General features: G+C 63.2%; 93 protein-coding genes and 1 riboswitch (2 of these 94 only partly in view). Of the genes, 56 read left to right on the top strand and 37 right to left on the bottom strand.

Annotated features, from left to right (window positions below; genetic code table 11):
• From queA to Q4S41_RS01790, 3 genes are all read left to right on the top strand, one after another.
• On the top strand, window positions 1-873 hold the 3' portion of the coding sequence (gene queA, locus Q4S41_RS01800; RefSeq protein WP_305009841.1) for a tRNA preQ1(34) S-adenosylmethionine ribosyltransferase-isomerase QueA. 177 nt of this gene lie to the left of the window's left edge; only the last 873 of its 1,050 coding nucleotides appear in the window; its start codon lies beyond the left edge, outside the window; the stop codon is at window positions 871-873.
• An 83-nt stretch (window positions 874-956) separates the two neighbouring features.
• The gene (locus Q4S41_RS01795; RefSeq protein WP_305029420.1) at window positions 957-1,682 is read left to right on the top strand and encodes a 2-C-methyl-D-erythritol 4-phosphate cytidylyltransferase; all 726 of its coding nucleotides are present in this window, start codon (window positions 957-959) and stop codon (window positions 1,680-1,682) included.
• 119 nt (window positions 1,683-1,801) lie between these two features.
• Window positions 1,802-2,602, top strand: a complete 801-nt coding sequence (locus Q4S41_RS01790) for an enoyl-CoA hydratase-related protein (protein WP_305029419.1) — start codon at window positions 1,802-1,804, stop codon at window positions 2,600-2,602.
• Window positions 2,603-2,715: 113 nt separating this feature from the next.
• Here the strand turns inward: Q4S41_RS01790 and Q4S41_RS01785 are convergent, their stop codons facing one another.
• Complete coding sequence (locus Q4S41_RS01785; RefSeq protein WP_305029418.1) at window positions 2,716-3,561, bottom strand: hypothetical protein; 846 nt, start codon at window positions 3,559-3,561, stop codon at window positions 2,716-2,718.
• 180 nt (window positions 3,562-3,741) lie between these two features.
• On the opposite strand from Q4S41_RS01785, the gene Q4S41_RS01780 reads away from it, so the two are divergent.
• Window positions 3,742-4,353: a DUF4142 domain-containing protein gene (locus Q4S41_RS01780; protein WP_305029417.1), complete on the top strand. Its 612-nt coding sequence runs from the start codon at window positions 3,742-3,744 to the stop codon at window positions 4,351-4,353.
• Window positions 4,354-4,415: 62 nt separating this feature from the next.
• Window positions 4,416-5,018: a DUF4142 domain-containing protein gene (locus Q4S41_RS01775; RefSeq protein ID WP_305029416.1), complete on the top strand. Its 603-nt coding sequence runs from the start codon at window positions 4,416-4,418 to the stop codon at window positions 5,016-5,018.
• Between the two features lie 191 nt (window positions 5,019-5,209).
• Here Q4S41_RS01775 and Q4S41_RS01770 read toward each other — a convergent pair whose 3' ends face one another.
• Together Q4S41_RS01770 and uvrA are read right to left on the bottom strand one after the other, a co-directional pair.
• Complete coding sequence (locus Q4S41_RS01770; protein ID WP_305029415.1) at window positions 5,210-5,641, bottom strand: hypothetical protein; 432 nt, start codon at window positions 5,639-5,641, stop codon at window positions 5,210-5,212.
• A gap of 67 nt (window positions 5,642-5,708) precedes the next feature.
• Complete coding sequence (gene uvrA / locus Q4S41_RS01765) at window positions 5,709-8,759, bottom strand: excinuclease ABC subunit UvrA (RefSeq protein ID WP_305029414.1); 3,051 nt, start codon at window positions 8,757-8,759, stop codon at window positions 5,709-5,711.
• A gap of 302 nt (window positions 8,760-9,061) precedes the next feature.
• Between uvrA and Q4S41_RS01760 the strand changes: the two genes are divergently transcribed.
• From Q4S41_RS01760 to Q4S41_RS01730, 7 genes are all read left to right on the top strand, one after another.
• On the top strand, window positions 9,062-9,805 hold the full coding sequence (locus Q4S41_RS01760; protein ID WP_305029413.1) for a hypothetical protein: 744 nt from the start codon (window positions 9,062-9,064) through the stop codon (window positions 9,803-9,805).
• A 98-nt stretch (window positions 9,806-9,903) separates the two neighbouring features.
• The gene (locus Q4S41_RS01755; protein WP_305029412.1) at window positions 9,904-10,350 is read left to right on the top strand and encodes a hypothetical protein; all 447 of its coding nucleotides are present in this window, start codon (window positions 9,904-9,906) and stop codon (window positions 10,348-10,350) included.
• 120 nt (window positions 10,351-10,470) lie between these two features.
• Window positions 10,471-10,989 (top strand): hypothetical protein, encoded by a 519-nt coding sequence (locus Q4S41_RS01750; protein WP_305029411.1) that lies wholly within the window; start codon window positions 10,471-10,473, stop codon window positions 10,987-10,989.
• 290 nt (window positions 10,990-11,279) lie between these two features.
• Window positions 11,280-12,560 carry an alginate O-acetyltransferase AlgX-related protein gene (locus Q4S41_RS01745; protein ID WP_305029410.1) on the top strand — a complete coding sequence of 427 codons (1,281 nt, stop codon included), beginning with the start codon at window positions 11,280-11,282 and terminating at the stop codon, window positions 12,558-12,560.
• A gap of 171 nt (window positions 12,561-12,731) precedes the next feature.
• Window positions 12,732-14,162 (top strand): MBOAT family O-acyltransferase, encoded by a 1,431-nt coding sequence (locus tag Q4S41_RS01740; protein ID WP_305029409.1) that lies wholly within the window; start codon window positions 12,732-12,734, stop codon window positions 14,160-14,162.
• A 38-nt stretch (window positions 14,163-14,200) separates the two neighbouring features.
• Window positions 14,201-15,508, top strand: a complete 1,308-nt coding sequence (locus Q4S41_RS01735) for an alginate O-acetyltransferase AlgX-related protein (protein ID WP_305029408.1) — start codon at window positions 14,201-14,203, stop codon at window positions 15,506-15,508.
• A gap of 41 nt (window positions 15,509-15,549) precedes the next feature.
• Window positions 15,550-16,893 carry an alginate O-acetyltransferase AlgX-related protein gene (locus Q4S41_RS01730; protein ID WP_305029407.1) on the top strand — a complete coding sequence of 448 codons (1,344 nt, stop codon included), beginning with the start codon at window positions 15,550-15,552 and terminating at the stop codon, window positions 16,891-16,893.
• 75 nt (window positions 16,894-16,968) lie between these two features.
• On the opposite strand, the gene asnS is transcribed toward Q4S41_RS01730, so the two are convergent.
• A complete protein-coding gene (gene asnS, locus Q4S41_RS01725; RefSeq protein WP_305029406.1) occupies window positions 16,969-18,363 on the bottom strand; it encodes an asparagine--tRNA ligase in 1,395 nt (464 codons plus the stop codon).
• Window positions 18,364-18,552: 189 nt separating this feature from the next.
• On the opposite strand from asnS, the gene rpoN reads away from it, so the two are divergent.
• The 3 genes from rpoN (at window position 18,553) to Q4S41_RS01710 (ending at window position 23,946) form a co-directional block, all read left to right on the top strand.
• Complete coding sequence (gene rpoN / locus Q4S41_RS01720; RefSeq protein WP_305029405.1) at window positions 18,553-20,142, top strand: RNA polymerase factor sigma-54; 1,590 nt, start codon at window positions 18,553-18,555, stop codon at window positions 20,140-20,142.
• Window positions 20,143-20,326: 184 nt separating this feature from the next.
• Window positions 20,327-23,149 carry a response regulator gene (locus Q4S41_RS01715; protein WP_305029404.1) on the top strand — a complete coding sequence of 941 codons (2,823 nt, stop codon included), beginning with the start codon at window positions 20,327-20,329 and terminating at the stop codon, window positions 23,147-23,149.
• 203 nt (window positions 23,150-23,352) lie between these two features.
• Window positions 23,353-23,946 (top strand): hypothetical protein, encoded by a 594-nt coding sequence (locus Q4S41_RS01710; protein WP_305029403.1) that lies wholly within the window; start codon window positions 23,353-23,355, stop codon window positions 23,944-23,946.
• A gap of 29 nt (window positions 23,947-23,975) precedes the next feature.
• Here the strand turns inward: Q4S41_RS01710 and Q4S41_RS01705 are convergent, their stop codons facing one another.
• Complete coding sequence (locus Q4S41_RS01705) at window positions 23,976-26,021, bottom strand: hypothetical protein (RefSeq protein ID WP_305029402.1); 2,046 nt, start codon at window positions 26,019-26,021, stop codon at window positions 23,976-23,978.
• Window positions 26,022-26,260: 239 nt separating this feature from the next.
• Between Q4S41_RS01705 and Q4S41_RS01700 the strand changes: the two genes are divergently transcribed.
• Entirely contained in the window at window positions 26,261-28,363 is a 2,103-nt protein-coding gene (locus tag Q4S41_RS01700) for an OmpA family protein (RefSeq protein WP_305029401.1), read from the top strand.
• 75 nt (window positions 28,364-28,438) lie between these two features.
• Here Q4S41_RS01700 and Q4S41_RS01695 read toward each other — a convergent pair whose 3' ends face one another.
• Together Q4S41_RS01695 and proS are read right to left on the bottom strand one after the other, a co-directional pair.
• On the bottom strand, window positions 28,439-28,831 hold the full coding sequence (locus Q4S41_RS01695; protein WP_305029400.1) for a DUF4844 domain-containing protein: 393 nt from the start codon (window positions 28,829-28,831) through the stop codon (window positions 28,439-28,441).
• A gap of 342 nt (window positions 28,832-29,173) precedes the next feature.
• Complete coding sequence (gene proS, locus Q4S41_RS01690; RefSeq protein WP_305029399.1) at window positions 29,174-30,649, bottom strand: proline--tRNA ligase; 1,476 nt, start codon at window positions 30,647-30,649, stop codon at window positions 29,174-29,176.
• Window positions 30,650-30,928: 279 nt separating this feature from the next.
• Here proS and Q4S41_RS01685 point away from each other — a divergent pair, with 279 nt between their 5' ends.
• Together Q4S41_RS01685 and Q4S41_RS01680 are read left to right on the top strand one after the other, a co-directional pair.
• Window positions 30,929-32,422 (top strand): hypothetical protein, encoded by a 1,494-nt coding sequence (locus Q4S41_RS01685; protein WP_305029398.1) that lies wholly within the window; start codon window positions 30,929-30,931, stop codon window positions 32,420-32,422.
• Window positions 32,423-32,497: 75 nt separating this feature from the next.
• Window positions 32,498-34,123: a hypothetical protein gene (locus Q4S41_RS01680; protein ID WP_305029397.1), complete on the top strand. Its 1,626-nt coding sequence runs from the start codon at window positions 32,498-32,500 to the stop codon at window positions 34,121-34,123.
• Between the two features lie 93 nt (window positions 34,124-34,216).
• On the opposite strand, the gene Q4S41_RS01675 is transcribed toward Q4S41_RS01680, so the two are convergent.
• Together Q4S41_RS01675 and prmC are read right to left on the bottom strand one after the other, a co-directional pair.
• On the bottom strand, window positions 34,217-35,263 hold the full coding sequence (locus tag Q4S41_RS01675) for a hypothetical protein (RefSeq protein WP_305029396.1): 1,047 nt from the start codon (window positions 35,261-35,263) through the stop codon (window positions 34,217-34,219).
• 99 nt (window positions 35,264-35,362) lie between these two features.
• A complete protein-coding gene (prmC, locus tag Q4S41_RS01670; protein ID WP_305029395.1) occupies window positions 35,363-36,220 on the bottom strand; it encodes a peptide chain release factor N(5)-glutamine methyltransferase in 858 nt (285 codons plus the stop codon).
• 55 nt (window positions 36,221-36,275) lie between these two features.
• Between prmC and ribD the strand changes: the two genes are divergently transcribed.
• The 5 genes from ribD to Q4S41_RS01645 all read left to right on the top strand — a co-directional run bounded on the left by ribD (window position 36,276) and on the right by Q4S41_RS01645 (window position 40,986).
• On the top strand, window positions 36,276-37,310 hold the full coding sequence (gene ribD, locus Q4S41_RS01665; protein WP_305029394.1) for a bifunctional diaminohydroxyphosphoribosylaminopyrimidine deaminase/5-amino-6-(5-phosphoribosylamino)uracil reductase RibD: 1,035 nt from the start codon (window positions 36,276-36,278) through the stop codon (window positions 37,308-37,310).
• A gap of 151 nt (window positions 37,311-37,461) precedes the next feature.
• The gene (locus tag Q4S41_RS01660; protein WP_305029393.1) at window positions 37,462-37,944 is read left to right on the top strand and encodes a GAF domain-containing protein; all 483 of its coding nucleotides are present in this window, start codon (window positions 37,462-37,464) and stop codon (window positions 37,942-37,944) included.
• Window positions 37,945-38,039: 95 nt separating this feature from the next.
• On the top strand, window positions 38,040-38,948 hold the full coding sequence (locus tag Q4S41_RS01655; RefSeq protein WP_305029392.1) for a carboxypeptidase-like regulatory domain-containing protein: 909 nt from the start codon (window positions 38,040-38,042) through the stop codon (window positions 38,946-38,948).
• Between the two features lie 36 nt (window positions 38,949-38,984).
• Window positions 38,985-39,662 (top strand): hypothetical protein, encoded by a 678-nt coding sequence (locus Q4S41_RS01650; protein ID WP_305029391.1) that lies wholly within the window; start codon window positions 38,985-38,987, stop codon window positions 39,660-39,662.
• A 148-nt stretch (window positions 39,663-39,810) separates the two neighbouring features.
• On the top strand, window positions 39,811-40,986 hold the full coding sequence (locus tag Q4S41_RS01645; RefSeq protein WP_305029390.1) for a glutathionylspermidine synthase family protein: 1,176 nt from the start codon (window positions 39,811-39,813) through the stop codon (window positions 40,984-40,986).
• A gap of 104 nt (window positions 40,987-41,090) precedes the next feature.
• On the opposite strand, the gene Q4S41_RS01640 is transcribed toward Q4S41_RS01645, so the two are convergent.
• The 3 genes from Q4S41_RS01640 to Q4S41_RS01630 form a co-directional block, all read right to left on the bottom strand.
• The gene (locus Q4S41_RS01640) at window positions 41,091-41,492 is read right to left on the bottom strand and encodes a GxxExxY protein (RefSeq protein WP_305029389.1); all 402 of its coding nucleotides are present in this window, start codon (window positions 41,490-41,492) and stop codon (window positions 41,091-41,093) included.
• 126 nt (window positions 41,493-41,618) lie between these two features.
• The gene (locus Q4S41_RS01635) at window positions 41,619-42,281 is read right to left on the bottom strand and encodes a phosphatidylserine decarboxylase family protein (protein ID WP_305029388.1); all 663 of its coding nucleotides are present in this window, start codon (window positions 42,279-42,281) and stop codon (window positions 41,619-41,621) included.
• A 189-nt stretch (window positions 42,282-42,470) separates the two neighbouring features.
• Complete coding sequence (locus Q4S41_RS01630) at window positions 42,471-43,757, bottom strand: Glu/Leu/Phe/Val family dehydrogenase (RefSeq protein ID WP_305029387.1); 1,287 nt, start codon at window positions 43,755-43,757, stop codon at window positions 42,471-42,473.
• Between the two features lie 357 nt (window positions 43,758-44,114).
• On the opposite strand from Q4S41_RS01630, the gene Q4S41_RS01625 reads away from it, so the two are divergent.
• Entirely contained in the window at window positions 44,115-47,486 is a 3,372-nt protein-coding gene (locus Q4S41_RS01625) for a T9SS type A sorting domain-containing protein (RefSeq protein ID WP_305029386.1), read from the top strand.
• 74 nt (window positions 47,487-47,560) lie between these two features.
• Here the strand turns inward: Q4S41_RS01625 and Q4S41_RS01620 are convergent, their stop codons facing one another.
• Window positions 47,561-48,538: a phosphatidate cytidylyltransferase gene (locus tag Q4S41_RS01620; protein ID WP_305029385.1), complete on the bottom strand. Its 978-nt coding sequence runs from the start codon at window positions 48,536-48,538 to the stop codon at window positions 47,561-47,563.
• Between the two features lie 148 nt (window positions 48,539-48,686).
• Window positions 48,687-49,664 (bottom strand): CPBP family intramembrane glutamic endopeptidase, encoded by a 978-nt coding sequence (locus Q4S41_RS01615; RefSeq protein ID WP_305029384.1) that lies wholly within the window; start codon window positions 49,662-49,664, stop codon window positions 48,687-48,689.
• Between the two features lie 203 nt (window positions 49,665-49,867).
• Between Q4S41_RS01615 and dusB the strand changes: the two genes are divergently transcribed.
• Both dusB and Q4S41_RS01605 read left to right on the top strand, forming a co-directional pair.
• On the top strand, window positions 49,868-50,860 hold the full coding sequence (dusB, locus tag Q4S41_RS01610; protein WP_305029383.1) for a tRNA dihydrouridine synthase DusB: 993 nt from the start codon (window positions 49,868-49,870) through the stop codon (window positions 50,858-50,860).
• A 167-nt stretch (window positions 50,861-51,027) separates the two neighbouring features.
• Window positions 51,028-52,227 (top strand): ATP-binding protein, encoded by a 1,200-nt coding sequence (locus Q4S41_RS01605; RefSeq protein WP_305029382.1) that lies wholly within the window; start codon window positions 51,028-51,030, stop codon window positions 52,225-52,227.
• A gap of 63 nt (window positions 52,228-52,290) precedes the next feature.
• Here the strand turns inward: Q4S41_RS01605 and Q4S41_RS01600 are convergent, their stop codons facing one another.
• From Q4S41_RS01600 to Q4S41_RS01585, 4 genes are read right to left on the bottom strand one after another with little or no spacing between them, the layout of a single operon-like run.
• Entirely contained in the window at window positions 52,291-53,346 is a 1,056-nt protein-coding gene (locus Q4S41_RS01600) for a lipocalin family protein (protein ID WP_305029381.1), read from the bottom strand.
• Window positions 53,347-53,395: 49 nt separating this feature from the next.
• Window positions 53,396-54,157, bottom strand: a complete 762-nt coding sequence (locus tag Q4S41_RS01595) for a hypothetical protein (protein WP_305029380.1) — start codon at window positions 54,155-54,157, stop codon at window positions 53,396-53,398.
• 58 nt (window positions 54,158-54,215) lie between these two features.
• Window positions 54,216-54,920: a carboxypeptidase-like regulatory domain-containing protein gene (locus Q4S41_RS01590; protein ID WP_305029379.1), complete on the bottom strand. Its 705-nt coding sequence runs from the start codon at window positions 54,918-54,920 to the stop codon at window positions 54,216-54,218.
• A 26-nt stretch (window positions 54,921-54,946) separates the two neighbouring features.
• Window positions 54,947-55,822 carry a carboxypeptidase-like regulatory domain-containing protein gene (locus Q4S41_RS01585; protein WP_305029378.1) on the bottom strand — a complete coding sequence of 292 codons (876 nt, stop codon included), beginning with the start codon at window positions 55,820-55,822 and terminating at the stop codon, window positions 54,947-54,949.
• 103 nt (window positions 55,823-55,925) lie between these two features.
• Between Q4S41_RS01585 and Q4S41_RS01580 the strand changes: the two genes are divergently transcribed.
• The 3 genes from Q4S41_RS01580 to Q4S41_RS01570 all read left to right on the top strand — a co-directional run bounded on the left by Q4S41_RS01580 (window position 55,926) and on the right by Q4S41_RS01570 (window position 59,712).
• Window positions 55,926-56,447 (top strand): hypothetical protein, encoded by a 522-nt coding sequence (locus Q4S41_RS01580; protein ID WP_305029377.1) that lies wholly within the window; start codon window positions 55,926-55,928, stop codon window positions 56,445-56,447.
• A gap of 78 nt (window positions 56,448-56,525) precedes the next feature.
• Window positions 56,526-58,322 carry an amino acid permease gene (locus Q4S41_RS01575; protein ID WP_305029376.1) on the top strand — a complete coding sequence of 599 codons (1,797 nt, stop codon included), beginning with the start codon at window positions 56,526-56,528 and terminating at the stop codon, window positions 58,320-58,322.
• Between the two features lie 280 nt (window positions 58,323-58,602).
• The gene (locus tag Q4S41_RS01570) at window positions 58,603-59,712 is read left to right on the top strand and encodes a sensor histidine kinase (RefSeq protein ID WP_305029375.1); all 1,110 of its coding nucleotides are present in this window, start codon (window positions 58,603-58,605) and stop codon (window positions 59,710-59,712) included.
• Window positions 59,713-59,725: 13 nt separating this feature from the next.
• Here Q4S41_RS01570 and Q4S41_RS01565 read toward each other — a convergent pair whose 3' ends face one another.
• Entirely contained in the window at window positions 59,726-60,127 is a 402-nt protein-coding gene (locus tag Q4S41_RS01565; protein ID WP_305029374.1) for a response regulator, read from the bottom strand.
• Between the two features lie 199 nt (window positions 60,128-60,326).
• On the opposite strand from Q4S41_RS01565, the gene Q4S41_RS01560 reads away from it, so the two are divergent.
• The gene (locus Q4S41_RS01560; RefSeq protein WP_305029373.1) at window positions 60,327-60,881 is read left to right on the top strand and encodes a transposase; all 555 of its coding nucleotides are present in this window, start codon (window positions 60,327-60,329) and stop codon (window positions 60,879-60,881) included.
• A 65-nt stretch (window positions 60,882-60,946) separates the two neighbouring features.
• Here the strand turns inward: Q4S41_RS01560 and Q4S41_RS01555 are convergent, their stop codons facing one another.
• Both Q4S41_RS01555 and Q4S41_RS01550 read right to left on the bottom strand, forming a co-directional pair.
• Window positions 60,947-61,714: an outer membrane beta-barrel protein gene (locus tag Q4S41_RS01555; protein ID WP_305029372.1), complete on the bottom strand. Its 768-nt coding sequence runs from the start codon at window positions 61,712-61,714 to the stop codon at window positions 60,947-60,949.
• A 124-nt stretch (window positions 61,715-61,838) separates the two neighbouring features.
• On the bottom strand, window positions 61,839-62,891 hold the full coding sequence (locus Q4S41_RS01550) for a DMT family transporter (RefSeq protein ID WP_305029371.1): 1,053 nt from the start codon (window positions 62,889-62,891) through the stop codon (window positions 61,839-61,841).
• Between the two features lie 241 nt (window positions 62,892-63,132).
• Here Q4S41_RS01550 and hemA point away from each other — a divergent pair, with 241 nt between their 5' ends.
• A complete protein-coding gene (gene hemA / locus Q4S41_RS01545; RefSeq protein ID WP_305029370.1) occupies window positions 63,133-64,404 on the top strand; it encodes a glutamyl-tRNA reductase in 1,272 nt (423 codons plus the stop codon).
• Between the two features lie 140 nt (window positions 64,405-64,544).
• Window positions 64,545-67,529 carry a sensor histidine kinase gene (locus Q4S41_RS01540; protein WP_305029369.1) on the top strand — a complete coding sequence of 995 codons (2,985 nt, stop codon included), beginning with the start codon at window positions 64,545-64,547 and terminating at the stop codon, window positions 67,527-67,529.
• Window positions 67,530-67,577: 48 nt separating this feature from the next.
• Here the strand turns inward: Q4S41_RS01540 and Q4S41_RS01535 are convergent, their stop codons facing one another.
• A complete protein-coding gene (locus Q4S41_RS01535; RefSeq protein WP_305029368.1) occupies window positions 67,578-68,222 on the bottom strand; it encodes a LuxR C-terminal-related transcriptional regulator in 645 nt (214 codons plus the stop codon).
• A gap of 144 nt (window positions 68,223-68,366) precedes the next feature.
• Here Q4S41_RS01535 and Q4S41_RS01530 point away from each other — a divergent pair, with 144 nt between their 5' ends.
• Window positions 68,367-74,909: a M36 family metallopeptidase gene (locus tag Q4S41_RS01530; protein ID WP_305029367.1), complete on the top strand. Its 6,543-nt coding sequence runs from the start codon at window positions 68,367-68,369 to the stop codon at window positions 74,907-74,909.
• Between the two features lie 142 nt (window positions 74,910-75,051).
• On the opposite strand, the gene Q4S41_RS01525 is transcribed toward Q4S41_RS01530, so the two are convergent.
• From Q4S41_RS01525 to fdhD, 3 genes are all read right to left on the bottom strand, one after another.
• Entirely contained in the window at window positions 75,052-77,607 is a 2,556-nt protein-coding gene (locus Q4S41_RS01525) for an FdhF/YdeP family oxidoreductase (protein ID WP_305029735.1), read from the bottom strand.
• A gap of 57 nt (window positions 77,608-77,664) precedes the next feature.
• Window positions 77,665-78,012, bottom strand: coding sequence for a DUF7009 family protein (locus Q4S41_RS01520; RefSeq protein WP_305029366.1), 348 nt, complete (start codon window positions 78,010-78,012; stop codon window positions 77,665-77,667).
• Window positions 78,013-78,105: 93 nt separating this feature from the next.
• Complete coding sequence (gene fdhD, locus Q4S41_RS01515) at window positions 78,106-79,008, bottom strand: formate dehydrogenase accessory sulfurtransferase FdhD (RefSeq protein WP_305029365.1); 903 nt, start codon at window positions 79,006-79,008, stop codon at window positions 78,106-78,108.
• Between the two features lie 159 nt (window positions 79,009-79,167).
• Here fdhD and Q4S41_RS01510 point away from each other — a divergent pair, with 159 nt between their 5' ends.
• Entirely contained in the window at window positions 79,168-80,481 is a 1,314-nt protein-coding gene (locus Q4S41_RS01510) for a cation:dicarboxylate symporter family transporter (RefSeq protein ID WP_305029364.1), read from the top strand.
• A 24-nt stretch (window positions 80,482-80,505) separates the two neighbouring features.
• Complete coding sequence (locus Q4S41_RS01505) at window positions 80,506-81,699, top strand: putative sulfate/molybdate transporter (RefSeq protein ID WP_305029363.1); 1,194 nt, start codon at window positions 80,506-80,508, stop codon at window positions 81,697-81,699.
• On the opposite strand, the gene Q4S41_RS01500 is transcribed toward Q4S41_RS01505, so the two are convergent.
• From Q4S41_RS01500 to moaA, 9 genes are all read right to left on the bottom strand, one after another.
• Window positions 81,696-82,385, bottom strand: a complete 690-nt coding sequence (locus tag Q4S41_RS01500) for a 2'-5' RNA ligase family protein (RefSeq protein ID WP_305029362.1) — start codon at window positions 82,383-82,385, stop codon at window positions 81,696-81,698. The genes Q4S41_RS01505 and Q4S41_RS01500 overlap by 4 nt on opposite strands.
• Window positions 82,386-82,414: 29 nt before the next feature.
• On the bottom strand, window positions 82,415-83,206 hold the full coding sequence (locus Q4S41_RS01495; protein ID WP_305029361.1) for an SDR family oxidoreductase: 792 nt from the start codon (window positions 83,204-83,206) through the stop codon (window positions 82,415-82,417).
• Window positions 83,207-83,213: 7 nt separating this feature from the next.
• Complete coding sequence (locus tag Q4S41_RS01490; protein WP_305029360.1) at window positions 83,214-83,591, bottom strand: cupin domain-containing protein; 378 nt, start codon at window positions 83,589-83,591, stop codon at window positions 83,214-83,216.
• A gap of 186 nt (window positions 83,592-83,777) precedes the next feature.
• Window positions 83,778-84,938: an MFS transporter gene (locus tag Q4S41_RS01485; RefSeq protein ID WP_305029359.1), complete on the bottom strand. Its 1,161-nt coding sequence runs from the start codon at window positions 84,936-84,938 to the stop codon at window positions 83,778-83,780.
• Window positions 84,939-85,242: 304 nt separating this feature from the next.
• Window positions 85,243-87,762 (bottom strand): response regulator, encoded by a 2,520-nt coding sequence (locus tag Q4S41_RS01480; protein WP_305029358.1) that lies wholly within the window; start codon window positions 87,760-87,762, stop codon window positions 85,243-85,245.
• 234 nt (window positions 87,763-87,996) lie between these two features.
• The gene (locus Q4S41_RS01475; protein ID WP_305029357.1) at window positions 87,997-88,788 is read right to left on the bottom strand and encodes an alpha/beta hydrolase; all 792 of its coding nucleotides are present in this window, start codon (window positions 88,786-88,788) and stop codon (window positions 87,997-87,999) included.
• A gap of 75 nt (window positions 88,789-88,863) precedes the next feature.
• Entirely contained in the window at window positions 88,864-89,064 is a 201-nt protein-coding gene (locus Q4S41_RS01470; protein ID WP_305029356.1) for a helix-turn-helix transcriptional regulator, read from the bottom strand.
• Entirely contained in the window at window positions 89,054-89,515 is a 462-nt protein-coding gene (locus Q4S41_RS01465) for a hypothetical protein (RefSeq protein ID WP_305029355.1), read from the bottom strand. Before Q4S41_RS01465 ends, Q4S41_RS01470 begins: the two co-directional genes overlap by 11 nt.
• 150 nt (window positions 89,516-89,665) lie before the next feature.
• Entirely contained in the window at window positions 89,666-90,703 is a 1,038-nt protein-coding gene (gene moaA / locus Q4S41_RS01460; protein WP_305029354.1) for a GTP 3',8-cyclase MoaA, read from the bottom strand.
• Window positions 90,704-90,839: 136 nt separating this feature from the next.
• Between moaA and Q4S41_RS01455 the strand changes: the two genes are divergently transcribed.
• Both Q4S41_RS01455 and Q4S41_RS01450 read left to right on the top strand, forming a co-directional pair.
• A complete protein-coding gene (locus Q4S41_RS01455) occupies window positions 90,840-91,082 on the top strand; it encodes a MoaD/ThiS family protein (protein ID WP_305029353.1) in 243 nt (80 codons plus the stop codon).
• 82 nt (window positions 91,083-91,164) lie between these two features.
• Window positions 91,165-91,587 (top strand): molybdenum cofactor biosynthesis protein MoaE, encoded by a 423-nt coding sequence (locus Q4S41_RS01450; RefSeq protein WP_243515981.1) that lies wholly within the window; start codon window positions 91,165-91,167, stop codon window positions 91,585-91,587.
• Between the two features lie 121 nt (window positions 91,588-91,708).
• On the opposite strand, the gene Q4S41_RS01445 is transcribed toward Q4S41_RS01450, so the two are convergent.
• From Q4S41_RS01445 to moaC, 3 genes are all read right to left on the bottom strand, one after another.
• Window positions 91,709-92,401, bottom strand: a complete 693-nt coding sequence (locus Q4S41_RS01445) for a porin family protein (RefSeq protein ID WP_305029352.1) — start codon at window positions 92,399-92,401, stop codon at window positions 91,709-91,711.
• Window positions 92,402-92,556: 155 nt separating this feature from the next.
• A complete protein-coding gene (locus tag Q4S41_RS01440; protein WP_305029351.1) occupies window positions 92,557-93,759 on the bottom strand; it encodes an NTP transferase domain-containing protein in 1,203 nt (400 codons plus the stop codon).
• A gap of 8 nt (window positions 93,760-93,767) precedes the next feature.
• A complete protein-coding gene (moaC, locus tag Q4S41_RS01435) occupies window positions 93,768-94,259 on the bottom strand; it encodes a cyclic pyranopterin monophosphate synthase MoaC (RefSeq protein ID WP_305029350.1) in 492 nt (163 codons plus the stop codon).
• 276 nt (window positions 94,260-94,535) lie between these two features.
• Between moaC and Q4S41_RS01430 the strand changes: the two genes are divergently transcribed.
• The 19 genes from Q4S41_RS01430 to Q4S41_RS01340 all read left to right on the top strand — a co-directional run.
• Entirely contained in the window at window positions 94,536-95,603 is a 1,068-nt protein-coding gene (locus Q4S41_RS01430) for an SDR family oxidoreductase (RefSeq protein ID WP_305029349.1), read from the top strand.
• Between the two features lie 102 nt (window positions 95,604-95,705).
• Window positions 95,706-96,926 carry a molybdopterin molybdotransferase MoeA gene (locus Q4S41_RS01425; RefSeq protein WP_305029348.1) on the top strand — a complete coding sequence of 407 codons (1,221 nt, stop codon included), beginning with the start codon at window positions 95,706-95,708 and terminating at the stop codon, window positions 96,924-96,926.
• Window positions 96,927-97,302: 376 nt separating this feature from the next.
• Window positions 97,303-97,412: riboswitch (SAM riboswitch) on the top strand.
• Window positions 97,413-97,599: 187 nt separating this feature from the next.
• Entirely contained in the window at window positions 97,600-101,286 is a 3,687-nt protein-coding gene (metH, locus tag Q4S41_RS01420; protein ID WP_305029734.1) for a methionine synthase, read from the top strand.
• Window positions 101,287-101,370: 84 nt separating this feature from the next.
• A complete protein-coding gene (gene metF, locus Q4S41_RS01415) occupies window positions 101,371-102,327 on the top strand; it encodes a methylenetetrahydrofolate reductase [NAD(P)H] (protein ID WP_305029347.1) in 957 nt (318 codons plus the stop codon).
• 65 nt (window positions 102,328-102,392) lie between these two features.
• Window positions 102,393-102,872, top strand: coding sequence for a tetratricopeptide repeat protein (locus Q4S41_RS01410; RefSeq protein WP_305029346.1), 480 nt, complete (start codon window positions 102,393-102,395; stop codon window positions 102,870-102,872).
• Window positions 102,873-103,042: 170 nt separating this feature from the next.
• A complete protein-coding gene (locus Q4S41_RS01405) occupies window positions 103,043-103,552 on the top strand; it encodes an energy transducer TonB (protein WP_305029345.1) in 510 nt (169 codons plus the stop codon).
• A gap of 49 nt (window positions 103,553-103,601) precedes the next feature.
• On the top strand, window positions 103,602-104,171 hold the full coding sequence (locus tag Q4S41_RS01400; protein WP_305029344.1) for a hypothetical protein: 570 nt from the start codon (window positions 103,602-103,604) through the stop codon (window positions 104,169-104,171).
• 199 nt (window positions 104,172-104,370) lie between these two features.
• Complete coding sequence (locus tag Q4S41_RS01395; protein ID WP_305029343.1) at window positions 104,371-104,811, top strand: putative signal transducing protein; 441 nt, start codon at window positions 104,371-104,373, stop codon at window positions 104,809-104,811.
• Between the two features lie 99 nt (window positions 104,812-104,910).
• Window positions 104,911-106,056, top strand: coding sequence for a PA14 domain-containing protein (locus tag Q4S41_RS01390; protein ID WP_305029342.1), 1,146 nt, complete (start codon window positions 104,911-104,913; stop codon window positions 106,054-106,056).
• A gap of 230 nt (window positions 106,057-106,286) precedes the next feature.
• Window positions 106,287-107,072: an MIP/aquaporin family protein gene (locus tag Q4S41_RS01385; RefSeq protein ID WP_305029341.1), complete on the top strand. Its 786-nt coding sequence runs from the start codon at window positions 106,287-106,289 to the stop codon at window positions 107,070-107,072.
• 78 nt (window positions 107,073-107,150) lie between these two features.
• Window positions 107,151-108,119, top strand: coding sequence for an SDR family oxidoreductase (locus Q4S41_RS01380; RefSeq protein WP_305029340.1), 969 nt, complete (start codon window positions 107,151-107,153; stop codon window positions 108,117-108,119).
• 278 nt (window positions 108,120-108,397) lie between these two features.
• Window positions 108,398-109,807: an L-lactate MFS transporter gene (locus Q4S41_RS01375; protein ID WP_305029339.1), complete on the top strand. Its 1,410-nt coding sequence runs from the start codon at window positions 108,398-108,400 to the stop codon at window positions 109,805-109,807.
• Window positions 109,808-109,841: 34 nt separating this feature from the next.
• Complete coding sequence (locus Q4S41_RS01370; RefSeq protein WP_305029338.1) at window positions 109,842-109,994, top strand: MFS transporter small subunit; 153 nt, start codon at window positions 109,842-109,844, stop codon at window positions 109,992-109,994.
• 176 nt (window positions 109,995-110,170) lie between these two features.
• Window positions 110,171-110,776 carry a gluconate 2-dehydrogenase subunit 3 family protein gene (locus tag Q4S41_RS01365; protein ID WP_305029337.1) on the top strand — a complete coding sequence of 202 codons (606 nt, stop codon included), beginning with the start codon at window positions 110,171-110,173 and terminating at the stop codon, window positions 110,774-110,776.
• A gap of 102 nt (window positions 110,777-110,878) precedes the next feature.
• Window positions 110,879-112,576 carry a GMC family oxidoreductase gene (locus Q4S41_RS01360; RefSeq protein ID WP_305029336.1) on the top strand — a complete coding sequence of 566 codons (1,698 nt, stop codon included), beginning with the start codon at window positions 110,879-110,881 and terminating at the stop codon, window positions 112,574-112,576.
• 95 nt (window positions 112,577-112,671) lie between these two features.
• Entirely contained in the window at window positions 112,672-114,006 is a 1,335-nt protein-coding gene (locus tag Q4S41_RS01355; protein WP_305029335.1) for a family 1 glycosylhydrolase, read from the top strand.
• Window positions 114,006-114,323 carry a hypothetical protein gene (locus Q4S41_RS01350; protein ID WP_305029334.1) on the top strand — a complete coding sequence of 106 codons (318 nt, stop codon included), beginning with the start codon at window positions 114,006-114,008 and terminating at the stop codon, window positions 114,321-114,323. The genes Q4S41_RS01355 and Q4S41_RS01350 overlap by 1 nt, the downstream gene beginning before the upstream one ends.
• Window positions 114,324-114,508: 185 nt before the next feature.
• Window positions 114,509-115,063 carry a hypothetical protein gene (locus Q4S41_RS01345; RefSeq protein ID WP_305029333.1) on the top strand — a complete coding sequence of 185 codons (555 nt, stop codon included), beginning with the start codon at window positions 114,509-114,511 and terminating at the stop codon, window positions 115,061-115,063.
• Window positions 115,064-115,320: 257 nt separating this feature from the next.
• Window positions 115,321-115,343, top strand: partial view of a DUF5686 and carboxypeptidase-like regulatory domain-containing protein gene (locus Q4S41_RS01340; RefSeq protein ID WP_305029332.1) — the start only. Its footprint extends 2,518 nt past the window's final position; the window shows 23 of its 2,541 coding nt (coding positions 1-23); it begins with the start codon at window positions 115,321-115,323; its stop codon lies off the right edge, out of view.

The raw sequence follows: 115,343 nt of genomic DNA, 5'->3' as shown, positions 1-115,343 counted from the left end.
GACACCAAAGTTTTCCCGGCCCGCCTCTACGGCAACAAAGAAAAAACCGGCGCCAAAATTGAGGTTTTCCTGCTGCGCGAGCTGAACAAGGAGCTGCGCCTGTGGGACGTGCTGGTGGACCCCGCCCGCAAAATCCGCGTCGGCAACAAGCTGTACTTCGGCGAATCGGACATGGTGGCCGAGGTAATTGACAATACGACTTCGCGCGGCCGCACCATCAAATTCCTGTTTGATGGCACCGACGAGGAGTTCCGCAAGGCGCTCTACGAACTGGGCGAAACCCCGATTCCGAAAGAGGTTATCAACCGCGAAACCGAGCCCGCCGACAAGGAGCGGTACCAGACCATCTACGCCGAGCACATTGGCGCGGTGGCGGCCCCGTCGGCCGGCCTGCACTTCACCCGCGAGGTGATGAAGCGCATGGAAATCAAGGGCGTGGAGCCGGCGTTTGTGACGCTGCACGTGGGCCTGGGCACTTTCCGCACGGTGGATGTGGAAGACCTGACCAAGCACAAGATGGACTCCGAGAACTTCATCGTGACGGCCCCGGCCTGCGAGGTGGTGAATAAGGCCCTCGATGCCAAGAAGAAGGTGTGCGCCGTGGGCACCACCACCATCCGCGCCATGGAGGCGTCGGTGTCGGCCAATGCCCGCATGAAGCCCACCCAGGGCTGGATTGACCGGTTCATCTTCCCGCCCCACGATTTCAAAATCGCCAATTGCATGCTCACCAACCTGCACATGCCGGAGAGCACGCTCATCATGCTGGCAGCGGCCTTCGCCGGCTACCCGCTGCTGATGGAAGCCTACAAGCAAGCCATTGCCGAGAAGTATAAGTTCTTCAGCTACGGCGACGCGATGCTGATTCTGTAAGGATTCAAGCAGCTAGCTTTTCAGAACGCCGGAATTCCTCAGCAGGAGTTCCGGCGTTCTTTTTTATACAGAACTTCGCGCCGATGAAAACCCCTACCCTTCCCCGGCAAGCGCCCGGGCTTCCTAGTCCCCACGCACCCCGGCTGGCCATCCTCGTGGCGGGCGGCAGCGGCACCCGCATGGGCTCCGACTGCCCCAAGCAGTTCCTATTGCTGCGCGGCGAGCCCGTGCTGCTGCACACGCTGCGCCGCTTTGCCGAGCCGGCGCTGGGCGTGCGCGAAATTGTGGTGGTGCTGCCCGCCGACCAGTTGGATATCTGGCAGGGGCTGTGCGCGCAGTTCAGCGTGGATATTCCGCACCGGCTGGTGGCGGGCGGGGCCACGCGCTGGGCCTCGGTGAAGGCCGGCTTGGCTGGGCTGAGTGCTCATGCCGAAGGCCTCGTAGCCGTGCACGATGGGGTGCGCCCGCTGGTGTCGCGCCAGGTGGTGGAGCGCACCTACGCGGCCGCCGCTACCCATGCTGCCGCCGCCGCCGCCGTGATGCCGAAGGATTCGGTGCGGCTGGTGTCGCAGCACGGCTCGGCCGCGCAAAACCGCAGCCGCCTGCGCCTGATGCAGACGCCCCAGACGTTTGAAATCGACCTGTTGCGCCGCGCCTACGCCATGCCGGAGCTGGCTTCGTTTACCGATGATGCCACGGTGGTGGATGACTTGTGCCGTGTACAATTGGTGGACGGTGACTACCGCAATCTGAAAATCACGACGCCGGAGGATTTAATAATAGCCGAGGCGTTGCTTGGCGGGGCGTAACGCGACCGCAAGAACGCATGCTTCGCTGCGAGCTGCATGACGTTCTTGCGTTTGATTTATCAACCTACCACTCCGCCAACTCACCGTTCCACCAATTCCCAATCCCACCAATTCACCAAATGACCTATACCAGCCTGCTCTACGACGTGCGCCCCGACGGCGTGGCCACCATCACCCTGAACCGCCCGGAGGTGTTCAACGCCTTCAATGACCCGATGAGCTACGAGCTGCAGGACGCCCTGAAGCAGGTGGCGCGCGATGCTGCCGTGCGGGCCGTGGTGCTCACGGGCGCCGGCCGGGCCTTCTGCTCGGGCCAGGACTTGAAAGCGGCGCAGGAAGCCGCCGCGGCCGAAGGCAAGCCCCGCTCCTTCTACGACTCGCTGCACCAGCGCTACAACCCCATCATCCGGGCCATGCGCGGGCTGCCGAAGCCGATTATTGGGCGCCTTAACGGCGTGGCGGCGGGCGCGGGCTGCTCGCTGGCACTGGCCTGCGATGCCATCATTGCCAGCAGCGAGGCTTCGCTGATTGAAGTTTTTATCAACATCGGGCTGGTGCCGGATTCGGGCTCGTCGTGGTTTTTGCCGCGGCTGGTGGGCACGCTCAAGGCCTTCGAGCTGTGCAGCCTGGGCTCGAAAGTTCCGGCCGAGGAAGCGTTGCGGCTGGGGCTGGTGAACCAGGTGGTGGCGCCCGAGCAGCTCGACGAGGCCACCTATGCGCTGGCCGGCCGCTACGCCTCGGCCCCCACTAAGTCTATCGGCCTCATCAAGCAGATGCTGAACAAGGCCGGCGCTTCTACGCTGGACGAGATGCTTGACTACGAAGCCCATTGCCAACAGATTGCCGGTGAATCGGCGGACTACTTGGAGGGCGTGAAAGCGTTTAGTGAGAAGCGCAAGCCGGTATTCACCGGGAAATAGAACACCGCCGGCTGGTTTTTCCAGCCCATGCTGACCGCAAATGAAAAGAGCCGTCTTAATCGGGACGGCTCTTTTGTTTGCAGCAGGAAACCGTTGGGCCGAAGCCCGATGGCCTAGCGCAGGGTGATGGTGCGGGTGCGGCCGTTCACGGTCACGCTGGCAATACGGTCGCAGTCGTGGGTGCCGCTGGGGTCGTAGTTGAGCAGCAGGGTTTTGCCGTTGGTATTGCTGATGCTGACGGTGCCCTGCACGAAGTATTTGAAACAGTCGCCGCGCTTGATGAGGGGCGACTGGATGGTGGTGGTGTAGCTTACGTTGTTGCGGTTGGTGCCAGCCGAAGAGCCGGTTACACTAAACACGTCGTCGGAATACTGGGGCGTGCCGTAGCCGGCCGTCTGGGTAAAGGTCCAGCTGGCGGTCCAGGAGTGGGTGCCGCCGTTGTTGGCCCGGATGATGCTGGCGTTGGTGACATCGACCGAGAACGAGCCCTGGCCCAGGTCGGTGAAGGTGCGGGTGGCGGTGTGCTGGTTGTTGTTCACAAAGTAGTTGGTGCGGGTGACCACGGCACCGGCGCGGCGGGTGAGCACGTCGGTGGTGAAGCGCACCAGAATCTGGCCGCGGCGGTAGCGGCCGTCGGGGCACAGGCAGTCGGTGGGGCCGAAATCGATGGTGAGCGTGCGGGCGTTGTAGTCGTAGGTGCGGGTGGCGCAGGCGCCGAAGCGGGCGTGGAACTCCAGTTCGGTGGTGGCGAAAGCTGAGCCCTGGACGTTGGGGTCGGCGGGGCCGGCCAGCTTGGCATCGGAGCTCACGGCGGTTTCGATGTTGTCCTCGCTGCGGTCTTCGGCGGTGGTGATGTCGTCGGGGGCGGCGTCATCGGTTTTGCGGTTGCAGCCGGTGGTGAGGAGCAGGCCGCTGGCCAGGCAGGCCAACGTCAGGGAGCGGAGCGAAAAGGTACGCATGGCGAAGATTGAAAATATAACGATGTTAGAAGATGTACTGCGTTTGTGGCCGGTTGGAAGCCGCTTCCCGGTTCAGGTTTAACACGGTTTCAAAAAAATGCCTAAATCCTTGAAGAACCCACTTCCCAAGCCCGCGTATAGCTGGCCAACTTACGTCTTATTCTCAAAAAACCACTTGCCATGCGCCTTTCGCTGAATATTTTGCCTCCCATACGGGGGCTGTTGCTGGGCCTGGCGGTCCTGCCGCTGGCGGTGGCGTGCTCCCCGAATGGCAGCGGCGACCCAGACGCCGTGAAAGATGCCACGGCCCTGAACGAGCACAAAATTGCCGATGCCGACATCACCAAAAAGCAGGAGGCCGACGCGGAATTTCTGGTGCGGGCCACCAGCAATGCGCTGCTGGAAGTCGAGCTGGGCAAGCTGGCCCAGACCCGGGCCACGGCGCCGGCCGTGCGCGCCTTCGGCACGGCGGCGGTGCAGAGCCGCCTCGACCTGCTGGCCACCCTGCGCACCCTGGCCGCGGCCAAGCAGCTGGCCGTGCCCTCGGCCCTCGGCGATGACGAGCAGAGCGCCTACCACGAGGCCAGCACCCAAACCGGCAGCCAGCTCGACAAGCGCGTAATGGCTCTGCTCGTAAAAATCCAGAAGCAGGACGAAGATGCCTTCGACGACATGAAGGACGACGCCTACGACGGCGACATCCGCGCGCTGGCCGCCAAGTACTACCCGCCGATTGACGAGCAGCTGGACGCCGCCAAAGAGGCTGCTGACGCGGCGGATAAGCTGCCGTAGCTGCTTCAGCATTTGTTCATGTACCTATTGTCATTTTAGCTTTTCACCAACCCGATTTCTTCATGAAACGCTCTTTCATCACCCTGTTCAGCGCCGCTACGGTGCTTTTGGCGGCTGCCGGCTGCAACTCCAACGACTCCGTGAAGGAGGCCCAGAAAACCAATGAAGTGAAAGCCGACAGCACCACGGCCAACGACGCCGTGGGCAAAGTGGAGAAAAAAGGAATGGACTACGACTCCGAGTTCATGACCAAGGCCGCCAGCGGCGGCATGCTCGAAGTGGAAATGGGCAAGCAGGTGCTGGCCCGCGCCATCACGCCGGAAGCCAAGAAATACGCCCAGCAAATGGTGGACGACCACACCAAGGGCAACGCCGAACTAATGGCCCTGGCCGCCAAGAAGAACATCACCCTGCCCACCACCCTCGGCGACGAGCACGCGAAAGTGCTGAAAGACGTGACCGAAGAGAAAGGCGTGAAAATGGACCAGGAATACATGAAGGAAATGCTCAAGGACCACGAGGAAGACGTGAAGGAGTACACCGACGCCTCCATCAAAGCCTCCGACCCCGACATCAAAGCCTTCGCCGCCAAAACCGTCCCGATGCTGAAAATGCACCTCGACATGGTGACCAAAATGAAGGGAGCCGTCGACGCTGCGAAATAGCCTCCTGCCTCTGCCCGCATCGGGCAAAGCCGTTGAACCTGAAAGCTTTCATCGGCAAGCGCTGCCCGTGGTGCAGCAGCATCTGGGCCTGGCCCAGAAGTCGGCGGACATGAAGATGCAGGCTATGAGCCCCTGCTTACTTATTACAAAAACGCCGCTACAGATGCTGTAGCGGCGTTTTTGGCAATAGCCTATCTGGCCGGGCCCACGGCCACGGCCTCCCATTGCAACTCATAAGAATCGCAACGCAGGGCATTGATATTCATGCGGAAGCGGCCTTTGGCGGTTTTGCCAGTAATCTGCCCGCCGAAATCAAAGCACCACGCCGTGGCCCCGCCGTTCGGCGGCTCGCAGAGGCGGCCCGAAATGGTGCCGTTGCTCACGGCGTATGTGCCTTTGGTGGGGCCGGCGGCGCGCTGCTGCTCCAGCTTGCCGCCGCAACGCCAGTAGCCTTTGAAGGTGAGGTTACTTACGGTTTTGCCATCGGGCGCCAGCACAAAGCTCAGGCTGTCGCCCTTCATGCCGTTGAGGATTTTGGCTTTGAACAGAGTGCCCGCTGCGGGTGCTTTAGGCGGAATGCCGGCACTCAGGGCCAGCAGCGGAATCAATACAAGAGCGCGCATAAGCAGAAATGAAAAGAGGCCGGAAAAATAAATTTTTCCGGCCTCTTTCGCAACTACCTAATTATTTCTATGCCGTGGCGTACTTGCTCGTGCGCAGTTCCTCGGCCAAAAACCGCGCCGTGTGGCCCTTGCCGGCCTTGGCCACCTGCTCAGGGGTGCCCTGGGCCACGATGGTGCCGCCGCCCGCGCCGCCCTCGGGGCCAATGTCGATGACGTGGTCGGCCACTTTAATCAGGTCGAGGTTGTGCTCGATGATGAGGACGGTGTTGCCTTTGTCGGCCAGTTTCTGGAGCACGTCGGCGAGGTGGTTGATATCCTCGAAGTGCAGGCCGGTGGTGGGCTCGTCGAGGATATAGAAGGTCTTGCCGGTGTCCTTTTTGCTGAGCTCGGTGGCCAGCTTCACGCGCTGGGCTTCGCCGCCCGAAAGCGTGGTGGCCTGCTGGCCCAGCGTGAGGTAGCCGAGGCCTACTTCGTTCAAGGTCTTAATTTTGCGCAGGATGCGAGGCTGAAACTCGAAGAACTCCACGGCCTTCTCCACGGTCATGTCGAGGATATCGGTGATGGACTTGCCTTTGAAGCGCACTTCCAGCGTTTCGCGGTTGTAGCGGCGGCCCTTGCAGGTTTCGCAGGGCACGTGCACGTCGGGCAGGAAGTTCATCTCGATGGTGCGGATGCCGGCGCCCTCGCAGGTTTCGCAACGCCCGCCCTTCACGTTGAAGGAGAACCGGCCGGGGCCGTAGCCGCGAATTTTCGCCTCCGCCATCTCGCCAAACAGCTGGCGAATTTCGGTGAACACGCCGGTGTAGGTGGCGGGGTTCGAGCGCGGCGTACGGCCGATGGGCGACTGGTCCACCTCAATCACCTTGTCCACCAAATCAAGCCCTTCGATGCTGCCGTAGGCCAGCGGCTCCTTTTTGGCGTTGAAGAAATGCTGGTTGAGAATGGGATACAGCGTGTCGTGGATGAGTGTGGATTTGCCCGAGCCTGACACGCCCGTGACGGCCACCAGCTTGCCCAGCGGCACTTTCAGGGTCACGTTTTTGAGGTTGTTGCCCTTCGCGCCTTTCAGCACCAGCTCGGTGCCTTCGCCCTTACGCTTCTTCTTTTGCAGCTCGATGTGCTTCTGCCCGCTGAGGTACTGCGAGGTAAGCGAGCCGGAGTTGAAAATCTCCTGCGGCGTGCCCGAGGCCACGATGTGGCCGCCGTGGATGCCCGCGCCGGGCCCAATATCCAACACATGGTCGGCGTTGAGAATCATGTCCTTGTCGTGCTCCACCACAATGACGGAGTTGCCGATGTCGCGCAAGTGCTGCAAGGCCTTGATAAGCCGCTCGTTGTCGCGCTGATGCAGGCCGATGCTGGGCTCGTCCATGATGTAAAGCACGCCCACGAGTTGGGTACCAATCTGGGTGGCGAGGCGGATGCGCTGGCTTTCGCCGCCGCTCAGCGTGCGCACCGGGCGGTGCAGGTTCAGGTAATCTAGGCCCACCTCAAGCAGGAAGCCGATGCGCTTGCGGATTTCCTTCAGCAGTTCGCGGGCGATGACGTTCTGGCGCTCCGTGAGGCGGCTTTCCAGCCCTTCAAACCAGCCGGCCAGCTCGTTCAAATCCATCACCGATAGCTCGCCGATGTGCTTGCCGTCCATCTTGAAGTGCAGGCTTTCCTTTTTGAGGCGGTAGCCCTGGCACTCGGGGCAGGGCTGGGCCTGCGCGTATTGTGCAATCCACTCCCGAATGTTGTCCGATTCCGAATCCATCTGCCGGCGCAGGAAGGGAATAATGCCCTCAAATGGCTCTGTGAACGTACCCTTGCCACTATCGGCCTCGTCCTCTGAGATGCCGTGCAGCAAGCGCTTCAGCAGCTCCTCGGGCAGCTTTTCAATTGGCGTGTTCAGCGTTGCCTTGTTCTTCTTGAGAATGAGCTGGAGCTGCTGGAAAATCCAGATGTCGCGGTACTCGCCCAGCGGCGCGATTCCGCCCCGGCTGATGCTCAGCTTGCGGTCGGGCAGCACGGCTTCCTCCGTGATTTCCTGCACCTCGCCCAGGCCGTTGCAGGTAGGGCAGGCGCCGTAGGGCGAGTTAAAGGAAAAGGTGTTGGGCGCCGGGTCGTCGTAAGCAATGCCGGTCGTCGGGTCCATCAAAAAGCGCGAGAAGAACTGCGGCGTTGCTTTTTTGGCATCGGGGTCGAGCACCAGCATGGTGCCTTTGCCGTGCGTGAGGGCATTCTGCACCGAGCCGCTGAGGCGGAACCGGTCCTCTTCCTTCACCAGCAGGCGGTCAATCACGATTTCGATGTCGTGGATTTTGTAGCGGTCCACCTGCATCTTGGCGGTGATGTCGAGGATTTCGCCATCGACGCGCACTTTAGTGAAGCCCAGCTTGGCAATCTTCTGAAAATCTTCGCGGTAATGGCCCTTGCGGCCCTTCACCACCGGCGCCAGCACCACGAGCTTTTTGCCGTCGAAGTGCTTGAGGATGTAGTTGATAATCTGGTCGTCCGACTGCCGAATCATCTTCTTGCCCGTAGCGTAGCTGAAAGCCTCAGCGGTGCGGGCGTAGAGCAGGCGCAGGAAATCATAGATTTCGGTGATGGTGCCTACCGTGGAGCGCGGGTTGCGCGAGGTGGTTTTCTGCTCGATGCTGATAACCGGCGACAGGCCCTCAATCTTGTCCACGTCGGGCCGCTCCAGCCCGCCCATAAATGAGCGGGCATAGGCCGAAAACGTCTCCATATACCGCCGCTGTCCCTCGGCATAAATAGTATCGAAAGCCAGACTCGACTTGCCCGAGCCCGAGATGCCCGTGAACACCACCAGTCGGTTGCGCGGAATCTGAACCGACACGTTCTTCAGGTTGTGCTCGCGGGCGCCGTACACTTCAATGTATTGCGCCTCGGGGTGCTGCGAGGCGTGGGCCGAACCGTTCGGCGAAGTGGGCGGCAGCGTCTCAGGCGTCTGGTGCTGGAGGGCCACGGCCACGCTGGCCGGGTTGGGCTGGGAGGCCGCCGCAGCCGCCGGTTCGGTGAGGGTGCCGGCCAGTTGCTTTTTCAGCGGAGCAGCAGCGGTTTTCGGCGGTTTTGGAGCTTTAGCAGCCGGGGTAGCAGTTGATTTTTTGGCCATTCAGGAACGCAGCGAATAAGTGCGTAAAGGTACGTAGAAGGGGCGCCGAAGGCTAATGCGAAAGGCATATTTGCCAGTTGCGTTAGCCGGCGCAGGGCTGGGGGCGTCGGTGCACAACAACAAGGCTGCCGCATTTGTCCCCGGCTTTCGGAGAGAAAACCAACGGGCGACGTTTTGGGGTGCTTGGGCGATGTTTTCTGAGGCTGAAGCTACTATTCTGAGCAGCTTGGCACTTGCCTTGCATCTATTGAGGAGCAGCGCCGTTAGTGGCCTGTTAGTCTTTTTTCAATCAATCCATTATCATGAAACCCCTCGCAAGATTCTTTGGCGCGGCCCTGGTGGGCGCGTTTGCCCTGTTGGCCACGCCGGCCGCCCAGGCGCAGGTGGGGGTGAATATTAATATCGGCGCACCGGCCTGGGGCCCGCAGGTCCCCTACGGCACGCAGTATTACTACATCCCCGAAATTGATGGGTACTACGACCTCTACAACCAGCAATACATCGTGTTTCAGGACGGCTACTGGGTGCCGCTGCCACAGCTCTACGGCTACGACCCCTACCAGTTCCACCCGGTGATTGTGGACTACCGCGGCCCGCAGCCCTGGCTTCAGGTGAATTATTACCGCCAGCGCTACGCCTACCAGCCCTACCGCAGCTACGGCCCCGGCTATAGCAGCTACGGCTACAACGGCTACGGCGGCTACAATGGGCACGGCGGCTACAACGGCTATGGCGGTGGCTACAGCCGCCCGCGCACCGTGTATTCAACCGGCCGCAACTACAATGACCACGACCGCGACGACCGCGGCGGCTACCGCGGCAACGACAACCGCGGGGGCGGCCAGTACCCCGGCGGTGGCGGGGGCTACAACCCGCCCCGCGGCAACCAGCAGCCCCAGCAACCGCAGGGCGGCGGCTACAACCCCGGCCAGAGCCAGGGCAACCACGGCGGCTTTGGCGGCGGCCAGGGCCAACCGGGCGGTGGCAACGGCGGCGGACGTGGCAATGGCGGCGGCGGCCACGGCGGCGGACGGGGCCGCGGCTAAACGTCCGGCAACCAACCTACCCACTGCCAAAGTAGTATACAGCACCCGGCGCTACTTGCGTGGCACCGGGTGCTTTTTTTTCACTTGACAACCTTCCCATGAAACTGCTTCCCACCCTGTTTTGCGCCGCCTTGTTCGGAGGCGCCACGCTGGCCGCCGCGCCGGCCGCCCAGGCTCAGATTAACGTCAACATCAACACGGCGCCGCCCGTGGTGGTGGGCGCCCCGGCCGATGCCCAGTACTACTACGTGCCCGAAATCAACGGCTACTACGATGTGCCGGCCCGCCGCTACCTGGTGCAGCGCAACGGCAAATGGACGCGCCTGGAGCGCATCGACGGCTACGACCCGCGCAACTTTCACCCGCAGTACATCGAGTACCGCGGCGCTGAGCCCTGGACCTACCGGGGCGGCAACCCCCACGGCCTGCCGCCCGGCCAGGCCAAGAAAATGTACCGCGATGACCGCGACCACGACGGTGGCCGCCGCGACAATGACGACCGTGATGACCACGGCAAAGGCCATGGCAAGGGCAAAAAGCACTAGCCTACAGCTCGTCTCCTGACCAGGCCCCGCCCCATCAGGGCGGGGCTTTTTGGTGGCGGTTGGGTTTGGCACCTTCCTTGCCATTTACCCGCATCGGTTTCGCTTATTTTTCAGTCAGCCATGAATTTCCCCTCCCGCATTATTTGCACGGCTCTGCTTGGCGCGCTGGCGCTGGCCGCCGCCCCCGCCGCCCGGGCCCAGGTCAATGTGAACATCAACACCGCGCCGCCGGCCTGGGGGCCGCCCGTGCCGCAGGGCACGCAGTTCTACTACATCCCCGAGATTGACGGCTATTACGACCTGTATGCCCAGCAATACATCGTGTTTCAGAACGGGCAGTGGGTGGCGCTGCCGGCCCTGAACGGCTATGACCCCTATGCCTTCCACCCGGTGGTGCTCGACTACCGCGGCCGCCAACCGTGGGTGTACGTGGGCGCCCACCGCGACCGGTACCCGCGCCGCGTGGTAGTAGTGCAGCCGCGCCCCGTGGTAGTACGGCCCCGCCCCGTAATAATAAACCGTGGCCTGCCGCCCGGCCAGGCCAAAAAGCTATACCGCGAAGGCTACCGCGAGGGCCGCTACGACGACAACCGGGGCAATGGCAATGGCAACGGCCACAGCCGCGGCCGGCGCGACTAACCAAAATGGCCCGACCACGCCAGCATTTTCTGCTGGCGTGAATAAATTTGAGGCTGCCCAAATGGGCAGCTTCTTTTTTGCGCCATGGTTTTTGGCAGTACGCTGTTTCTCTGCTGCTTTTTCTGCCCAGGCCGTGCTGTTAGCTCTCAGCATCAGCCACATGCCGGGCAGTACATTCAAGCCGCTCATCTGCTTCCGATTCTGACGAGCGGAGACTTCTGCCATCTTCTTCACTTTCGCGTCCGGTGCTGCTATTTGTTAAACGGGTACTGCTAGGCTTGTTCTTAGTTATGGTGCTGCTCCCGGTGGTGCAGGCCGACTTTCCCTTCTTCCGGGAGAAGCCGTTGGGCGGCGCCTATACGTTTTCCGCAAGGCCGTCTTTCTCCTGGGCCGGGCTGCGCGGCAATACCTTCCAGGACAGTTTGCAACGATATCTGGAAGACCGGCTAGGGTTTCGCCCATCCCTCATCCGACTGCGCAATCAAGTGGATTTTTCGCTGTTTCGCGTCGTCAATTCTCCAGGCATTGTGGTTGGCCATCACGGGGTGCTGTTCGAAACGCGTCAGCTGCAGAGCTACCTGGGCAAAGACCGGCTGCCCGAAGACGCAGTGCGCGTCCAGGTGCGCCGCTTCCGGATAGTGCAACGCGACCTGGCGCGGCGCGGCGTGCAGCTGCTGTTCGTGATGGCGCCCAACAAAGCCCGCTTTCAGCCCGAAAACCTGCCGGAGCACTGGCAGCAAACGCCGGGCACCGTCACCAATTACGACTTGTACCGGCAGGCGCTGCAGGCCGATACCGTGGCCGTGCTGGATTTTGTGCCGCTGATGGCCCGGTGGAAGAAGACCTCGCCCTATCCGCTTTTTGCCACCGGCGGCACCCACTGGAGCGGCTACGGCAGCGCCCTGGCAGCCGATACGCTGCTGCGCCGCCTCGCGCAGATGGGCGGCGTGCGCTTCCCTGGCGTCCGCACGGTGGGCCGGCCGCTCATCGTGCGCGCCGCCGATTCGCTGCCCGGCAACGACTACGACCTGGGCGGCACGCTGAACCTGTTGAAGGAAACGGAAAACACGCCCCTCGCCTACCCCCAATTGGCCTTCGACGCCGCTAAACCCGGCCAGACCCAGCCGCCGGCGCTGTTTATCGCCGACAGCTTTATCTGGGGCCTCTGCCAGTTTGCACCCTTTCTGGGAAATGCCTTTTCCGACGATACCCGCTATTGGTACTACGGCAAAGACGTGCACAAACCCGACCAAGCCCTCACGCCCGTGGAGGTGGTGAGCTACGGGACTGACTTGCGGCGGCAGTTGGAATCGCGCCGGTTCATCGTCCTACTTGTGACCGAGCACAACCTGGTGAAGCAGGAATTTGACTTCACCAATCAAGTTTACCAGCTCTACCACCCGCTCACAGCAGCCGACAGCGCGGCTATTGACCAGCTAACCCAAAAGCTGATGGCGGAGGAGCTCACCCAGCATCCCGATTCGGCCTGGGCGAGGCAGGCAAAAGGCGGGGATGCCTACTTGGAACAAATGCGCAGAAAGGCCGAAGCCGTTTACCAAAACCAGCTTTAAACCGACACTGAAAGCCCGGGGCGCCCGCAGCCCGGGCCAATGCCGACGGGCGGCGCAGTGCCGAAACGGCGGGCATCGGGATAACCGACGAGGGCGGCGGCGGGCACGCTTATTTAGGCTCAACGTTGCACAGGGCCTTATCTTTAACGCGGTTTATTCTTTCCCTTCGCCATGGTTTTTAGCAGTACGCTGTTTCTCTTCTACTTTCTGCCCGGGTTTCTGCTCCTCTACTTCGCGGTGCCCGCGCGCCTCAAAAACGTGGTGGCGCTGGTGGGCAGCCTGATTTTTTACGCCTGGGGCGGGCTCAACTTTCTGGCCCTATTCCTGGCCTCGGTGGTGCTCAATTTCGTGCTCATCCGCTTCATGGATGCCACGCCAGAACGGTGGAAACAGCGCATCTTTCTCATCCTGAGCATCATTCTCAACGTGGGGATGCTGTTCTACTTCAAGTACGCCAACTTTTTTCTGGACAATGCCAGCGCCGTGCGCGCCTACTTCGGCGGCCCGCCCCTGACGTGGGAGAAGGTGGTGCTGCCCATCGGCATCTCGTTTTTCACCTTCGAAAAGCTCACCTACACCATCGACGTGTACCGGGGCGTGAACAAACCGCTGAAGTCGTTCTGGGATTTCATGCTCTACATCATGCTGTTCCCGAAGATGATAGCCGGGCCCATTGTGCGCTTCCACGAAATTGCGGGCCAGCTCACCGACCGCCGCGCCTTCGACACCGTGGACCAGAAACTGGCCGGCTTGTTCCGCTTCGTCATCGGCCTAGCCAAGAAAGTCCTCATTGCCAACGTGCTGGGCCAGCAGGCCGACAACATTTTCAACATGGAGCCCGCCGCGCTGGGCACTGCCCAGGCCTGGCTGGGCGCGCTGGCCTACACCTTTCAGATTTACTTCGACTTCTCGGGCTACTCCGACATGGCCATCGGCATCGGCCGGATGATGGGTTTTCAATTTCCCGAAAACTTCAACAACCCCTACGTGTCGCGCTCCATCACCGAGTTCTGGCAGCGCTGGCACATCACGCTGGGCCGCTGGATGCGCGACTACCTCTACATCCCGCTGGGCGGCAACCGCGTGCACCCCAGCCGCCTCTACGTCAACCTCTGGACGGTGTTCATCCTCTCCGGCTTCTGGCACGGCGCGGCCTGGAATTTCATTGCCTGGGGCGCTTTCCACGGCTTTTTTCTGATTCTGGACCGACTGTTTCTGCTGCGCATTTACAAGAAAATCGGGGCGCTGAGCATCATCCCTACCTTCCTCATCACGGTGGTGGGTTGGGTGCTGTTTCGGGCCGAAACCTTGACGCAGGCGTTGGTCTACGCCAAAACCATGTTTGGGCAAGGGCTGGCGCCCGACGCGGTGCTGCCGCAGTTCACCCGCGAGTTCTGGTTTACGATGGGGCTGGCGGCGGTGGCGTCGTTCGCGGCGGCCGTGCCGCCCGTGGAGCGCTGGGAGCTGGGCACGCTGGCCAAGGGCCACTTTTCGCTGCGCAGCGCCGTGGGCTTCTCGTTGGGCACGGCCGTGCTGCTCATTCTGAGCCTCAGCTACATTGTGGGCAGCTCGTTCAACCCGTTCATCTACTTCCGCTTTTAGCGCGCAATGGTCACGTTTTCTGACCTTTCCCTTCCGTCGTGACGCTATTCATTAAACGCCTCTTGCTACTGGGACTTCTGGCCATCGTGCTGGTGCCGGTGCTTCAGACGCGGTTCACCTTCGTGAAGGAGAAACCGCTGGGCGGCGCTTTCACGGTGGCGCCCAAGCCGGAGTTTTCGTGGGATGCCCTACGCGACAACACTTACCAGCCCGCGCTGGAGAAGCACCTCGAAGACTCCATCGGGTTCCGGGCCCTGTTTATTCGGCTGCGCAACCAGCTGGCCTTCTCGATTTTTCGGGTTCCGCATTCCGGCGGCATAATCGTGGGCCGGAATGATGTCCTGTTTGGGTTCGAGTACCTGGGCGCCTACGCGGGCAAAAACCTGATGCCCGAAGACGAAATCCGGTTCCGCGTGCATCGGCTGCGGACGATTCAGCAATTGTTGGCCGAGCGGGGCATCCAGCTGCTGTATGTCATTGCGCCGAACAAAGCGCGGTTTGAACCGGAAAACCTGCCGGATGAATGGCGCGCGGCGCCCGGAGTCGTCACGAACTACGAGCTATTTGTGCGCCACATGCAGGAAGAGCACCTCAATCTGCTGGATTGCACGGCGCTGTTTGCTCAGTGGAAGCATACCAAGCCCTACCCGCTCTACCCCCGCAACGGCACGCACTGGAGCGGCTACGGCGCCAGCCTGGCCGCCGACTCGCTCATGCGGCGCATTGCCAGCCTGACGGGCACCACCCTGCCCGCCGTGCACGTGCTGGGCCCGCCGAAGCTGGTGTACCACACCGACTCGCTGCGCTCGACCGACAACGACCTGGGCGAAACCCTGAACCTGCTGCGCGAACGCGACGCCCGGCCCATGGCCTACCCGCGCCTGGCGTTCGACGCGCCGCGCCCGGACCAGCCGCTTCCTTCGGTGCTGTTCGTGAGCGACAGCTTTGTGTGGGGGCTCATGCAATTTTCGCCCTTCGTGCAGAAGCAGCTGGCGCCCGACACGCGGGTGTGGTTCTACAATCAGAGCGTGTACATGCCCGACTCGGTGTATCATAAAACCGGGGAGCAAGCCGGCGACCTCGATTTGCGCAAGGAAATAGAATCGCGCAAAGCCATTGTGCTGCTGTTTACTGAGCACAACATGACGGAACAGGAATACGGATTCACGGAACGCCTGTACCGCCTGTACCACCCGGTCACGAACGCCGAACACGACGCCGTGGTCAAGCTGGCCGCGGAGCTCACCAAGCAAGCCTCGTGGGAAGAAGCCAGCAAAGACCCCGACAATTTCCCGCTGCTGATGCAGATAAAGGCGCAAGCCATCTACGACCGTCAAATGCACTAACTGGCAACGCCACGACGCACTTCTTTTTTCAATTGGTTACAATGGGCACTACAACGCCTTCGGTAAAAGTTGCTAACAAATGGGGCAAGCACCTGCTGCTCGGCTTTTTGCTGTGCCTGCTGGTGCTGCCGGCCCTGCAAGCCTCCCTAGAATGGGTGCCGGTGGGTCCGCTCGGCGGTTTTTTCGACCCCGCCCCGCCCACGCCCGAGCTCAGCTGGCAAACGCTGAGCGACAACTCGTACCAGCAGCAGATGGAGAAGCATCTGGAAATGACGGCTGGCTTCCGGAACTGGCTGCTGCGCCTGCGCAACCAGGTGGCATTCACGCTCTTCAACCAGTCGCGGGCGCCCAGCCTCATCATCGGCAAAAACAACGAGTTCTTCGGCTCGAACTCCGTAGATGCCTACTTTGGGCGCGATGTGAAAGGCGAAGAAGACCTCAAGTTCCGCTGCAAGCGGCTGCGGCGCGTGCAGGATTCGCTGCAGGCGCACGGCACGCAGCTGCTCATTGTGCTGGCGCCGGGCAAGGCCCGCACCCTGGCCGCGGAGCTGCCCGATTCCTGCGACCTCAGCAAGGTGCCCTACCTCACCAACTACGGCATTGCGCGCGACGGCTGCCTGGCCAACGGCGTGAACCTGCTGGACGCAGCCCAGCTCATGGCGCGCTGGCAGGACACCACCCATTACCCGCTGTTTCCGCGCGGCGGGGTGCACTGGAGCGGCTACGCGGTGTCGCTGATGGCTGATACGCTGTTTCGCCGCGTGGAGCACCTCACCCACCTCGACCTGCCCGACTTTGCCAGCCACGGCCGCACGGTGGCCACCCGCGTGCAGGACCTGCGCTTCACCGACAACGACCTGCAGGAACTCTTCAACCTGATGGTGGACGTGCCGCCCTACCCCGTGGCTTATCCCAACGTGGTATTTGGGCCGGAAACCGGCAAAAAACGGGTGAATGCCCTGATTATCGGCGACAGCTTCGCCCAAAGCTTCTACGGCTTCTACCCCTACTACGACAAGCTGCTCACGCCCGACTCGCGCTACTGGTCGTCCAACAAGCAGGTGTTCTGGCCCGAGAAAGTGCCGGAATCGACCACCGTGCACGACCTGGACCTGGCCCAGCAGCTGGCCCCGCGCGACGTGGTGATTTTCATTTGCACCGAGCAGAATCTGCAGCAATTCGGCTTTGGCTTTATCGAGGACGCGTTCAACCGCTTTTGCCCGCGCACGGCCCAGGACCTGGCGCGCATCGCGGCCATCGAAAACGACATCCGCAAAAACGCCGATTGGCTGGCCAAGCTCACCAGCCAGGCCGAGGCCGCGCACGAAGACGTGAACATGGTGATTCACAACAACGCCATTTACATGCAGGACCGGGAGCGGTAAACCCTGTGTAGCCCAAACGCAAAACGGCGACTCCAGATGGAGCCGCCGTTTTGCTTTAATGGCATTTTTGACCCTTTAGAACGCCGCATTTTTGGGGTAGCGCGGGAAGGGAATCACGTCGCGGATGTTGCTCATACCGGTCACGAACAGCACGAGGCGTTCGAAGCCCAGGCCGAAGCCGGCGTGCGGCGCGGTGCCGAAGCGGCGGGTGTCGAGGTACCAGTCGAGGTCTTCGGTGGGCACGTGCATCTCGGCCATGCGAGTGGTGAGCTTGGTATAGTCCTCCTCGCGCTGCGAGCCGCCGATGATTTCGCCAATGCCGGGAAACAGCACGTCCATGGCGCGCACGGTGCGGCCGTCCTCGTCCAGCTTCATGTAGAAAGCCTTGATTTCCTTCGGGTAGTTGGTGAGAATGACGGGCTTCTTGAAGTGCTTCTCCACCAGGTACCGCTCGTGCTCCGACTGCAAATCGGTGCCCCAATCGACGGGAAATTCAAACTTCTGCTTGGCCGATTTCAGGATTTCCACGGCCTCGGTGTAGGTGAGGCGCTGGAAGGCGTTATCCACCACGAAGTTGAGGCGCGTGAGCAGCTCCTTGTCGTACTGGTCGTTGAGGAACTGCAGGTCGTCGGCGCAGTTGGCCAGCGCATACTTCACCAGGCTTTGGAGGAAATCCTCGGCTAGGTCCATGTTTTCTTCGAGCTCGTTGAAGGCCACTTCGGGTTCAATCATCCAGAACTCGGCCAGGTGGCGGGCGGTGTTGGAGTTTTCGGCCCGAAACGTGGGGCCGAAGGTGTAGATGCTGCCCAGCGCCATGGCCGCCAATTCGCCTTCGAGCTGGCCCGACACGGTGAGGTTGGTTTGCTTGCCGAAAAAGTCCTGGGTGAAGTCCACGGAGCCGTCTTCGGTGCGGGGCGGGTGCTCGGGCGGCAGCGTGGTGACGCGAAACATCTGGCCGGCGCCCTCGGCATCGGAGCCGGTGATGATGGGCGTGTGGACGTAGTAGAAGCCGTGGCGGTTGAAATAGTCGTGGATGGCGAAGGCCAGCGCGTGGCGCACGCGCAGCACCGCCCCGAAGGTGTTGGTGCGCGGACGCAGGTGGGCGATGTCGCGCAGGTGCTCCAGCGAGGTGGCTTTCTTTTGCAGCGGGTAGGCTTCGGCATCGGCCACGCCCAGCACGGTCACCTCGGTGGCCTGGATTTCGACGGCCTGGCCCTTGCCCTGCGAGGCCACCAGCGTGCCGCGAATGGCCACGGCGGCGCCGTTGCTCACGTCCTTGAGGCTTTCCTCGGGGAATTTCTCCGCATCGGCCACCGCCTGGATGGTGTGGAGGGTGGAGCCGTCGTTGACGATGATGAACTGGACGTATTTGTTGCCGCGGCGGGAGCGAACCCAGCCTTTGACGAGAACTTCGCGGTCGAGGTCCTGGCTGGCCAGAAGTTCTTTGACGGTGGACCGTTTGAGGGACATAACTTGCGGGGGAAGCGGATTGTAAGAGGGCAAAGGTAGGGCCATTGAGGTGTAGCGCGGACTTTTAGTCCGCGAGCACCACGCACATCGACTCGCGGACTAAAAGTCCGCGCTACCGCTACATCAACTTTTCATGCCAAACTTTAGTAAAAATGCCCGTCGGCCTTCCCTTTCCGTACTTTCGTCATTATGCAACGCCTCGACCTTAAACAGCTCCTCTCGCAAAAGCTTAGTCCGCAGCAGATTCAGTTTATCAAGCTGCTGCAAATCCCGACGGCGGAGCTGGAAACGCGCATCAAGGAAGAAATGGAGGTGAACCCGGCGCTGGAGGAAGACGAGCCCGACGACGCCGAGGAGCTGGACCGCGACGATGACGACAGCGACGACTCCGACGACCCCGACGCCAGCCTCGACAACGACGAAAACACGCTGGACGAGGACTTCGACGACCGCAGCGGCAGCGAGGCCGACACCGCTGAAGAAATGCCCGAGCCCGACCTGGCGGCGAAAGAGGACCTGGCTTCGACCGACGAAGCGCCCGACAACACCGACCTCGACCTGAGCGACTACCTCAACGACGACGAAATTGCGGGCTACAAGATGCAGGGCGACGGCCCCGGCGAGGAAGAGGAGCGCGACACCCCGCTGGCCGACACCAGCGGCTCGCTGCTGGATTCGCTGCTTGACCAGTTGCACTTTGCCGACCTCGACGAGCGGCAGGAGGCCATCGGCCAGCAACTCATCGGCTCGATTGACGGCGACGGCTACATCCGGCGCGACCTGGCAGCCATTGCCAACGACCTGGCCTTTAGCCAGAACCTGGAGGTGACGGTGCCCGAGATTGAGGCCGTGCTGCGCGTGGTGCAGCAGTTCGACCCGCCCGGCATCGCGGCGCGCGACCTGCCCGAGTGCCTGCTGCTGCAGCTGGAGCGCCGCCCGCAGGACGAGAATACGGTGAACGCCGAGCGGATTCTGACCGACACGTTCGAGGAATTCACCAAGAAGCACTACCCCCGCATTCAGCAGAAGCTGGACCTAGAGGATGATGAGCTGAAAGAAGCCATCAACGTGATTCTGAAGCTGAACCCCAAGCCGGGCGGCAGCGGCCCTACCGGCCTGGGCAAGACGCAGTATCTGATGCCGGACTTCATCCTGACAAATGATAATGGCGTGCTCAACCTGACCCTGAACGCCCGCAACGCCCCCGAACTGCGCGTGAGCCCGGCCTACACCGAGATGTTCCGGACCTACGACAAGGCCGCCAAGAAGGACACCAAGATGAAGGAGGCCGTGACCTTCGTGAAGCAGAAGCTGGACTCGGCCAAGTGGTTTATTGACGCCATCCGGCAGCGGCAGAATACGCTGCTGCGTACCATGAACGCCATTGTGGAACTGCAGCGCGAGTTTTTTATGGAAGGCGACGAGGGCAAGCTCAAGCCGATGATTCTGAAGGATATTGCCCAGATGATTGGCATGGACATTTCGACGGTGAGCCGCGTGGCCAACTCGAAATCCATCCAGACGGAGTTCGGCATTTATCCGCTCAAATACTTCTTCTCCGAAGGCATTGCCACCGACTCGGGCGAGGACGCCAGCAGCCGCGAGGTGAAAAGCATCCTCAAAGACCTCATCGGCAAGGAAAGCAAGGAGCGGCCCCTCAGCGATGACAAGCTGGAAAAAATGCTCAATGCCCGTGGCTACAACATTGCCCGCCGCACCGTGGCCAAGTACCGCGAGCAGCTGAACATTCCGGTGGCCCGCCTGCGCAAGGAACTGTAGGGCTGATGCTGGAGAAAAAGAACGTCATGTCGAGCGCAGCCGAGACATCTCGTGTGCCACCACTTATTCTTTTCGGTTGACGATTGATTTAGTGAAAGCACGCGAGATGTCTCGGCTGCGCTCGACATGACGTCCTCTTTATTCTTAATGTCGCATTCTGCTTATTGTCCAGCATATTTACAGGGTGAAAACCAACGCCCTGTCCGCCGACACCCTGCCTACTGACACTGCTGAACTTCAGAAACTACTCCTGGCCGAGCGTACCCGCCGCGAGCAGGCTGAAGCCGAAATGGCCCGCCTGCACGCCCAGAGCCGGATTCCGATGCTCAATCCCAACCCCATTCTGCGGTTGGATGCGCTGGGCAAGCTGCTGTTTGCCAACAACTCGGCCGAGGGGCTGGCGCAGGAGCTGCGCACCTCTGGCCCCTCGCGGGTGCGGCCGCAGCTGGTGCACGCCGCCACGCAGGCCCTGCGCACCGGCGAAGTGGCGCACAGCGAAGTAGTGGCCAACGGGCAGTATTTTCTGCTGTATGCGGTGCCGCTGGTGGAGGAGCAAACCGCCCTGCTCTACCTCACCGACGTGACGGCCCAGCGGCTGGCCGAGCAGGAAAACCGCGAGCAGCGCGAATTTTACGAAACGATTCTGGCCCACCTGCCGGCCGTGGTGACGGTGCTCGACCCCGACCAGCACTACCGCTACGTGAACCCCTACGCCGAGCCCGACCCGGCCCGGCGCCAGGCCCGCATCGGGCTGTCGTTTGCCAACCACGCGCACGGGTTGGGCCTGCCCGAAGCCCTGGTGGCGCGGCGCCACCGCATGTTTGAGCGGGCCGTGCGCAGCCGCGAAATGGTGAGCTGGGAGGAGCGCTGGCCCGGCCCCGACGGCCGCATCAACCTGTACTGGCTGTGCTTTTACCAGCCCATCTTTGGGGCCGACGGGGTGTTGCGCGAGGTGCTATGCTACGGCCTTGACATCACCATCCGGCGGCAGGCCGAGGCCCGCATACGCCAGAGCGAGGCCGAAATCAAGGCCCAGCAAACCTTCACCAATCTGGTGCTCGACCTCAACCCCAACCTAATTTGGGTGCGCGATGCCCAGGGCCGCACCGTGTTTGAGAACGGCGAGATGAAAGCCCAGCGCCGCCACATTGCCGAGCTGGCGGGCGCCACGTCGATGGAAGCGGCCATGAACAAGGATGAAATTCAGGTGGCCGTGGAGGCCGACCAGAAGGTGCTCCGCACCGGCCAGCCACTCACCACCCAGATGTCGATGCGGCTGGCCGATGGCACGCTGCGCTGGTACCAGACCGTGCGCTGCCCCCTGGTGCTGGCCGACGGCACCACCCAGGTGCTGGGCGTGAGCACCGACATCACGGCCCTGAAGCAGGCCCAGCACGCGGCCGAAGCCGCCGCCACGGCTCGCGAAAACTTCCTGGCCAACATGAGCCACGAAATCCGCACGCCCCTGAACGGGGTGCTGGGCATGACCAGCCTGCTGGCTAAGACCGGCCTCAACGAGCAGCAGTTCAACTACGCGGCCATCATCCAGCACTCGGGGCGGCACTTGCTGAACGTGGTGAACGACGTGCTCGACATGGCCAAAATCACCTCCGGCAAGCTGGAGCTGGAGCAGTCGGCCTTCAACCTCTGCGACTCGATGGGCAACGCCGGGCAGCCGCTGGTGCTGCAGGCCCAGGAAAAAGGCATTCGGGTGGTGGGGACACTGCTGCGCGACTCCTGCCCCCACCCCTGGGTGCTGGGCGACTCCTACCGCCTCAACCAGGTGCTCATCAACCTGCTCTCGAACGCCATCAAGTTCACGCCGGTGGGCGGCACCATCACGGTGGGCGGCTACTTTGTGAGCGAGACGGCAGACACGCTCACCACCGAGTTTCGGGTGACGGACACCGGCATCGGCATTGCGCCCGACAAGCTGGACACCATCTTCCAGGAATTCACCCAGGCCTACGCCGACACCACCCGGCAGTTTGGCGGCACCGGACTGGGCCTGAGCATCAGCCGGGCGCTGGTGCAGCAAATGGGCGGCCGGCTCATGGTGCACAGCGAGCTGGGCAAAGGCAGCTCGTTTTCCTTCATCACCACCCTGCCCAAGGCCAGCGCCGAGGCCCGGGCGGCGGCGCTGGCCCCGTTGGCGCCGGTGCAGAGCGCGGCCGTGCGCGGCGCCCGCGTGCTGCTGGTAGAAGACAACGCCGTGAACCGGGAAGTGGCCCAGCTGCTGCTCGAAGGCCACGGCGTGGTGGTGGACGAGGCGGCCAGCGGCACCGAGGCGCTGGAGCAATTTGAGCTGCACCGCTACGACGTGGTGCTGATGGACATTCAGATGCCGGGCATGAACGGGCTGGAAGCCACCGCCCGCATCCGGGCCCACACCGACCCCACCAAGGCGGGCACGCCCATTCTGGCCCTCACGGCCAACGCCTTCCGGGCCGATGCCGAGAAATACGCCGCCGCCGGCATGAACGACACCCTGCCCAAACCCTTCGACGAGGCCGAGCTGCTCCGCAAGCTGGCTTCGCTGATGGCCGGCGGCAGTGGCCCCCTGCTGGAAAAAACCACCGCCGCCGAATCAGCGTCAAGCCCGGAGCCGGCCTCCACCCCATCGGCCCCGCCTGCTGCGCCCGCTCCTCCGGTGCCCCGCCCCGCCCCGGCCCACATTCCCCTCTACAACCTGGCCCTGCTGCACGAAACGGCCCACGGCAGCGTGGCCTTCATGAACCGCATTCTCACTTCCTTCCACACCAATACCCCCGCCAGCGTGGCCGAGCTGCGCACCGCCCTGGCCGCCGCCGACTGGCCCACCGCCGCCGCCGTGGCCCACCGCCTGCGCCCCTCCCTGCGCCTGCTGGGCGCCGCCCGCGTAGCCCCGCACCTGGAAACCCTGGAATCGGCTGGGGCGACTGATGCGGAGCGGCAGACCGCTACGGAAGGTTTCATCGAAGGGCTGACGGCGCTGCTGGAGGGACTGCCGGAGCGGGTGATGGCGTAGGTAAAACGACGTAGGGGCAGGGCTTGCTCCCGCTTGGACGCTGGCGCCGCCATAACGATTTCGTTCCACGACCGGGCGGGGGCAAGCCCCGCACCTACGTCGTTCTGACGGCACTTTTTCCACATTCCCTGCCAGTGAAGCTACTCGTCGTCTGCATGAGCGGTGCCTGCCTACTAGCCTCTTGCGAAAGCAAGCCCGTACCCATGCATGCCGCTGTTTTGCCGGCCCCGCCGGGCTCGCCTGCCGGCTTGTTCGCGGGGATTGACTCGACCGTGTACCGCCTTGATTCGGCTAACATCACCGGCGGACGCTACCTGTTGGCTCCGTTGAAGGAGGATGGACAATTCGCTGCGGTGTTTTACCGGCCGGCGCCTACGCAGGCCTGGCAAGAGGTGGCAACGCTTCCAAATGTGGAGGCCCTCGACACCGCCAACATTGACCGGCAAGGGCGCGAGGAACTGTTGATACAAAATGTGATGCGGGCCGATGGCAGCGGGGGCGGCACCCAGTGCCACTCGCTGGCCATCTACCGCTGCGAGACGGAGCCGCGCAAAGTATTTGAAGCGCCGACCCGTTATGTTGATGAATGGTTTGGCTTCGACGGCCCCAACACCGGCCACTACTATGAATCAACGCAAGCCATATCAATCGGCTACGGCACCATTCGGGTAGGGCGCCCCCGCATCAGCCCGGCCATCCATTGCAACGGCTACGACCTCTGCATCAGTTGCAAGCCCAGGCTCAAACCGGGCGCCTACGCCCTGCGCGGCGACACCGTTGTTCGATTTGGTCCCTGACCGGGAGTAGCACTAATAAGAAGCCAGCGCTACCGCCGCCCCACGCGCCACTCCGCCGTCACCTCAAAGTAGGGCAGCACCCGCTCCGTTTCGCGGTCCAAATCCAGGGCCGAGTAGCTGGTGCCGATGAAGGCGCCCCGGCCCAGGGTGTAGGTCGAGTAGGTGCGCATCCATTGCAGCCACAGGCTGGCCGTGAGGTTGAAGCCGGCCGTGGCGCGGCGCTCGATGGCCACCTCCGGCCCCTGCTGCCGGGTGATGTTGTGCAAGTAGATGAGGCTCACGGCGGGGTTAGGCGCCGTGGCGTCGGGTAGCAGGGCGGCGCGTCCGTAGTTGCGCTGCTCCAGCAGGCGGTAGCCCAGGCGCAGGCTGGTGCTGCCGCGCGGCCCGGCCCAGCTCTGGCGGGCCCCAATGTTCAGGTCGTGCGTCACGCTGGTATCGAGGGGGCTCTCGCGGAAGCGGGTCCAGTCGAGCTGGCCCACGCGGTTTTCGCGGCGCACGTAGTCGGCCAGCAGCAGCAGGCGAGGCCGCAGCTGGTAGGTGAGGCTCTGGGTTTGCTCCAGCACGCGGCTGGCGCGGTTGCGCAGTTGCTCGGTGGCCTGGTCGCGCACCTGGTAGCTCACCCAGAGGTGGTAGTTGGAGCGGATGCTCCACTTGCCCGGCGCCCACGTAAAGCCCGGCTCCCAGTGCAACAGGTGGTCGGTATAGTTCTCGGCGCTCAGCCCGGCCCGGATGAACACCGTCTGGCGGTACTCGCCGGCCACGCCCAGCGTGGTGCGGAAAGCCCCGGCCCAGCGGCCCGTCCAGGTCAGGCGCAGCAGGTGCTGGGCTTCGTCGCGGGTTTGCTGGTTGTCTTTGCTGGGGGCGTCCACGCGCAGCAGCTGGGCGGTGCCCAGCAGGGCCAGCGCGTGGCGGGCCGTGGGCAGCCAGGTCAGGTTGCCCTGCCACAGCGTGGTTTGCTCGGTGATGTCCTTCACCTGCTCGCGGGCCAGGGCGGTGGCCAGGCGCGCGGCGCTCAGGTTGCGGGAGTTGTCGAGGTAGTAGGCCCGGGTGCGCTCATGGTAATTGAAGGTGAAGCTGGCCTGCAGCTTGGGCCGGGCAAAGCGTAGCTCCTGTCGGGTGTCCAGTTCCCGCTGACGGTAGCCCACGTTCTGCAGGGTGTCGGCGCCCTCACTCAACCGGCGGTACAGAAAAGCCCGCGTGGGCAGCAGCACGCTGTTGTCGGAGCGCAGCGTGGCGTACTCGTTCACCTTGTAGGTGGCGCCCGCCTGCGCCAGCACCGTGTCGGACTGAATGCGCTGCACCGAGCCCAGCAGATAGTCCTCGGCGCGGTTGGTGCGGTAGCCCAGGCGGCCCTGCACCAGCAGCGGCGCGTTTTCCAGAAACGCCTGCTCGCCGGCGGCCTCGGCTACCAGCCGCTGCATGGTGCGCGGCCCCAGCTGCGAGCGGGTGCCCAGCACGCGCACGGCCAGCGGCGGCGCAGCCATGCCATTCAGGAAATAAATCGCGGCCGCATCGAAGCCGTAGGCCACGCCGGCGTCGTCGCGGCCGTTGCGGCGGTCGGTGGCCAGGCCGCCCAGCGCCGTGAGGTGCAGCTGGCTCAGCGTATCGAGGGGGCTGCCCGGCCGCAGGCGGCGCTGGTAGCCCACGCGGCCCAGCCACAGGCCGGTGCGGGTGCTGTTGGCCCGGCTTTGGTCGTAGTGCAACTGCTGGCCCACCTGCCAGTGGTTGGCCGCGTCAAGGGTGAAGACGTGGGCTACGTCGGCGCCGTAGTCCTGGCGCACGAAGGGCGGGGTACCGCGCGAGTCGTAAATCCAGTCGCTCCCCACGCGGTAGCGCAGCTGCTGGCGCGGGCCCAGGCGCAGGTAGCCCAGCGCCCGGCTGGTTTGCACGAAGGTGCTCACGCCCACCCGCCGCGCCTGCGCCACCAGCCACAGCGCCGTATCCACGCCGGCCGGCCGCAAGCCGCTGAACACCGGCCCAAACGGTGTGGCGCCCACCAGCACCTGGGCCGTGGCGCGCCGGGCCGGCACTAGGAAAAACAATAAAATCAGCCCGGCCACAATGCCCCGAATCAAGGGCCGAAAATTCGGCCCTCTCCCCTGTTCACGCACCGAAAACGCTTGAATTGCCACACCTCAGCGCCCCGCAGAATGTTGGCTCGCGGAACGGTTTCGGGAAGGTAATACATTCGTTTGGCAGGCTTCGCAAATCTTTTTCATTAGGTTAGATGATGTAAATCACTTCGCCATTCCATTGCAATTGCCGTTATTTGCCGGACTTACCGCTGTTGCTACGTTTTCATTCGGTCATTACTATGAATAATTATCTTATCCGAAACGCACTACTGGCGGTGCCCGCGGCGCTGCTGCTCTCGGCGGCCCCGGCCCTGGCCCAGCACGTGCAGTGGGCCGCTCGCCTCGTCGCGGTATCGTCCTACAAGTCGGAAGGCAAAGACCCCTTCTCCCCCAACCAGGTGCTGGGCGTGCCCAACGCCCTACCGCTGGGCCAAATCAGCAACGACGCCTGGATTCCACGCAAGGAGGGGCCCAATGAGTTCATTGAAGTGCGCTTTGCCCGCTCCATCGCGGCCCAGCAGGTCACCATCGTGGAGAACTTCAACCCCGGCTCCATCACCAAAGTCGAGCTGATTGATACCAAAGGCGCGTCGCACGAGGTGTATGCCAACGCCAACCCCGGCCCGCTGCCCGAAACCTTCCGCACGCTGGAAATCCGCTTCCCGGTGGCCGAGTACCGCACGCTGGGCGTGAAGGTGTACATGAACACGGCCAAAGTGGAGGGCGTAAACCAGATTGACGCCATCGGCGTCGCCGATGTGGCCTCCACCATGGTGAAGCAGGATTTCACCGCTCCCAAAGGCCCCGATGCCGTGAAGTCGACGCAGTTTGACTCCTCGCTGGTGAGCCTCGGGCCGAACGTGAACACGCGCTACGTGGACACCCACCCGGTGATTTCGCCCGACGGCCGCACGCTCTACTTCGCTCGTCAAAACCACCCCGGCAACGTGGGCGGCGCCCGCGACCCGCAGGACATCTGGTACTCGAAACTGGTGTCGGGCCGCAACAAAACCTGGAGCTTGGCCAAGAACATGACCGAGCCCAGCAACACCCCCGAAGACCCCAATGGCCTGGCCTCGGTGTCGGCCAACGGCAAGTCAGCCCTGCTCATCGGCGTGTACGAAGACGGCCTGATGCAACCCAAGGGCTTCAGCATGAGCAAGCAAACGCCCGGCGGCTGGACCAAGCCCGTGAAGGTGGAAATCGACGACTACTACAACAAAGACCCCGAGCACATCGACGGCTTCCTGGCCACTTCGGGCAAGGCCCTGCTCATGGCCGTGGAGCGCACCGACGGCGCCGGCGGCCAAGATTTATATGTGAGCTTCCCCAAGGTTGATAAGCTGCCGGAAGGCGTGGCCACGGTGAAAAAGCAGACCGAATGGACCAAGCCGCTCAATCTGGGCCGCAACATCAACACCAGCGGCTCGGACTTTGCGCCCTTCTTGGCCGCCGATGAAAAGACGCTGTATTTTGCCAGCGACGGGCGCGGCGGCTATGGCAAGTCCGACATTTTCTACACCAAGCGCCTCGACGATACCTGGACCAACTGGAGTACGCCCCGCAACCTGGGCCCGGTGGTGAACTCGCCCGATTTCGACGCCTATTACACGATTTCGGCCGCCGGCCAGGACGCTTACCTGGTGTCGTCGCGCAACGGCGTGGACGGCTCAAAGGATATTTTTCGCATCTCGCTGGCCCCCGCCTTCCAGCCCGAAGTGGTGACGCTGGTAACCGGCCAAGTGCTCGACGTGAACACCAAGAAGCCCATCCGGGCCATCATCCACTACGAAAACCTGCTCACGGGTGAGGAAATCGGGGTGACCGAAACCGACCCACGCGACGGTTCCTACACCATTGTGCTGCCCAGCGGCGTGCAGTACGGCATGCGCGCCGAAGCCAAAGGCTACATCGCCGAAAACGCCAACCTCGACGTGACGGCCAAAGACAAGTACTCGGAGCAGAAGCAGGACCTGTTCCTCGTGCCCTTCGACGTGGGCCAGACCGTGAAGCTGAACAATATCTTCTTCCAGCAAAGCAAGTACTACCTCAACACCAGCTCCTACCCCGAGCTGTTGCGCCTCATCCGCATCATGAAGGACTACCCCACGGTGGAAATCAAGATTGCGGGCCACACCGATAACCAGGGCGACCCCGCCCTCAACCTCAAGCTGAGCCAGGACCGGGTGAACGAGGTGAAGAAGTACCTGGTGGCCCACGGCATCAACGGCGGCCGCATCACCACCGAAGGCTTCGGCGGCACCAAGCCCATCGCCAGCAACGACCAGGAAGAAACCCGCTCCCGCAACCGCCGCGTGGAGTTCACGATTACAAAGAAGTAAAAGCTGCTTTCTTCAACAACAAAAAGCCCCGGCACCATATGGTGCCGGGGCTTTTTGTTGCGGGCTGGCGGTGGACTATTTCTTGGCCGTGGCCTCGGTTTCGACAAAGGCCGTGAGGCGACCTTCGGAGCTTTCAATGCCCACCAGGTCGAGCAGGTCCTGATAGAAGGAAGCCACTTGCTGACGGTCTTCCAGCGTTTTCGTTAGCGGGCTGATGCGGGCTAGACCCTCATCAAGGCTTTTCAGGAAAGCTTCTTTGGTAGGATTGGTGCGGCCGGACATGGCCAGAAAATCAGACGTGGACTGCACCAGCACGCGGTTGGTCAGCGGACGGGCTTCAATAGGCAGAATGGCGGCCTTTTTGCCAATGACCACGGCATCCTGCGTTTGCTTGAGCAGCTTTTCAAGCTTGCCCGCGGCCTTGCTGGGCATGGTGATGGACGTTTGGGCAGAGGCGGAGCCTGCCATCAAGAAGAGTAAAGCGAGCAGAAAATGGCGCATAGCTGGGAAGAATGGATGGAAAGAGTGAAGGAGTATAAACCGCGCAATCACGCGGCCTTTTCATAATCAAAGATAATTAAAACAAATAATATTCATAGTTATTATGTCAAATTATTTATCGAAATGAGAATATTTTATCCAATATGATAGATTTTTGGCCTCCCATTTACTATAGCAAAAGGTTGCAAATGGCAAGAGCCGCAGTGCAGCTACAGATTCATGATGATTCTGTAACTGCACTGCGGCTCAAGCAAAATTGAGACTATATGAGGTCGTTAACTCACGATGGAGTCGCAACCACTGAATCCGCTAGTAGGCGCGGGCAAAGTAGGCGCGGCGGGCACTCGGCTTGCCCGTCACCATGCAGATGCCTTCCTCGTCGGGCTCGGCTAGGGCTAGGCAGCGCACGGTGGCTTTGGTTTCGTCCTTGATGCGCTCCTCGGTTTCGGAGGTGCCGTCGTAGTGCGCCAGCAGGAAGCCGGGCTCCTCGTCTAGCATGCGCTTGAACTCGTCGTAGCTGTCCACGCGCGTAGTGTTGGTATCGCGGAATTTGCGGGCCTTTGCGTAGATGTTGGCCTGGATGTCGATGAGCAGCTGGTCGACGCTGGCCACGATATCGGCCAGCGGCAGGCTCATTTTCTCCTTGGTGTCGCGGCGCACCACTTCCACGGTGCCGGCGTCGAGGTCGCGCGCGCCGATGGCCAGGCGCACGGGCACGCCCTTCAGCTCCCACTCGGCAAACTTGAAGCCGGGCCGCTCGGTGTCGCGGGCGTCCAGCTTCACTGAAATGCCGCGGGCAATGAGGCCCTGCTGAATAGGCCGGATGCGCTCAAGCAGCGCGTCCAACTCGCCGGTTTTGTACACGGGCACGATGACGCACTGAATCGGGGCCAGCTTGGGCGGCAGCACTAGGCCTTCGTCGTCGGAATGGGCCATCACGAGGGCGCCCATCAGGCGGGTGCTCACGCCCCAGCTGGTGCCCCACACGTGCTCCCGCACGCCTTCCTTGTTGGCAAACTGCACGTCGAAGGCCTTGGCGAAGTTCTGGCCCAGGAAGTGGCTGGTGCCCGCCTGCAGGGCCTTGCCGTCCTGCATCAGCGCCTCGATGCAATAAGTATCCTCGGCGCCGGCGAAACGCTCGTTGGGCGTTTTTACGCCTTTCACCACAGGCAGGGCCATGTGCTCCTCGGCAAACTCGGCGTACACGTCGAGCATCTGGCGGGTTTCGGCCACGGCTTCCTCGGCGGTGGCGTGGGCGGTGTGCCCTTCCTGCCACAGGAATTCGGCGGTGCGCAGAAACAGGCGGGTGCGCATTTCCCAGCGCACCACGTTGGCCCACTGGTTGATGAGCAGCGGCAGGTCGCGGTAGCTCTGCACCCAGTTTTTGTATGTGCTCCAGATGATGGCCTCCGAGGTGGGGCGCACCACTAGCTCTTCTTCGAGCTTGGCGTTGGGGTCGACGCGCAGCTTGCCCGGTTTGTCGGGGTCGGTCTGGAGGCGGTAGTGCGTCACCACGGCGCACTCTTTGGCGAAGCCTTCGGCGTTTTTTTCCTCGGCCTCAAACAGGCTTTTGGGTACGAAGAGCGGGAAGTAGGCGTTTTCGTGGCCAGTGCGCTTGAACATATCGTCCAGCTGGCGCTGCATTTTTTCCCAAATGGCGTAGCCGTAGGGTTTTATCACCATGCAGCCGCGCACGGCCGAATTTTCGGCCAAGCCAGCGCGTTTCACTAACTCATTGTACCAGAGAGAGTAATCTTCTTGACGGGTAGGCAACTTTTTGCTCATGGAAGGCATCTTAGGGGTAATCGAAAAAGTTCCCAACTCTGGTACAACATTTGAATTGACCAAGCGGCACCGTTTCGGTGCCAAATTACGTTAGTAATACGCGGACCTTCCCAGCGGCGTGCGGCCGGCCCTTGCGGGCGGGCGCGCAAGGCCTGATAACTTTCGCGGCGCTTTGTGCTTGTTTGTTAACGGGTTTTGGCCCGTTGTGCCCTTCATCCGCCTTCCACTATTTGCGTTGTTACTTTACTGTACGCTGTCCCACTCTTTTCGCCCTTCGTTATGAAAAAGTCGCTCACCGCTTTGTTGCCCGCCATGGCCCTGCTCGCGCTGGGCGGCTGCGCGAGCACCGCGGGCCTCGCCACGTCGGAAGACGACGGGGTCTATTACTCCTCGCAGGACCGCACCACGGCCGTGGTAGCCTCGGCACCGGCCCCGGCCAGCACCGACGAAGCCGCCAACCCCGACTACAACGGCAGCCCAGCCAAGTCGCAAGCCAACCAGGGCAGCGGCTCCGACCAATATTACGACAACACTTACACCTACATGAAGGGTGTGCCCACCAGCCCGGGCCTGAACTACTACAGCCCGTATAGCCCCTACACTACCCTCAGCTACGGCGGCATCTACGGTGGCTATGGCGGCTTCTCGCCCTACGCGTATGGCGGCTACGACCCGTTCTACAGCTCATTTTATAGCCCCTTCTACAGTCCGTTTGGCTATGGCTACCGGTCGGGTATTAGCATCAGCTTTGGGTTTGGCTACGGCCGTTCGTATGGCTATGGCTATTCGCCCTTTGGCTACGGCTACTCGCCTTACGGCTATGGCTATGGCGGCGGCTTCTACGACCCGTTCTACTCGCCCTACTACTATGGCGGCTCTATGTACGGAGGATATTATGGCCGGGGCGGCTACTATGGCAACAGCTATTATGGCGGCAGCAGCTACGGCTACGGCAGCAACGGCGGCTACGGATACGGCTCCTACGACAACGGTGGCGGCCGGGGCCGCACCTCGGGCCACCGCAACGACCGTAGCTCGGATGGCCGGGTATCGTCGGGGGGCGTGAGCAGTAGCGGCGGCTCGACGCCGACGCCGATGACTTCGGGTGGCGGCCGGGTGCGCAGTGAGTTGGTGGCCCAGCCGGGCGGCGCGGCCCAATCGGCCGATGGCGTGATGATTGACCGCAGCCGTGGCCGCACCGAGGCAGCTGCCGCCACGCCCAATACGGCCGTGGACCAGGCCACCGGCGCCTACAACCGCCCGCAGCGGATGGATGGCTCCCGCCGGCCGGAATACCGCAACATGGACCAGCCCGTTGGTACCACGCTTCAGCCTGCCCAGCCTGAGCTCAGCCCTGTGCAAGGCCAGGACGGCCGCAACAGTGGCCGGGGCCGCTGGCGCAATGCCGACGTAGTAGCCCAACCGGGCCAGATGCAGCCCGAGGCAGCTCCGCAGCCGCAGGAAAGCCGCCGCGGCGGGTTCTTCCGTAGCGCGCCCGTTGAACAGCCCACCAACGCCGGCACCCAAGCGGCCGAGCAGCCCCAGCGCCGCATATACCGCGAAGCCCAGCGCAGCTTCGAGCAGCCCCAACAGCAGCGCAGCTTTGAGCAACCCCAGCAACGCAGCTACGAACAGCCGCAGCAGCGCAGTTTTGAGCAACCACGGCAGGAGCGCAGCTACAGCCAGCCCAGCCAGCCTTCGTATTCGGCACCGTCGGGTGGCGGCGGGGGAGGCGGCGGCGGCGGGGGCCACAGCCGCGGCCGCGGCGAGTAAGTTCTGACCCAAGGTTTCTGCAAAATACTTTTCCAGCGAGCCGGCCGAACGGCCGGCTCTTTTTCTTCCCACCCCATGAAAAAACGGATATTATGGCTTAGCCTGGCCCTCGTAGCAGGGCAGGCCGGCCACGCCTTTGCCCAGGGCCCCAGCGACGCCCTGCGCTATTCTCGTCTGCAATTCGGCGGCACGGCCCGCACCCAGGGCATTGGGGGCGCCAACGTGGCGGTTGGGGCTGACTTCGGCAACCTCACCAGCAACCCCGCCGGGCTGGGGCTGTACCAGAAATCGGAGCTACACATCACGCCGGGCATCGGCATTGGTAGCAGCGATGCCCGCCCCGACGGCAGCTCGGTGGCGGCGGCGAGCGAGGACAAAAACAGCTTCCACATCGCCAGCACCGGCCTGGTGCTCACCAACCGCCGGCCCGACGGCGACCAGAGCACCAACTGGCGGGGCGGCTCGTTTGCGCTGGGCTTCACCCGCCTGGCCGATTTCAACACGGCCTCGCGCTACAACAACACGCTCAACGACCGCAGCGTGAACGGCCGTACCTACACCAGCGCCGACCAGTCGTACCTGGCTTCGTTGCGGGGCGAGGCCGGGCAGGGCTATTTCGATGACATCCGGCGGCAGGCGCGGGCCGGCGACTACAGCACCACCGGCAGCTACGGCCTCGACCCGCTGGCCTATGGCGCCTACCTCACGCGCATTGTGAAAAGCCGGGGCGGCGTCGATTCTGCCTTCGCCTCCACGGCGCTGCGCGGGCCCATCGGGCAGTCGGAATACATCACCACGCGCGGCTCGATTTCGCAGTTCGACCTGGGCTACGGCGCCAGCTACCGCGACCGGCTCTACCTCGGCATCGGGGTGGGCATTGTGAGCTCCAACTATCACCAGACGAAGGATTTTACGGAGTCGGACAATTCCACGGCCACCCACCTCAGCAGCTATACCCTGCACGAGACGCGCGACGTGAAGGGCAGCGGCTTCAACGCCCGCCTCGGCGCCATCTTCCGGGCCACGGATGCCCTGCGCGTGGGGGCTTCTATTCAAACGCCCACCTTCATGCGCTTCACCGACACGTACAACGCCCGGTTTACCACCGATTTCAGCACCCAGGGCACCGACGTGGTTTCAACCACCTCACCGGCCGGCAGCATTCCGTCTGATATCGTGGGCGTAACCTCGGTTGATGCGCTGCCCAACGACTATGCTTATTCCATGACGACGCCCTTCCGGGCCAATGGCGGCGTGGCCTACACGCTGGGCAAGCACGGCTTCTTGACGGGCGATGTGGAGTATGTGGGCTACGGCCAGGCCCGCCTGCGCAACGACCCGCAGAATGCCAACGGCGACGACTATACGTTCACCCAGGAAAACAACGACATCCGCAGCCTGTACCAGAACACTGTCAACCTGCGTTTCGGCGCCGAAGGCCGGTTCGATGTGTTCCGGGTGCGGCTGGGCTACGCCCGCTACGGCGACCCCTACGCCGCCGATGCCAGCAACGAGCGGGCCCAAAACTTCTACACCGCCGGCCTGGGCCTGCGCGAGGGCAATTTCTTCATCGATGCGGCCGGGGTGTACACCACCTTCACCCAGCTCTACACGCCTTACACCCTGGCCGGCCTGCAGCCCACCATCAAGGTGAACAACACCCGGTTTACCACCAGCGTCACGGCCGGCATCACGTTCTAATACAGCCCGTTGGCTTGGATTAATTGAGCCACAAGCTATTCAGACAAAAAGGCGTCCTCATCGAGAGGGCGCCTTTTTTTATCGGCGCTGCACCTATTTGGTCACCTTCACCGAGCAGGTGAGTATGGGGGCGGTGCCCAGCACCAGGTTGCTCACCAGCAGCAGGCCGGTATGCGTCTGCGTCGTTCCGTTTTCAGTTACCGTTACTTGAAAAGCCACCACCTGGTTCTTGGCCAGCACGCCTGTGCTGTACTGATTAGTAAATGCCGTGCTGGCAGTGAATGCATTGTTGATGCCCGCCACCGTGGTGATGTTGGCGAAATCGGTTTCGTTGAGCCGGGTGGCGCGCAGCACGGTGGCGTTGCGGTTGGCGTTGGGCCACTGCTGGGTATTCATTTTAATGGTGCTCAGGTCGGCGGGGGCACTCAGGCTGACGGAGTTGCCGTTGGCGCTGGTGGCTATCAGGTCCACGAGCAGCTGGTTGCCTTGCACGGTGGCCTCGTTGTTTATCACGGCGTATTTGGGCAGCTGCAGGCCGGTGCGCAGGTTCAGGTAGACGCGGCGGGTGGCTCGCAGGGCCACGGTGTCGGCCTCCCTGCGGTTGCGGGGCACGGGGCGCAGCAGCGCGGTGTAGCTATGGTACACGGCCGCCGAATCGGGCTTGCGCACCGTGAGGCGCAGGGCCCGACTGGCCGACTGGCTCTGCTTGTCGGTGATGGTGTACTGCCACTGCTCGGTGCCCGAAGTGGCGCGCGCTACGAAGGAATTATTGAACAGGTACTCGCCGCCTGCTGGTGGCGACTGTTGGGTACTCACGTAGACCGGATTGATAAGCGAGTCGAGGTATACGATGTCCTGGCTGGCCGGGGCATTCTTGGGGTCGAAGCTAGCAGTCGGGGTAGGGTAGTTGATGGGGCTGAGCCCCGGGCTGTACGACACCACCACGCGCAGCCGCTGCAGCGCTACGTCGTTGCCCACGGCGTAAATTCGGGTGGTGAGGGTGTCGTTGGCCGTCACCGTTTTGTTGCCGGACGTGAGCGTGGAAGCGCCCACCAAATCCAACTGCACGGGTCGGTCATTTTTGGCACAAGCCCCCAGCAGCACGGGCAGGCAAAGCAGCATCAGAAGGCGAAAGCGCATGGTGCAAAGGTAACGGTGGGCCGGGCCTGCAACAGGCAGGTGGGCGCTTTAACGTGACGCGTCGTCTTTCATTTTGTTCACGTCGATGGATAAGTCGCGCTACCGCCGGGTGCCGCGCACCATCCGCGCCTTCCCGAACATATCGGGCACCACCCTCACGGCCTCAAAAGCAGCGGGCGTGAGCAGAGCAGCCGTCTCCGCCCCCAGCGCCTCGTTGATTTCCAAATAAATAACCCCACCCGGCCGCAACAACTCCCGGCCCACCTCGGCAAGGCGGCGGTAGAAGAGCAGCGGGTCTTCGTCGGGCACGAAGAGGGCCGTGGCGGGCTCCCAGGCCAGCACGTTTTCGCGCATCAGCGGGCGCTCGCTCTCGCGCACGTAGGGCGGGTTGCTCACCAGCACATCGAGGGTGCCGGGCGGCAGGCCGGCGGGCAGCGCCTGCAAAATATCGACCTGCTGAAAGGCCACGGCTGGGGCGTAGCGCGCGGCGTTTCGGCGGGCCACGGCCAGGGCCTCGGTCGAAATATCCACGGCCAGCACCTTGGCTTCGGGCAGGACACGGGCCAGCGCCAGCGCCAGGCAGCCCGAGCCGGTGCCTACGTCGAGCACCGACAACTGCCGACGGCCTTTTTGTTCCTGCGTGATGAGGTGCACCAACTCCTCCGTTTCGGGGCGCGGGATGAGCGTGGCGGGCGTCACTTCGAGGTCCATGTCGGCGAAGTAGGCGGTGCCCAGCACGTATTGCACGGGCTCGTGGGCCAGCAGGCGGGCCAGCAGCGCGGGCCGGGCCGCCTCGGCGGCGGCGGGCACGGCTTGCTGGGCGTCCATCATGCGCTGCAGGGAGTCGATGCCGAGCAGGTGCTCCACCACCAGCGCGGCAATGGCCTGGGCTTCGCGCTCGGGGTAGTGGGGCTGGAGGGCGGTAGCAAAATCGGTGGTGAACTGGCGCGTGGTCATCGGAACAAATGTAGGCCCACGGCGTAGCTACGAAGCGGTTCCTACCTTCGCCCCGATGAAAATTGACGACGTTGCTTTCATGCACCGCGCCTTGGCTTTGGCGCAACTCGGCACGGGCTATGCCCGCCCCAACCCGTTGGTAGGCTGCGTAGTGACGCACCAGGGCCGCATTATCGGCGAGGGCTGGCACCGGCAATACGGCGGCCCCCACGCCGAGGTAAACGCCCTGGCCGCCGTGGCCGACCAGGAATTGCTGAAGCAAGCCCGTGTGTACGTGACGCTGGAGCCCTGCGCTCACCACGGCAAAACGCCACCCTGCGCCGACCTGCTCATCGCCAAGGGCGTACCCGAAGTGGTGATGTGCAACGACGACCCCTTCCCGCTGGTGGCGGGCCGCGGCCTGGAGAAGCTGCGTGCCGCCGGCGTGCACGTCGAAACCGGCCTGCTGGCCGAGGAAGGCCGCTGGCTGAACCGCCGATTCTTCACGTTTCACGAGAAAAAACGGCCTTATCTGGTGCTGAAGTGGGCCGAAACGGCCGACGGTTTTCTGGCGGGGCGTTATTTCCAGCCCGTGCGCATCAGCGGGCCGCAGGCCAACCTGCTCACCCACCAGTGGCGGGCCGAGGAGCAGGCCATCCTGGTGGGCACGCGCACAGCCCTGCACGACAACCCCCGCCTGAGCGTGCGCGACTGGCCCGGCCAGCAGCCCACGCGCCTCGTCATCGACAAAAACCTGAGCTTGCCGCCCACCCATCACCTGCTCGACGGCTCGCAGCCTACCCTCATCTACACCTACCGCCAGCCCTACCACAAGGCCAACCTCGACCTCGTGCACCTCTCCGAAGCCGACGACCTCCTGCCGCAAGTGCTGGCCAATCTGTATGAGCGGCAGGTGCAGTCGGTGCTGGTGGAGGGTGGCCCCACGGTGCTCAACGCGCTGCTGAACGCGGGCTTGTGGGACGAAATCCGGGTGTTTCGCTCGCCCATGAAGCTGGGGCAGGGCATTGCCGCGCCGCGCATCGGCTTCGGCGGCTTGCGTGGCGTCGAAAACGTTGGGCCCGATAAGCTGTTCCGGTATGTGAACGAGTAATTCTTCTTCGACGCCTGTCATCCTGAGATTGCGAAGGACCTTATCACATTTGAGCGCGGCTCGCTGTAATTCAAATTATCCAAGTGCGATAAGGTCCTTCGCAAGCTCAGGATGACAGGCGTCTGTACGCAACCAACAATTAAAACCCATCATGGCCGAAACCCTCGCCCTCGACACCACGCTCACCAAAGCCGAGCAATACCGGCAGCTGCTGCCCCAAATCGAAGCCCTAACCACCGGCGAGACTGACCTCACGGCCAACCTAGCCAACACGGCAGCGGCGCTGCGGCAGGCCTTCGGGTTTTTCTGGGTGGGTTTTTACCTGGTGAAAGGCGAGGAGCTGGTGCTCGGCCCGTTCCAGGGGCCCATTGCCTGCACCCGCATCCGGCACGGCAAGGGCGTGTGCGGCGCCAGCTGGGCCCGGGCCGAAACCGTGCTGGTACCCGACGTGGAGGCCTTCCCCGGCCACATCGCCTGCAGCTCGGAGTCGAAATCAGAAATCGTGGTGCCCATCCTGAAAAACGGCCAGGTAGTGGCCGTGCTCGATGTGGACAGCGACCAGCTGAACGACTTCGACGCCGACGACCAGCAGGCCCTGGAGCAGCTGATGCAGCTGGCGGCGCGGTGGTTTTAGGCCGCCCCTCCCCGGCTAACCACCTATCAACCAAAGCTGGTTTTCGTTGCGCTGACTGCCGGTCAGCTATCGGCCTGGCCTTTGCCTTCACGGCATTGCTGCTGGCTAACGCGTCGGCCCGGGCCCAGCCCACCGCCCTATCAGGCACCGTAGTAGATGCCGTTTCGGGGCAGCCGGCGCCGTTTGCAGTCGTTGAAATCCGGACCCGCCACCTGGGGGCGCAAGCCACGGAGCAGGGCCGTTTCACGCTGGAGCTACCGGCCGGCCTCACGGCTTTCGATTCGCTAAAGGTGTCGTCGCTGGGCTTTGCGCCGCAGGTGGTGGCCGTGCCCGGCGCCTCGCCGTGCCGGCTGGCGCTACGTCCGCTGGCCGTGGCGCTGTCCGAAGCCGTGGTGCGGGCTGCTACGGCCCTGCCGGTGCTGCTGGGGCCGACAGGGGCGGGCAATAAGTTTGGCTTTGGCGGCGGCGCCATGCTGAGCGCCGAGCAAAGCTCCGGCTGGCAGGTGGCCAGGCAGTTCACCGATGCGCCGCCGGGGAGCATTCGGGCCGTGCGCTTTTACCTAAAGCCCAACCCGCACTGTGGCAAGGCTTCGGTAAAAGCGCCCTTCCGGGTCCGGCTTTATGCGGCCGACGGCCCCAACGGCGCCCCCGGCACCGATTTGCTGACGACTTCTGTTATCAGCGCGGCCGGCAAAATGGGGTGGCACGAAGTAGACCTGGCGGCCTACCAACTGGCGGTGCCAGCGGGCGGCTTCTTTGTAGCGATGGAATGGCTGTTTACCAAACCTGAGTTTGGCTGCGACTACGGCTATATTACCGCCTCCAAAGAACAGAAAACCGGCCACGCCTACGGCCCCAACCTCGGCGGTTACCTGAACGCCGACCAGCCGGCCGGCTGGTACCTGAGCGCCGGCTACCCGTGGCAGGTTTTCCGGCGGGTCCAGGATTATGCCAATCTTGGCAATCAGAGCGCCGCTATTCAGGCCATTATTCAGCCAAACTAAGGCCTTTCCACAGCGCTGTTAACCTTATCCTTCTCCATGAAAAAGCACTTTCACCTCCTCGGCGACTGGCGCCGCAACGTGCTGCTGCTGGCCGCCGCCAGCAGCCTCGGCCTGGCCCTGCCCGCCTGCTCCAGCGATAACGCCCGTACTAACGACAATGGCGCCGAAGGCAGCTGGGGCGGCGAAACATATAGCCAGGGCGTTATCACGGAAATGACCGAGGTGCAGCCCGGCGAGTGGAAAATCACGGCCGAGCGCCCGGCCGGCAAGGAGGAAGTGGCCGCCATTCTGCACCACGCCGATGGCCGCACCGATACCCTGCAGGGCCAGGCCCTGCAGCGCCAGATGCAGGACTACAGCCGCCAAAATCCCGAAAACCGAGCCCAGGGCAACGGCCTGATGAACGTGCTGATGTGGAGCAGCATCGGCTACATGGCCGGCCGCTACCTGACGCCCAACCCCGCCTACTACGCCAACCCCGGCGTGATGCAGCAAAACCAGGGCTGGCGCAACAGCATTACCAACGAGCGGCAGAATGGCCGCGGCTTCTTCGGCCGGGGTTTCACGGGCCGCAACGCCTCGCCCACGGCGGGCATTCAGGAAAGCCGCTCCACGATGCGCAGCGCCCCGCGGCCCAGCTTCCGCAGCAGCGCGCCGGCCGGTCGCAGCAGCGGCTTCGGCAGCCGCGGCGGCTTCCGGGGCTTTGGGGGGTAGGGTGTAAGCGAATGAAAGAGCGTCATGTCGAGCGCAGCCGAGACATCTCGCGTGTGGTAGTAAACCAACCGAAAGGATTAGTTGTGGCACGCGAGATGTCTCGGCTGCGCTCGACATGACGTTCTTTTCCATCTGATTATCAATCATCATGATTAACCTCCTCCCCCTTTCCGGCGACGTGGCCCCGGCCGTGCGGGCCCTGGGCTGGGACTGGGCCATTGAAGACGCCTGCCAGCACTACGTGGCCCGCGAAGCCGTGCAGTTGACCGAAGCCGAGGCCGAAACGCTCCTGCAAGCCGCCGACACGCTGTATGACATGCTGGTGGAAGCCATTCCGGACCCCATTCCCGACGATTTCCTGCAAAAGCTGGCCATTCCGGCCAACCTGTGGGAAGCCGTGCGCCACTCCTGGAACGATGAGCGGCACTGGCACCTCTACGGCCGCTTCGACATCGCCATCACCGCCGACGGCCCCAAGCTACTGGAATTCAACGCCGACACCGCCACCAGCCTGCCCGAAACCGCGGTGGTGCAGTGGGCTAGTCTGGTAGCCGCCGGCCAGTCCGACGACGACCGCCAGGCCAACGGCCTGTTCGAATGCCTGGAGGACCAATTCCGCCATTGGCGCGCTCTGAACAACGACCGACAAGCCACCCTCCTGCTCGTGCACCTGCCCGAAAGTGCCGAGGACGAAGCCAACTGCGCCATACTGGCCGAAGCCGCCCGCACGGCCGGGTTTGCCGACGTTTTCATTTGCCCGGTTGATGCCATGACCGTTTCGGTGCAGGGCGATGACCGGGGCGTGTGGGCCGAATCGGTGCCCGGCGAGTGGCAGCGGTTCGATTTCCTGTTCAAGCTGGTGCCCTGGGAAATTTTGGCCGAAGAAGAGCCCGCGCTCACCGCCGACCTCGTGCACCTGCAGCTCACCCGCGATGTAGTGACGGCCAACCCGGCCTATGCCCTGCTTTTCCAGAGCAAAGCTCTACTGGCGAACCTCTGGGACACCTTCCCGCACCACCCGCTGCTGCTCGAAGCCAGCCTGAACCCGCTGCCCGGCCACCACGTGCGCAAGCCCCTGCTGGGCCGTGAAGGCCAGAACGTGGCCGAAATCCAGGCCAACGGCCAAGCCGGCGCCGAAGTGCCCGGCGAGTTCGGCCAGCAGCCCCAGCTATACCAGCGCTGGGCCGAGCTGCCCACCGACGCGCAGGGCCGCCGCTACCAGGCCGGCGTGTTTTGGGCTGGCGAGGCCTGCGCCCTCGGCTTCCGGCGCGACGCGGGGCTCATCACCAACCTGTCGGAGTTCGTGCCGCATATACTTGTCTGAACCGCAGATTTTCGCAGATTTTCGCAGATTAAACGGATAAGAACGGATTCTGATGGGTCCGTTCTTTTTTGTTTTCTGAACTATTCAAGCCTTAAGCGAGAGACTTAATAGATGGGTTTGATTTTGACGAAGCGCTTGAATTCCAACGACTGACCACCGAAGTTGATGAGCAGGCCGATGGTTAGGCGGTATGCCTCCAAGTAGTTGATGATTTGGGCGTGGTGCGTTTCATGCAAGGCGCTCAGGGCTTTCAACTCCACAAGTACAGTACCATTCACAAGGAAATCAACCCGGCGCGAACCAATTTCCTTTTCGCGATAGAAGATGGGCATTTCCAATTCGCGCTGCGCTTCCACGCCACATTGCTCCAGCTCAATGGCCAGTGCCCGTTGGTAAATCACCTCCTGGAAACCAGTGCCCAGCACCCGATGCACCTGCATTGCGCAACCAATAATCTTGCCCGTCAACTCCTTGTATGAGCTCAAATCGACTTGCGCTTTTTCCATATCTGCCACCTTTTCAACTCAATAGCAAATCCATAAGAATAGGGAATTCACCAAAGTACAGAAAACAAAAAAGAACGGACCCATCAGAATCCGTTCTTATCCGTTTAATCTGCGAAAATCTGCGGTTCAGACCTTTAGCTGGCAAATGACGGTTTCGCCGCCCTTCACTTTCTGGCCCAGTTCAACCTTCACCTCGGTATCGAGGGGCACGAATACGTCGACGCGCGAGCCGAATTTGATGAAGCCGAACTCCTCGCCCTGGCTCACTTCGTCGCCCTCGTTCACGTACCACACAATGCGGCGGGCCATGGCCCCGGCAATCTGCCGGAAGAGCACCAGCGGGCCGGCATCCGACTCCACCACCACGGTGGTGCGCTCATTCTGGGTGCTGCTTTTGGGGTGCCAGGCCACCAGGTAATTGCCGGGGTGGTACTTGAAATATTTCACCAGGCCCGAAATCGGGTTGCGTGTCACGTGCACGTTGATGGGCGACATGAAAATGCTGATTTGCTTGCGCTCATCCTCAAAATACTCGGGCTCGAACACGTTTTCAATCACCACCACCTTGCCGTCGGCGGGCGCCAGCAGCAGGTCTTCGTGGGTGAACATGTGCCGGAACGGGCTGCGGAAAAACTGCAGAATCAGCAAAAAGATGATGACCGTGGCCCCTGCGAACAAACGGTTTACCAGCGAGTTGCCCCGGTTGAAATAAAACATCAACAGATTTAGCGCCAGCAAAATCAGCAGCGTCACAAACAGTATGCGTCTTCCTTCTTTATGTATTTTCATGCGTAGTGCGAAACAGGCCGCCGGACGTGCAAGTTAAAGCCTGCTTTTTAAACTATGGCTTAAACAACGGCCCACCTTGCCGCAACGGGCAAAGTGGGCCGGATGTTTGGCCAGCGGCGCAAAACCGGGTTTGCGCTGGTAGCCAGGCACCCAACTTACTTCCGTACGAGGGGCACCGTGACAATGGTTTTAGAAGCCGCCGCGGAACTTGTAGGTCTGGGCCACCTTGTCGATGGCCACCACGTAGGCTGCGATGCGCATCGGCACCTTGTATTTCTGGCTGGTCTGGTACACCTTTTCGAAGGCGTCGGACATGATGCGGTCGGCGCGCTCGGTCACCATTTCCAGCGTCCACTTGAAGCCCTGCTTGTTCTGCACCCACTCGAAGTACGACACCGTGACGCCGCCCGAGTTGGCCAGAATATCCGGCACCACCATGATGCCCTTCTCGTTGATAATGGGGTCGGCCGAGGCCGAGGTGGGGCCGTTGGCGCCCTCCACAATGAGCTTGGCTTTGATGTCGTGGGCGTTGTGCTCGGTGATGACGTCCTCCACGGCGGCGGGCACCAGCACGTCCACATCGGACGTCAGCAGGTCGTTGGGGTCCATCGGCGTGGCGCCGGTGAAGCCTTCGAGGCGGCCGTTATGGGCATTTTTGTAGGCAATGGCCTCGTCGATATTGATGCCATCAGCGTTCCAGTAAGCGCCGGAAATATCTGACACCGCCTTGATTTTCACGCCCTGCTGGTGCAGCAGCACCGCCGCCCACGAGCCCACGTTGCCGAAGCCCTGCACAGCGGCCGAAACTTCCGTAGGCTTCAAACCCAACTTTTTGAGGGCGGCCAGGGCCGATACCATCACGCCGCGGCCGGTGGCCTCGGTGCGTCCCAGCGAGCCGCCCATTACCAGCGGCTTGCCCGTCACCACGGCGGGCGAGGTCATGCCGTTGGTTTTCGAGAATTCGTCCATCAACCACGCCATTTCGCGGGGGCCGGTCCCCATGTCGGGGGCCGGAATGTCACGGTCGGGGCCGAAAATGTCTTTCAGGGCCAGCGTGTAGCCGCGCGTCATGCGCTCAATTTCGCCGGCGCTCATGGTGGTGGGGTCGCAGATGATGCCGCCCTTGGCGCCGCCGTAGGGGATGTCGACCACGGCGCACTTCCAGGTCATCCAGGCCGCGAGGGCCTTCACCTCGTCGAGGTGCACGTTTTTATCGTAGCGGATGCCGCCCTTGCTCGGGCCCAGAATGGTGTTGTGAATAACGCGGTAGCCTTCAAAAACGTGAATCTTGCCGTCGTCCATCGTCACCGGGATGTTGACGATAACCTGCTTGTCGGGCGCTTTGAGGACGTTGTAGGTTTCGTCGTCGAGGCCAAGGATTTCGGCCGCGATGTTGAAGCGCGACATCATCGATTCGAGCGGGTTTTCGCGGTCCATTAAGGGCGCGGGCTCTTTATACACAGTGTGGGCTGCCATTCGAAAGGGGGTTGGTTTGAGAAGCGTTGGGTGGGATGATGGATACGTTTTAGGCCCGCAAAGGTATTGCTTTTGTCAGGATGACGAAGGAATTTCCTGCAAACGTTTGGGGGTGCATCCACGCAACGGGCACCGGCTGCCCCTGAGTTTCAAACGCAGCAGCACTTATCACTCAAGCAGTTGGAAATCAAAATAATATTTCAACAAGCACCTCCATTATTCGTTGATTATCAGCTCATTTTTTTCAGTTACTGCGCACATTGTCAGCGTCAAAATATTGTTCGGGCCGGACGGTGCAGGAGAGTGTCGGGAAACAGCACCTGTAAGTTCATCCCAAACTCTAATTCCCACATCCCTATGGTTAAACAATACCTTCTCGCCTTGCTGCTGGCCGTGAGCTTCAGCCCGGCATTCGCTACTAAGTTTTACGTGGCCCCGACGGGCAATGACACCAACCCCGGCACTATTACGGCGCCCTTCCTCACCATTCAGCGGGCGCAGGCGGTGATGCTAGCCAATAGCACGCCCGCTTCTACCACGACCATCAGCACGGGCGACACGGTGTACATCCGCGGCGGCACGTACATGATGCAGAACTCGCAGATAGCTGGTTATTCTACCGTTGCCAACGGCAATTACGCCTACATCACGCTCCTGAACATTAGCGGCGTAGCCGGCAAACGCGTCAACTACTGGGCCTACCCCGGCGAGCAGCCGGTATTCAACTACGCTAACGTCGACCCCAACGCCACCAACGCCGGGGCCCCGAACCCGCCCCCCTACCGCCTCAGCGCGTTTGAGGTGACGGGCGGCTACATCCATATACGCGGGCTGGAAATAGTGGGCCTGCGGGTGCCCGTGGTGGGTCCTACCGTCAATACACTGTCCATCTGCGTGTCGCAGAGCGGAGCGTTGGGCAACAACATTTTCGAACGGCTGAGCATGCACGACGGCCAGGCCATCGGCTTTTACATGACGCGCGGGGGCAATACCCTGGTGCTGAACTGCGACGCCTACCGCAACAACGACAACGTGAACGCGCCCAACTCCACCGGCACGGCCAACGGCGGCAACGTCGACGGCTTCGGGGCCCACGTGAACCAGACTACTTACACCGGCAACGTGTTTCGCGGCTGCCGCGCCTGGCAAAACAGCGACGACGGCTTCGACTGCATCACGAATAATGCGGCCGTCACGTTCGAGAACTGCTGGGCCTTCTACAACGGCTACACGCCGAAATTTGTGAGCCGCGGCGATGGCAACGGCTTCAAGGCGGGCGGCTACGGCACCGGGGCCAACCCCAGCGTGCCCAACCCCATTCCGCGCAACGTGGTGCAGGGCTGCGTGTCGGTGCGCAACAAGGCGAACGGGTTTTACGCCAACCACCACCTGGGCGGGCTCACCTTCGTCGACAACACGGCCTACCGCAACGGCGGCGGTTCGAGCAGCGCCAACTACAACATGCTGAACCGCAGCAATGCCAGCCTGGCAACGAATACCGACGTGCCCGGCTACGGCCACATCGTGCAGAACAACATCAGCTACAGCCCGGCCGTGGTAGGCGCCGACCTCACCAACTGCGACCCCACCACGAGTACCGTCGACCACAACACGTTTGCGCCCAACAGCGTGGGCGTAACAGTCAGCTCCAGCGACTTTCTCAGCATTGATACCACCTTGCTGCGGTCGCCGCGCCAGGCCGACGGCAGCCTGCCCATCATCCAGACCTTGCGCCTGGCCCCTGGCAGCGCCCTCATTGACGCGGGTACCACCGCCAACTACCCCACCAGCTTCACCTACACCGGCAGCGCCCCCGACGTGGGCGCCTACGAATACGCCAACCTGTGGACCGGCGCGGCGGGCACCGACTGGCTCACGGCCGGCAACTGGACCGGCGGCGTGCCGGTGTCCACCCTCGACGCCTTCATTCCGAGCGTAGCAGTTACCCGCTTCCCGGAACTGAGCACCGGCGCGGCCGTGGCCCGCGCTCTGGTGGTGAGCAGCGGCGCCTCGCTCACGCAGAGCGGCGGCACCCTGAGTTTGACAGGAAACCTGACCAACAACGGCACTTGGACGGCCACCGGCGGCACGCTGGCCACCACCGGTAGCGCCAGCCAGGTGCTGGGCGGCAGTAGCTCGCTGCGGGTGCAAGGCCTGAGCATCGGCGCTGCCGGGGCCAGCCTGGGCACGCCTACCAGCTTCCAGGGCGCCCTCACGCTGCTGGGCAACCTGACCACCAACGGTCAGCGGCTGACGCTGCTTTCCAGCGTGAGCAGCGGCGTGGCTAACGACGGCTTGGTGGTGAACAGCGGCGGCGTGGTGAATGGCACCGTGACGGTGCAGCGCGCCATCGACCCGAGCCTAAACCCCGGCCTGGGCTACCGCCACTATGCCTCGCCGGTGCAAAGCACCACCGTGGCCGACCTGAACACGGCGGCCAACGGCGGCGGCTTTGCGCCGGTGCTGAACGCGGCCTACAACTCGGCCGCCGTGCCCAACAGCGTGACGCCCTTCCCCACGGTGTATGGCTACGACGACAGCCGTCTGGCTCTCACCAATTCCACTACTGCGTTCGATAAAGGCTTCTTCTCGCCCGCCGCGCCCGGTGACGCTTTGGCCGTGGGCCGGGGCTACACGGTGAACATCGGGGCCGGGGAATTGGTCGATTTTCGGGGGACGCTCAATAATGGCCCGCTGACGCTGGCCCTCAGCAGCACCCGCCCCAGCTTTGCCGATGGCGGCTGGCAATTGCTGGGCAACCCCTACCCTGCCCCGCTCGACTACTCTTTGGTAGATGCGGCCGACCGCACCGGCCTCGACGACGCTATTTACGTGTACGCCAGCACTGGCCAATATGCGGGCCAGTACCGCAGCTACGTCAACAACGTGGGCAACCCGGTGCTGCCGGTGGGCCAAGGCTTTTTTGCCCGCGTGGCGGCCGGCCAGAACTCGGCCAGCCTCACGTTCCGCAACAGCCAGCGCCTGACAGTGGCCAACGGCACGACTTTTCAGCGCACAACGGCCGAAACCCGGCCGCTGCTGCGCCTCACTCTGCAAGGTGTCGGCAGCCCGCTCGCCGATGAAACCACCGTGTATTTCGAACGCGGCGCCACCAGCGGCTTCGACCGTTCCTTCGATGCCGAGAAGCTACCCAACCCCTCGGGCCTCAACCTAGCCACCAGTCAGGCCGGCCGCCAGCTCAGCATCGACGGCCAGCCCGAATTGGGCCCGGCCCCGCGCGTGGTGCCGCTGGCCGTGGGCGTGTCGGCCGCGGGCACTTATACTTTCAATGTCAGTGAAATGCTCAACCTGAGCACCGTGCCCGTATACCTGCGCGACCTGCAGCTTGGCACCCTCACCGACCTGCGCCAGCAGCCCAGCTACCACTTCACGGTGGCCAACGCGGCGACGCTTAATACTACGCGCTTCGAACTGGTATTTGGGGAACTACAAGTATTGGCTACCGCACCGGCGGCCCTGGCCCGGCAGGTGGCCCTGTACCCCAATCCGGCTACTAAACAGGTAAATATTGAGCTGCCGCTAAGCCTGAGCCGCCAGCCCGTGACGGCTACGCTGGTGGATGCCCTGGGCCGCGTGGTACGCCAGCAGGTGTTGCCTGCTGGCGCAGTTGTTCACACGCTGCCGCTCGGCGAGGTGGCCGTCGGAGTGTATTCCCTGCGCCTGACCACGGACCTGGGCACGGTGGTGAAGAAGCTGGTGGTGGAATAAAAATTGAGGCCGTAATAAAAAAGCCCCGCTGCCAATCAGACAGCGGGGCTTTTTTATTGCGGCCTCGCATCAGCCTACCCCGCCAGTAGTTGCAGCAGCGCCAGTACCGGCAGCACCAGCAGAAACGCGTCGAACCTATCGAGCAGGCCGCCGTGGCCGGGCATGATGCTGCCCGAGTCCTTCACCCCCACGCTGCGCTTAAGCATGGACTCGGCCAAATCGCCCAGCGGCGCGAACACGGCCACCACGCCGGCCGCCACCAGGCGGTGCGTGAGCGGCATATCGGGCAGCATGAAGCCGATGGCCCAGCCTACCAGCAAGGTCATGGCGAAGCCACCGGCCCAGCCTTCCCAGGTTTTGCCGGGCGAGATTTTGGGGGCCAGCTTGTGCTTGCCGATGGCCCGCCCCACGGCGTAGGCGCCGATGTCGGACGCCCAGATGAGGAAGAGCAGGCCGAAGATGCGGCGGTAATCGTAGCCCCCCGGATGAAAGGCCACAACAATCAGTGCCGTCATGGGCACGCTCACATAGAGCAGGCCGGTAAGCGTGGAAGCTACATTGGTAAAGGGCTGGATGTATTTGGGCCAGAGAAACATTTCCCGAATCAGTAGCAACACCGTCGTCGCAGTGAGCAAGGCGCCGGGAATGGCAAACATTGTCAGCCAAGTTTGCGATTGCCAGAAGGACGAGGTGATATGCTCCGCAAGCTTGTCTCCCGCAGGTGAACCGTCGGACGGCGCCAGCGAAATAATGCTGTCGCCCATCATGTAATACGTGCCAAATAAGACACCTCCGAAGAGCACAAGGCTGACTCCCACCCCAAACCACGTGGCCGGCGCGAAGCCGCCCGCCCGCATCATGCGGTAAAACTCCCACAGCATCACGGCCTGCACAGCAGCGAAAAACAGTCCGAACGTCCAGGGGCTGAACCAGACGCTGCCCAGCAGCAGCGCGGCGCCAATGACGCCCCAAGTGATGCGCAGTTGCAGGTTGCTGGGGCCGGCTTTTTCGGCGGAAGTTTCGGTGGGAAGCGGAGGTGTAGAGTCGGGCAAAGTGGAAGGGAGAAAGGATGAGAAGTCTTGCGGTAGAGACGCAATATTTTGCGTCTCGTCGTTGCTGATGTTGTTTAGACTGCGCGGTTTAAGAATACAGATGACGCGGCTCCGGTCGTTCAACGACGAGACGCAAAGCATTGCGTCTCTACACTGTCCTTTTTACGCCCTCGCTGCTGAGGGTGAGCATCTGGGTAGGTGGGGCCACGGCGGCGGCCGTCAGGCGCTGGTGCAGCACGTAGAGCAGCCCCGCCGTGAGCAGCGCCGAAGGCAACACCAGCCACCACGGCAGCGCCTCGTTGGAATCGGCATCGAAGCCCCAGCCGAACTGGCCGCGCTGGGTGAGGTAAACCAGCAGCAGCTGGAAGGCATTTTGGGTGAAGTGCGCCGCCATGCTCACCAGAATATTGCCGCTCCAGAGGTAGAGATACCCCAGCACCAGTCCCAGCAGGAAGCGCGGCACAAACCCAAAAAACTGCATGTGAATGGCCGAGAAGATGGCCGCTCCCAGCCACACGCCTACGTGCGGCGAAAACCAGCGCACCAGGTTTTTCTGAATCACGCCCCGAAACACCAGCTCCTCGGCCACGGCCGGCACCAGCGCAATGACGACGACGCCCACTAGGAACCGCGTCCCGGAGTTGAACCGGGTGAGAAATTTGGTGAGCACGGCGGCGCGGTCTTCGCTGGCCCGGGCCCACCCCTCAAAATCGTGCAGCGCGGCCGGGAAATGCGCGCCCGCGTTCCACGCAATGACCACCGACATCAGCGGCATGATGACGAGGATGAGCGCGCCCGCCGCCAGCAGCCACCAGCCCGCCCCCAGCCGGCGCGGGCTGAAATACTCGGCCCAGCCGTAGCCCATTGCCGAGGCCAGCGCCAGCGCGCCGCCCCCAAACACCAGCCCCAGCGTCACGCCCTGCACCATCATCAGGATGCCCCAGCCGTCGGGCGCCTCGGTGGGGCGCTGCAGGGCGGCCATCATTCCGCCCACCGACAGCCCAAAGCCGCCCAGCCCCCAGGCAAATATCACGGCGTAGGCCACGCAGAGGCAAACCACCATGAAGACCAGCAGAAACAAAATCTGCAAGCCGGGGTGCAGCGTGCGGGACAGGAAACCTTTCATGGCGGGGTACAAGTTGGGAAGGGCGTAAATTTACCGCAGTTTTTAACTTAGGCTTGACGATTGAGTTTTGTGAACGTCATGCTGAGCTTGTCGAAGCATCTCTACCGCATAAGTAATCAATGCCGTTGCACCGAAGCGGTAGAGATGCTTCGACAAGCTCAGCATGACGTTCCTAATAATCCGCTAAAAAACCCGATATCCCCGTGGTCAAAATAGGTCCCAACATCACCCTCCCCGACTTCCCCCTGCTCCTCGCGCCCATGGAGGACGTGAGCGACCCGCCCTTCCGCGCCGTGTGCAAGGCCAACGGGGCCGACTTGATGTACACCGAGTTTATTTCCTCGGAAGGGCTCATCCGGGCCGCGGCCAAGAGCCGCAAAAAGCTCGACGTATTCGACTACGAGCGGCCCATCGGCATCCAGCTGTTCGGCTCCGACGTGGAGACGATGGGCGAGTGCGCGGCCATCAGCACCGAGGCCGGGCCCGACCTCATCGACATCAACTACGGCTGCCCGGTGAAGCAGGTGGCCTGCCGCGGCGCCGGCGCCGCCCTGCTCCAGGACATCCCCAAAATGGTGGCCATGACGGCCGCCGTCGTTAGGCACACCCACTTGCCCGTGACCGTGAAAACCCGCTTGGGCTGGGACGAGGGCACCAAAAACGTGGAAGAAGTGGCCGAGCGCCTGCAGGACGTGGGCATCCAGGCCCTCACGGTGCACGGCCGCACCCGCGCCCAACTCTACAAGGGCGAGGCCGACTGGCGCCTCATCGCCAGCATCAAAAACAACCCGCGCATCAAAATCCCCATCTTCGGCAACGGCGACATCACCTCGCCCGAAAAAGCCCTCGAATATAAAAACCGCTACGGCGTGGATGGCGTGATGATTGGCCGGGCCAGTATCGGCTACCCCTGGATTTTCCGCGAAGTGAAGCACTACGTGGCCACCGGCCAGCACCTGGCCCCGCCCACCCTCGAAGAGCGCGTGGCCATGTGCCAGATGCACTTCGACCGCAGCGTGGAGTGGAAAGGCCCGAAAGTGGGCGTTTTCGAAATGCGCCGCCACTACGCGCATTATTTCCGCGGCCTGGAGGGCGCCAAAGCCTGGCGCACCCGCCTGGTGGACGTGGGCACGCCGGCCGAGGTATATGAGATTCTGCAGGAAATTGCCAACAGCGACGCCGTGCTGGTGGGCTGAGGCAGTTGGCTCGCTTGAAATCTGAACGTCATGCAGAGCGCAACAAAGCATCTTGCCCGCCACTGCTAACTCAATCGTTGAAACGGCATTGATTAGTGGTGGCGGGCAAGATGCTTCGCTGCGCTCTGCATGACGTTTTGCGGCATGACGTTCTTTCTAACAATTACATGATTCCGATTTACGAAAAGAAAACCCGCATCAAAATCCTGATTGCGGTGCTGGCGCTGCTCATCGGCGCGGCCACCGTCATCTACACCAACTTGCTGGTGAAGCGGGTGGCCGAGCGCGAGCAGCAGCAGATTCAGTTGTATGCTAAAGCACAGCAATTTACCGTCAATTCGGAAACCATCAATCCGTTCATTTTCGACCAAATCATCAACGGAAATACGACTATTCCGGTAATTCTCACCGATGGCACCAACGTCGTCAGCGCCAAGAATATTGACATGCCACTGCACCTGCCCGAAGCCGATTCGATGGCCGTGCTACAGCAGGAGCTGGCCAAGATGAAGCTGCTGCACCCGCCCATTATAGTGGAGCTGGGGGCCGGGGCGCGCAACTACATTTTCTACCGCGACTCGGAATTGCTGCGGCAGCTGCGCACCTACCCGCTGGTGCAGTTGGTAGTCATCGGCTGCCTGGCCATCATTGCCTACTTCGCGTTCAGCTCCTCGCGCCGGGCCGAGCAAAACCGCGTGTGGGTGGGCCTGGCCAAGGAAACGGCCCACCAGCTGGGCACGCCGCTCAGCAGCCTGGTAGGCTGGCAGAACTACCTGCGCGACTCCGACCGCTTCAAGAACGAGCCCATTGTGGAGGAACTGGGCAAGGACATCCGCCGCCTCGAAATCATCACCGAGCGGTTCAGCAACATCGGTTCCGTGCCGGTGCTGAAGGACGAAAACCTGTACCAGACCACCCGCAACGCCATCGAATACCTGCAAAGCCGGGTATCGAAAAAGGTCGTGTTCAAGATTGAATCCGACCTGCCGATGGACACACCCGCCCGCATCAACGTGCCGCTGTTCGACTGGGTCATCGAAAACATCTGCAAAAACGCGGTGGACGCCATGGACGGGCGCGGCTCCATCACGCTGCACCTGCGGCGCGTGCGCACGCGCCGCACCTGGTACCGGCGCGGCACCCCGCCCCGCCAGGTCGCCGTCGACATCACCGACACCGGCAAGGGCATTCCCAAAAACAAGATGGAAAGCGTGTTCATGCCCGGCTTCACCACCAAAAAGCGCGGCTGGGGCCTGGGCCTGGCCCTGGCCAAGCGCATCATCGAGAACTACCACGAAGGCCAGCTCTTCGTGAAATGGAGCGAGCTGGGGAGAGGCACCACCTTCCGGGTGGTGCTAAACCAGTAGCGCGGACTTTTAGTCCGCGAAATAGTAACGTTCTTATTCGCGGACTAAAAGTCCGCGCTACGACTACCTATTCGTGATTTCTACGTAGGCGTTGCCCGTCACGGACTGGCCGTGGCGGGTGCCCGTCACGCGGCACATACCTTCCCAGTAGCGCAGGTTCAGCACTTTGAAGACGCGCAGGTTGAGCTCCTGGTTGGGCACTAGCGGCGTCACGGTCAGTTCGTAGCCTTTGCCGGGCACGCTGATGTGCCAGGTGGCGGGGTATTTTTTCTTTGAGGTTGGGCTGGTCCAGTATGTGATGGGCTCCAGCTTGAAATCGGTTTCGGCGAGGTGCAGGTTTTCGCCTTTGGCGCCGAAGTGCGAGCCGCCGCCGATGTGCTGGCCGGTCTGGGTATCGTGCACGGTGTAAAGCATCAGCTCCTCGCGGGGCTCGTCGAGCTGCAGGCTGAGCCAGTCCCAGGCCACGTTTTTCTTGTTCACGCCGCCGCAGTTCCACTGGCGGTCGTACCACAGCTCGCCGGTCACTTCGTGCGTTTTGCCGGCCACTTCAATGGTGCCGGTGGCGGCCAGGCGCGGGTAGCTATAGTAGCCGGCCTGGGCCACGGGGCCGTATTGCTCGTAGCCGGTGCCGCCGTGCAGTAGCACGGGCTTGGCGGGCGTGGTGGTGAGGCTGATGGCCTGGCCGGCCTGGTTGGCCATGCGGGCCTGCAGCTGATAGGCGCCCTCCTGGCCGGTGAGCGTCCAGGTTTGGGCGGCCTTAGGCTGGGCGAGGCTGATGGGCAGCGTGGCAGCCAGCGGTTGCGGCAGCTTGCCGAGGAAGTAGTCGTAGCGAAACTGCTGCGTCTGCGGGTTGGTGAGGGCGAAGTGCACCATCTGGTAGTCCTGCTTGCCGTCGGGGTTGAAGTGGAAGAAGACATACTCCACGCCGAAGCTCTCGCCCGTTTTCACGTCCTTCAAATGCCCAGTGAAGTACCACCATTCCAGCGAGTTATTTACGTGCGGCGCTTCTTCCAGCGGCAGCTGGGCACGGCCGGGGAAAAGGTCGTTCTTGGTAGTAGGCTTGAGGATGGAGCAGGCAGTAGCAACCGTGAGCAGCAGGGCGAAACGCAGGAATTTCATACCCCTTGAGAAGGCTTTTCGGGGCCGAAAGGTTTGCCGGAGGCGGTTGTTAGCGGAACTTCCCCACCGAATGACTTCTTCTTTTCATTCGGTTCTTCAGGTGAAGCACGTAGGATTTTTGGCTGGTCTTGTCAATGTCGGCGCTGGCCAGCTGGTAATGCCACCCTACCCGCTCCCAGTGATAGGCCGTAACCGCTGGCTCTTCGCCGAGGCCTTCAATAGGCACCACCAACTGAAACCTTCCCTGCGCATCGGTGGTCGTGACAAAATCATCGGGCAACGCCGACGACAAGCCCACTTCGATGCCTTCCCGAGGCCGGCCATGCGCATCGTACACAACGCCATTGATGGTGAGCAAGGAACCGTCCCGCAGCCTTGCATTGTCGCCTCCTACTGAATCGACACGCCCGGCCGCCAGTCCCGCTGCTGTTGTTCCAACCTTTGTCGGTTGCACTTGATTTTGGGGCACCGGCCCGCCCCAATAGGCGGCTGGCGCGGCTTGCCCCTGCGCCTTTGGGGCCGCCAATGCACCCAGCCCCAGCAGCGCCAGCGTGGCGCCCCACCAGCGCCGCCAGCCGCCCACCGCCCGGGCCGGCGCCAGCAAAGGCCGGTCGAGCTGGCTTCCCCGAAACCGGCCGCAACTCACGCCCGGGTGTTGCTGCAAAAACGCCACCACTTCGGCTTCGCTCATGCGGGTGAAATCCACCACGGTTTCCTGGCAGCTGGCGCAGTGGCGGCCGGTAGCGGTGGGCGTCATAGCGGCCCAGCTTTCATGGCAGGGCTTGGGAAGGCGAATAGTCGTTTCGGGCATGCGCCAAATGTACTACGCAAGGCATTAGCAATGAAGCCCTAAGGCACTATCGAAATGCTCAGCCCCGCGGCGGGGCCACGGGCGGCACGGGCGGCACCAGGCGGCCCATAATATGGCCCCGGCCTTCGGTCGACTGCAGCTTGATTTTGAGTTCGATGGGCTGCACGGCTGTGCGCAGGTTCACGGGCACGTCCTGGGGCTTGAGCTCAAACGGGTTGCCCTGCACGTGCAGCGTAAGGGAGCCCGCTTTCACGGGCGCCCAATTGGCGGCCAGCACGAGCTCAAAGCGGCCGTTTTCGTCGGTAGTGGCGCCGAATTCGGTCTTATTGATGAAGACAAACGCACCCACCACGCCGGGGCCCTTCTCGCCATCCAGCACCTGACCCCGGATAACAACGGACTTCTGCGAGGCGGCCGGGTCGGCCACGGCGGCGGCGGGCGTGGAGGGCGGCGCCTGCGGCGGCTTGCTGGCGCAGGAGGCCACCGGGTGCCAGCCCAGTAACGCCAGCGCGGCCCACAACCAGCGCCGGGGGCCTTGCAGCCGCGCGGCGGGCCGGGGCGTGAGCGGGGCGGCCAGCAACCCGCACACCCGCTGTCCGCCGCGCGCCGCCAGAAACGCCAGCACCTCGGCCTCGCTCATGCGGGTGAAATCGACCACTTCGGTGGCGCACACGGCGCAGTGGCGGCCCTGGGCGGTGGGCGTCATGGCGGCCCAGCTTTCGGGGCAGGGCTGCGGAATGCGGAGGGCGGGGCTGGTAGTCATGGGGCTAATGTAGCGTTTTTGGCGGCTTAGCTGCGCCGGAAGGGGCGTGTGAGCCAGTATTTACCCCAGTAGTAGAAGCTGCGCGGGTGCCAGGGAGCAGGCGGCAATACCAATATTTCAGGCAGCCCCATCGAAGTAGCTGTTCCAAGTTGGAACCTTTGGCTTGGGCTCATTTCTGCTCTGGCCAGTGTGTGCTCCTGTGTTTCATAGCCGATAAAACGCACCACAAAACATATGGAATCTTCGCCGGCAAATTGAGCAGGCAGTGTCAACTCAAAGACCCCGTCAGCATTAGTACTCGCTCCCAATTCGGCGCCCCTCACCAGAACGACGGCACCTGGCAATCCTTGGTTCGTCGCAACGTCGGTCACGACGCCCCGCAGCACCAGCGCCTGGGTAGCTTTAGAAACCGGCAGCGGCGCAGCCAGATTTGCGGACACCAGTGTAGTATCACCCATCATGCTGCTCTGCGACTCGGTTGGGCGGTCTATGCGTTCCATTGCGTTTTTCGCCTCAGCTGCCGGTGCGGCCGGCACGGGGCCACCCCAGTAGCGGGCGCGCCACTCGGCGGGGGCCTGCGCCTTGGCTGCCGTGCCCACGCCTTCGCGCACGGCCCACAGGGCCACGGCCGCCGCCAGCCAGGTGCGCCAGCGGGCTGGCATTGGGGCAGCCGGGGCGGCGCGCTGCAACGGCCGCCCAAGCTGCCCCGCCGCGAAACGGCCGCAGGTGCGGCCGCCCGCGGCACCGGCCAGCAGGGCCAGGATTTCGGCATCGGTTTTTTGGGTGAAGTCGACCACCGTTTTCTGGCAGGCGGTGCAGTGGCGGCCAGCAGTCGTGGGCGTCATGGCGGCCCAGCTTTCGGAGCAGGGCTGCGGGATGTGGAGGACGGGAGCAGAACGCATAAACACCGGGTTTTCTCCTTGATGCCCGGCCGGCGCAAACTGCACACCTTCTCATCCAAAATAGTGTATCTTGGTCATTGCCAAACCGCTGTTCCTTCGCCCTATGCCTACCTCTTCCTCCATCGCCGCCCTGACGCTACTGCTACTGCCCACGCTGGGCCACGCCCAATCGGGCACGACTACCACCGTTGGGCTGGAAGTGCCGGCGCCGGCGACGCCCAGCAAAGGCCATTTCCTGACGGGGACGTATGTAGTAGGGGCCTACTCGCCCCTGCCCGCCACCGGCAGCTACGGCTACGGTGCGCAGCCGTTTCTGCGCTACCAGCTGGGCAGCCGCACGGCTGGCAAGCTGCGGCCCTACGTGCAGTACACCTTCGCGCCCTACCGCCTGCCCACCTACGGCGCCGGCCAGCTCGCCGGGCTCGATGCGGCCGGCCTGCCCACCAACGCGGGGTTTGCGCCGCTGGCGGCGCGCAATGCGCCGCTTGGCATGCTACCCTATGGCAGCTACGGCGGGCTGGGGGCTTTTTCGGTGGGCATTCCGATGCAGGTGGGCCGCAGCTCGGCCGTTCTGAACGTGGGCGGGACGCTGCTGCAAGGCCTTCTGAACCCGGCGTACTGGTAAGGCCCGGGCGGGCGGCGGGCCGATAACCCGCGCCGGGGCGCTATCTTTTGCCCTTCAAACCCGTTCCGCTCACCTTTCATGCGTTCTTCCACGTCTCTTTTCCGCCGCAAAACCATTGCGGCCATCCTGCAAAACCCACCGGCCGACCACGAGGGCGCCTCCGCCGGCGGCCTGGCCCGCCACCTCACCGTGCGCGACCTCACGGCCCTGGGCATTGCGGCCATCATCGGGGCCGGCATCTTCAGCACCATCGGCAAGGCCAGTCTGGACGGCGGCCCGGCGGTGTCGCTGCTGTTTGTATTCACGGCCGTGGCTTGCGCATTTTCGGCACTGTGCTACGCGCAGTTTGCGGCCACCATTCCGGTCAGCGGCTCGGCCTATACCTACGCCTACGCCTCCTTCGGCGAGCTGGCGGCCTGGATTATCGGCTGGGCCCTGATTATGGAATACGCGGTGGGCAACATTGTGGTGGCCATTTCCTGGTCCGACTACTTCACCGGGCTGCTCGATGGCATCGGGCTGCACCTGCCGCTTTGGCTCACGATGGGTACCCAAACCGGCCACGCGGGCTACGCGGCCGTCACGGCCCTCACCGAGCAGGGCAAGCCGCTGGCTGACGCTTTGGCCGCTGTGTCGCCGGCCCAACTCGACGGTTACAAGGCCTGGACGCAGGCGCCCGCGCTGTTTGGCGGCCTGCACATGGTCATGGATTTGCCGGCCTTCGTCATCACCGTCCTCATCACGGCGCTGGTGTACGTAGGCATCAAGGAAAGCAAAAACGCTTCCAACCTACTGGTTTTGTTGAAGTTGATTGTCGTCTTCATCGTCATCGCGGTGGGCGCGTTCTACGTGCAGCCCGCCAACTGGACGCCCTTCGCCCCCAATGGCGTGAGCGGCGTGCTCAAGGGCGTGTCGGCCGTGTTTTTCGCCTACATCGGCTTCGATGCCATTTCCACCACGGCCGAAGAATGCAAGAACCCGCAGCGCGACCTGCCCAAGGCCATGATGTACGCCCTCATCATCTGCACGGTGCTGTACGTCGTTATCACACTGGTGCTTACGGGCATGGTTTCGTATAAGGAGCTGGGCGTGGGCGACCCGCTCTCCTTCGTATTTGCCAAGGTGGGCCTGCCGCGTTTGTCGGGCCTGGTGGCGGTGAGTGCGGTGTTTGCCATGGCTTCGGTGCTGCTGGTGTTTCAGCTGGGCCAGCCGCGCATCTGGCTCACCATGAGCCGCGACGGGCTGCTGCCGTCCATCTTTTCGCGCATTCACCCGCGCTTTCATACGCCGTCGTTCAGCACCATTGTCACGGGCTTTTTCGTGGCCGTGCCGGCCCTGGTGCTCAACATGGATTTGGTGGTCGACCTCACCAGCATCGGCACGCTGTTCGCGTTTGCGCTGGTGTGCGGCGGCATCCTGATTATTGACCCTTACGGCCGTTCCGAGGCCCGCTTCAAGGTGCCCTACATCAACGGGCAGTGGCTGGTGCCGCTTATTCTGGCGGTGGGCGCCTGGCTGGTGGTGCGCTACAACGCGGCCAGCAACCACGAGTTTATGCTCGACGTGAGCGGCGCGCACGGCTGGCTCCAAACCGATGCCGTGAGCGGCAAAGTGACGGGCGGCTTCGCCCACCAGATTCCGACGCTGGTGTTCTTCCTGTTCTGCATCGCCCTGAGCATCTTGTCGTTCCGCAAGAAACTATCGCTGCTGCCCACGCTGGGCTTGCTCATCAACCTGTACCTGATGACCGAGCTGGGCATCAGCAACTGGACCTTGTTCTTTGTGTGGCTACTGATTGGGCTTGCCGTGTACTTCGGCTACGGGTATAAGCATTCCAAGCTGGGACAAGCCGGCGCGCCGCCGGTGGCGGCGTAGGCACCCACCGCCGGCTATTTCCCCTAAAAAGGGCTGCGGCGTTTTGCGCCAGCGGCCCTTTTTGCTGATTATGTGCCGGATGCCAAACCGGCTTCCGGGGCAAAAGCCACTCGGCGACAAATAGCGTAACTTGCTGATGCAACAGCGCAGCACGGAGGACCCCTGGCGACAGCGGAGCGTTGTCGGCCTTCCTGCTATATTTCGAAACTTCGGGAATCAAGACTTTGCCTCCTTCAGTTGCGGACGCGGCGCCTTGTCTAACTTTTTCTACTTCACTTCCATGCTGGCACCTCTTCCGGAACCGTTTCAGTACCTGCTCGAAGACAGCCAACACGCCTCCTTCATCTACAACGTGAGCATGGGCCGGATGCTGTACCTGAGCGCGGCTTATGAGCGGCTTTTTCCCGGCCACCCGCGCGCAAACGTGGACGCCGACCTGCCGCGCCTGCTGAGCTACCTGCCCGCCGAGGACCAGACCTACGCCCGCAAATGCTTTGCCGAGCTGGCCGCCGGCCAGCTCCACGACGAGTTGCTGCTACGCGTGCAGCCCCGCCCCGACGTGCCCCGGCGCTGGCTGTGCGTGCGGGCCCACCGCTCGGCCACGCCCGATGGCCAGACGCTGCTGTCCGGCACCGTGAACGACGTAACCGTGGAGCAGGAGTACATCCGCAACGCCGACAAGTACATGGCCAAGAAGAACACCACGCTGGAAATCCTGTCGCACGATTTGGCCGGGCCGTTCAACATGCTCCAGCAGCTGGCCGAATACATTGGCGAGAAAACCCGGCCGCTGAACGACCCGCAAGTGCAGAAAATGCTGGGCATCATGCGCGATACCTGCCGCGACAGCGTGAACCTCATCCGCGACTTTGTAGACGGCGAGTTCATGGATTCGGCCAGCGTGGAGCTCAAGCGCACGCGCGTGGACCTGGTGCTGGCCCTGCGCCAGGTGGTGGAAACCTACCAGCAAGGCGAGCATCTGGTGGCCAAGCACTTCCATTTCGAGCCCGCGCAGGCCACGCTGTTTGTCGAAATCGACAACAACAAGTTCCTGCAGGTCATCAACAACCTGATGTCGAACGCCATTAAGTTCACCCGCGAGGGCGGCCACATTACGGTGCGCGTGGAGCAGCGCGCCCACACCGTGCTGGTAACCGTGGCCGACGACGGCATCGGCATTCCGGCCGCGCTGCTGCCCGTGCTGTTCGACCGCTTCACCAAGGCCCGCCGGCCGGGCCTGCGCGGCGAGAAAACTACCGGCCTCGGCATGCACCTCATCCAAACGCTGGTGCGGCTGCACAATGGCACTATCTGGGTGGAAAGCGCCGAGAATCAGGGCACTACGTTCTACATGGAGCTACCCAGCCTCGCCGCCCCGCTGGCCGTGTAATGGCCGCCCAACGTTATTCCGGGCCCGGCCGCGGCGTCAGCTGGGCGCGCACGGCCAGAATCTGGTCGCGGTCGATGGGCTTGCGGATGAGGCCGGCCACGAGGCCACTGGCCTGTCCCCGAGCCGCGTCGGCGTGCGCCAGCGACGAGGTGAGGATGTAGATGTGGCAACGCCCGCGCAGCCGGGCCTGCAGGGGCTGCAGGGCGTCGAGCAGTTCCCAGCCGTCCATCTCGGGCATGTTCAGGTCGAGAAAAATAACGCGGGGCAGCTCTTCGACGGAGGCTTTTTGCAGAAAAGCCAGGGCTTCGGCCCCGCTGCCGATGGCGGCAATGTCGTCGGAAAAATTTTCGCGCCGGAGCAGGCGCTCGGTTAGGAAAACGGCAATTTCGTCGTCGTCGATTAGTAGCGTATGCATGGTGCGTGCCCGGGAAGACGGGACGGTAGCTGCTGATAGGATGCAGCAGCGCAAAGCGTAGCGCTGCTGCCTGGGAAAGGAGTTGTTGATACGGCGCGCACGCCGGCACGCCCAAAGATGCGTCGGCGGCAAGTAATTAACAGCAGGCGCTACCTTCGAAAGAACGGATATTCTCCCGTCTCCGACCTACCGCTCAAACATGGCTCCCGGCGAAACGCGCTTCCTCACTTTCCGCCTGCACGGCACCATTCCGGCCGCTACGGGCCGCGAGCTAGAGGCCCTGCTCCAGCAAGCTCAGGAGGCCGGCACCGACCACCCACGCGCCCAGAAGCAGTTTTTTGCCCGGTTCGACGCCGTGCTCGACCGTGCGCCCATCGGCCCGGTGTACTTCGAAAACGAGAAAATAGCGGAGGTGTTGGCCGGCGAAATCATGATGCTGGAGGAAACTGGTTTCGTGGTGCACGGCTTCGCTATTCTGCCCAACCACGTACACTTCGTGCTTCACCTGCCCGCAGCCAGCCGCCTGTCTTTCGCCAAAGCCATGGACCTGCTGCACCTGCGCACCGGCACTGCCTGCCGCCGCCTGGTGCGCCCCAAGCTGCCCCCCGAAGCCGAGTTCTGGCAGGTGGGCTGGTTCGAGTACGCCGTGCAGGACGCCGCCGAGCTGGCGCGGCTACTGGCCTATGTGCGCGCCAATGCCCGCGCCGCCGGCCTGCCCGCCCGGTTTCAGGAATGGCCGTATGGGAACGAGTAAGAAACTGATGACCAATGGATGCCACACACTAAAGCTGCTTTCTGCACCCCCTCTTACGCCGCGGCTTAATTGAAGAAATAGGTGGCGGTAAGTTGCGCGACGCGGTTGTAGCCGCTGCTACTGTTGTACCGGTCAGCGGCTTTGTCGTAATAAAGATTCACCAGCCCTAGTCCGTAGCCGGCTTGCACCTGCACCGGCCCGCGCCGGTAGCCCACCCCCGCGTTGAAACCGGCATCGACCCGGCGCGAATAAAAACCGCGAATAGAAAAAGCCGTTATGGCCAGCGTAGCATCCGACAGGTCATACTCAATCTTATCGCCAAACTTGGTGTAGGGGATTTGCGCTGGGTTGTTGGGGTCGTTGGTCGAGTTGTAAACTTCGGAAATAGCCTTTCCTCCCACGCCTACGGCCACATAAGGCCCAGCAAATACGTGCAGGCCCAATTGTCCGGGCAGGTCATACACTAGGTTCAGGGGCAGTTCCAGCCAGTTGTAGCGGGCCGTGGTTTGACCCACCCGCCGTTGGAAATACCCCGTGGCCGGGTCGATGGACATCAGGTCGGCGTCGATGAGCGTACCCTTTTGCGAAAACAGCAGGGCGGGCTGAAACGCTAGCTTGTTCCAGCGTGCTTCCAGCACCACCCCAATCTGCCCCGCGAAAAGGGGCGACTTGTGATAGGCAGCCGTGGCGTTACCGTAAGAAGTGAAAGTAGCGCTTTTTTCGGTCGTGGTGGCGTAGTTGCCGCCCGCCCGCACGCCAAAGCGGTAGGTGGCTTGGGCCGAAGCAGTGGCGATGCTCAGCAGGCTGCATAAGAGAGTAACTGGTAGTTTCATGAAATCAGCAAGTGTAAGAAACCAGGGAAACCCGGCCTTACTGCCGGGGTAAACGACTTTTTGCTAGATAGATGCGGCATTTCAACAAATAGTTGGCCCAGGGCCATTTTTGTAAGCTGGCAGCTTAGCGTGCCCGGTGAATGATGAGGACGCCAGCCAGAATCACCACCATACCGGCGAAGTGCCACAGGTTGAACGCCTCACCATCGAGCGCGCCCCAGGCCAGGGCCACAATGGGAATGAGGTAGGTGCTTGACGAAGCAAACAGGGCGGTGGATTGTTGAATAAGCTTATTAAACAGCACCATGGCCACGGCCGTGCTCATGGTGGCCAGCAGCGCGATGTAGCCGAACGCCGCCCACGCTCCCGGCACGGTAGCCAGCTTGTGCACGAAACCCGTGCCGAGCAGCAGGTAGGCCACCGCCGGCCCGCCAATCAGCAGCAGCAGCACCGACGTCACGGCCACCGGCGTCATGCCGCCCAGCTTGTACTTGATAACGTTCACGCTCAGCCCATAGCCCATCGTAGCCACCAGAATATAGATGCCGTACCAGGCGTTGCCCTCGCCGGCGGGCGTGGCATCGCCGCCGCTGCCGCCGAGCTGCAGCATCACCACGGTGCCCACCAGCCCGAGCGCGATGCCCAGCACCCGCAGCCCCGTGAGCCGCTGCCCAAACAGCAGCGCCCCCACCAGCAGCGTAAACACCACCGTGAGGGCATTGAGCACGCCCGCCAGCCCCGAGGCCAGCCGGGTTTCGGCGTAGGCAAACAGGAACGCCGGAATGAGTGTACCCACCACCCCGCTCAGCGCCAGCCACTTGAAGCGGCTACGCTCTACCCCACCCACGTGGCGCAGGGCAAACGGCAGCAGCAGCAGCGCCGCCACCGTGACGCGGGTAGCGCCCAGCTCCATGGCCGAAAACACCACCAGCCCCTTCTTCATCAGAATGAACGACGTGCCCCAAATGGAAGCCAGAACCAGGAGCAGCACCCACGCCATGGGCGAGGTGACGGCCGGCGCGGGCGCCGCCAGCGCTTCGGTGGCTTCGAGGGAGGCGGTTTCGTCGGCCGCGCCCGGCAGAGTGGCGTTGGCCGCGCCCGGCGCAGCTGGTGAGGCAACCCCGGCGGGCTTGGTTACGAGTGAGGAATGAGCAGCGGGTGGGAGTTTGGGCGACATGACGCAAAGGTACAAGCCCCCCGCACGGCGGCCGGCGGGGCGGTTCCGGCCGCCCCGCCCCCGCTCCGAGCTGACTTTCGTCATCTTCCCCAAGCTTACCCGGCCTGATGGCCGCTGCGGGGCTGCAGCAGCCTGATATTCGTCAACTTTCGGCCCGAACCCTACTTATGAGTTGGTTGTTATGATAACCTACCGAAATCCTGCCGTAATTTTGTAGTCCGATTTCGTGTCGATTTACTCTATGTCGCATCCGTTCAAGGCCGTCAGCCTCTCCTTCAAGAAAGCCCCGCTTGCCATCCGCGAGCTGCTTTCGCTGGACGAGGCCGCCTGCCGCCGCTTCCTGAATACGCTGCACAATGAGCTGGCCCTGACCGACCTGCTCGTGCTGAGCACCTGCAACCGCACCGAGGTGTACTACGCCGCCGAGGACGACCGCAGCCGCGAAATTATCCTCGCCCTAGGCCACCTGAAGGACCGCGCCGACATCGGCCAGTTCCTCCCCTATTTCGACCTGCTGCCCGACGCCGACGCGGCCGTGCAGCACCTTTTCGAAGTCGCCATGGGCCTCGACGCCCAGGTGGTGGGCGACCTGCAAATCAGCAACCAGGTGAAAACGGCCTACCAGTGGGCCGCCGATGCCGATGCAGCCGGCCCCTTCCTGCACCGCCTGCTGCACACGGTTTTCTTCACCAACAAGCGCGTCCAGACCGAAACCAGCTTCCGCGATGGGGCCGCTTCGGTGAGCTACGCCGCTCTGGAATTGGTAGAAGAATTGACCGCCGACGTGGCCAACCCCAAGGTATTGGTGGTGGGCCTGGGTGAAATTGGGGCCGACGTGTGCCGCCACCTGGCCGCCAGCAAGGCTTTTGGCGAAGTGACGCTTTGCAACCGCACCCGCGCCAAGGCCGAAGAACTGGCCACCGAGTGCAACATGCGCATTGTGGATTTTGAAGACCTGGTGCCGGCCCTCAAGGAAGCCGACGTCATTATTTCCTCCATCAACCGCGCCGAGCCCTTTTTCACCAAAGAGCTGGTGCAACACCTCGATGTGCTGAGCTTCAAGTTCTTTATCGACCTGAGCGTGCCCCGCAGCATCGCCGCCGACGTGGAGCAGGTGCCCGGCGTGCTGGTCTACAACATCGACGCCATCCAGAGCAAAGCTTCGGCCGCGCTGCAAACCCGCTTGGCCGCCGTGCCGCAGGTGCGCGCCATCATCGGCGAAAGCATTGCCGGCCTCAACGATTGGGCCAAGGAAATGATGGTGTCGCCCCTCATTCAGCGCATGAAAGCCAGCCTGGAGCAGCTACGCCAGGAAGAGCTGGACCGCTTCCAGAAAAAAGCTACCCCCGCCGAAAGCAAGCTCCTCGACGAGGCCACCCGCTCGCTGATGCAGAAGATTCTCAAGCAGCACGTGCTCCAGCTCAAAGCCGCCTGCCGCCGCGACGACGGCGGCCAGCTGGTGGAGCTGCTCGGCGAGCTGTTCGATTTGGAGAAGACCGGCGAGCCGGCGTAGTAGCAATGGCCTGGAGTACCACGCTGCTTCGAAATAAAATTAGGCTTTGAGAGATAACAGCCCTGGCTTCAACTAAGTCAGGGCTGTTTGCTGCCTATTTTCGGCGCGGCTTTTTCAATGGGCTGCCTGAATTGATGCGAGTGTTTTCGGTTTTTTGGGGACTGCTGCCACTGGCCCTGCTGAGTCTTTGCCCAGCGGCCCGGGCCCAAAGCTGGCAGCGCGACGCCGTGCTGAGCCAGGTGCTGGTGAAACAACTAGCCCGCGATTCCGCCGGTTTTATGTGGGTGGGCACCGACGAAGGCCTGCTGCGTTACGACGGCTACGAGCTGGTGCCCCTGCGCCAGCTGCGCCCCACCGGCCCCGACACCATTCCGCCCGGGCCCGTGCAGGGCCTGCTGGCCGATGCTACCGGCACTATCTGGGTGGGCGGGCCAGCCGGGCTGTTTCGCTACGTGCCCGCCACGGGGCGGCTGACGCGGGTGCCGCTGCCGGACGTGCCCCAAGGCCGGGCCGAGGTGTACGACCTGTGGCAGCTGCCGCGCACCGGCCACCTGTGGGTGAGCTACGGCCACAGCCAGCTGCGTGGCTTCGACCGGAACGGCCGGCCCCAGCCCGGCCGGTGGCAGCTGCCGCGGCCGGTGCGCTGGCTGGCGCCCGAGGCCCACGGCCCCGGCCTGTGGGTGCTCACGGACGGAGGACGCATCTTTCGGCTGGCGGAGGGCCGGGTTACGGCCGGCCCTACCTGGCCCGGCCGCTTCCTGCTGCCGGTGCCCGACACGCACCCGCAGCAGTTTGTGAGCACACAGGCCCTCTACGAGCAGGCCACGCCCTGCGGCCCCTTGCGCGAGCGGCAGCGCTGGCAGCGCACCGGCCCGGAAGAAGGCTTCCAGCCGCTGCAACTGCCCAACGGCACCTGGGAGCTGGTGAACCGGGGCCGGCTCATTACCCTGCGCTGGCCGGCGGCCGGCGGTAGTCCGGCCGTCGCGGTAGGGCCGGCCCCACAGGATGGCAGCTCCGATACCCCGCTCAAATACACCATGCAGGCCACTTTCGACAGCCTGCGTTGGATGTACTCACGCGGGCAGCGCGGCTGCTACAAGCGCCTGCCAATGCCGCGCTTCATCACCCCGCTGGCCGGGCCGGCCGGCGAAGTATACAGCACCCGCAGCATTGTGCGCTTGCCCGACGGCCGCCTGCTGGCCAGCAGCTACAGCCCTTTGCTGACGCAGCCGGCTGGCCAGCCCGCCGCCCCGCTGCGCCCCCTGCCCCTGGGCTCCGCCAAGGTGCCGCGCATTCTGTACGGCCTGCTGGTGGCCGGGCCCCGGGTGTTTTTTGCCGAAGAGAACCACGGCTTTGGGGAGCTGAACCCGGCCACGGGCGCGCTGACGCCCTTCGCCTATGTGCAGCCGCCGCCGACGGCCATTGGGGCGCAAGTGCTGCTGCGCGACCGGCGGGGGCAGCTTTGGGGCGGGGCCCACCCTGGCCTGTTTGTGCTGGACCCGGCCCGCCGCCAGGCCCGGCCCTATGCCACGGGCCCGGCCGCCGCCGAGCTGGCCCGGCGCGACATCAGGGGGCTGGGCGAAGACCCACAGGGCCGCCTGTGGCTGGCCACCGACCAGGGCCTGTGCTGCCTGACGCCGGCCACCGGCCAGTTGCGCCGCTACGGCCCCGGCCAGCCCGCGCCCTACCGGCTGCCTTCGGCCAACATCTTGTGCCTGTATATAACGCCTGACGGGCGCGTGTGGGCCGGCACCCGCGACCAAGGCCTTCTGCTCGTTGACCCCGCCGCGGGCGTGGTGCAGCACTATACCACCGGCACGGGCCTGCTGAGTCCCACGGTGGTATCGGTGCTGCCCGGGCGGGCCGGCGAGGTGTGGGCCGGCACCTACGCCGGCCTGGCGCGCGTGCAGCCCGCCCGCCGCCGCACCAGCGTATACACCACCGCCGACGGCCTGCGCAATGCCGAGCTAAACCGCCAAGCCGCCTGGCGCGACTCCGACGGCACCCTGTACTTCGGAGGCGTGGGCGGCCTGCACCGGGTAGAACCCGCCCGCGCGCCCGCCGACCCGCCCGCGCCCCGCCTACTGCTCACGGGCACCACGCGCTACCTCAACGCCGGGCCGCAGGGCAGTACCGATTATCGCCCGGCTCCGGCGCGCGACTCGGTGCTGACGCTACCGGCGCACACGCAATTCGCCGCCTACCACCTGGCCCTGAGCGACTACCTCAACCCGGAAGGTGCGCGCTTCCGCTACCAGCTGCTCGATGCCGCAGGGCGGGTGCAGTGGCGCACCACCACCCCGCGCACCCTGCTGCTGCCCGTGCCGCAGCCCGGCCGCTACACGCTGCTGGTAGAAGGAGAAAACTCCCGCGGAGTGCGGACGGCCAACGTGCTGCGCCTGCCGCTGCTGGTGCAGGCCGTGTGGTGGCGCCACCCGGCCGCGTGGGTGCTGGCCGCCGCGCTGCTGGCCGGCGGCGCCTACTGGCTACACCGCCGCCGGCTAGCCCGCGCCCTGCGCGAGGCCCAGCTGCGCACGGGCATCGCGGCCGATTTGCACGACGAAGTGGGCACCCTGCTCACCCGCGTGAGCGTGCAGGCCGAGCTGCTGCGGGGCTTGCCGGCCGATATGCAGGAAAAAGCCCTCGACAACCTATTGCGCAACAGCCGGGCCGCCGCCAGCACCATGCGCGACGTAGTGTGGGGCATTGATGCCCGCGCCGACTCGGCGGGCTCGCTTTTCGACCGCATGCGCGAGTACCTCGACCACACCGCCGCCGCCGCCGGCTGGCAAACCGAGCTTATCACCACCGGTTGGCCCGACACGACGCCCCTGCCCCCGGCCGTGCGCCAGTCGGTGTACCGGGTTTTCAAGGAAGCCGTGACCAATGCCGTGCGCCACGCCCACGGCGCCACCCTGCTGCGCGTGCAAATGAGCCGACGGGCCAACCAGCTGGTGCTCAGCATTGCCGACGACGGCCAGCCGCAAGCCCCGCGCCCGGCCAGCACCGGCATGGGGCTGCTGAACATGGCGCAGCGTGCTGCCCTCCTGGGCGGCCACGTGGTGGCCGGCCCGCAGCCGAACGGCGGGTTTGAGGTGCGGCTGGAAGCCCCCCTGCCGGCTTAATGATGCGGAAAAAAGAACGCCATACGCCCCCCGTCATGCTGGGCGCGCTCAGAGTTGGCCCTTGGCGTGGCGGCTCAGCAGCTCGGCGCGGCTGCTTACCTGCAGCTTGCGGTAGATGTTTTTGACGTGGGTGCGCACGGTATCGGGCGAGAGGCCGAGGCGGGTGGCTACCTGTTTGTCGCTCAGGCCATCCACCATGCCTTCGAGAACCTGCTGCTCGCGCACGGAGAGCAGGCCGGCCTGCGCCGTGGGCATGGGCTTGAAATGGGCCAGCACCTGCCGGGCCACAGCGCGGCTCATGGGCGCGCCGCCGCGGGCCACCTCCAGCACGGCGGCCTTGAGCTCAGCCAAGGGCTGGTTTTTGAGCACGTAGCCCGAAGCGCCCCGGCACAAGGCCTGATAAATGCGGTCGGGGTCGTCGAAAACGGTGTGCATGACTACTTCGGTGTCGGGCAGGAGCTGCTTGAGGCGGGGCAGGGCGTCGAGGCCGCTACGGCCGGGAAGACCCACGTCGAGCAGCACCACCTGCGGAGCTTGCAGCAAGTCGGGCAACTGGTCGAAAAAGGACTCGGCCGAGCCAGCCAGCAACACGCAGGTCAGCTCGGGCTGGCGGCAGAGGTAGTCGGAGTAGAGCTGGCGCAGTTCCGGGTCGTCTTCGACCAGAGCCAGGCGCAGGGGGGCGGTAGAAGTCATTGCAAAACAAAGGTCAGGGACAGAGGGGCCGAAAAAAAGCCGGTGGCCTACCGCAAATGCGGTAGGCCACCGGCTTGTACCCGCTTGGGAGCGCGGCGGAAATTTGTATTTCCATCGGTTTGTCCTTGGCTAATAATTCTGAAGATGACAAAAAATTACTGTTTCCTGCTATTGCTGTTGGCCTTGTTGCTGCCCACCGCTTGGCTGCCCGCCCGGGCCCAAACCGAAACCGCGCAGCAAGCCACCGAACTGGCCCTGCGAACCCAGGCCCAATGGGCCGGCACCGCCGTGGCCCCGGCCGACCTGCGCATTACCAAGGCCTACACCGAGCCGTCGGGCCTGCTGTATGCCTACGCACAGCAACTGCGCACCGGCATTCCGGTGTATAACCAAGTGGTGACGCTGGTTTTCAAGGACGGCAAGCTGCGCCACCACGCCGGGCGCTTTCTGCCGGCCGTGGTGTTTGACCAGCTTTCGGCCACGCCCAAGGTGACGGCGGCTACTGCCGTGGCCGCGGCAGTAGCCACGCTGCCCGACGCCAGCGGCGAGCGGCCCACGCCCCAGGACAGCCCCAGCGGCCCCGACCAGCAGCAAAGCTTCGCCCCGGGCGGGGTGGCGCGCCGGCCCCTTGTGGTGCGGCTGGTGTGGGTGGTGAGCCAAGGACAGCCCCACCTGGCCTGGAACGTGAACGTGGACGTGCGCGCTTCGGCCGACTGGCTCAACATCCGGGTGGATGCCCTCACCGGCCAGGTGCTGGAGAAAGACAACTGGACAGTGCACGAGGCCGCGGCCCGCCCGGCCGGCCGGCCCGGAGCGGCCGTTCAGCCGCTACGCCCGGCTCGGCCCTTGGCCCGGCCCCGCCAGCGCCCCGCCAGCCCGCAACGCACCCAGACCGTGACGCCCGCCAGCTACACCGTGGTGCCCTACCCGCGCGAAAACCCGACCGTGGGCAGCGTGCAAACCGAAACCAACCCCTGGCAGAAGGCGGGCACCGGCAACAATGCCACTACCCACGGCTGGCACTTCGATGGCACCACCAACTACACCGACACGCGCGGCAACAACGTGTGGGCCTACGACGACAGCCTGAACGCCGATGCTCCCGGCCGCTTCGCCGCCACTACGGGCACCGGCGGCGCGCTGGTTTTCAACTATACGCCCGATTTCAGCAAGCTGCCCTGGCTGGGCAAAAACCGGCGGGCAGCCACGGTAAACCTGTTTTATTGGAACAACATCCTGCACGATGTGCTGTACCAGTACGGGCTGACGGAAGCGGCCGGCAACTTTCAAACCGATAACCTGGGGCGGGGCGGCACGGGCGGCGACTTCGTGCGGGCCGAGGCCCAGGACGGCAGCGGCACCAGCAACGCCAATTTCAGCACCCCGCCCGATGGCACCAGCGGCCGGATGCAGATGTACCTCTACGGCGGCCCCGTAAACCAGAGCTTGGTGGTGGCATCGCCCGCCGCGGTGGCGGGCAGCTACAACATGCTGGAAGGCTATTTCGGCCCCAACAACCGGCTGGCCAACCTGGGCCCCGTGTCGGGGGAGCTGGCTTACTACACCAGCCCCACCAACGCGAGTTCGCACACCGGCTGCACCGCCGCTTCGTCGGTGAGCGTGAGCGGGAAAATTGCGGTGGTAAGCGCCGCCAGCGGCTGCTACTACGTGGACCGGGTAGTGAATGCCCAGAACAACGGGGCGATTGCCGTTATCGTCGTCAGTACGGGGGATGCCGGCTTGATGACTGCGCCCAACAATGCGATGAACGCAAGCCTGACCATTCCGGCCGTGATGATATCGAGCACGGACGGGGGCCGGCTGACGGCGCAGCTGCAGGCCGGCACCACCGTGAGGGCCACCTTGCAGGTACCGCCGCCGATGCTCGACGGCGACTACGACAGCGGCATCGTGGCGCACGAGTTTGGCCACGGCGTGAGCAACCGCCTCACCGGCGGCGGCACCAACACCAGCTGCCTCTACAACGCCGAACAGGGCGGCGAAGGCTGGAGCGACTATTTCGCCCTGATGATGACCACCGACTGGACGACGGCCCAAACCACGGATGGGCCCAAGAGCCGGGGCGAAGGCGCTTACGCCGTGGGCCTGAGCGCGCCGGGGTCGACCATCCGGCGTTACCCCTACACCACCGACATGACGGTGAACCCGCTCACCTACGCCAACATGGCTACCAGCCCGGAGGCACACGACATCGGCGAAATCTGGTGCACCACGCTCTGGGACATGACCTGGAACATTATTCAGCAGCAAAGCCGCATCGAGCCCAACCTCTACGCCAGCACCAGCACCGGCGGCAACGCCGTGGCCCTGCAGCTCGTGATGCATGGCTTGAAATTGCAGCCCTGCCAGCCCGGCTTCCTGGACAGCCGCGACGCCATTCTGGCCGCCGACTCGCTGCTCTACAACGGGCGCTACCACTGCGCCATCTGGAACGCGTTTGCCCGGCGCGGCATGGGCTTCAGCGCCCGCGAGGGCTCGAGCAACAGCGCCACCGACCAGACGGTGGCCTTCGACCTGCCCGCCGTGACGCTGCGCAAAAACACCACGCCCGTGGTGGGCAGCCAGTTCGACATTACCCTGGCGGCCACCTGCGAGTGCGCGGCGGCGCAGAGCACCTACACCGTCAGCGACCAGCTGCCGGCCGATTTGCAGTACCTCAGCAGCTCGGGCGGCACGCTGGGAGCCAACAATACCGTCACCTTTGCCAACCAGACCTTTACGACCGGGCAGCAGCGCCTCTACCGCATTCGGGCCCAGACGGCCAGCGGCAAGGGCTGCGCCGTGGCCCTGCCCGTGAACGACGACCGCGACGCCAACCAAACGGGCCTGACGGCCGCCGTGGTGAGCGGCAGCGGCGGCTGGACCACTTCCACCGCCGCCGAGGCCCACGCCGGCGCGGCCGCCTGGAAAGCCCCGGGCCTGGCCCTGAACCAGAACTACACGCTGACTTCGGCGGCCTTCACGCCAGGGCCGGAAACGCTGCTCTCGTTTTACCACTACGACCACTTGTTGTATTACGACACCAACCGGGCGCTCGATGGCGGGCTGGTGGGCATCTCGACCGACAACGGCGCGACCTGGCAGGACGCGGGCGCGTACTTCGTGCAGGGCGGCTACAACATGGTGTTCTACAACAGCACCACCTACGTGCCGCGCCCCAGAGTAGCCTGCTTCGGCGGAGCTGACTCGGGCCCCAGCGCCGAGCTGTACAAGCGTTCGGTACTGGACCTGTCGTCGTTCAGCGGGCAAAGCATCCTCATCCGGTTTCAGCTGCTGACGGGCAAACGGTTCGCCGGCAGCACTTACGGCTATACCGGCTGGTACCTCGACGACATCAAGGTGATGAGCGGCTGCGGCGGCCCGCAGCAGGTGAAGCTGCTGGACGGCAGCAACGCCGTGGCCGACAGCTACAACCAGCCCACCTTCCTGCTGGCGCCCGCGCCGCCCGCCATCGCCAGCTTCAGCCCCAACCCCGGCACCGCCGGCCAGGCCGTGACCGTGACGGGCACCAACCTGTTCAACATCTCGGGCCTGACGGTGAACGGCGTGGCCGTGCCCGCCGCGGCCATCCTCAGCAATTCTTCGACTTCGGCCACGTTCCGGGTACCGCTCACGGCGGCTGCCAGCGGCACCACCACCATCACCACCCCGCTGGGCACGGCCAGCTCCACCGCGCTGGCCGTGGTGGCGGCCACGCCGCCGGGCAACGCCCTGGCCTTCGACGGCACCGACGACTACGTGAGCCTGCCGCTGCTGGTGAGCAACGACTTCACCATCGAAACGTGGGTAAACACCACCCAGACCGGCGGCACCGGCACCCAGTGGTGGCAGGGCGCGGGCCTGGTGGATGGCGAGGTGGGCGGCGCCACCAACGACCTGGGCCTGACGCTGCTGGGCAGCAAAGCCGCCTTTGGCCTGGGCAATGCCGGCAGCGCCGATTACACCATCATTTCCAGCGTCAACATCAACGACGGGCGCTGGCACCATCTGGCCGCCACGCGCCAGGGCGCTACCCTGCAGCTGTACGTCGACGGCGTACTCGATGCCTCGGGCACGGGCGCGGGCACGGGGACGCGTAACTCGCCGACGCTGCGGCTGGGCGCCATCCAAAGCGGGGCGGGCGGCTACTTCAGTGGCCGTCTCGACGAGCTGCGCGTCTACAGTGCGGTGCTCACGCAAGCCAATATCCGGGCCGACATGCAAAGCACGGCCAGCGCCGTACCGGCCAGCTTGACAGCCTATTTCAACTTCGACCAGGGCACGCCCGGCGGCACCAACACCGGCCAGAACATCCTCTTCGACCAAACGGCCAGCGCCTACGCCGGCACCGTAACCAACGCCAGCCTTGCGGGCACGGCCTCGAACTGGGTGGAAAGCTATGCGATGGTGACGCCCACGGCCACAGCCGCCACGGGCCTGGGCACCACGAGTTTCGTGGCCAACTGGACGGCGCCGGCCGTGGGCACGGCTAACAGCTATCTGCTCGATGTGGCCACCAACAGCACCTTCACGGCGCCCATTAGCGGTTCGCCCTTCTCCGTGGCGGGCGGCACGCTGAGCCGGACGCTCACCGGCCTCAGCGCCAACACGGCCTATTACTACCGGGTGCGGGCCGAAAAAACCAGCCTCTTGCCCCAGGGCCAGGGCAATCCGTCGAATACTATTGCCGTGACTACCCGTTGCGCTGTGACGGCGGTGGCACAGAACGCGAGCGCCACGCTGGCCATCGGCGGCACGGCCAGCATCACGGCCGCGCAACTCAACAACGGCAGCAGCAGCCCGTGCACGCCGCTGACGGTGGGGGCCCAGAAAATTATGACCGCCGTGGTGACGGAAGGCGGCACCCTGACCCTGACGGCGCCGACGGGACAGGTGTTCACGGCCGTCACGTTTGCCAGCTACGGCACGCCCACCCGCAACGCCAACGGCACCTACACCGCCAGCAGCTGCCACGCGCCCGTCAGCCAGTCGGTGATGGAGTCGATTTTGCTGAATAAGAATTCCGGCAGCATCGTGGCCAATAATACCAACTTTGCTCCCGACCCTTGCCAGGGCGTTGTGAAGCAGCTGGTGGTGCAGGCCGTGTACGGCGCGCCGCTGTCGCAGCTGAGCTACGCTTGCACCGAAACCGGCGACAACCTAGTACTGCTCACGGCCACGGCGGGCACGGGCAGCGCTACGGCGGTGGCCACGGCCACCATCAGCCCGCCGGTGCAAGCCAGCGCTACCTGGAACGGCAGCATCGGCACCGACTGGACCGACTGCCGCAACTGGGACTACGGCTTGGCCCCCAGCGCCACCGTCGGCGCGGTGCTGCCGACGGGGAAAAATAATTATCCTGCCCTGCCCAACGGCACCACCGCCACCGTGGCCAGCCTGACCATCGACAATGGCGCCACGCTTACGCTGTCCCACCTCGCCACCCTGCAGGTGAACGGCAACTTCGCCAACAACAGCAGCACGACCACCTTCAACGGCAACCTGGTCCTCAACGGCACTTCGGCCCAAACGCTGGGCAGCATCACCAGCATCGCCCAGCTGCAAGTGAACAAGGCCAGCGGCATTGTGACGTTGACCCGCGACCTGGCCATTGGCACGTCGCTCACCATGACCAGCGGCATGCTACAAACCACGACAAGTTATAAAGTGGTTTTGGGCAGCACGGCCACCCTGGCCGAAACCGATGCCAGCTACGTGGCCGGCACCGTGGCGGCCACCCGCCCGCTGGCCGCTGGCACCGCCGAAAACTTTGGCGGCCTGGGCCTCACGCTGCAGCCGGCCACCGGCTCCGTGGCCCCCGGCAGCACGCTGGTGCTGCGCACCACCGGCGCGGTGCTAACGGGCGCGGGCACCAGCAAGAGCATCCTGCGGTCTTTCGACATTCGGCCCACCACCAACTCAGGGCTTAATGTGACACTGGCCTTCAGCTACTTCGCCCACGAGCTTAATGGCATTCCGGTGGCCAACCTGGCCCTGTTTAAATCCACCAGCGGCACCACGCCGTGGATTTTGCAGCGCGGCACCACGGCCGCTGGCAATACCGTAAGCAAAACTGGCATCGCCGACTTCTCGGTCTGGACGCTGGGCAACTCGGCCGCTCCGCTGCCGGTGGAGCTGACCGAGTTCACCGCCGAGCGACAGGAAGCCGATGGCCTCCTGCGCTGGGCCACGGCTTCGGAAAAAAACAACGACTACTTCGCCGTGGAAAGCAGCCTCGATGGTCAGGTTTTCCAGCCGCTGGGCCGGGTGGCCGGCCACGGCACCAGTGCCCAACGCCAGGACTACCGCTTTGTGGACAAAAACCTGGCCCGCTACGCCGCCGAACAGGTGTACTATCGCCTGCGCCAGGTAGACCAGGACGGCACCGCAACCTTCTCGCCCGTGCGCAACCTCCAGGTGCCGGCCATGGCGGGTTTTGCGGTGCAGGCCGTGCCCAACCCCTCGCACGATGCAGTGAGCCTGACCATTCGCACCGGCACAGCCGGGCCGGCCACTGTGCTGCTGTTCGATGCCCTGGGCCGCCAGTTGGGCCAGATGGAAGTCAACCTGCCCGTCGGCACGTCCTCCCTGCCGCTCGATGCTGCGCGCGGCCTCCCCACGGGCGTGTACCTGCTGCGGGTGCGGCAGGGCAGCCAGCAGCAGTCGGTGAAACTGGTGCGCGAATAAGCGGCATTCTTTCCGCAAAAAGCCCCGGCACTGTACAGTGCCGGGGCTTTTTACTTCTTATTGATTGGTCGCGATGATGAAGACGGATTAACTATGCTGAACGTCGTTTGACGCGCTTCGCTCGCAATGGCAGGATTTGCCCTTACGCCTGCGCCATCATCTTTTCCCGCTCCTTGATGCGAATGTCGTTGTTCACGGCGGTGGGCACCACGGTTACCACCACGTATTTCGAGGTGGGCGTGTTGCTCACTTTCGCCACGGAACTGATAGGCACCAGCGGGTTGGCTTCGGGAAAATAGGCGCAGACGTTGCCTTTCGGAATATCATAGGGCACGGCCACGAACTTCTCCACCCGACGCTCCTCGCCCTTGTAGTGACTGGTGATGTCGATGAGGTCTTTGGCTTTGAGGCCACGGTCGGCCATGTCGGCCGGGTTCATGAACAGCACGCGGCGCTCGCCGTGGATGCCGCGGTACCGGTCGTTGTATTCGTAAATGGTGGTGTTGAACTGGTCGTGCGAGCGCACGGTCATCAGAATCAGCTGGTCGGGGGCTACTTCGTACTTTTCCAGCGTGGTTTTGGTGAAGTGGGCCTTGCCGTCGGGCGTGGTGAACTTGCGCTCGCGGGGGCCGTTGGGCAGGTAGAAGCCGCCCGGCTTGCGGAGCTTCTCGTTGAACTTCTCGAAGCCCGGAATAACGCGCGAAATGTGGTCGCGGATGACGTCGTAATTCTCCGTCATCGCCACCCAGTCGGTCTTGGTTTTGTCGCCGAGCGTGGCAATGGCCATGCCGCAGATAATGGCGACTTCGCTAAGCTGGTCGCCGGCCAGCGGCACCAGAATGCCCTTATTCTGGCTCACCACGCCCATCGAGTTTTCGCACGAAGTCATTTGGTGACCCGACTTCTGCATGTCGATATCGACGTGGGCGAAACAGGGCAGCAGCAGGCTGGTTTCGCCGGTGGTGAGATGGCCGCGGTTGAGCTTGGTGCCCACAAACACCGTCAGCTTCTGCTTGCGCATGGCTTCGGCGATGAGCTCGGTGTCGGGGCCGGCGGCGAGCAGGTTGCCGCCGAGGCCGAAGTACACCTTGGTGTGGCCCAGGTGCATGGCCTTGATGGCTTCCACCACATCGAACCCGTCTTTGGTGGGCGGCGTGAAACCGAACTCCTTCTGCAGCGCGTCCAGAAACGTCTTCGGCATGCGCTCCCAGATGCCCATCGTGCGGTCGCCCTGCACGTTGGAGTGGCCGCGCACCGGGCAAGTGCCTGCGCCCGGCTTGCCGATGGCGCCCTTCATGAGTTGCAGGTTCACGATTTCCTGAATCGTCTGCACGCCCTGGCGCTGCTGCGTGACGCCCATGGCCCAGCAGGTGATGATTTTCTGCTTGTGGGCAATGAGGTTGGCGGCTTCGAGCAGTTGGGCGCGGCTAATGCCACTGATTTCCTCGATTTCCTCCCAGCTGGTGTTGCGGATGTTCTGCTCGAACTCGGCAAAGCCGACGGTGAATTCATCTACAAATTTCCTGTCGACCACTTGGCCGGGGTTCATGTCCTCGGCCTCGAAGAGGTGCTTCATGATGCCGCGCAGCAGGGCCATGTCGCCGTCCACCTTCACCTGCAGGAATACGTCGGTAAGCGGGGTGCCGTCGCCCATCAGCGCGCCGAGGGCGCGGAGCGGGTTCATAAAATCCTGCGGGTTTTTGAAGGCGACGAGGCCGGCTTCAATCAGCGGGTTCACGGCGATGATTTTGGCGCCATTGCGCTTGGCCTTTTGCAGGGCCGTGAGCATGCGCGGGTGGTTGGTACCCGGGTTCTGGCCGATGATGAGGATGACCTCGGCCTCGTGCAAGTCGTTGAGCGTCACGGAGCCTTTGCCCAGGCCCAGCGTGGGGCTCAGGGCCGAGCCGCTGCTCTCATGGCACATATTGGAGCAGTCGGGCAGGTTGTTGGTGCCAAACTCGCGGGCGAAAAGCTGGAACAGGAAAGCCGGCTCATTCGGCACTTTGCCCGAGGTGTAGAACACGGCCTCATTGGGCGAATCCAGCGCGTTCAGCTCCCTGGCGATGATGTCGAACGCATCGGGCCAGGCAATGGGCGAGTAGTGGTTGTCGCCGGGGCGCTTCACCATGGGGTGCGTGAGGCGGCCGGCGTTGTTCTGGTCGCGGTCGGTCATGCGCGAGAGCTCGGCCAGGCTGTGTTTGGCGAAGAACTCGGGGCCGGCGGCCTTGTCGTCGGCGTCTGATGCGGTGGCCTTGGCGCCGTTCTCGCAGAATTCGGCCACCGAGCGGTGCTCGTCGGGGTCGGGCCAGGCGCAGCTGGAGCAGTCGAAGCCGTCCTTCTGGTTCAGGCCGAGCAGGGCTTTGGTGCCGCGCCCCACGCCGCCTTCCGTCCAGCTGAACTGCATGGATTTGATGACAGCCGTGACGCCCGCCGCCACCTTCTCGCGGCCCTCCAGCTTGAGGCCGGTGAGAGCTTCAGGCGGCTGGGCCAGAATGGGGTGCTCGTACTTGGCATTGGCCACGTCGGGCGCCGGAATGTGGGCGTGGATGTGGGTGTCCTGCGGCTCGGTGCGGTAGTGGTCGGGGGCGGGCGCTTTGCCCTGGTCGGGCCGTTCGCCACTCTTGGGGGCGTTTGCTTCAGCACCTTGCTGGTGAGTTTTGCCCGCTTTGCTGGGGTCAGTTTTGGGGGAGTCTTCCATGGAGCTCATCGGAACAGAAAGGTGGGGTTTTTATAAATTCGGCGAGTGACGGATGCGCTAGTGGCGGCAGTCCAGGTCCTTCTCAACCAAAATGCGGAGGTGCTGGTTTTCAGCCAGCGGCAGGCTGTGGGAAAAGCCGGTCTGGTCGGTTTCGACCCACTCCTTGGCCAGCGGGAAGGGCACCAGCACGGTGAGCGCACCAGGTTCGTAGTGCACCTGCACGGGCTCGTCGTTGGGCATGGTTTGGGGGCGTTCGGAGCTGCGCTCCAGGGCGTAGGTCAGGCGCTGCTCGGGGTTGAGGCCGAAGTGCACGGCGCCTTCCACGCGGCCGGTAGAGGCAAATTCATCCAGCTCGTTTTGGGAGAGGCGCAGGCGCAGGGTGTCGTCTTCGATGCGGAGTTTCATGGGCGGGAGCGGTGAGTTGGGCGGGATGAAAGTTAAACGTAAGGGGTAGCAGCCCGTTGCCACGATTATGGCTATTGAGCAAGATTTCCGCGCTTACCCTGCTTCTGCCAGCCGCCAGCCGTGGCTGTAGATGTTGAACCGCTCGTTGCGCACGAATCCCAGCACCGTCATGCCAAAACTCTCGGCCGCTTGAATGGCCAGGCTGCTGGGGGCGCCCACGGCCGCCAGCACCCCAATGCCGGCCGCGGCGGCTTTCTGCACCAGTTCGAAGCTAACGCGGCCGCTCACCAGCAGAATATGCTGGTGCAGTGGCAGCCACCCGGCCAGCAGCGCCGCGCCAATCACCTTGTCCAGCGCATTGTGGCGGCCCACATCTTCGCGCAGCAGCAGCAGCTCTCCTTCCGGCGAGAACAGGGCCGAGGCATGCTGGCCGCCGGTTTGCTCAAAGCCGGCTTGGGCAGCGCGCAGCTTCTCGGGCAACTGATGCACCACGGCGGCGCGGAGGTGCGGGCCGGCCGTGGGCAGCACCGGGCAGGAGGCGGTGCGCACGGCGTCGATGCTGGTTTTGCCGCACACGCCGCAGCTGGAGCTGGTGTAAAAATGCCGCTCCATAGCTGCGAAATCGACTTGCACGTGCGCCGCCAGCTCAGCCCGCACGACGTTGCCGGCTTCTTCGGCCTTCTGCACGTCGGGGCAGGGAATGATGCCCAACAAGTCGGTTTGGGACTGAATGAGGCCTTCGGTGAGCAGGAAGCCGGCGGCCAGTTCTTCGTCGTGGCCGGGCGTGCGCATGGTCACGGAAAGGGTGCGGTGCTGGCGCTGGCCGGCCAACTCATAGCCGACGCGGATTTCTAGGGGTTCCTCGGCAGCAAGCTGGTCGGAGGCGGTGATGGGCGGGCCGCTGCCGCTCACTTTTTGGATGGTGGCGAATTCGTAGCTGGCGGCGGGGAGCAGGATGGCGGGGTCCATGGGCGAATGCGGCAAAAAGAACGTCATGCAGAGCGCAGCGAAGCATCTTGCCCGCTACGGGTAAACCAATCGTTCTACAAAAAGGATTAGTGGTGGCGGGCAAGATGCTTCGCTGCGCTCTGCATGACGTTCTTGTGGCGCTCTGCATGACGTTCTTGTGAATCGATTCTACCCTACCAGCCGCCTATGAAACTCAAGAAAATCACCCGCAACCTCACCTTTTGGGTGCTGCTGGCCATTGTAGCCGGGGCGCTGCTGGGCCACTTCCAGCCTGCCACGGCGGTGCAGATGGAGCCGTTGGGCAAGTACTTCATCAACGTAGTGAAGCTGTTCATCAACCCGATTATCTTTCTCACCATCACCTTGGGCATCAGCACGATGGGGGATTTGAAAAAGGTAGGGCGCATTGGCGGCAAGGCACTGTTGTACTTCGAAATCGTGACTACACTGGCGCTGCTCATTGGCGTGGGCGTGGCGGCGTTGGTGCGGCCGGGCGCGGGCGTGAGCACCGGCAAGCTGGATACCGGCAAGGTGGGCGAATTCACCAAAAGAGCCACGGAATTCTCCTGGGGCCACTTTCTAGCTGATAACCTGACGCTGCAGGTGCTCATTGTGGCCATTCTGCTGGGCATCATCCTGAGCAAGTATGCTGGCCGCAAACCCGTCATTCATTTCCTGAAGGAGTGCTCGAAATACGTTTTCCGGGGGCTGCACCTGGTGATGCTGCTGGCGCCCATTGGCGCGTTTGGGGGCATGGCCTTCACCATTGGCAAGTACGGCATTGCCACGCTGCTGCCGCTGGGCAAGCTGATGGTGACGGTGTACCTGACCATGGGTTTGTTCGTGTTCCTGGTGCTGGGGGCCATTCTGCGCTACTGCAACGTGGGCATGTGGTCGTTTCTGAAGTACATCAAAGCCGAACTGCTGATTGTGCTCGGCACGTCCTCGTCCGAAGCCGGCCTGCCGGGCCTGATGGAGAAGCTGGAGCGCATGGGCTGTGCGCAGCCGGTGGTGGGGCTGGTGGTGCCCACGGGCTACTCATTCAACCTCGATGGCACCACCATTTACCTGTCGCTGTCCACGCTGTTTCTGGCCCAGGTATTCCACGTCGAGCTTTCCGGCGCCCAGATTCTGACCATGATGGGCATTCTGATGGTGACGAGCAAGGGCGCGGCGGGCGTGGCGGGCAGTGGCTTCGTGGTGCTGGCCAGCACGCTCACGGCCATGAAGGTGATTCCGGTAGAAGGCCTGGCCCTGCTGCTGGGCGTCGATAGGTTTATGTCAGAGGCGCGCAGCATCACCAATTTCATCGGCAACGGCGTGGCCACCGTCTTTCTGGCCCACAACGAAGGCGCCCTCGACCACGAAATGGCCGTCGATGCCCTAGGCAAGCGCCTGAAACCGCTCCGCTTCCGCCCGGGCTACACCAGCGGCGAGTACCTGGGCGATGCCGCCGAGCAGGCCAGCGAAATGGCCCGCCTGCTGAAGAACAAGAAATAAGCCCCTACCCGAAACCTTTGCCCTGTGGAACAAGCAACCCTGCCCCCGCCCCACCCCGCTCCCACGCGTCCGCCCATCCGCTTCGACCGCAACGAGGTGGCTGGCGCGTTTGGCGACCTCGGCACCGACCTGCCGCTGCTCATCGGCGTCATTGCCGCCTCCGGGATTGATAGCGCGTCGGTGCTCATCCTGTTCGGGCTGATGCAGGTGTTCACCGGGCTGTGGTACCGCATGCCCATGCCCGTGCAGCCACTCAAGGCCTTTGCGGCGCTGGTTATTGCGCAGAAAATCCCCGGGCGCGTCATTTTCGGCGGAGGGCTGGCCATTGGCATCAGCATGTTTTTCCTGTCTATCACCGGGCTCATTGACGGGCTGGCGCGGCTGGTGCCCAAGGCCGTGGTGCGCGGCATTCAGTTTGGGCTGGCCTTGCAGCTGGCCACGCTGGCGCTCACCAAATACGTGGGCGCCGATGGTGCGGTGGGCTACGCGCTGGCGGCGGCGGCCTTTGCCGTCACGGTGGTGCTGTTTGGCAACCGGCGCTGGCCAGCGGCGCTGATTGTCATTGCGCTGGGGGTGGCGTATGCGCTGGTGTTCAAGCTTGACTTCGCCACGGCGCAGAAGGCGGTGGGCCTGCACCTGCCCACCTGGCACCTGCCGCAGTCGGCCGATATTCTGACCGGCGCGGTGTTGCTGGCGCTGCCCCAGATTCCACTCTCGCTCGGCAACTCCATTCTGGCTACCAAGCAGGTGGCCCAGGACTTATTTCCTGAGCGGGAGCCGCTCACGATTAAGAGAATCAGCTTCACCTACGCGCTGATGAACCTTGTGAACCCGTTTTTCGGTGGGTTTCCGGTGTGTCACGGGTCGGGCGGCATGGTGGGGCACTATACGTTTGGGGCGCGAACGGGCGGGTCGGTGGTCATTTATGGCAGCATTTTCCTGGTGATGGGGCTGTTCTTCAGCCAGGGCTTTGCCGATGTGGTGCAGATTTTCCCGTTGCCGGTGCTGGGCGTGCTGCTGCTGTTCGAAGCGCTGTCGTTGGCTACGCTGCTGCGCGACGTGAGCGGCAGCCGGGCCGATTTGCTGGTGGCACTGCTGGTGGGGCTGCTCTGCGCGGGGCTGCCGTACGGCTACCTAGTGGGCTTAATTGTGGGCACGGCCATCTACTACGCAATGCAGCGCGGCTGGGTAGGGCTGGGCAAGCAAACTCACATCTAGCCCGGGTTGAGCAGCGGATACCGTTCCAGCAGCACGGTATTGCCCGCCCGTTGGTACCAGTCATTGAAAACCAGTTCCAGCGCATCTACTTCGAAAGTGCCAAAAGAATGTGCCTGATACTGCCTGATTTTTTCGAGCAGTCTGGCTGGGTTTTGCAGTGGGCGGCGGAAGCGCAAAACCGTGGAATGCGCTGTCTGGATGCTGTAGCGCTGGTCAATGGACTGCTGCAAACCGGCGTTGCGAAAGAAGCTGCGCAGCTCGTCGCGCAGCCGGTTTAGCGTATCATCCTCGGGCACACCCTGCACCATAATGCCTCCCGGCGAGGCCGTCAGCCCAGTGAAGCGGATGCGGAACGGGCGGCAATGCCGGACAATATCCTGTACCGCCGCGCTATACGCGGCCGGGTCAATCAGTTCCAGCCCGAAGCCGCGGTAGCAGGAGATTATGGAGAGAATGGTGAGGTGAATGTCGGACGCGGGGTAATAATATTGCCCGGGCTCGGCCGACCGAAAATCGGCCAGTACGGCCTCCATTTCCCGGATAACGTGCCCCGGCGGCCGGGCCAACAGCGTGATGCCCCGCCGGTCGTCGGCCGCGTCAAGCAGCGGGTCGAGGTCGGCGTCGCCCTGCGCCAGCCGGCACAGGGCCGCCTCCCGCATGGCATCATAGTGGGCCTCCAGATTCATAGGCAATGAAATATCCCGCGCTGCGGGGCCTACAAAAGCCCCCGAATCCACCCGCCATCCACCGGAATGGACGTGCCCGTGATGTAGCTGGCCCGTTCCGAGCACAGAAACGCCGCCAGCGCGGCAAACTCCCGGGGCTCGCCCAGCCGGCGCATCGGAATCTGGCTTTCCCAGCGGGCGGTAGCGTCGGCGGCCGAAATGCCCTCCTTCGCGGCCGTGGCATCGGCCAGGCCCACCACCCGCTCGGTGCGGGTGTAGCCGGGCAGGATGTTGTTGACGGTGATGCCCTGGGCGGCTACTTCCGTGGCCAGGGTGCGGGCCATGCCCGTCACGGCGGCGCGCAGGCTGTTGGAAAGCATCAGGTTTTCCACCGGCTGCTTCACCGAGATGGAGGTGATGTTGAGGATGCGGCCCCAGCCGCGCGCCTTCATGCCGGGCAGCACGGCGCGCGTCAGTTCCACCACGCTGGTGAGGAGGAGCTGCGTGGCGGCCTGCCACTGCTCGGCACTCAGCGTGTCGAAGGTGCCGGCGGGCGGGCCCCCGGCGTTGGTCACCAGCACGTCGATGCGGCCGAACCGCTCCTGCGCGGCTTGTACCACGCGGGCCACGTCGGCAGGGCTGGCCACATCGGTAGCCAGGGCCAGCACAGGCACACCGTGGGCTGCTTCGATGGCGGCGCGGGTTTGTTGCAGGGCTTCATCACCACGGGCGCAGATGACGAGTGACGCGCCTTCGGCGGCCAGTTCTTCGGCCACGGCGCGGCCCAGGCCTTTGCTGGCGGCGGCCACCAGGGCCACTTTTCCTTTCAGTCCAAGGTCCATAACCGGGCTATTTCTGGCGCAGGTAGTCGTCCGATTTGTCGAGCCAGTCCTGACGCGGCGGGCTGAAAATATCCACGTCGAGGGTGTCCTCGATGGCCTCCGCTTTATGAGGAACATTGCCCGGAATGTGCAACACCTCGCCCACGCCCACCACAATGGGCTCGGCGTCTTCAGAACCAATCCAGAAGCGCAGGGCGCCCTCCAAGATGTAGGTAATCTGCTCGTTTTCGTGCTGGTGCAGGGGCACGATGCAGCCTTTTTTGAGGTATACGTGGGCCAGCATCATTTTGTCGCCGGTGATGAGGCGGCGCGAAAGCTGGTCGGTCACCGGCTCGACGGGCATGTCGTCCCAGGTGTATTTGGTGGCGGTGGGGTTTTCGGGCATGGAAGTTTGGAAATAGGAAAGGAGGAACGTGAGAAAAAGAACGTCATGCTGAGCGGAGGCGCAGCCGCAGTCGAAGCATCTCTACCACGTAACTAACCTAAATGTTAGGATTACTTGCGCGGTAGAGATGCTTCGACTGCGGCTGCGCCTCCGCTCAGCATGACGTTTTAATCCCTCTCCCAAAACCTACACCCGCACCCGACTCGCCACCGCCGACACGCACAGCCCCATGAAGGCAATAAACGCAAACGATACCCGCAAACTCGTGGCGCCCGCCACAAAACCAATAATTGGCGGCCCCAGCAAAAAACCGAAGAAGCCAATGGTGGACACCGCCGCCAGCGCCATGCCCGCCGACATGTGCGTGGACCGGCCCGCCGCCGAATACACCAGCGGTACTACCGCCGACGTGCCAAAACCCACCAATAAAAACCCCAGCAGCGCCGTGGGCAGCGAAGGCAAAGCCACCGCAATGCTCAGGCCCGTAGCCGTGAGCAGCCCGCAAAGCTGAATGACGCGGCGGGGCCCGAGGCGCTCAGCCAGCCAGTCGGCCCCGAAGCGGCCCAGCGCCATGGTGCTCATGAAGGCCGTGTAGCCCGCGCCTACCCAGTCCTTATCGGCCTGAATAACTTTCTTGAAATACACCCCGCTCCAGTCAAACATAGCCCCCTCGCAAATGAGCGCGCAGAAGGCAATGGCGCCCAGGCCCAGCAACTCCTTGTCGGGCTTCACGAAGATGGGCTGGTCGGGGTCGACGCCGCTGTCCTGGCGCACGGTGTAGCCGGCACTCACCAGCATGCCCGCGATGATGAACGCGACAATAAGAATGAAATGCACGCCCGGCGTGACGGCGTGCCCAATCATGAACGTGCCAATGGCCGCCGCCACAAAGCCCGCCAAGCTCCACAGCCCGTGGAAAGACGCCATGATGGGCTTGTGCTTATACAGCCGCTCCACGCCCACGGCCTGGGTGTTCACTGAAATATTGGTGAGGTTGCCGCCCACCCCGAACAGCACTAGGCAGGGTATCAGCTGGTACAGGTTATCGGCCCAGCCCAGGCCCAGCAGCGCGGTGGCGTAGAGCACCACGCCCCACAGCACCACCTTGCGGCTGCCCTGCCGGGCCACCAGCCAGCCGGCCAGCGGCAGCGTGAGCAGCTGCCCCAGCGGAATGGACAGCAGCACGCCACCCAACCCGGCTTCTGAAATGCCCATGCGCTGCTGAATGCTCGGAATGCGCGAGGCCCAGGTGGCAAAGCACAAACCCAGCAAAAAGAACAAGGCGCCCACCGCCACACGGTGGGCTTTGCGGGAAATCGGGCGGGCTGATGCAGTCAACGAAATCATATAACACAGGTTCTCACACGCCTGCGGCGGAACTGGTCCAGCGGGTGCGTTTAGCAAAAATACAAGCTCCCCCAACGCCCGCCCGGCAGCAGAAGTTGCTGGATTGGCCAAAACGACGCCCGCCCCGCAGCAAACGATTTCACCACAAAATCTACCTGTATTGACTTGGCAAACCGCAGTCCGTCAGGCATTTCAGGAACCCCGCCACTCCTGGGCAGGCGCCACGCCAAACAGGAGCCAAGGGGCAGAAACAAACGGTGCGACGGCTTCGAGCCGTCGCACCCCACCCATTTCCCAAAGCCTGCTACGCGTTGGTATCGAGCGTAATCTGCGTCACCACATCGCGCAGCAGCAGCGTGATGGAATCGACTAGCGGCTGCAGGGCATCCGCCTGGAAAGGACCTTCCCACTGGTCCAACGCTTCCACCGGCGGCAGCAGCTGCAGGGCCCGCAGGTGCACAATGTTGGGCCGCAGCGTGTGGGCCGTGGTTTTTAGCAGCTTGATGTCGCCTTCCTGCATGCCCAGGCTCAGGTTTTGCGTGGCCTCTTCGCAGCTTTCCACAAAAGTTTCGAGCATGAAGGCCACAAACTCCTGGTCGCCCTGGCCGGCGGCCAGCAAGTCCACGATGGAATAAAGCTTCACTTCCGCGGCCACCGGCGGGGCCAGCGGGGGCGCCAGCAGCTCGGGGTCGGCGGGGCGGGCCGCCGGGGCGGCCGCCGGCTCCAGAGCGGGCAGCGGCATGGTCAGGGCGTAGTCGCCCACCACGCGCAGCAATTCTTCTTCCTTGAAGGGCTTGGCCAGGTAGCCGTCCATGCCCGCCGCAAGGCATTTTTCGCGCTCGCCCTTCACGGCGTTGGCCGTGAGGGCCACAATGGGCGTGGCCAGGCCCAGCTGCTGGCGCAGCAGCGCCGTGGCGGCGTAGCCATCCATCACCGGCATCTGAATGTCCATCAGAATGAGGTCGAAGCGGGTGTGCTGGGCCAGTTCCACGGCCATGGCGCCGTGCTCGGCCTCGGTCACCTGCACGTGGGCGTGGCTGAGGAAGGTTTTGGCAATCTGGCGGTTGAAGCGGTTGTCTTCCACCAGCAGCACCTGCTTGTCGCGCAAGGACTGGCGGGCCGGGCTGTCGGGCGCAAGCACCGCTTTGGGCGTCAGGTCCTCGGCCGTGCCCACGGGCAGGCGCAGGGCAAACGTCATGATGGTGCCCTTGTTGCGCTCGCTTTGCAGCTGCACGTCGCTGCCCATCAGCTTCACCAGGTTGCGGCAAATGCTCAGGCCCAGGCCCGTGCCGCCAAACTTTCGCGTCACCGACGAGTCCTGCTGGCTGAATTCGCTGAAAATGTGGTTCACAAACTCCGGCTCGATGCCAATGCCCGTGTCGGCCACCCGGAACACCACTTCGCCGCCGCCCTGGGGGCAGGGCTGAAAATCGCAGGTAATGGCCACGTAGCCGGTTTCGGTGAACTTGATGGCGTTGCCGGCCAGGTTCATCAGCACCTGCCGGATGCGGTAGGGGTCGCCGAGCAGCACGCGGGGCACGGCCGGGGCCACCCGCGTGAGCAGGCGCAGGCCTTTTTCCTCGGCCTTGTAGTGCAGGGTCTGCTCGATTTCGGCCAGCAGGTGTGTGGGCGTGAACCCCACCTGCTCCAGCGCCATTTTGCCGGCTTCCAGCTTCGAGAGGTCCAGAATGTCGTTGATAATCACCAACAAATGCTCGGCCGACGTGCTAATGGCCTGGCGGTAGCTGTCCTGGTCGGGAGCCAGCTCGGTTTTGGCCAGCAGCTGGCTCATGCCCAGGATGGCGTTCATGGGCGTGCGGATTTCGTGGCTCATGTTGGCCAGGAAAATCTCACGGGCCCGCACCGCACTCTCGGCCGCCAGCTTGGCGTGGCGCAGGGCCCGCTCGGTGGCCACCCGCTCGGTGATGTCGAGGCCATAGGCCACCACCATGCGCGGCGAGCCGTCGGGGTAAAACACGGGCTGCAGGCACCGGAACTGATGCCGCAGGCCCTCGGGCCGGTCAAACGTTTCCTCAAACGTCACCAGCCGCCCTTCGCGGAAGGCCTCGTTCAGACGTTCCTGCCGCTCCTCGGCCAGCGCGATGGGGTAGCCGTACTGCGCGCAATATTCAAAGTTGTCCTTGCCAATCACCCACTCCCGCTTGGTGGGGTCCTTGATGCCGTTGGCGTTCACGAACAGGTAGCGGCCATCGGCATCGAACACGCCGATGTCGCTGGGAATGTGGTTGAGCGTGAACTCAAAAAACTCGCGCTGCTCTTCCAGCTTTTGCTCGGCCAGGCGGCGCTTGGTAATGTCGGTGCCCGTGCCCACCACCATGCGCACCGCCCCGGCGGCGTCCAGTACGGGCACGTAGTAGCGCAACAGCTGGCAAGGACCGTCGGCCGTCATCAGTGTTTCCTCCCAACTGGTTTCGACGCCGGTTTCAAGCACCTGGGCCAGCAGCCGCCGGCGGGTGGCACCAATTTCGGGCGCGACGCCCCGGTGCGCGCAGTACTCGTCGTTGGTTTTGCCAATGACCCACTGCCGCAGCTCGGGGTTGCTGAAGGACTTGGCGTTGACCACCCGAAACCGGTGCTCGGTATCAAATACGGCCACATTCACCTTCAGGTGGTCGAGCACGGCCTGGTAGTATTCTTGTTGGTCGGCCAGCCGCTGCTCGGCGCAACGTAACGCGGCCTGCGACTCAGCCAGTGCCCGGCGCAACTCGGCTACCTGGCCGGATTCGGCCGGTGCATCACCCAATAACTCAGACTGGCTGGCTGAAGGCGTCGCCGTTAGAGTAGAATTGTAGAAATCAGTCATAGAATATAATTACGAACCTGTATAGCACTAGCAAATATACATTAATGCGCTATTCTAACACGCTAATTATCTATCCATTAAATAAAATAAAATTGCACTTTTTATTTGTAATTTATAAGGCTTATTAATCCAGAATGTAACTAGTCGGTGTTAACTACAAGAATACCTAATGCTTGTGCAGCACTTTCTGACCGGCTAAAAAGTCGTAGCCGCGGCCAACTGCTTGAGTTTTCTTCACAGCAAGCCTGCCAATTCACGCTGATACGCCAGGTTATCGGTCAGGCCGTTGTGGCCGGCGCCGGGCAGCAGCACCAGCCGGTCGCTGGGCTTGAGCAACGCCTTCAGCCGGACCGACGACTGGTAGTAAATTACCTCGTCGCGGTCGCCATGAAACAGCACGATGGGGGCCCGCACTTGCGTAATCAGCTCGTTGGTGGGCAGCGGGTAGCGCACCAAAAAGCCCGGTACAAATGGGTAAAGCCGCGTGGCCAGGTCGCGCATGCTGAAGTATGGCGCCTGCAGAATCAGCAGCTTGGGGTGCTGCTGGGCGGCCAGCCAGGTGGCCGGCCCCGTGCCCACGGAGTAGCCCAGCACCACGGTGCGGCTTTCGAGGTATTCGGGTAGTAGCTGGCGGTACGCCGTTTGCACGTCGTTCAGCAGCTGCGGCTGGCTGCTGATGCGGCCCTCGCTTTTGCCGTAGCCGCGGTAGTCGAGGAAGAACACGTCGTAGCCCAGCCGGGTGTAGACGGGCGCGGCAGCGGCCCAGCTACCCACGTCGCCGCCGTTGCCGTGCAGGTAAAACACCAGCCCCCTGGAATTGGGCGCGTGGAACAGCAGGCCGTGCAGGCGGGTGCCGTCGGCCATTTTCATCCACCGCTCCTCGAAGCGACCCGGAAATTTAAATTGATAATCGGCCCGTAGCCGGTTGGGAAAGAACAGCAGGCTTTCCTGCTTGAAATAAAGCGCCGCGCACAGCACCACATATAGCGCCGCCACAACCCCGACCACGATAAGCACCACTTTCATTATCACTGGCTCAGGCCAGCGAATCACCTCGCCTGAGGCCGGCAAGGTAAATCATATGACCTCAAGGCCGCCGCATTAATCGGTGCTCTCCAGCGCAAAGAGCTGTTCCACTGGTTTAGCAAACACAACGGCCAATTTGAGGGCCAGTACGGTTGAGGGCACGTATTTGCCCGCCTCCATGGCGTTGATGGTTTGGCGGCTGACGCCGATGCGGCGGGCCAGCTCTTCCTGCGTCAGGCGGAGGATGGCGCGTTCTACGCGCAAATTATTCCGCATGAGCCGTTGCGTTATCACTCCGGCGCAGCACCACGTGGAACCTGACCAGAAACAGCAGTAACGGGGCAAACATGGCGTAAGTCATTACCGTGAAAAACGACATGCCGCTCACCAGCAAGAAGGCCAGCACCAGCAGGGTACAATAGGCATACAATGCCCACAGCAACGATTCCAAACGGATTTGGCCAATGTATTCGTCTTCTTGCCGTTCGCGTGAGCATGCCGCCATCACGGCCCCGACGACAAACACCACGGCGTATAAATCATGATTTTCCCGCGTCAATTCCATTCCCTTCCCGGCTGGGTCCTGGATGAGCGACGGCAGCCACCCCACCAAATGCGGCAGCGTTATCGCTCCGAAGGTTTCCAGTAGCCACAACAGCAGCGCCAAGCTAGCCATTACCCAACCAATACGCTTGTAGCGGTGGGGAAATAAACAAGAAGTCATCATTACAAAATGCTGATTTGAATGAACAGCATAAATGTATAATATTCCCGTCTTTATGTCAAATGTTTTTTACACAAAGGCAAAATAATAATCCCACTCAACATTTAGCATAAGTGGCTTTACTGCACTACGTTTTGCTTGTCAAAATACCCGCTAGCCCCCAATGGTGGCCATGCTCTCGAAGCTGAGCTGGTGCAAGGGCCGCTGGCGCTCGGCCTCGAAGCCGTTGGCGGCGCGGTGGCGGAAGGCGGCCGAGAGGGCGGCCACAATTTCCTCGTCGGATTTGCCGCCGCGCAGCAGGGCCCGGGTGTCGAGCACGCCCTGGTCGTAGAGGCAGGTTTTGATGCCGCCTTCGGCGGTGAGGCGCAGGCGGTTGCAGGTGCCGCAGAAGGTGCGCGAGTAGGCCGCGATGATGCCCACCGTGCCCCGGTGCCCGGCAATTCGGTATTCCGAAGCCGTAGCGCCGGCGGCTATACTCACCGGAGTGAGCGCGCCAAAATGGTCTTCCAGGTGCTGACGGATGCGGACGTGGTTCCAGGGCAGCGAGGCGGGGCCGGCCTCGTGGCTGCCGCCGTTGAAGGGCATTTCTTCGATGAAGCGCACATCAACGGGCAGGTCGCGGCAGAGGGCGGCCAGGGGCACCAGGGCGTCGATGTTCTGCCCGTCCATTACTACAGCGTTGATTTTCACCTGAATACCGGCATCAAGCAGAGCGTGAAAGGTTTCCAGCACCTTGGGCAGCTCGTCGCGCCGCGTGATTTGGAAGAACCGTTCGCGGTCTAGCGTGTCGAGGCTCAGGTTCACGGCCTTTACGCCCAGGCGGGCCAGGGCGGGCACGTGCGGCGCGGTGAGCACGCCGTTGGTAGTCAGGCTGATGTCTTCAATGCCGGGCAGCTCGGCCAGGCGCTCCATGAAGGGCACCAGGTCGCGCCGCACGAAGGGCTCGCCACCGGTGAGGCGCACTTTGCGCACGCCCAGGCCGGCCAGCAGGCCGGTGAGGCGCAGCATTTCCTCATAGCTCAGCAGCTCGTGCTTGGGCATGTACTTGATGCCTTCTTCGGGCATGCAGTAGAAGCAGCGCAGGTTGCAGCGGTCCGTCACGGCCAGGCGCAGGTATTCCAGCGGCCGGCCGTGCTGGTCGTAGAGCGGAGAGACGGTCGGCGGGGCCGGGGCGGGGAGAGATGGAAGCACGTTTATCACCAATTTTGCCCGGCTGTACGTAAGACTGCCGGCCTGCGGTAAACCCCGGACGTAGGAAAGGTGTTCAGGCCACAGCCCAAAGCGCCGCCAGCGGCCGGTTCTCGCCTTAAAATTTACGTCGAAAGATATGTCCTTAAAAGTCGCCCTCTTCGGCATCACCCGCGAAATTGTGGGCACGTCCGTCATCGAACTGCCGGCCCCCGCCCCTACCACCGTGGGCGAACTGCTGGCCGAAATGCGCCGCCAGTACCCCGCGCTGGGCGAGTTGCGCAGCTGCGCCGTGGCCGTAAACAATGAATACGCCAGCGCCGATATGCCCTTGCATACAGTGGACGAAATTGCCCTAATTCCGCCCGTGGCTGGGGGGTGATGTAGCGCGGACTTTTAGTCCGCGAGTGCGCTGAATCCGAATGAACCGCCCAACTCGCGGACTAAAAGTCCGCGCTACTTACATGACTCCTACCCTTTCCATCACCGACCAGCCCATTGACATTGCGGCCGCCCTCGCGGCCGTGCAGACGGATGCGGCCGGAGCGGTCAATTCCTTTATTGGCACGGTGCGCAACCAGTCGGGCGGACGCCCGGTGCGCCGCCTGCACTACGAGTCCTACGACAGCATGGCCCTCACGCAGCTGGGCCACGTGGTGGCGCAGGCCTACGAAAAGTGGCCTATGCTGCAGGAAGTGGCCGTGGTGCACCGCAAAGGCACGCTGGAGCTGGGCGATGTGGCCGTGGTGGTAGCAGTAGCCACGCCACACCGCGCCGAAAGCTTCGCCGCCTGCCAGTTCATCATCGATACGCTGAAGCAGGTGGTCACCATCTGGAAGCGCGAGGAGTATGAGGACGGGACGGAATGGGTGGCGGCGCATCCGTAGCCGGCTAACACAGTTGTCATGCTGAACGCAGTGAAGCACCTTATCACGCCAGAACAGACCGTTCCAACGTGATAAGGTGCTTCACTGCGTTCAGCATGACAGCCGAAAAGCGAGGGAGTTGCTACTTGCTCGGAATCAGGTACCCCAGCGAGAGCTGGAAGGCCGAGTGACGGGCATTTTTCAGGTCGCCGTTGAAGTAGGTGCCGTTGTCGGATTTCACGAAGTCGTTGAAGGCGCCGGTGTAGCGCAGGTTCAGGCTGAATCCGTTGTCGGCTTCGTAGCCCACGCCGGCCACGTAGCCCAGCTCGTTGCGGTTGAGGCCGCTTATGTCGGTTTTGTTCTGCGACTCGGTGGTGGTGGGCGTGCCACCCAGGGCCGGGGTGGTTGTGGTTTTGGTCTGGTTATTGGCGCTCAGCAGGTACGAATACTGCGGGCCGGCTTCGAAAATGAGGCCCGAGGCGCGCACTTTCAGCAGCACGGGCACGTCGAGGTAGTTGTAGTTCACGCTGCCCTCGCGCTGCTGCTTGGCTCCGAGCAGGCCGGTGTATTCAGTTGGCTTGTTCTCGAAGCCTTTCTGCGAATACAACACCTCGGGCTGGAGCGACAGAAAGCCGTCCTGAATAATGGGCACGTTGAGCATAGCGCCGCCCAGGAAGCCGAATTTGTTGTTGTAAGTATCCTGATTCTGAATGTTGCCGGCCAGGTTGGAATAGTTGGCCCCGGCGCGCAGGCCGAGGCGAATGCCCTGGGCCCGGGCCGATGAAACAGCGGCCGTGGCCAGCAGCGCAGCGGCTACAATTGCAGTCTTTTTCATAATTAAATAGCGTTGGTTGATAAGACGTGTCGCGGGCACTTCTATCAAAAACGTGCCAACGCACGCCCCCAACGCCTATTGGGCAAATAATACTCTGAGCAGTAGGGCAAAAAATAACCGCCGGGCGGGCGGTTATTTTTTCAGATGGGACACGGCTAGCGGCTACCGCTCAGCTCCTGCGTGGCGGCGGCGCGCTCGGCGGGCGTGTTCACGTTGCGCAATTCATCGGGCGCGGGCGGGGCCAGCAGCTCGATGTCGGAATTGATGAGGGCCTTGCGCGGGCAGGAGTAGCCCAGGCTCAGAAACCGCAGCAGCTGCCCGTAGCCGCGCGGCTCCCAGATGCTCACCAGCGGCTCCGGAAATTCATCCCACGGGCTGCGAAACGAGGTGGCCATGCGCGCCGGCTGGCGGTTGCTCACCAGATATTCCAGCGTGCTGCGGGTGAGGAAAGGCAGGTCGCAGGCCAGCACCAGCCACGCCGCGTTGGGGTCGGCCTGGAAGGCAGAGAGGATGCCGCCCAACGGGCCGAGGTTCAGGAAGGTATCGGGCAGGGCCGTGAGGCCGGCGGGCAGCTCGGCGGCCTGGTCCGGGCGCACGGACACGCGCACGTCGGGGCAAAACTCGGCCAGCAGCGCGGCGGTGTGCTGGCGCTGGTCGAGGCCGTGGTAGTGCAGGGCCCCTTTGTCGGTTTGCATGCGCTCGCTGCGGCCGCCGGCCAGCACGAGGCCGCGCAGCACCGGTACCGCCAGCTGGTACCACTGCCGTGTGAAGGCCGCTATTTTGGCCGTGTCGTGGAGAGGCAGCACGGGCGGCAGCGGCGCGGCGCTCAGGTGCTCCCGCAGCACGGCGGGCAATTCGGTCTGGCCTTCGGCGAGGAGAATCAGGCGCACGTCGGTGAGGCGGTCGAGCTTCTTGTCGAGCGGCTTGCGCGGGTCGACGATGACGACCTGCTGGCGGGCGCGGAAATGGTTGCCGTTTATCAGGATGATGCTTTCGTGGGCCAGCAGTTCGGGCTGGGAGAACTTGTCCAGCACCCGCGTGAGGTTGAGCTGACGGTAGGTGATTTTATCCACCAGCTCGGCCGAAAGACCATTATGGGCAACATAAGGCAGGGGCTTAGCGGCAGATGCCACCGATTCTTCCGCCGCCGCGGCGTCGCCGGAAGCGTGGTCGGCATCCACGTAGGCCACGCGCAGGGCCGGGGCCAGTTGCGGCAGCAGCCGGGCCACTAGCGTTTGAATATCGCCGCAGGGCGCGCCCAGAATAGCCAGTTCGTGGCGGCCAAATTCGCCCACATCGGGCCGGGCCAGGGCGGCGTGTTTGGTGCGTTTTACAGTTGTGCCTGATTGACTTTCCATGTCGGAATTTACGAATTTTCGGCGCGATGAAAGTCTTTTTTGCCGCCGGTTTTGGCAATAAGCTGCACGTTATCAATCGTGATATCATGCGAAAAGGCCTTGCACATGTCGTAGATGGTGAGGGCGGCTACGGTGGCGCCGGTCAGGGCTTCCATCTCCACACCGGTGCGGCCCGTGACCACGGCGGTGCACACCACGCGCAGGGCGGCGGGGCCATCGGGCTCAATGGTGATGCTGCAATCATCCAGGCCCAGCGGGTGGCAAAGCGGGATGAGGTCGGCCGTTTTTTTGGCGCCCATGATGCCCGCCAGGATGGCTGTGTGGATAACCGGGCCTTTGTGCGAGGGCATTTCGCCGGCCTGCACGCGGCTCAGCAACTCCTCGCCCAGCACCACGCGGCAGTGGGCGCGGGCCACGCGGCGGGTGGGCGTTTTCTGGCCGACATCGACCATGGTGGGTTGGTTGGCGGCGTTGACGTGGGTGAAATTTTTGGTGAGCATAAGGCTGTAGAGACGTGTGAAGGCGCCGAATCGTTGGGCAGATTGTAGCGCGGACTTTTAGTCCGCGCCTCTTAACGACAACCGGGGGGCGTGGTGTCGCGGACTAAAAGTCCGCGCTACGTTTCATCTAGCCAACAGCGGCGGCGAATTGTTTTGCCGCAAACTATTGGGCCGGGTAGCCGTTTTCTACCCACTGCCGGGCCAAACGGTTCTGGCAGCCCGGCAAATTCCGCCGCATCGGCTCACCCAAGCCGCTCCTTTTCCCCTGAATTTAGTATGAGCAATACCGCATTAGTCGTGGGTGCCAGCGGCATCATCGGCAGCAACCTGGCCCAGGAACTGCTGGCCCACCACTGGCCCACCTACGGCCTGGCCCGCCGCCCCGGCACCGACATTCCCGGCCTGCAACCCGTGGCCGCCGACCTGATGGCCCCCGCCAGCCTCGAAACCGCGCTGGCTGACATCCGGCCCACGCACGTCTTCATTACCAGCTGGATGCGCAACGACACCGAGGCCGAAAACATCCGCGTGAACAGCGCCATGGTGCGCAACCTGCTTGCCGTCCTCGGCCCGAAACATTCGGTGCAGCACGTGGCCCTGGTCACCGGCCTGAAGCACTACCTGGGGCCGTTTGAGGCTTACGTGAGCGGCGGCGTGGCCCCGCCCACGCCGCTGCGCGAGTCGCAGCCCCGGCTGGCGCTCGACAACTTTTACTACGCCCAGGAAGACGAAGTGTACGCCGCCGCCGCGCGCGACGGCTTTACCTGGAGCATCCACCGGCCGCACACCATCATCGGCAAGGCCGTGGGCAACCTCATGAATCTGGGCACCACGCTGGCCGTGTACGCCAGCATTTGCAAGGAAACCGGCCGGCCCTTCCGCTGGCCCGGCTCCAAAGCGCAGTGGGAAGGCTTGTCGGACGTGACCGATGCCCGCGTCATCGCCAAACAGCTGGTGTGGGCCGCCACCACCGAAGCCGCCCGCAACGAAGCTTATAATGTGGTGAATGGCGACGTTTTCCGCTGGAGCCAGCTGTGGGGCCGCCTGGCCGAGTGGTTTGGCGTGGAGGCCATGGGTTTCGATGGCAGCATTCACCCGCTGGAAGCCGAGATGGCAGGCGATGCGGAGCTGTGGCGCGACATTGCTACGAAGCATGGTTTGGCCGAAGCCGATTTAAGCCGCCTAGCCTCGCCCTGGCACACCGATTTGGACCTGGGCCGGCCCATCGAGGTGATGACCGACATGGCCAACAGCCGCAAGCGCGGCTTCACGGTGTTTCAGAGCACGGAGGACTCGTTCTTCGATTTATTTGCCAAGCTGCGCGAAGACCGGCTGATTCCGTAGAGCTGGCACAACCCATCCGGAACGTCATGCTTCGGCTGCGCTCAGCATGACGTTCAGTTTTCTTTGACCTACCAATACCCCGCACTGCCACAGGTCCCCCCCATGCTCTCCCCCGCCGAAGCCACTGTCCGCGTCCTCGCCACCGCCCGCCCGCTGCCGCCCGAAACCGTGGCCCTGCCCCACGCCGCCGGCCGCATCCTGGCCGAAACCCTGGCGGCCGACCGCGACTTCCCGCCCTTCAACCGGGTGGCGATGGACGGCATTGCAGTGAGCTTCGCGGCTTGGGCCGGCGGGCAAACGGCGTTCGAAATCCAGCACGCCCAGTACGCCGGGGCGTCGCCACGGCCGCTGCTTAGCCCCCAGCAGGCCGTGGAGGTGATGACGGGCGCGGTGCTGCCCGTTGGCACCGATGTGGTAGTGCGCTATGAGGACATTCTGCTGGCCGATAACCGCGCCACCATCCAGATTCCGCCGCCGGCCGCGCCCGGCGTCAACATCCACCACCAGGCGGCTGACCGCCGCGCCGGCGATACCCTGCTACTACCCGGCACCCGCCTCGGCCCCGCCGAGCTGGCCGTGGCCGCCACCGTGGGCGCGGCCGAGGTAGCCGTGCTACGCGCGCCGCGCCTGGCCGTGGTGAGCACCGGCGATGAGCTGGTGGGCATCAATGCCGTGCCGCTGGCGCACCAGATTCGGCGGTCCAACGTGTATGCGCTGCAGGCCCTGTTTGCGCAGGCGGGGGCCGCGGTGTCGATGTTTCACCTCTCCGACTCATTGGACGAGTTGCGCGACGGGCTGACCAAAATCCTGGGTGCCGGCTTCGATGCCGTGGTGCTGAGCGGGGCCGTGAGCAAGGGCCGCGCCGACCACCTGCCGGTCCTGCTCCGCGAGCTGCACGTTGAGGAAATTTTCCACGAAGTGCAGCAGCGCCCCGGCAAGCCGCTGTGGTTTGGGGCGCAGGCCGGCGGGCCGGTGGTGTTTGGGCTGCCCGGCAACCCGGTGTCCACCTTCGTCACGGCCTGCCGCTACGTGCGGCCCTGGCTGCGCGCCGTGCAGCAGCCCGAAGGCGCGGCCGAAACGGCGGCTATCGAAGCGCCCCAGCCGGCCGTGCTCACCGTCGATATCACCTTCAAGCCCCAGTTCACGCACTTCGTGCCCGTGCGCCTGACCGTGGACGCGGAGGGCCGCCGCTTGGCCACGCCGCTCCGCGTGGGCGGCTCCGGCGACATGATGGGGCTGGTGGGCGCCACCGCGTTTCTGGAGCTGCCGCCGGAGCCGGCGGTGTTCCCGGCCGGCAGCGTGTGGCCGGCGTGGGCGCTGTAGGCCCAAATTTTGCATAACTCCTGGGAGATGACTGCGTAAACCCACAGGAGCCGTAGCGCCAGCGGCTGAATGTGGAGGGTGGCCCGGCGCATTGGCCACCGTCTTTTTTTCTCACCGCAACCCGCCCCGATTATGCCGACGAAAAAAGCAAGCACCGCCAAAAAAGGCCCCTGCTGGAAAGGCTACGAACAGGAAGGCACCAAAAAGAAGGACGGTAAAACCGTCCCGAACTGCGTGAAGAAAGATTAGGCGCCGCCTTTTGGTGCCGCCAACCGGCCCCGGCCCGTGCCCCTCCTGGCGCGGGCCGGGGCCGCACTTTTTCGGTCTGGGCCCGGTGCAGGGTCGTTTTGTGGTTACGTTGTATCTTCGCCCTACGCTGCTATCCAGAAAGACTGAGGGACCGGGCCCGACGACGTCTTGGCAACCTACCGCGAGTAGGTGCCAACTCCCGTTTCACCGCTTTTTTCTGGTGAAAGAAGATGACAGCCGGAACCGTGCTTCACTGCATGGGTTTCTTTCTGGATACGCGTTTGTACGCTACTTACCGAATCAGAAAGAAATGTCCACGGCCACCCTCGCTCCTGCTAAAAACTTTCCGCAACGCGCACCGGAAAGCGCGCGCCACAGCCTCCCCGAGCTGCTGCGCCAGCGCCTGCTGATTCTCGACGGCGCCATGGGCACCATGATTCAGCGCCACCCGCTCACGGAGGAGGATTTCCGGGGCACCCGCTTTGCCGACCATCCCAAGCCGCTACGGGGCAATAATGACCTGCTGAGCCTCACGCGGCCCGACATCATCAAGGGCATTCATGCCGAATACTTCGCCGCCGGGGCCGACATGGTGGAAACCAACACCTTCAGCGGCACTACCATCGCCCAGGCCGACTACGGCTTGGAGCACGTGGTGTATGAGCTGAACTACGAGTCGGCCCGCTTGGCCCGCGAGGCCGCCGACGAGTACAGCACGCCCGAGCGCCCGCGCTTCGTGGCCGGCGCCGTGGGCCCCACCAACCGCACCGCCTCCCTCTCGCCCGACGTGAACCGCCCTGGCTTCCGCGCCGTGACCTTCGATGAGCTGGCCACGGCTTACTTAGAGCAAGTGCGCGGCCTCGTGGACGGCGGCGTCGACACGCTGCTCATCGAAACCATTTTCGACACCCTGAACGCCAAAGCCGCGCTCTACGCCGTGCAGAAGTTCTTCGACGAAGGCGGCCGCGTGGTGCCCGTGATGATTTCGGGCACTATCACCGACGCCTCCGGCCGCACGCTTTCGGGCCAGACAGTGGAGGCTTTCTGGAACTCTATTCGCCATCTGCCGCTGCTGAGCGTGGGCCTGAACTGCGCCCTCGGCGCCGACCAGCTCCGCCAGTACGTGCAGGAGCTGAGCCGCATTTCCGACGTGCACATCTCCGCCTACCCCAACGCCGGCCTGCCCAACGCCTTCGGCGGCTACGACGAATCGGCCCAGGAATTCGCCGCGCTGGTGGAGGAATATTTGAAAGAAGGCATTGTGACGGTAGTAGGCGGTTGTTGTGGCACCACGCCCCAGCACATCGCGGAACTGAGCAAACTGGCCGAGCGGTACAAGCCGAGGGAGTTAAGAGTTAAGAGTGAAGAGTTAGGAGTTGAATCAGCAGAAGCAACAGATTCAACTCCTAACTCTTCACTCTTAACTCTTAACTCAATCACCCGCCTGAGCGGGTTGGAGCCTTTCAACATCACCCAGGAAAGCCTGTTCGTGAACGTGGGCGAGCGCTGCAACGTAACCGGCTCGCGCGCCTTTGCCCGCCTCATCCGCACCGGCGCGTATGAGGAAGCCCTGGCCGTGGCCCGCCTGCAGGTGGAAGAAGGCGCGCAGGTCCTCGACATCAACATGGACGAGGGCATGCTCGATTCGGAGCAGGTGATGACGACCTTCCTGCACCTCATCGCCTCGGAGCCCGACATTGCCCGGGTGCCCGTCATGATTGACTCTTCGAAGTGGAGCGTGCTCGAAGCCGGCCTGAAATGCGTGCAGGGCAAGAGCATCGTAAACTCCATTTCGCTGAAAGAGGGCGAAGCGGCCTTCCGCGAGCGGGCCCACACGGTGCGCCAGTACGGCGCGGCCGTGGTGGTCATGGCCTTCGATGAAAACGGTCAGGCCGACTCGCTGGCGCGGCGCATCGAAATCTGCCAGCGCAGCTACGACATTCTGGTGAAGGAAGTGGGCTTCGACCCGTCCGACATCATTTTCGACCCCAACATCCTGACCGTAGGTACGGGCATGGACGAACACCGAAACTACGCGCTCGACTTCATCGAGGCTGTGCGCTGGATAAAGCAGAACCTGCCCGGCGCGCTCACCAGCGGCGGCATCAGCAACATTAGCTTCTCCTTCCGCGGCAACGACGTGGTGCGCGAGGCCATGCACACGGCCTTCCTCTACCACGCCATCCGGGCCGGCCTGGATATGGGCATCGTGAACCCCGGCCAGCTCGGCGTGTACGATGAAATCGAGCCCCACTTGCTGGAATTGGCCGAAGACGTGCTGCTCAACCGCCGCGCCGACGCTACCGAGCGCCTCGTGGAATTTGCCGACACGGTGAAGCAAAAGGACAAGGCCGAGGTGAAAGCCGACGAGTGGCGCAGTCTGCCGGTACAGGAGCGCCTCTCGCACGCGCTGGTGAAGGGCATTACCGAGTTTATCGACGAAGACACCGAGGCGGCCCGCCAGGAACTGGCCCGGCCCCTCGACGTGATTGAAGGCCCGCTAATGGCCGGCATGAACGTGGTGGGCGACCTGTTCGGGGCCGGCAAAATGTTCCTGCCGCAGGTGGTGAAATCGGCCCGCGTAATGAAGAAGGCCGTGGCCTATCTGGAGCCGTATTTGCTGGCCGACAAGCAGGGCTCTGACCGCCAGACGGCCGGCAAAATCCTGATGGCCACCGTGAAAGGCGACGTGCATGACATCGGCAAGAACATCGTGGGCGTGGTGCTGGCCTGCAACAACTTTGACATCATCGACCTCGGCGTAATGGTGCCGCTCGAAAAGATTCTCGACGAAGCCCAGAAGCAGAACGTGGACGTTATTGGCCTCTCCGGCCTCATCACACCTTCGCTCGATGAAATGGTGTACGTGGCCCAGGCCATGGAAAAGCGCGGCATGAAAGTGCCCCTGCTCATCGGCGGGGCCACCACCTCGCGCCTGCACACGGCCGTGAAAATTGCGCCGTCCTACAGCGGCGCGGTGGTGCACGTGAACGATGCTTCGCGCTCGGTAGGCGTGGCGGCGGGCCTGCTGGGCTCGGGTGAACGCGCCTACGCCCAAACCGTGGCCGACGACTACGCCGCCCTGCGCGCCGACTACGCCAGCCGCCAGCGCGACAAAAGCTACCTCAGCATCGACGCCGCCCGCGCCAACGGCTTTAAGTCGGACTGGAACACGGTGAGCATCACCAAGCCCAGCTTTCTCGGCGCCAAGGTGCTCGAAGACTACGACCTGGCCGAGCTAGCCGAGTACATCGACTGGACGCCTTTCTTCCACACTTGGGAGCTGAAAGGCCGCTACCCGCGCATTCTGGAGGATGAAACGCTGGGCGAAGCCGCCACCAAGCTCTTTGCCGATGCCCAGGCCATGCTTACAAAAATCATCGACGGGAAGCTGCTCACGGCCCGCGCCGTGCTGGGCTTCTGGGCGGCGAATACCAAGGATTACGACACCATCGAAATCTATGCCGACGACTCGCGCGCAACGGTTGCCACCGAGTTTTTCACGCTGCGCCAGCAGGGCGAGAAAGGTCCGAAAATTCCTAACATTGCCTTCTCCGATTTCCTGGCCCCGAAAGAATCGGGCCGGGCCGATTATATGGGCGGCTTTGCCGTGACGGCTGGCATCGGCATCGAAAAGCTCATCGAGCAGTACGAAGCCGACCACGATGACTACTCCAGCATCATGGTGAAGGCCCTGGCCGACCGCCTGGCCGAAGCCTTCGCCGAGCGCCTGCACGAGCGGGTGCGCCGCGAGTTCTGGGGCTATGCGCCCGACGAGCACCTCACCAACGAGGACCTCGTGCAGGAGAAATACCGCGGCGTGCGTCCCGCCCCCGGCTACCCCGGCTGCCCCGACCATACCGAGAAAATTACGTTGTTTAATCTGCTCGACGCGGAAGGCAAAACCGGTATTTCGCTCACCGAAAACCTGGCCATGTACCCGGCTTCGTCGGTGAGTGGCATGTACTACGCCCACCCCGATTCGCGCTACTTCGGCCTCGGCCGCATTGGCGTAGACCAGGTGGCCGACATTGCGCAACGCAAGCACATGCCGCTGGCCGAGTTGGAGCGCTGGTTGATGCCGAACCTGAACTACGAGCCGAAGCAGTAGCGCGGACTTTTAGTCCGCGAGTGCACGAGTAGAAACACCTGATTAACGCTTCCAGGCGCGGACTAAAAGTCCGCGCTACTATCCATGAAAGTTACCGACCACCTCGCCCGGGCCAACGGCAAAACCCTCTTCTCCTTCGAGGTGCTGCCGCCCAAAAAGGGCGAAAACATCCACACGCTCTTCTCGAACATCGAGCCGCTGATGGAGTTCAAGCCGCCGTTCATCGACGTGACGTATCACCGCGAGGAATATGTGTACCGCCACCACCCCAACGGCCTGTTGGAGAAGAAAACCGTTCGCCGCCGGCCCGGCACGGTGGGCATTTGCGCGGCCATCAAAAACCGGTTCGACGTGGACACCGTGCCCCACCTCATCTGCGGCGGTTTCACGAAGGAGGAAACCGAAAATGCCCTCATCGACCTGCACTTTCTGGGCATCGATTCCATCCTGGCCCTGCGCGGCGACCCCATCAAATCGGAAGGCATCTTCAAGCCCGAGCCCGATGGCCACGCCTACGCCTGCGACCTCATCGGCCAGGTGGCCAACCTGAACCGGGGCGAATACCTCGACCAGGAGCAGGACGAAGCCTGGGCCACCAACTTCTGCATCGGCACGGCCGGCTACCCCGAGAAGCACTTCGAAGCGCCCAACTACAACGCCGACATCCGCTACCTGAAGCACAAAGTGGACCGCGGGGCCGACTACATCGTGACCCAGATGTTCTTCGACAACGAGGAGTTTTTCCGATTCGAGACGCTGTGCCGGGCGGCCGGAATTAATGTGCCCATTATCCCGGGCCTCAAGCCGCTCACCACCAAGTCGCAGCTCAGCATGCTGCCTCGCTCCTTCTACCTCAACCTGCCCGAGCCGCTGGTGGAGGCCGTGGGCCAGTGCCGCGACAACGAAGCCGCCCGCGCCATCGGCATCGAGTGGTGCCTCAACCAAAGCCGCGAGCTGATGGCCCACGGCGTGCCCTGCCTGCATTACTACAGCATGGGCAAGTCGGAAAGCATCCGGCGCGTGGCCAAGGAGCTGTTTTAGGTTGAATCAAACGCTGATAGCATGACGTTCTTCTTTTGATTTGTTCTCTAAATCCCTTCCAGAAAATGCTTGACGACCTGTTTGCCCAGTTGCGCACGGCCACGGCGCCGGCCGAGATTGAAGCCTTGCAAAGCGGCATCTGGCAGCTGTGGCTCACGAGTGGCGACGTGGCCCTCGACAAAGAGCTGGAGGCCGGCATGCGCGCCATGCAAGCCGAAGACCAGACGCTGGCCATTAAACATTTTACCCGAATAATTCAACTCAAGCCCGAGTTTGCTGAGGCTTGGAACAAGCGCGCTACGGCCTACTACCTGCGGGGCGAGTACCGGGCGTCGCTGCTTGACATAGCCGAGACGCTGCAGCGCGAGCCCCGGCACTTTGGGGCGCTGTGGGGAGAAGCCAGCATCTTGCGCCAGCTGGGCGACTATGGCCACGCTTTGCGGGTACTGAACCGGTTGTCAGCCATTTGCCCGCACCTGCCAGGCTTACCCGAGCAGCAACTACACCTGCGCGAGCGCCTGGCCGACGGCGGCGGGCTGGAATAGTAGCATCGGAAAAGAAGAAGATTTTGCTACCTTAGTCTCCAACAAACGTTTGGGGCAGCAACCTTAGCATTTCTTCATTCTTCAATACCCACGCTACTATGAATAATTATATTTACACTTTTTGTCAGGTACTTCTGTTATTGTTAACTCTAACCGCTAACGCGCAAAAATTGCACACCACCAAATGGGAAAGTGGCCAGCTGGACCGGCGCACCAAGGTGGGCGTGTGGGAATACTACGGCTACACACCCTCGAAAGAGCGGGTGGTGGTGCAGCGCTACGACCACTCCGCCAACGAGCTGCTGTATTTCCGGCCCAGTGGCGAGTTCATTTACAACATTGAAGCCACGCCCGGCCAGTGGCAGCGCCACGCCGTGGACCGCCCGCCGCTGTTTATTGGCGGCGACCCGGCCCTGGCTGCCTACACCACCCAGCTGCAGTACCCGCAACAGGCCCAGGAACGCAACATTCAGGGCCAGGTCACGGTCGGCTTTGCGGTGGATACGCTGGGGCGGGCCAGCGGGCACCGGGTGCTGCGCAGCATCGGAGGCGGCTGCGACCAGGAGGCCCTGCGCGTGGCCCGCACCATCCCCAACGAGTGGATTCCGGCCAAAGTAGGCAGCCGCGCCGTGGCCGCCGAGTACGAGCTGACGCTTACCTTTCGCCTGGCCCAGCCGTAGAAGGCGGCGGGGCACTTTTTGCCCTCCCCGCTACTCTTAATGGCTTGCTATGAATTACCGATTTGAAGGTTTTGCCGCTGGTCGCGGCCTGGGTTTGTGCGCAGGCCTGCTGCTGGCCGCCGCCTTGCTCACCGGCTGCGACTCGACGCCCAACGAGCGCCGCGCCGCCGCCCGCAACGCCGGCCACGAGTTGGATACGCTGGCCGGCAAGGCCACCCGCAAAATTGCCAACGTAGGCAAAGCCACTGCCCGATACGACGCCGCCAACCGCGCCCGCCGCTCGCGCCCGCTCGACCCGCGCCAGCAAGTGGCCATGGAAACCAAGCTGCTCGGGCCGTATTCGGGCCAGGTGAACGCCCTCACGCCCGCCGACCTGCCCAACGCTTACACCCAGTTTATCCGCGAGGTGCGGGCCCAGCGCGCCACCTGGACCGACCGCGACTGGGACTACGCCCGCGCCGTGTACCAGCGCCTGAACGACCAGCTCAAGCAGATTCGGCTGGATATGCCGGCCCGCTACGAGGTGGCCATTCGGGCCCGCCAGGCCGAATGGGTGAGCCTGCAAGCCGGCCACGCGGCCTCGGGCATCAGCGAAGCCACCAAGCAGCAGGGGAAATAAGGCAGGCGCTCAGTGTGCGCTGAACAAAAAAAGAACGTCATGTCGAGCGCAACTGAGGCATCTCGCGTGTGGCAGTAACTCAATCGATTGGATTAGTGACGGCACGCGAGATGTTTCGGCTGCGCTCGACATGACGTTCTTTTGCTGAACGGGCCGCTCTAATTGCATCGCCGGACTCCCTTTCCCGAACCTTTTCCGCATGGAAAACCCCGATTCCGTTGTTTTCCTTGAGTCGTTTTACGAGCCCATGGCGGCCAACCTGGCCCGCACCCGGCTGGAAGCGGCGGGCATTCCGTGTTTTCTGAGCAACGAGAATCTGGTGTCGCTGTTGCCACTCTACAGCCCCATTACGGGCGGCGTGCGGCTGTATGTGATGCGGCGCGACGCCGAAACGGCGCTGGAAGTGCTCCACTCGGTGCCGGTGCCGCCGGCCACCACGCCCGACGTGGCCTCCTTCGCCGCCGACGCGCCCGACCCCGTGACGCCGCGCTGCCCCCGCTGCGGGTCGTCGGATGTGGCGTATGGGCCGGCCACGCGCAACACCTACGGACTGTGGTCGGGGTTGCTGTCGGTGCTGCTGCGGTATCCGGTGCGGGGCAACCGCTACCACTGCTTCCACTGCGGCAATGAGTTTAAGTAAGGAATCGGCAGTTTATTTTGAGCAAGCAAATACTACATTTTGCAGCTATGCCGTTGCAGAAATATGGCCTGGCTGAATAATAAAAGCCTCTCTGGGGCAATGCTAACGCTGCTGCTTCGGCTGCTGGTGAGCACACCTGCATGGGCTCAGGCGCCTTTGCCCGTGGGTGATGGGCTCAGAGGCGATTATTATGAAGGCACAGACTTCGAGAAGTATGTGCTGACCCGGCGCGATGCCACCATCAATTTCAACTGGGGCCAGCAGCCGCCCGCGCCGGGGCTCCCGGCGGAGGCTTTCTCGGTGCGCTGGACGGGCTGGCTGGTGCCGCCAACCAGCGGCAACTACATTTTCCACGTCACCGTCGACGACGGCATTCGGCTGTGGCTGAACGACCGGCTGGTGCTGAACGAGTGGCGGGGACAAGTCCAGAGCAGCTACACCGCCACGGTGGCGCTCCGGGCCGGCGAGCCCTACCGCTTGCGGGTCGATTACTGCCAGTACAGCTTCGATACCCGCGTGTTTGTGACCTGGGAACTGCCCGTATCCCAAACGACGGCAGCGGCCTCTTCCTCCTGGCGAAATCTGTGGGGCGTGGCGGCCGACGAGCCCGGGCCCGTGCCTATTTCCGCCGCCTACTTGTTCAGAAACAATCCCCGGCCGGCGGCACAGCGCGTTGCCCCTGTCCCGGCTACGGTGCCCGCCCCCGCCGCCCCAATCGCCAGCAGGAAGGCCCTGGTGCCTACGCCGCTGGCCAGGAAACCAATGGCTCTGGCCAAAGTGCCGCCGCCGAAACCAGCCACCGCCCGTGTGGCGCAGCGCCCGGCGCCGGCTATAGCCCCCCGCCCAACGCCCAGTCTGCTTGCCGCCGACTCCGACCGCACGGCACGACTGGCCAGCCTGGCCGTGGGCGAGGCCGTGACCTTGCCTGACTTGTATTTCGACCAAGGGCAGGCGAAACTGCTGCCGGCCGTGCGCACTGCCCTCGATGGACTGGCCGCTACCCTCCGCGCCCAGCCCGGGCTGCGTTTCGAAGTGCAAGGCCACACCGACAATGTGGGCAATGCCGAGCTGAACCGCCAACTCTCGCAGCAGCGCGCTGAGGTGGTGTGCCTCTACCTCACGGCCCACGGCGTGGCGGCCGGGCAGCTGCGCCCCGTGGGCTACGGCGGCACCCAGCCCGTGGCCGACAACGCCGACCCCGCCCAGCGCCCGCGCAACCGCCGCGTGGCGCTGCGCCGGCTCTAAGAGAAGCTATTATGAACATCATGCTACATGAACGTCATGCTGAGCGCAGTCGAAGCAGCTCTACCGCGAGAATAATTCAGATTGCTTGCGCGGTAGAGCTGCTTCGACTACGCTCAGCATGACGTGCTTCTTCAACCAGCATTCTATTATGAGGGTGGGCCAATAACAGCCCAGCGGCCAACCCGGCGCGCCGTTCTGCGTTGCAGCAGCGCATCTACCCGCGTAATCTTATGGCTTTTGCCACCCGCATGACCGACGCCCTGCGCCAGCACTGGTGCCACTACCTGGTGGAAGCCGGCGGCATCATGGCCTTTCTCACGGCTTCGAGTCTGGCGGCGGTGGTGTTTCACCACCCCGACTCGGCGGTGGCGCGGGCGCTGGGGCCGCAGGAGTGGGTGCAGCGCGTAGGCGTGGGACTGGTAGTGGGCCTGCTGATTGCGGCCATGGCCTACTCGCCCTGGGGCAAACGCTCGGGCGCGCACTTCAACCCGGCCGTGACGCTGGGCTTCTGGCAACTGGGACACATAGATACCGCCGATGCGCTGTGGTATTGGCTGGCGCAGTTTGCCGGGGCGCTGCTGGCGGGTTTTGGCCTGTTTTGGGCGCTGGCACCGTGGTTTGGCCACCATCTTATTCGCCACAATACCACCCAGCCGATTGAGGCGACGCACGGCTGGGCGCTGGCTTTGGGGGCCGAAATGCTGATTTCGAGCGTGCTGATGCTGGGGCTGTTGGGGGCGCTGCATTCGGCCACCGGTCAGAAGTGGGCGGGCGCGCTGGCGGGCCTGTTGCTGGCGGTGTTTGTGGTAATCGAGTCGCCGTTATCGGGCATGAGCCTGAACCCGGCGCGCACGTTGGGCACCGCCGTGGCCGCCGGCGAGGCACCGCACCTGTGGCTCTATTTTGTGGGGCCACTGGCGGCCATGTGGGCCACAGCCGAGGCATTCCGGCGCTACTGCCAGCGCCACCCGCCCACCACGCGCCCGCCCCACTACCCCGATGCTGCCGCGCAGTAGGCGGGCAGTTCCCAGAGCCGGGCCATAGCCTTTCCGTGGGTTTTCGCGTACTGCAGAGCAACCTATTTCTTCCCGCTCATGCCCACCAAAAAACCTGCGACAGCCCAGCCAGCCGCCAAAAAAGCTTCCGCGGCCTCCCCGAAAGCCGCTTCTGCCAAAGCCACCCCCGCCAAAGCCGAGCGCCGGCCCACGGCTAAGGACATGAAGGCCGCCGCCCAAAAGCTGCCCTACCCGGCCAAACAGGCCGACATGAAGCTCCAGCCCGACTCCGACCTGGCCAACTACCGGGCCGCCGGCAAGCTCCAGGACAAGGTGGCCCTCATTACCGGGGCCGATTCCGGCATTGGCCGGGCCGTGGCCATTGCCTTCGCTAAAGAGGGCGCCCACGTGGCCGTGGTGTTCAACGAAAACGTGGAGGATGCCGAAAAAACCAAGCAGCTGGTGGAGCGCGAGAAGCGCAAGTGCCTGCTGCTACAGCTCGACGTGCGCGACCCGGAGCAGTGCAAGCAGGCCGTGCGCCGCACCCTGGCCGAGCTGGGCGGGCTGAACATTCTGGTGAATAACGCCGCCTTCCAGAACAGCCAGGAGAAGTTTGAGGAGATTCCCGAAGAGCAAATCCGTCGCACCTTCGACACTAATATTCTGGGCTACATCTGGATGGCGCAGGCGGTGATTCCGCACCTGAAGAAAGACGACTGCATCATCAATACGGGCAGCATTGTGGGCATCACGGGCATTCCGATTCTGGTCGATTATGCCTGCTCGAAGGCCGGCATTCACGCCCTCACCAAGTCGCTGGCGCTGTATCTGGGCGAGAAGGGCATCCGGGTGAACTGCGTAGTGCCGGGACCGGTCTGGACGCCCAACATCCCCGGCACCATGCCGCGGGAGGAAATCGCCAAGTTCGGCCACGAAGTCGCCCTCAAGCGCCCCGGCCAGCCCGAAGAGCTGGCGCCCGCCTACGTGCTGCTGGCCTCGCAAGACGGCTCCTTCATGACCGGCAGCCTCGTGCACGTGACGGGCGGCAAGCTCAGCAGCGACGAGTAGACCAAACAACCGCCTGTCATCCTGAGCGGAGCGAAGGACCTTATCACGGCTGAATAGTTCGCAATAATTACAGGCGACTGCTGACGTGATAAGGTCCTTTGCTCCGCTCAGGATGACAGGCGATTTTCAGTGCCTATACCAATTTGCCAAATTTTCCGGTTTCCAAATAATCAACCAGTCAGGAAGCCGGTTACCTGATTGCCGCTGTCGCACCATGCAACCCGCTGGCGCTGACGGCCAACGCCTCACGCTTCTTTCACGTCAAATCCCATCCCTTTATGGCCGACAACTCCTCTTCGCTGCTCGACCGCAGCCGCACCATCGCCGGGCCCGGCTACAACCGCTGGCTGGTGCCGCCGGCGGCGCTGGCCATTCACCTGGCCATTGGGCAGGCCTATGCGTTCAGCGTATTCAACAAGCCGCTGGGCGCGCTTATCAGCCGCGACGTGGCCAAACCCGCACCCGACGACTGGACGCCCCTGCAAATCGGCGTCACGTTTTCCATTGCCATTGTGCTGCTGGGCCTTTCGGCGGCCATTTTTGGGAAGTGGCTGGAGCGCGTGGGGCCGCGCAAGGCCATGCTGGCGTCGTCGCTGTGCTTTGGCGGCGGCTTTCTCATTGCCTCGCTGGGGGTGCACCTGCACAGCATCTGGCTGCTGTATTTCGGCTACGGGTTTGTGGGCGGCATTGGGCTGGGCATCGGCTACATTTCGCCGGTGAGCACGCTCATTAAGTGGTTCCCTGACCGCAAGGGCGTGGCCACGGGCATGGCCATCATGGGCTTTGGGGGCGGCGCCATGATTGGCTCGCCGCTGGCTAACAACCTGATGAACCACTTCAAGGACTCGGCCCCGCTGGGCGTAGCGCCGACCTTCATTGTGATGGGCATCATCTACCTGATTTTTATGCAGTTCGGTGTCTGGACTATTCGGGTGCCGGCCGATGACTGGAAGCCGGCCGGCTACGTGCCCAGCACCGAGCACAACGACATGATTACCACGGCCAATGTCTCGGCCGACAATGCCATCAAAACGCCGCAGTTCTGGATGCTGTGGGTGGTGCTGCTCTGCAACGTGACGGCCGGCATTGGCGTGCTCGAAACGGCCTCGCCGCTCATTCAGGAAACGTTTTCGGACACGGCCATGGGCGCGGGCAAGGGCGTGACGGCGGCGGCAGCGGCGGGCTTCGTGGGCCTGCTCAGCCTGTTCAATTTGCTGGGCCGCTTCTTCTGGTCGTCGGCATCGGACAAGTTGGGCCGGAAGGTGGCTTATGCCATCTATTTCGGCCTCGGCATTCTGCTCTACGCCCTAATTCCGACCCTGGGCCACAACCTCCAACTAACGCTGTTTGTGGCGGTGGCCTGCGTGATTATCAGCATGTACGGCGGCGGTTTTGCTACGGCCCCGGCCTATTTGTCCGACCTGTTTGGCAAGTACCAAGTGGGCGCCATTCACGGCCGTCTGCTCACGGCCTGGAGCACGGCCGGCGTGCTGGGCCCGCTCATTGTGCACTACCTCTCCGACAGCCGCAAAGCCCAGGGCTTTACCGGCGCAGCGGCCTACCAAACGGTGTTTTACACCATGGCCGGCCTGCTGGTGGTAGGCTTCCTGGCCAACATCATCGTGACAGCCGTGAACGAGCGGTACCACGAAAAAGGCCCGGTTACGATAGAGCCCGGCGCGCACTAAGTTCCAGTCTTTCAATTTTTAAACTGTCTCAATTATGAATCCGCAACCTAATTCTTCCACCCCGGCGCCCGCCGCGGCCGATACCGGCACCGGCGGCTCAGTGGTGCTGGCCTGGCTGGTGGTGGGCCTGCCCCTGGCCTGGGGCGTGTCGCAAACATTTATCAAAGCGCTGGCTTTGTTTAAGTAACCCCGCCTGTTTCGACGACTTTTTCAGGAAAGCAGCCGGTCTTGGTCGGCTGCTTTTTTGTAGGTTTTGTTTAAGAAATATACCCCAAAAGCTGCACCCTTTGGGAGGCCTTCCCTCGTAAGGAATAATTAGCTGAGCCATTTCCTACGGCGCGGCCGTCAGCCCAAGCTTTTTATATGCCCGTTCCCGAATACCCCAGCGGCACCGTGCGCGCCCTGCTCTGCACCTCACACATTTCCGAAGCCACCCGCGCCGCTTTGCAGGCCCGGCTCGACGCGCCCGCCGCCTATGTGCCCCAGCTGCTGGCCCCCGAGGCCTATGCGCTGCTCGAAGCTGTAGCCGCTCGGCTTTTCCCGCAGCCCGACCGCGCCGACGCGCCCATTCCGCTGGCTCCGGCCGTGGACCAGCGCCTGGCCGAAGGCCGCGCCGACGGCTGGCGTTACGACGCCCTGCCGCCCGACCGCGAGGCCTATCGCCTGGGCCTCGGTGGCATTCAGGAAATAGCGCAGGCCTTGTTTCAGGCTGATTTCATTGCCCTTGACGCCCGCCAGCAAGATGCTGTGCTGCAGGCGCTGGCCGACGGCCGCCCGCCCGGTGCCACCTGGGCCACGCTGGACGCCGGCCGCTTCTTCGAGGAACTGCTGGCCGAGTTGACGGAAACCTACTACGCTCACCCGCTGGCCCAAGAGGAAATCGGCTACGTGGGCATGGCCGACCTGCCCGCCTGGACGAAAATCGGCCTCAACGAAAAAGAAGACCGGGAAGTGGTAATGGGTGAATGAGCTAATGAGCGAACGGATGAATGACTCCGATGTCTTCACCGCCCATTCGCCCGTCAGTCTTATTCACTCATTCACCCAATCACTCATTCACCCATTGCAAAAATGCCCGACGAAGAAGTTCTCGAAGAAGGCGTCCTCAACCCTGTCAAGCCCGAAATACAGGACCCGCTGCTGCGCGCGCTGCTGGCTGACGAGCCCGCTGCGGCCACGCCGGTAGCGGCCGATACCCCGCTGGAACAGCCCCAGGCCATTGCGCCCGAAACCGATGAGGTAGACTGCGTGGTGATTGGGTTGGGCGCGGGCGGCGCGCCGCTACTGGCCCGTCTGGCCATGGCCGGCCTGAAGGTGGTGGCGCTGGAAGCTGGCCCCTGGCACAATCCGGAGAAGGATTTTGCCACCGACGAAAAAGCCCAGGATTTCCTGTTCTGGAACGACGAGCGGCTAGCCGCCGGCCACGACCCGCTGGCCATGGGCAAGAACAACTCCGGCACCGGCGTGGGCGGCTCCACGCTGCACTACACCGCCTACACGCCCCGGCCCCTGCCCGACGACCTACTTATTCGCCGAGACTTCGGTAAGGGCGAGGACTGGCCGGTGAGCTACCAGGAGTTGGAGCCGTATTACGAAGAGATAGAGCAGTTTTTGGGCATTTCGGGGCCCACGCCCTACCCCTGGGGCCCGGCCCGCCGCAAGGGCTACCCGCTGGCGCCGCTGCCGCTGAACAGCGCCGCCCAGCTGATGGTGCGCGGCGCCGAGAAGGTGGGCATTCGCACCTCGCCAGCGGCCAATGCGGCGCTGTCGGCCCGCTATTACCAGGAAGGAATTGGGTGGCGCGAGGCTTGCACCAACCGCGGCTTTTGCCAGGCGGGCTGCTCCAACGGCGCCAAGGCCAGCATGGACGTCACGTTTATTCCGCTGGCCGTGAAGCACGGGGCCGACATCCGACCCAACAGCTTCGTGACGGAGATTGAGCGCGACGCCCGGGGCTACATCACCGGCATGGTGTATACCCAGAACGGCGAGCAGAAGCGCCAGCGCTGCCGCCACCTGTTCCTCTGCGGCGGCTCGGTGGAAACGCCGCGCCTGCTGCTGCTCAATGAACTGGCGCTGACCAGCGGGCAGGTGGGCCGTAACCTGATGGCCCACCCCGGCCTGCAGGTGTGGGGCACGTTTGCCGACGAGGTACGACCCAACAAGGGCATTCCCGGCGGCCTGATTTCGCAGGACACGCACCGGCCGAAGGACGCCGATTTCGCGGGCGGCTACCTGCTGCAAAGCATTGGGGTGATGCCCGTGACGTTTGCGGGCCAGGTGGCGCGGGGCCGCAAGCTCTGGGGTCAGCCGCTGCGCGACTACATGCGGCAGTACAATCACATTGCCGGCATCAACATCCTCGGCGACTGCCTGCCGCACGCCGACAACTTCATGGAGTTGGCCGACGAAAAGGACGCCCGGGGCCTGCCCAAGCCGCGTCTGCACTTCACGGCCCAGGAAAACGAGCAGCGCATGAACGCCCACGCTGAGAAAACGATGCGCGCCATCTGGGAAGCCGCCGGGGCCACCGACATCTGGGCGTTTCAGCGCTACGCGCACGTCATCGGCACGGCCCGCATGGGCCTGAGCGGCGACGACGCCGTGGTGGACGCCAACGGCCGCGCCTTCGACGTGCCTAACCTCTACATCTCCGACAACTCCACCTTCCCCAGCGCCCTGAGCGTGAACCCGGCCCTGACCATCATGGCCCTGAGCCTGCGCACCGCCGACAAGTTTCTGGAGCAACAGCAGCGGCGTGACGGTTGATTCTGGTTGTCAGTTGCTCGTTGTCAGTTGTTAGTCAATGACTGCTCCTTGCACAATCCGACAACCGACAACGAACAACTGACAACTAAAATCTCATGAAAACCTTCCTCACTCACATCAAGGAAAAATACGGCGAGGGTGGCTACGCCGGCGACGAGTTTGGCGGCGCGCGCGGCCACGACGGGCGCGGCCTGCCCACGGGCCTGCCCAACAACTTCATGTTCGCCACCGGCATCGAGTGCTCGAACCCGACCATCGACCACGGCCGCACCCGGCGCGACCAGTTGGCGGAGTGCGGGCACTACGAGCGGTGGCGCGAAGACCTGGCCCTGGTAAAGGAACTGGGCCTGAAAGTGCTGCGCTACGGCCTGCCCTACCACAAAACGCACCTCGGCCCGGGCAAGTACGACTGGGAATTTGCCGACCAGGTGATGGCCGAAATGCAGCGCCTCGAAATCACGCCCGTGCTGGATTTGCTGCACTTTGGCGTGCCCGACTGGCTGGGTAATTTCCAGAATCCCGAGCTGCCCATTCACTTCGCCGACTACGCGGGCGCCGTGGCCGCGCGCTACCCCTGGGTGCGCTACTATACGCCCATCAACGAAATCTACGTCACGGCCCGCATGAGCGCCAAGGACGGCATCTGGAACGAGCAGCTGAAGTCGGACAAGGGGTTCGTGACGGCCATGAAGCACTTGGTGGCGGCCAGCATCATGGCCACCCAACAGATTGCCACGCACCGGCCCGACTGCATCATCGTGCAAAGCGAGTCGGCCGAATACGTGCATGAGCTGCGCGCCAACCCCTCGCCCCAGGTGACGCTGGACAACAAGCTGCGCTTTCTGTCGCTCGATTTGCTCTACGCCCACCACCCCGACGGCGACGTGCTCAACTACCTCTTCGACAACGGCCTGACCCGCCGCGAGTATGACTGGTTTATGGCCGGCGAGCCGCCCGGCTACCAGATTATGGGCAACGACTACTACGGCCGCAACGAGAAAATCATTCTGCCCGACGGCACCGAATGCACCAGCATGGACGTGCTGGGCTGGTACAACATTACGCTCGAGTACTACCGCCGCTACCGCAAGCCGGTGATGCACACCGAAACCAACGTCTTCAACGCCCACGAAGCCCCCACCTGGCTCTGGAAGCAGTGGGTGAACATCCTGCGCATGCGCGCCGAGGGCGTACCGGTGCTCGGCTTCACCTGGTACTCGCTCATCGACCAGGTAGATTGGGACATTGGCCTGGGCCGCAAGGTAGGCAAAGTGAACCCCTGCGGCCTCTACGACCTCGACCGCAAGCCGCGCCCCGTGGCCGCCAGCTACAAAATGCTGCTGCAGGAATACGGCCAAATCACCATCGTGCCCCACGGCGAACTGTTTGAGGTGACGAAGAGCCCGGCCACCCTCAAAGTGGAGGTGTAATGCCTGTGCCGGCCGTTTTGCTCCTGCGCGTGGCGGCCGTGTGGCCCCTGCCCGGCCTCGGCCTGTTGGTCCTGTCCAACGGCCCCGCCCCGGCGCTGGCGGCATATGCGCTGCACACGGCGCTGGCCGTAGAAGCGGTGCTACCCGGCGGGGCCCGCCGCCCCGGCATGGCTACCGTAGAAGAGATAAGCCGCCCCGAGGCGCCCGCGCCCACTCGCGGGCTGCTACTCGATTTTGGTGCGCCGACGGACGTGCCCGCCGACACCGAAATCTGGCTGGTGGAAGAAAGAAGTGACCCGTTTGCGGGCCTTCATTAACGAATGTGATTGAAAGGCAAGCCGGCTCTCGCCGACGCCTGGTCCCGCCTGTCGACTTTTTAGGAAGCTTGATAGACGCACGTTGGCCAGCCTACACGAAGCCACTAGCTTGGTGACGACCAAGTGCTGCTGCCGACCAGGCAGCGGCGCCCGGTGTTCGTTTCCCACCTTTCACTTATCTCATTATGTTCAAAATTCTCACCGCTCTCACTTTCTGTGGGCTGCTGGCCTTGGCCGGCTGTCCCCTTTCCGCCTCCGCGCAGTGCCGCGACCCGTGGATTGCCCAAGCCTACAAGCAAGCTGCCAACCGCGCCCCCGTGGGCCAGGGCGAAGCCTGCGAGTGCAACATCCACCTCTACAACAACGGCAGCTGGGGCAACTACAACGACCTGCTGGGCTACGTGAAGCAGTACCTGGCCAGCGGCACCCGCCTCGCTTACGCCCCCCTCACCAGCGGCAACTTTGCGGTGGCCATTCTGCGCGGCAACCAAGTAGCAGCTATTTCGGTTTTGAATTCTGGTGGCAACGTGGTCGCGTCCGGCGGTGGCAACGTGGTGGCCTCCGGCGGCGGCAACCTGGTGGCATCCGGTGGCGGCAACCTCGTGGCTTCCGGCGGCGGCAACATTACCGGCCTGAACGCCAACACACCGGGCTTTAACTTCGGGCTGGCGCGCAGCCTGATGGCGGCCGGCGACCAGCGCGTAACCACCAGCGGCGCCGGCTCCCTTATCATTCACTAATCGCCAGGGGCGCCTATTGCCGCGTCCCGGCAGCCCCGAAGAAACATTGCCAAGGCCGACGGCCGCAGCAAGTGAGGAAGCCCTCACTCGCTGCGGCCGTTTTGTTCAAGCTGCCCCGACAGCAGTTCAGCTAGCAGGTTTAATCGTTCACCCGTTTTTTTTCTCCATTCGCTGCGGAACTAGTTGGGAGCCACCCATGCTTTGCGTAAATTGCGAGACTACTACTCGTTCTGGTATTTGGCTCTTTATTACTTTCTATGAAATTTCTTGCTCCGCTGCT

This window comes from Hymenobacter convexus (assembly GCF_030580955.1).
Taxonomy (GTDB): Bacteria; Bacteroidota; Bacteroidia; order Cytophagales; family Hymenobacteraceae; genus Hymenobacter.
This window is presented reverse-complemented; position numbering and strand designations above follow the sequence as displayed.

Coding starts and splice junctions, on each gene's coding strand:
- Q4S41_RS01795 (WP_305029420.1), top strand. CDS start 957: ATGAAAACCCCTACCCTTCCCCGGCAAGCGCCCGGGCTTCCTAGTCCC.
- Q4S41_RS01790 (WP_305029419.1), top strand. CDS start 1,802: ATGACCTATACCAGCCTGCTCTACGACGTGCGCCCCGACGGCGTGGCC.
- Q4S41_RS01785 (WP_305029418.1), bottom strand. CDS start 3,561: ATGCGTACCTTTTCGCTCCGCTCCCTGACGTTGGCCTGCCTGGCCAGC.
- Q4S41_RS01780 (WP_305029417.1), top strand. CDS start 3,742: ATGCGCCTTTCGCTGAATATTTTGCCTCCCATACGGGGGCTGTTGCTG.
- Q4S41_RS01775 (WP_305029416.1), top strand. CDS start 4,416: ATGAAACGCTCTTTCATCACCCTGTTCAGCGCCGCTACGGTGCTTTTG.
- Q4S41_RS01770 (WP_305029415.1), bottom strand. CDS start 5,641: ATGCGCGCTCTTGTATTGATTCCGCTGCTGGCCCTGAGTGCCGGCATT.
- uvrA (WP_305029414.1), bottom strand. CDS start 8,759: ATGGCCAAAAAATCAACTGCTACCCCGGCTGCTAAAGCTCCAAAACCG.
- Q4S41_RS01760 (WP_305029413.1), top strand. CDS start 9,062: ATGAAACCCCTCGCAAGATTCTTTGGCGCGGCCCTGGTGGGCGCGTTT.
- Q4S41_RS01755 (WP_305029412.1), top strand. CDS start 9,904: ATGAAACTGCTTCCCACCCTGTTTTGCGCCGCCTTGTTCGGAGGCGCC.
- Q4S41_RS01750 (WP_305029411.1), top strand. CDS start 10,471: ATGAATTTCCCCTCCCGCATTATTTGCACGGCTCTGCTTGGCGCGCTG.
- Q4S41_RS01745 (WP_305029410.1), top strand. CDS start 11,280: ATGGTGCTGCTCCCGGTGGTGCAGGCCGACTTTCCCTTCTTCCGGGAG.
- Q4S41_RS01740 (WP_305029409.1), top strand. CDS start 12,732: ATGGTTTTTAGCAGTACGCTGTTTCTCTTCTACTTTCTGCCCGGGTTT.
- Q4S41_RS01730 (WP_305029407.1), top strand. CDS start 15,550: ATGGGCACTACAACGCCTTCGGTAAAAGTTGCTAACAAATGGGGCAAG.
- asnS (WP_305029406.1), bottom strand. CDS start 18,363: ATGTCCCTCAAACGGTCCACCGTCAAAGAACTTCTGGCCAGCCAGGAC.
- rpoN (WP_305029405.1), top strand. CDS start 18,553: ATGCAACGCCTCGACCTTAAACAGCTCCTCTCGCAAAAGCTTAGTCCG.
- Q4S41_RS01710 (WP_305029403.1), top strand. CDS start 23,353: ATGCATGCCGCTGTTTTGCCGGCCCCGCCGGGCTCGCCTGCCGGCTTG.
- Q4S41_RS01700 (WP_305029401.1), top strand. CDS start 26,261: ATGAATAATTATCTTATCCGAAACGCACTACTGGCGGTGCCCGCGGCG.
- Q4S41_RS01695 (WP_305029400.1), bottom strand. CDS start 28,831: ATGGCAGGCTCCGCCTCTGCCCAAACGTCCATCACCATGCCCAGCAAG.
- proS (WP_305029399.1), bottom strand. CDS start 30,649: ATGAGCAAAAAGTTGCCTACCCGTCAAGAAGATTACTCTCTCTGGTAC.
- Q4S41_RS01685 (WP_305029398.1), top strand. CDS start 30,929: ATGAAAAAGTCGCTCACCGCTTTGTTGCCCGCCATGGCCCTGCTCGCG.
- Q4S41_RS01680 (WP_305029397.1), top strand. CDS start 32,498: ATGAAAAAACGGATATTATGGCTTAGCCTGGCCCTCGTAGCAGGGCAG.
- Q4S41_RS01675 (WP_305029396.1), bottom strand. CDS start 35,263: ATGCGCTTTCGCCTTCTGATGCTGCTTTGCCTGCCCGTGCTGCTGGGG.
- prmC (WP_305029395.1), bottom strand. CDS start 36,220: ATGACCACGCGCCAGTTCACCACCGATTTTGCTACCGCCCTCCAGCCC.
- ribD (WP_305029394.1), top strand. CDS start 36,276: ATGAAAATTGACGACGTTGCTTTCATGCACCGCGCCTTGGCTTTGGCG.
- Q4S41_RS01660 (WP_305029393.1), top strand. CDS start 37,462: ATGGCCGAAACCCTCGCCCTCGACACCACGCTCACCAAAGCCGAGCAA.
- Q4S41_RS01650 (WP_305029391.1), top strand. CDS start 38,985: ATGAAAAAGCACTTTCACCTCCTCGGCGACTGGCGCCGCAACGTGCTG.
- Q4S41_RS01645 (WP_305029390.1), top strand. CDS start 39,811: ATGATTAACCTCCTCCCCCTTTCCGGCGACGTGGCCCCGGCCGTGCGG.
- Q4S41_RS01640 (WP_305029389.1), bottom strand. CDS start 41,492: ATGGAAAAAGCGCAAGTCGATTTGAGCTCATACAAGGAGTTGACGGGC.
- Q4S41_RS01635 (WP_305029388.1), bottom strand. CDS start 42,281: ATGAAAATACATAAAGAAGGAAGACGCATACTGTTTGTGACGCTGCTG.
- Q4S41_RS01630 (WP_305029387.1), bottom strand. CDS start 43,757: ATGGCAGCCCACACTGTGTATAAAGAGCCCGCGCCCTTAATGGACCGC.
- Q4S41_RS01625 (WP_305029386.1), top strand. CDS start 44,115: ATGGTTAAACAATACCTTCTCGCCTTGCTGCTGGCCGTGAGCTTCAGC.
- Q4S41_RS01615 (WP_305029384.1), bottom strand. CDS start 49,664: ATGAAAGGTTTCCTGTCCCGCACGCTGCACCCCGGCTTGCAGATTTTG.
- Q4S41_RS01605 (WP_305029382.1), top strand. CDS start 51,028: ATGATTCCGATTTACGAAAAGAAAACCCGCATCAAAATCCTGATTGCG.
- Q4S41_RS01600 (WP_305029381.1), bottom strand. CDS start 53,346: ATGAAATTCCTGCGTTTCGCCCTGCTGCTCACGGTTGCTACTGCCTGC.
- Q4S41_RS01595 (WP_305029380.1), bottom strand. CDS start 54,157: ATGCCCGAAACGACTATTCGCCTTCCCAAGCCCTGCCATGAAAGCTGG.
- Q4S41_RS01590 (WP_305029379.1), bottom strand. CDS start 54,920: ATGACTACCAGCCCCGCCCTCCGCATTCCGCAGCCCTGCCCCGAAAGC.
- Q4S41_RS01585 (WP_305029378.1), bottom strand. CDS start 55,822: ATGCGTTCTGCTCCCGTCCTCCACATCCCGCAGCCCTGCTCCGAAAGC.
- Q4S41_RS01580 (WP_305029377.1), top strand. CDS start 55,926: ATGCCTACCTCTTCCTCCATCGCCGCCCTGACGCTACTGCTACTGCCC.
- Q4S41_RS01575 (WP_305029376.1), top strand. CDS start 56,526: ATGCGTTCTTCCACGTCTCTTTTCCGCCGCAAAACCATTGCGGCCATC.
- Q4S41_RS01570 (WP_305029375.1), top strand. CDS start 58,603: ATGCTGGCACCTCTTCCGGAACCGTTTCAGTACCTGCTCGAAGACAGC.
- Q4S41_RS01565 (WP_305029374.1), bottom strand. CDS start 60,127: ATGCATACGCTACTAATCGACGACGACGAAATTGCCGTTTTCCTAACC.
- Q4S41_RS01560 (WP_305029373.1), top strand. CDS start 60,327: ATGGCTCCCGGCGAAACGCGCTTCCTCACTTTCCGCCTGCACGGCACC.
- Q4S41_RS01555 (WP_305029372.1), bottom strand. CDS start 61,714: ATGAAACTACCAGTTACTCTCTTATGCAGCCTGCTGAGCATCGCCACT.
- Q4S41_RS01550 (WP_305029371.1), bottom strand. CDS start 62,891: ATGTCGCCCAAACTCCCACCCGCTGCTCATTCCTCACTCGTAACCAAG.
- hemA (WP_305029370.1), top strand. CDS start 63,133: ATGTCGCATCCGTTCAAGGCCGTCAGCCTCTCCTTCAAGAAAGCCCCG.
- Q4S41_RS01535 (WP_305029368.1), bottom strand. CDS start 68,222: ATGACTTCTACCGCCCCCCTGCGCCTGGCTCTGGTCGAAGACGACCCG.
- Q4S41_RS01530 (WP_305029367.1), top strand. CDS start 68,367: ATGACAAAAAATTACTGTTTCCTGCTATTGCTGTTGGCCTTGTTGCTG.
- Q4S41_RS01525 (WP_305029735.1), bottom strand. CDS start 77,607: ATGGAAGACTCCCCCAAAACTGACCCCAGCAAAGCGGGCAAAACTCAC.
- Q4S41_RS01520 (WP_305029366.1), bottom strand. CDS start 78,012: ATGAAACTCCGCATCGAAGACGACACCCTGCGCCTGCGCCTCTCCCAA.
- fdhD (WP_305029365.1), bottom strand. CDS start 79,008: ATGACGTTCTTTTTGCCGCATTCGCCCATGGACCCCGCCATCCTGCTC.
- Q4S41_RS01510 (WP_305029364.1), top strand. CDS start 79,168: ATGAAACTCAAGAAAATCACCCGCAACCTCACCTTTTGGGTGCTGCTG.
- Q4S41_RS01500 (WP_305029362.1), bottom strand. CDS start 82,385: ATGAATCTGGAGGCCCACTATGATGCCATGCGGGAGGCGGCCCTGTGC.
- Q4S41_RS01495 (WP_305029361.1), bottom strand. CDS start 83,206: ATGGACCTTGGACTGAAAGGAAAAGTGGCCCTGGTGGCCGCCGCCAGC.
- Q4S41_RS01490 (WP_305029360.1), bottom strand. CDS start 83,591: ATGCCCGAAAACCCCACCGCCACCAAATACACCTGGGACGACATGCCC.
- Q4S41_RS01485 (WP_305029359.1), bottom strand. CDS start 84,938: ATGATTTCGTTGACTGCATCAGCCCGCCCGATTTCCCGCAAAGCCCAC.
- Q4S41_RS01480 (WP_305029358.1), bottom strand. CDS start 87,762: ATGACTGATTTCTACAATTCTACTCTAACGGCGACGCCTTCAGCCAGC.
- Q4S41_RS01475 (WP_305029357.1), bottom strand. CDS start 88,788: ATGAAAGTGGTGCTTATCGTGGTCGGGGTTGTGGCGGCGCTATATGTG.
- Q4S41_RS01470 (WP_305029356.1), bottom strand. CDS start 89,064: ATGCGGAATAATTTGCGCGTAGAACGCGCCATCCTCCGCCTGACGCAG.
- Q4S41_RS01465 (WP_305029355.1), bottom strand. CDS start 89,515: ATGATGACTTCTTGTTTATTTCCCCACCGCTACAAGCGTATTGGTTGG.
- Q4S41_RS01455 (WP_305029353.1), top strand. CDS start 90,840: ATGTCCTTAAAAGTCGCCCTCTTCGGCATCACCCGCGAAATTGTGGGC.
- Q4S41_RS01450 (WP_243515981.1), top strand. CDS start 91,165: ATGACTCCTACCCTTTCCATCACCGACCAGCCCATTGACATTGCGGCC.
- Q4S41_RS01445 (WP_305029352.1), bottom strand. CDS start 92,401: ATGAAAAAGACTGCAATTGTAGCCGCTGCGCTGCTGGCCACGGCCGCT.
- Q4S41_RS01440 (WP_305029351.1), bottom strand. CDS start 93,759: ATGGAAAGTCAATCAGGCACAACTGTAAAACGCACCAAACACGCCGCC.
- moaC (WP_305029350.1), bottom strand. CDS start 94,259: ATGCTCACCAAAAATTTCACCCACGTCAACGCCGCCAACCAACCCACC.
- Q4S41_RS01430 (WP_305029349.1), top strand. CDS start 94,536: ATGAGCAATACCGCATTAGTCGTGGGTGCCAGCGGCATCATCGGCAGC.
- Q4S41_RS01425 (WP_305029348.1), top strand. CDS start 95,706: ATGCTCTCCCCCGCCGAAGCCACTGTCCGCGTCCTCGCCACCGCCCGC.
- metH (WP_305029734.1), top strand. CDS start 97,600: ATGGGCACCATGATTCAGCGCCACCCGCTCACGGAGGAGGATTTCCGG.
- metF (WP_305029347.1), top strand. CDS start 101,371: ATGAAAGTTACCGACCACCTCGCCCGGGCCAACGGCAAAACCCTCTTC.
- Q4S41_RS01410 (WP_305029346.1), top strand. CDS start 102,393: ATGCTTGACGACCTGTTTGCCCAGTTGCGCACGGCCACGGCGCCGGCC.
- Q4S41_RS01400 (WP_305029344.1), top strand. CDS start 103,602: ATGAATTACCGATTTGAAGGTTTTGCCGCTGGTCGCGGCCTGGGTTTG.
- Q4S41_RS01395 (WP_305029343.1), top strand. CDS start 104,371: ATGGAAAACCCCGATTCCGTTGTTTTCCTTGAGTCGTTTTACGAGCCC.
- Q4S41_RS01390 (WP_305029342.1), top strand. CDS start 104,911: ATGCTAACGCTGCTGCTTCGGCTGCTGGTGAGCACACCTGCATGGGCT.
- Q4S41_RS01385 (WP_305029341.1), top strand. CDS start 106,287: ATGGCTTTTGCCACCCGCATGACCGACGCCCTGCGCCAGCACTGGTGC.
- Q4S41_RS01380 (WP_305029340.1), top strand. CDS start 107,151: ATGCCCACCAAAAAACCTGCGACAGCCCAGCCAGCCGCCAAAAAAGCT.
- Q4S41_RS01375 (WP_305029339.1), top strand. CDS start 108,398: ATGGCCGACAACTCCTCTTCGCTGCTCGACCGCAGCCGCACCATCGCC.
- Q4S41_RS01370 (WP_305029338.1), top strand. CDS start 109,842: ATGAATCCGCAACCTAATTCTTCCACCCCGGCGCCCGCCGCGGCCGAT.
- Q4S41_RS01365 (WP_305029337.1), top strand. CDS start 110,171: ATGCCCGTTCCCGAATACCCCAGCGGCACCGTGCGCGCCCTGCTCTGC.
- Q4S41_RS01360 (WP_305029336.1), top strand. CDS start 110,879: ATGCCCGACGAAGAAGTTCTCGAAGAAGGCGTCCTCAACCCTGTCAAG.
- Q4S41_RS01355 (WP_305029335.1), top strand. CDS start 112,672: ATGAAAACCTTCCTCACTCACATCAAGGAAAAATACGGCGAGGGTGGC.
- Q4S41_RS01350 (WP_305029334.1), top strand. CDS start 114,006: ATGCCTGTGCCGGCCGTTTTGCTCCTGCGCGTGGCGGCCGTGTGGCCC.
- Q4S41_RS01345 (WP_305029333.1), top strand. CDS start 114,509: ATGTTCAAAATTCTCACCGCTCTCACTTTCTGTGGGCTGCTGGCCTTG.